75 protein-coding genes and 3 pseudogenes are annotated in these 82,768 nt (G+C 74.5%); 52 read left to right on the forward strand and 26 right to left on the reverse strand.

Annotated features, from left to right (window positions below; all coding sequences use genetic code 11):
* Nucleotides 1-34 precede the first annotated feature (34 nt).
* On the forward strand, nt 35-1,375 hold the full coding sequence (locus INN71_RS12465; RefSeq protein WP_301800646.1) for a M20/M25/M40 family metallo-hydrolase: 1,341 nt from the start codon (nt 35-37) through the stop codon (nt 1,373-1,375).
* On the opposite strand, the gene INN71_RS12470 is transcribed toward INN71_RS12465, so the two are convergent.
* Both INN71_RS12470 and INN71_RS12475 read right to left on the reverse strand, forming a co-directional pair.
* Nucleotides 1,372-1,608, reverse strand: coding sequence for a DUF5703 family protein (locus INN71_RS12470; RefSeq protein WP_301800648.1), 237 nt, complete (start codon nt 1,606-1,608; stop codon nt 1,372-1,374). The genes INN71_RS12465 and INN71_RS12470 overlap by 4 nt on opposite strands.
* 39 nt (nt 1,609-1,647) lie before the next feature.
* A complete protein-coding gene (locus INN71_RS12475) occupies nt 1,648-2,607 on the reverse strand; it encodes an aldo/keto reductase (protein WP_277499368.1) in 960 nt (319 codons plus the stop codon).
* 129 nt (nt 2,608-2,736) lie between these two features.
* Here INN71_RS12475 and INN71_RS12480 point away from each other — a divergent pair, with 129 nt between their 5' ends.
* Nucleotides 2,737-3,561 carry an undecaprenyl-diphosphate phosphatase gene (locus INN71_RS12480; protein ID WP_301800650.1) on the forward strand — a complete coding sequence of 275 codons (825 nt, stop codon included), beginning with the start codon at nt 2,737-2,739 and terminating at the stop codon, nt 3,559-3,561.
* Between the two features lie 44 nt (nt 3,562-3,605).
* On the opposite strand, the gene corA is transcribed toward INN71_RS12480, so the two are convergent.
* Complete coding sequence (gene corA, locus INN71_RS12485) at nt 3,606-4,583, reverse strand: magnesium/cobalt transporter CorA (protein WP_301800652.1); 978 nt, start codon at nt 4,581-4,583, stop codon at nt 3,606-3,608.
* Between the two features lie 35 nt (nt 4,584-4,618).
* Here corA and INN71_RS12490 point away from each other — a divergent pair, with 35 nt between their 5' ends.
* The 4 genes from INN71_RS12490 to mshC are packed head-to-tail and all read left to right on the forward strand — an operon-like array spanning nt 4,619 to nt 8,073.
* On the forward strand, nt 4,619-5,380 hold the full coding sequence (locus INN71_RS12490; protein WP_301800654.1) for an MSMEG_4193 family putative phosphomutase: 762 nt from the start codon (nt 4,619-4,621) through the stop codon (nt 5,378-5,380).
* Between the two features lie 10 nt (nt 5,381-5,390).
* Nucleotides 5,391-5,969: a DUF3090 family protein gene (locus tag INN71_RS12495; RefSeq protein WP_277500876.1), complete on the forward strand. Its 579-nt coding sequence runs from the start codon at nt 5,391-5,393 to the stop codon at nt 5,967-5,969.
* Nucleotides 5,966-6,805, forward strand: coding sequence for an SCO1664 family protein (locus tag INN71_RS12500; RefSeq protein ID WP_301800656.1), 840 nt, complete (start codon nt 5,966-5,968; stop codon nt 6,803-6,805). The genes INN71_RS12495 and INN71_RS12500 overlap by 4 nt, the downstream gene beginning before the upstream one ends.
* A gap of 29 nt (nt 6,806-6,834) precedes the next feature.
* Nucleotides 6,835-8,073, forward strand: a complete 1,239-nt coding sequence (gene mshC, locus INN71_RS12505) for a cysteine--1-D-myo-inosityl 2-amino-2-deoxy-alpha-D-glucopyranoside ligase (protein ID WP_301800657.1) — start codon at nt 6,835-6,837, stop codon at nt 8,071-8,073.
* Here mshC and INN71_RS12510 read toward each other — a convergent pair.
* Nucleotides 8,070-8,921, reverse strand: a complete 852-nt coding sequence (locus INN71_RS12510) for a PAC2 family protein (RefSeq protein ID WP_301800659.1) — start codon at nt 8,919-8,921, stop codon at nt 8,070-8,072. The genes mshC and INN71_RS12510 overlap by 4 nt on opposite strands.
* Nucleotides 8,922-9,055: 134 nt before the next feature.
* Between INN71_RS12510 and metH the strand changes: the two genes are divergently transcribed.
* A complete protein-coding gene (gene metH / locus INN71_RS12515; RefSeq protein ID WP_301800661.1) occupies nt 9,056-12,784 on the forward strand; it encodes a methionine synthase in 3,729 nt (1,242 codons plus the stop codon).
* 1 nt (nt 12,785) lies between these two features.
* Nucleotides 12,786-13,466, forward strand: coding sequence for an HAD family phosphatase (locus tag INN71_RS12520; protein ID WP_301800663.1), 681 nt, complete (start codon nt 12,786-12,788; stop codon nt 13,464-13,466).
* Here the strand turns inward: INN71_RS12520 and INN71_RS12525 are convergent.
* Nucleotides 13,463-14,338 (reverse strand): PD-(D/E)XK nuclease family protein, encoded by an 876-nt coding sequence (locus tag INN71_RS12525; RefSeq protein WP_277500870.1) that lies wholly within the window; start codon nt 14,336-14,338, stop codon nt 13,463-13,465. The genes INN71_RS12520 and INN71_RS12525 overlap by 4 nt on opposite strands.
* Before the next feature lie 61 nt (nt 14,339-14,399).
* Between INN71_RS12525 and INN71_RS12530 the strand changes: the two genes are divergently transcribed.
* The 16 genes from INN71_RS12530 (at nt 14,400) to INN71_RS12605 (ending at nt 32,181) form a co-directional block, all read left to right on the forward strand.
* A complete protein-coding gene (locus INN71_RS12530; RefSeq protein WP_277500869.1) occupies nt 14,400-15,563 on the forward strand; it encodes a site-2 protease family protein in 1,164 nt (387 codons plus the stop codon).
* Nucleotides 15,564-15,597: 34 nt separating this feature from the next.
* Complete coding sequence (locus tag INN71_RS12535; protein ID WP_277500868.1) at nt 15,598-16,605, forward strand: tRNA (adenine-N1)-methyltransferase; 1,008 nt, start codon at nt 15,598-15,600, stop codon at nt 16,603-16,605.
* Between the two features lie 124 nt (nt 16,606-16,729).
* Complete coding sequence (gene arc / locus INN71_RS12540) at nt 16,730-18,490, forward strand: proteasome ATPase (RefSeq protein ID WP_277500867.1); 1,761 nt, start codon at nt 16,730-16,732, stop codon at nt 18,488-18,490.
* Between the two features lie 66 nt (nt 18,491-18,556).
* The gene (gene dop / locus INN71_RS12545; protein ID WP_277500866.1) at nt 18,557-20,059 is read left to right on the forward strand and encodes a depupylase/deamidase Dop; all 1,503 of its coding nucleotides are present in this window, start codon (nt 18,557-18,559) and stop codon (nt 20,057-20,059) included.
* A gap of 64 nt (nt 20,060-20,123) precedes the next feature.
* Nucleotides 20,124-20,321, forward strand: coding sequence for a ubiquitin-like protein Pup (locus INN71_RS12550; protein ID WP_277500865.1), 198 nt, complete (start codon nt 20,124-20,126; stop codon nt 20,319-20,321).
* 3 nt (nt 20,322-20,324) lie between these two features.
* On the forward strand, nt 20,325-21,200 hold the full coding sequence (prcB, locus tag INN71_RS12555; protein ID WP_277500864.1) for a proteasome subunit beta: 876 nt from the start codon (nt 20,325-20,327) through the stop codon (nt 21,198-21,200).
* Nucleotides 21,200-21,919 carry a proteasome subunit alpha gene (gene prcA / locus INN71_RS12560; protein WP_277500863.1) on the forward strand — a complete coding sequence of 240 codons (720 nt, stop codon included), beginning with the start codon at nt 21,200-21,202 and terminating at the stop codon, nt 21,917-21,919. Before prcB ends, prcA begins: the two co-directional genes overlap by 1 nt.
* Nucleotides 21,920-22,031: 112 nt before the next feature.
* Nucleotides 22,032-23,393, forward strand: a complete 1,362-nt coding sequence (gene pafA, locus INN71_RS12565; protein WP_301800671.1) for a Pup--protein ligase — start codon at nt 22,032-22,034, stop codon at nt 23,391-23,393.
* A gap of 100 nt (nt 23,394-23,493) precedes the next feature.
* Nucleotides 23,494-24,660, forward strand: a complete 1,167-nt coding sequence (locus INN71_RS12570) for an FKBP-type peptidyl-prolyl cis-trans isomerase (RefSeq protein WP_301800674.1) — start codon at nt 23,494-23,496, stop codon at nt 24,658-24,660.
* 27 nt (nt 24,661-24,687) lie between these two features.
* The gene (locus INN71_RS12575) at nt 24,688-25,704 is read left to right on the forward strand and encodes a YafY family protein (protein ID WP_277500860.1); all 1,017 of its coding nucleotides are present in this window, start codon (nt 24,688-24,690) and stop codon (nt 25,702-25,704) included.
* Nucleotides 25,701-26,693 (forward strand): YafY family protein, encoded by a 993-nt coding sequence (locus INN71_RS12580; RefSeq protein WP_277500859.1) that lies wholly within the window; start codon nt 25,701-25,703, stop codon nt 26,691-26,693. The genes INN71_RS12575 and INN71_RS12580 overlap by 4 nt, the downstream gene beginning before the upstream one ends.
* A gap of 70 nt (nt 26,694-26,763) precedes the next feature.
* Nucleotides 26,764-27,045: a Sec-independent protein translocase subunit TatA gene (tatA, locus tag INN71_RS12585; protein ID WP_346813248.1), complete on the forward strand. Its 282-nt coding sequence runs from the start codon at nt 26,764-26,766 to the stop codon at nt 27,043-27,045.
* 18 nt (nt 27,046-27,063) lie between these two features.
* Complete coding sequence (tatC, locus tag INN71_RS12590; RefSeq protein ID WP_277500857.1) at nt 27,064-27,903, forward strand: twin-arginine translocase subunit TatC; 840 nt, start codon at nt 27,064-27,066, stop codon at nt 27,901-27,903.
* A gap of 5 nt (nt 27,904-27,908) precedes the next feature.
* The gene (locus INN71_RS12595; RefSeq protein WP_277500856.1) at nt 27,909-28,775 is read left to right on the forward strand and encodes a diacylglycerol kinase family protein; all 867 of its coding nucleotides are present in this window, start codon (nt 27,909-27,911) and stop codon (nt 28,773-28,775) included.
* Entirely contained in the window at nt 28,772-31,618 is a 2,847-nt protein-coding gene (locus tag INN71_RS12600) for an RNA helicase (protein ID WP_301800678.1), read from the forward strand. The genes INN71_RS12595 and INN71_RS12600 overlap by 4 nt, the downstream gene beginning before the upstream one ends.
* An 8-nt stretch (nt 31,619-31,626) precedes the next feature.
* Nucleotides 31,627-32,181, forward strand: a complete 555-nt coding sequence (locus INN71_RS12605) for a GNAT family N-acetyltransferase (RefSeq protein WP_301800680.1) — start codon at nt 31,627-31,629, stop codon at nt 32,179-32,181.
* Nucleotides 32,182-32,194: 13 nt separating this feature from the next.
* Here the strand turns inward: INN71_RS12605 and INN71_RS12610 are convergent, their stop codons facing one another.
* Nucleotides 32,195-32,851, reverse strand: coding sequence for an SDR family oxidoreductase (locus INN71_RS12610; protein ID WP_301800681.1), 657 nt, complete (start codon nt 32,849-32,851; stop codon nt 32,195-32,197).
* 67 nt (nt 32,852-32,918) lie between these two features.
* The gene (locus tag INN71_RS12615; RefSeq protein WP_301800683.1) at nt 32,919-33,854 is read right to left on the reverse strand and encodes a 5'-3' exonuclease; all 936 of its coding nucleotides are present in this window, start codon (nt 33,852-33,854) and stop codon (nt 32,919-32,921) included.
* Nucleotides 33,855-33,890: 36 nt separating this feature from the next.
* Here INN71_RS12615 and INN71_RS12620 point away from each other — a divergent pair, with 36 nt between their 5' ends.
* Complete coding sequence (locus INN71_RS12620; RefSeq protein WP_277501440.1) at nt 33,891-34,328, forward strand: Lrp/AsnC family transcriptional regulator; 438 nt, start codon at nt 33,891-33,893, stop codon at nt 34,326-34,328.
* A 66-nt stretch (nt 34,329-34,394) separates the two neighbouring features.
* Here the strand turns inward: INN71_RS12620 and INN71_RS12625 are convergent, their stop codons facing one another.
* Complete coding sequence (locus INN71_RS12625; protein ID WP_301800687.1) at nt 34,395-35,813, reverse strand: KamA family radical SAM protein; 1,419 nt, start codon at nt 35,811-35,813, stop codon at nt 34,395-34,397.
* Nucleotides 35,814-35,939: 126 nt separating this feature from the next.
* Between INN71_RS12625 and INN71_RS12630 the strand changes: the two genes are divergently transcribed.
* The 8 genes and pseudogenes from INN71_RS12630 (at nt 35,940) to INN71_RS12665 (ending at nt 43,339) form a co-directional block, all read left to right on the forward strand.
* On the forward strand, nt 35,940-37,025 hold the full coding sequence (locus tag INN71_RS12630; protein WP_277501442.1) for an L-erythro-3,5-diaminohexanoate dehydrogenase: 1,086 nt from the start codon (nt 35,940-35,942) through the stop codon (nt 37,023-37,025).
* Nucleotides 37,022-37,282: pseudogene (locus tag INN71_RS12635) on the forward strand (lysine 5,6-aminomutase subunit alpha); the annotation flags it as partial. The gene INN71_RS12630 and the pseudogene INN71_RS12635, both read left to right, overlap by 4 nt.
* Nucleotides 37,264-38,585: pseudogene (locus tag INN71_RS12640) on the forward strand (lysine 5,6-aminomutase subunit alpha). The pseudogenes INN71_RS12635 and INN71_RS12640, both read left to right, overlap by 19 nt.
* Nucleotides 38,582-39,403 (forward strand): OAM dimerization domain-containing protein, encoded by an 822-nt coding sequence (locus INN71_RS12645; protein WP_301800689.1) that lies wholly within the window; start codon nt 38,582-38,584, stop codon nt 39,401-39,403. The pseudogene INN71_RS12640 and the gene INN71_RS12645 overlap by 4 nt, the downstream one beginning before the upstream one ends.
* On the forward strand, nt 39,400-39,873 hold the full coding sequence (locus INN71_RS12650) for a hotdog domain-containing protein (protein ID WP_301800691.1): 474 nt from the start codon (nt 39,400-39,402) through the stop codon (nt 39,871-39,873). The genes INN71_RS12645 and INN71_RS12650 overlap by 4 nt, the downstream gene beginning before the upstream one ends.
* Nucleotides 39,874-40,314: 441 nt before the next feature.
* The gene (gene lnt, locus INN71_RS12655) at nt 40,315-41,994 is read left to right on the forward strand and encodes an apolipoprotein N-acyltransferase (RefSeq protein WP_301800693.1); all 1,680 of its coding nucleotides are present in this window, start codon (nt 40,315-40,317) and stop codon (nt 41,992-41,994) included.
* The gene (locus INN71_RS12660) at nt 41,991-42,752 is read left to right on the forward strand and encodes a polyprenol monophosphomannose synthase (RefSeq protein WP_277501447.1); all 762 of its coding nucleotides are present in this window, start codon (nt 41,991-41,993) and stop codon (nt 42,750-42,752) included. The genes lnt and INN71_RS12660 overlap by 4 nt, the downstream gene beginning before the upstream one ends.
* A complete protein-coding gene (locus INN71_RS12665; protein WP_301800697.1) occupies nt 42,749-43,339 on the forward strand; it encodes an FxsA family protein in 591 nt (196 codons plus the stop codon). Before INN71_RS12660 ends, INN71_RS12665 begins: the two co-directional genes overlap by 4 nt.
* A 12-nt stretch (nt 43,340-43,351) precedes the next feature.
* On the opposite strand, the gene INN71_RS12670 is transcribed toward INN71_RS12665, so the two are convergent.
* The 4 genes from INN71_RS12670 to INN71_RS12685 form a co-directional block, all read right to left on the reverse strand.
* Nucleotides 43,352-43,726: an RNA polymerase-binding protein RbpA gene (locus INN71_RS12670; RefSeq protein WP_277500468.1), complete on the reverse strand. Its 375-nt coding sequence runs from the start codon at nt 43,724-43,726 to the stop codon at nt 43,352-43,354.
* A gap of 96 nt (nt 43,727-43,822) precedes the next feature.
* The gene (locus INN71_RS12675; protein WP_301800725.1) at nt 43,823-45,148 is read right to left on the reverse strand and encodes an MFS transporter; all 1,326 of its coding nucleotides are present in this window, start codon (nt 45,146-45,148) and stop codon (nt 43,823-43,825) included.
* A 160-nt stretch (nt 45,149-45,308) separates the two neighbouring features.
* Complete coding sequence (locus INN71_RS12680) at nt 45,309-46,136, reverse strand: glycerophosphodiester phosphodiesterase (protein WP_301800700.1); 828 nt, start codon at nt 46,134-46,136, stop codon at nt 45,309-45,311.
* An 81-nt stretch (nt 46,137-46,217) separates the two neighbouring features.
* The gene (locus INN71_RS12685; RefSeq protein ID WP_277500466.1) at nt 46,218-47,756 is read right to left on the reverse strand and encodes a UDP-N-acetylglucosamine 1-carboxyvinyltransferase; all 1,539 of its coding nucleotides are present in this window, start codon (nt 47,754-47,756) and stop codon (nt 46,218-46,220) included.
* Nucleotides 47,757-47,881: 125 nt separating this feature from the next.
* Here INN71_RS12685 and INN71_RS12690 point away from each other — a divergent pair, with 125 nt between their 5' ends.
* On the forward strand, nt 47,882-48,898 hold the full coding sequence (locus INN71_RS12690; RefSeq protein ID WP_301800702.1) for a zinc-dependent alcohol dehydrogenase family protein: 1,017 nt from the start codon (nt 47,882-47,884) through the stop codon (nt 48,896-48,898).
* A gap of 21 nt (nt 48,899-48,919) precedes the next feature.
* Here the strand turns inward: INN71_RS12690 and INN71_RS12695 are convergent, their stop codons facing one another.
* From INN71_RS12695 to INN71_RS12705, 3 genes are all read right to left on the reverse strand, one after another.
* Complete coding sequence (locus INN71_RS12695) at nt 48,920-49,519, reverse strand: methionine ABC transporter permease (protein ID WP_301800727.1); 600 nt, start codon at nt 49,517-49,519, stop codon at nt 48,920-48,922.
* 113 nt (nt 49,520-49,632) lie between these two features.
* Nucleotides 49,633-50,661, reverse strand: a complete 1,029-nt coding sequence (locus tag INN71_RS12700; RefSeq protein ID WP_301800703.1) for a methionine ABC transporter ATP-binding protein — start codon at nt 50,659-50,661, stop codon at nt 49,633-49,635.
* A complete protein-coding gene (locus tag INN71_RS12705; RefSeq protein ID WP_301800705.1) occupies nt 50,661-51,602 on the reverse strand; it encodes a MetQ/NlpA family ABC transporter substrate-binding protein in 942 nt (313 codons plus the stop codon). Before INN71_RS12705 ends, INN71_RS12700 begins: the two co-directional genes overlap by 1 nt.
* A 162-nt stretch (nt 51,603-51,764) precedes the next feature.
* Between INN71_RS12705 and INN71_RS12710 the strand changes: the two genes are divergently transcribed.
* A complete protein-coding gene (locus tag INN71_RS12710; RefSeq protein ID WP_277500462.1) occupies nt 51,765-52,256 on the forward strand; it encodes a phosphoribosyltransferase in 492 nt (163 codons plus the stop codon).
* Between the two features lie 62 nt (nt 52,257-52,318).
* On the opposite strand, the gene INN71_RS12715 is transcribed toward INN71_RS12710, so the two are convergent.
* Both INN71_RS12715 and INN71_RS12720 read right to left on the reverse strand, forming a co-directional pair.
* Nucleotides 52,319-53,329 (reverse strand): hemolysin family protein, encoded by a 1,011-nt coding sequence (locus INN71_RS12715; RefSeq protein WP_277500461.1) that lies wholly within the window; start codon nt 53,327-53,329, stop codon nt 52,319-52,321.
* Nucleotides 53,326-54,771 (reverse strand): hemolysin family protein, encoded by a 1,446-nt coding sequence (locus INN71_RS12720; RefSeq protein WP_277500460.1) that lies wholly within the window; start codon nt 54,769-54,771, stop codon nt 53,326-53,328. Before INN71_RS12720 ends, INN71_RS12715 begins: the two co-directional genes overlap by 4 nt.
* A gap of 217 nt (nt 54,772-54,988) precedes the next feature.
* Between INN71_RS12720 and INN71_RS12725 the strand changes: the two genes are divergently transcribed.
* Nucleotides 54,989-55,438, forward strand: coding sequence for a VOC family protein (locus INN71_RS12725; RefSeq protein WP_277500459.1), 450 nt, complete (start codon nt 54,989-54,991; stop codon nt 55,436-55,438).
* Nucleotides 55,439-55,465: 27 nt separating this feature from the next.
* Here the strand turns inward: INN71_RS12725 and INN71_RS12730 are convergent, their stop codons facing one another.
* Complete coding sequence (locus INN71_RS12730; RefSeq protein ID WP_277500470.1) at nt 55,466-56,059, reverse strand: SDR family oxidoreductase; 594 nt, start codon at nt 56,057-56,059, stop codon at nt 55,466-55,468.
* 10 nt (nt 56,060-56,069) lie between these two features.
* Entirely contained in the window at nt 56,070-56,240 is a 171-nt protein-coding gene (locus INN71_RS12735; protein ID WP_277500474.1) for a hypothetical protein, read from the reverse strand.
* Nucleotides 56,241-56,290: 50 nt separating this feature from the next.
* On the opposite strand from INN71_RS12735, the gene INN71_RS12740 reads away from it, so the two are divergent.
* Nucleotides 56,291-56,809 (forward strand): 2'-5' RNA ligase family protein, encoded by a 519-nt coding sequence (locus INN71_RS12740; RefSeq protein WP_277500458.1) that lies wholly within the window; start codon nt 56,291-56,293, stop codon nt 56,807-56,809.
* A 43-nt stretch (nt 56,810-56,852) separates the two neighbouring features.
* On the opposite strand, the gene INN71_RS12745 is transcribed toward INN71_RS12740, so the two are convergent.
* Both INN71_RS12745 and INN71_RS12750 read right to left on the reverse strand, forming a co-directional pair.
* Nucleotides 56,853-57,473, reverse strand: a complete 621-nt coding sequence (locus tag INN71_RS12745; protein ID WP_277500456.1) for a hypothetical protein — start codon at nt 57,471-57,473, stop codon at nt 56,853-56,855.
* Nucleotides 57,473-58,759: a serine/threonine-protein kinase gene (locus INN71_RS12750; protein WP_277500454.1), complete on the reverse strand. Its 1,287-nt coding sequence runs from the start codon at nt 58,757-58,759 to the stop codon at nt 57,473-57,475. Before INN71_RS12750 ends, INN71_RS12745 begins: the two co-directional genes overlap by 1 nt.
* A 186-nt stretch (nt 58,760-58,945) precedes the next feature.
* On the opposite strand from INN71_RS12750, the gene INN71_RS12755 reads away from it, so the two are divergent.
* The 5 genes and pseudogenes from INN71_RS12755 to INN71_RS12775 form a co-directional block, all read left to right on the forward strand.
* Complete coding sequence (locus INN71_RS12755) at nt 58,946-59,602, forward strand: CDP-alcohol phosphatidyltransferase family protein (protein ID WP_277500453.1); 657 nt, start codon at nt 58,946-58,948, stop codon at nt 59,600-59,602.
* Nucleotides 59,599-60,054: a VTT domain-containing protein gene (locus tag INN71_RS12760; protein WP_277500452.1), complete on the forward strand. Its 456-nt coding sequence runs from the start codon at nt 59,599-59,601 to the stop codon at nt 60,052-60,054. Before INN71_RS12755 ends, INN71_RS12760 begins: the two co-directional genes overlap by 4 nt.
* Nucleotides 60,055-60,246: 192 nt before the next feature.
* Nucleotides 60,247-60,855, forward strand: a complete 609-nt coding sequence (locus tag INN71_RS12765) for a hypothetical protein (RefSeq protein ID WP_277500451.1) — start codon at nt 60,247-60,249, stop codon at nt 60,853-60,855.
* A gap of 97 nt (nt 60,856-60,952) precedes the next feature.
* Nucleotides 60,953-63,295: a signal peptidase I gene (locus tag INN71_RS12770; protein WP_277500450.1), complete on the forward strand. Its 2,343-nt coding sequence runs from the start codon at nt 60,953-60,955 to the stop codon at nt 63,293-63,295.
* 218 nt (nt 63,296-63,513) lie between these two features.
* Nucleotides 63,514-63,927: pseudogene (locus INN71_RS12775) on the forward strand (putative immunity protein); the annotation flags it as partial.
* A gap of 225 nt (nt 63,928-64,152) precedes the next feature.
* Here the strand turns inward: INN71_RS12775 and INN71_RS12780 are convergent.
* The gene (locus tag INN71_RS12780; protein ID WP_277500448.1) at nt 64,153-65,217 is read right to left on the reverse strand and encodes an NAD(P)-dependent alcohol dehydrogenase; all 1,065 of its coding nucleotides are present in this window, start codon (nt 65,215-65,217) and stop codon (nt 64,153-64,155) included.
* 201 nt (nt 65,218-65,418) lie between these two features.
* Here INN71_RS12780 and INN71_RS12785 point away from each other — a divergent pair, with 201 nt between their 5' ends.
* The 3 genes from INN71_RS12785 to INN71_RS12795 are packed head-to-tail and all read left to right on the forward strand — an operon-like array spanning nt 65,419 to nt 68,398.
* Nucleotides 65,419-66,684 (forward strand): 26S protease regulatory subunit, encoded by a 1,266-nt coding sequence (locus tag INN71_RS12785; protein ID WP_277500447.1) that lies wholly within the window; start codon nt 65,419-65,421, stop codon nt 66,682-66,684.
* On the forward strand, nt 66,681-67,967 hold the full coding sequence (locus tag INN71_RS12790; RefSeq protein WP_277500446.1) for a tetratricopeptide repeat protein: 1,287 nt from the start codon (nt 66,681-66,683) through the stop codon (nt 67,965-67,967). Before INN71_RS12785 ends, INN71_RS12790 begins: the two co-directional genes overlap by 4 nt.
* Complete coding sequence (locus tag INN71_RS12795) at nt 67,964-68,398, forward strand: hypothetical protein (RefSeq protein ID WP_277500445.1); 435 nt, start codon at nt 67,964-67,966, stop codon at nt 68,396-68,398. Before INN71_RS12790 ends, INN71_RS12795 begins: the two co-directional genes overlap by 4 nt.
* Nucleotides 68,399-68,933: 535 nt before the next feature.
* Here the strand turns inward: INN71_RS12795 and INN71_RS12800 are convergent.
* From INN71_RS12800 to INN71_RS12810, 3 genes are all read right to left on the reverse strand, one after another.
* A complete protein-coding gene (locus INN71_RS12800) occupies nt 68,934-70,205 on the reverse strand; it encodes an HNH endonuclease signature motif containing protein (RefSeq protein WP_277500444.1) in 1,272 nt (423 codons plus the stop codon).
* A gap of 216 nt (nt 70,206-70,421) precedes the next feature.
* Nucleotides 70,422-71,048, reverse strand: coding sequence for a bifunctional 2-polyprenyl-6-hydroxyphenol methylase/3-demethylubiquinol 3-O-methyltransferase UbiG (locus tag INN71_RS12805; protein ID WP_301800715.1), 627 nt, complete (start codon nt 71,046-71,048; stop codon nt 70,422-70,424).
* The gene (locus INN71_RS12810; protein WP_277500442.1) at nt 71,045-71,686 is read right to left on the reverse strand and encodes a hypothetical protein; all 642 of its coding nucleotides are present in this window, start codon (nt 71,684-71,686) and stop codon (nt 71,045-71,047) included. Before INN71_RS12810 ends, INN71_RS12805 begins: the two co-directional genes overlap by 4 nt.
* A gap of 182 nt (nt 71,687-71,868) precedes the next feature.
* On the opposite strand from INN71_RS12810, the gene INN71_RS12815 reads away from it, so the two are divergent.
* Nucleotides 71,869-72,618 carry a VWA domain-containing protein gene (locus tag INN71_RS12815; RefSeq protein ID WP_277500441.1) on the forward strand — a complete coding sequence of 250 codons (750 nt, stop codon included), beginning with the start codon at nt 71,869-71,871 and terminating at the stop codon, nt 72,616-72,618.
* Here INN71_RS12815 and INN71_RS12820 read toward each other — a convergent pair.
* Entirely contained in the window at nt 72,572-73,810 is a 1,239-nt protein-coding gene (locus INN71_RS12820; protein ID WP_277500440.1) for an MFS transporter, read from the reverse strand. The genes INN71_RS12815 and INN71_RS12820 overlap by 47 nt on opposite strands.
* Nucleotides 73,811-73,910: 100 nt before the next feature.
* Here INN71_RS12820 and INN71_RS12825 point away from each other — a divergent pair, with 100 nt between their 5' ends.
* The 6 genes from INN71_RS12825 to INN71_RS12850 form a co-directional block, all read left to right on the forward strand.
* Nucleotides 73,911-74,756: an aldo/keto reductase gene (locus tag INN71_RS12825; protein ID WP_277500439.1), complete on the forward strand. Its 846-nt coding sequence runs from the start codon at nt 73,911-73,913 to the stop codon at nt 74,754-74,756.
* A complete protein-coding gene (locus tag INN71_RS12830) occupies nt 74,753-75,820 on the forward strand; it encodes an alanine racemase (RefSeq protein ID WP_301800717.1) in 1,068 nt (355 codons plus the stop codon). Before INN71_RS12825 ends, INN71_RS12830 begins: the two co-directional genes overlap by 4 nt.
* Before the next feature lie 22 nt (nt 75,821-75,842).
* A complete protein-coding gene (locus tag INN71_RS12835; protein WP_277501619.1) occupies nt 75,843-76,541 on the forward strand; it encodes a peptidylprolyl isomerase in 699 nt (232 codons plus the stop codon).
* 85 nt (nt 76,542-76,626) lie between these two features.
* Nucleotides 76,627-79,074 (forward strand): aminopeptidase N, encoded by a 2,448-nt coding sequence (gene pepN, locus INN71_RS12840; protein WP_277501620.1) that lies wholly within the window; start codon nt 76,627-76,629, stop codon nt 79,072-79,074.
* A gap of 83 nt (nt 79,075-79,157) precedes the next feature.
* Entirely contained in the window at nt 79,158-80,318 is a 1,161-nt protein-coding gene (locus INN71_RS12845; protein ID WP_277501621.1) for an exonuclease SbcCD subunit D, read from the forward strand.
* A partial coding sequence (locus INN71_RS12850; protein WP_301800721.1) for an SMC family ATPase occupies nt 80,315-82,768 on the forward strand: 2,454 nt, incomplete at its 3' end. The genes INN71_RS12845 and INN71_RS12850, both read left to right, overlap by 4 nt.

Consider the following 82,768-nt stretch of genomic DNA (forward strand, 5'->3'; position numbering starts at 1 on the left):
CCGGGGTCTGGTCGCGCCTGCGAGGATGGCGCGCATGAGCGACGAGACGAGCAACCCGGGAGCCGACGCGTCGTACGCCCCCTCCTACGACCCCGCCGCGGAGGTCGTGGAGCTGTGCCGCGACCTCATCCGCATCGACACCTCGAACTACGGCGACGACTCGGGGCCGGGGGAGCGGAAGGCCGCCGAGCACGTGGCCACCCTCCTCGACGAGGTGGGCATCGAGGCGCGGCTCTACGAGTCGGAGCCCGGGCGCACGTCCGTGGTGGCGCGCTGGGGCGGGTCCGAGGGCGACCCGCTGCTGCTGCACGGCCACCTCGACGTCGTCCCGGCCGCCGCCGAGGACTGGCAGGTGCACCCCTTCTCCGGCGAGGTGCAGGACGGCTACGTGTGGGGCCGCGGCGCCGTCGACATGAAGGACTTCGACGCGATGCTGCTCTCCGTCGTCCGCGCCCGCGCCCGGGCCGGCCAGGTGCCCGACCGCCCGATGGTGCTCTGCTTCACCGCCGACGAGGAGGCCGGCGGCCACAAGGGCGCGCAGGTGCTCGTCGAGCAGCACGCCGACGAGCTCGCCGACTGCACCGAGGCCGTCGGCGAGGTCGGCGGCTTCAGCGCCACGGTGCGCGGTCGCCGGGTCTACCTCGTCGAGGCCGCCGAGAAGGGCATGGCCTGGATGAAGCTGACCGCGCGGGGCCGCGCGGGGCACGGCTCGATGGTCAACACCGAGAACGCGGTGACCGACCTCGCCGGGGCCGTCGCCCGCATCGGTGCCCACCAGTGGCCCGTGCGGCTCACCCCCACGATGGAGGTCCTCCTCGCGACCATCGGCGAGCTCGCCGGCGTGCCCGCCACGCCGGAGAACGCCCCCGCGCTGGTCGAGGAGTTCGGCGGTGCCGCGCGCATGCTCGGCAACGTGATCCGCAACTCCACCAACCCGACGATGCTGAGCGCCGGCTACAAGGTCAACGTCGTTCCGACGGAGGCGACCGCACACGTGGACGGCCGCTTCCTGCCCGGCTTCGAGGACGAGTTCTTCGCCACCCTCGCCGAGCTGACGGGGGAGGACGTCGAGATCGACTTCGTCTCCCACCAGCAGCCGTGGGAGACGCCGTACGACGGCGACCTCGTCGACGCGATGAGCCGCAGCCTGCTGGCGGAGGACCCCGACGCCCTCGTGGCGCCGTACCTCATGAGCGGGGGCACCGACGCGAAGCACTTCCGCCAGCTCGGGATGCGCTCCTACGGCTTCGCGCCGCTGCGCCTGCCCGCCGACCTCGACTTCACCGCGCTGTTCCACGGTGTCGACGAGCGGGTGCCGGTCGACGCGCTCGAGTTCGGCGCGCGGGTGCTCGACCGGTTCCTCGGCGACGCCTAGCTCGCCCAGAGGGTCGGGCGCTGGCGGATGATCTTGCGGCGCACGACGACACGCCGCACGCCGTCGGTGGCGATCCGCACGCGGTCGAGCTCCCACCCGCCGTGCTCGGCCATCTCGACGAGCGCCTGGCGCACCGCGTTGCGGGACAGGTGGCGCGAGAGCACCACGTCGCGGTACTCCCACTCCACTCCCGGGGAGAGCGTGCGGCGGGGACGCTGGGGCGGTCGGGTCACGCAGGTCACCTCCGGGGGCGGGTGGGGCTCGGGCGGGACTCAGTCGAGGGCGGACACGTCGTCCAGGGCGTCGGCGATCTCGGCCGGCAGCACCTTGTCCTCGACACCGAGGACCGAGCGTAGCTGGGCGGCGGTACGCGCCCCGACCACCGGTGCGGTGACGCCGGGGCGGTCGCGCACCCACGCCAGGGCGACCTCGGCGGGGGACCAGCCGAGCCCGTCGGCCGCCTTCACCACCGACTCGACGACGCCACGGGAGCGGTCGTCGAGGTAGGGCTCGACGAACGAGGCCAGGTGGGACGTCGCGGCGCGCGAGTCGGTCGGCGTGCCGGTGCGGTACTTGCCCGTCAGCACGCCGCGCCCCAGCGGCGACCACGGCAGCAGGCCCAGCCCCAGGTGCTCGGCGGCCGGCACGACCTCGACCTCGACGGCGCGGTTGAGCAGGGAGTACTCGACCTGCAGCGAGGCCAGCGGCGCCCGGCCCGGCACGGCCTGCTGCCACGTCGCGGCGCGGGCCACCTGCCAGCCGGTGTAGTTCGAGACCCCCGCGTAGAGCGCCCGACCGGTGGCCACCGCGTGGTCCAGCGCGGCGAGGGTCTCCTCGAGCGGCACGTCGTCGGACCACACGTGCACCTGCCACAGGTCGACCCGGTCGGTGCCGAGGCGGCGCAGGGAGGCGTCCAGGGTGGTGAGCAGGGCCCGGCGCGAGGTGTCACGGGCGCCACGGCCGGGGGTGCCGCGGCGCTGGCCCAGCCCCGCCTTGGTCGCCAGCACGACGTCGTCGCGGGCCACCACGTCGCCCAGCAGGGACCCGAGCAGCTCCTCGGCGGCGCCGTCGCCGTACGCCGCCGCGGTGTCCAGCAGCGTGCCGCCGCGCTCGGTGAAGGCGCCCAGCGCCTCGCGCGCCTCGTGCTCGTCGGTGTCGCGGCCCCAGGTCATGGTGCCCAGCCCCAGGCGTGAGACGCGCAGGCCCGTCGCGCCGACCGTTCGCTGATGCATGCGGGCCAACCTATCCACCCCGGTGCCGCGCGGCGCGCGAGGACGCGCCGCCACCGTGAGGTGACCCACACCGCACGCGCCGGCCGCCGCGGGCCGCGCCCCACCAGCGGCCCCGTAGGCTCACCGCCCGTGTGGGACTACCTCCAGGGCGTCGTGCTCGGCATCATCCAGGGACTGACCGAGTTCCTGCCGATCTCGAGCAGCGCGCACCTGCGCATCTTCCCGGAGCTCCTCGGCTGGGAGGACCCCGGCGCGGCGTTCACGGCCGTGTGCCAGATCGGCACTGAGCTCGCCGTGCTCCTCTACTTCCGCAAGGACATCTGGCGCATCGCCTCGTCGTGGCTGCGCTCCTTCGTGCGGCCCGAGCTGCGCGGCCACCTCGACACGCGCATGGGGTGGTTCATCATCGTCGGCTCGCTGCCGATCGTGCTGCTGGGCCTGCTCTTCGAGGACGCGATCGACAGCGCCCTGCGGAGCCTGTGGATCGTCGCCACGATGCTGGTCGTGCTCGGCATCGTGCTGGGCGTCGCCGACCGCTACGGCTCCACCGAGCGCACCCTCAAGGACCTGACGGCCGGGCACGCCGTCCTCATGGGCCTCGCGCAGGCGGCCGCGCTCGTGCCCGGCGTCTCCCGCTCCGGCGCCACCATCTCGATGGGCCGGGCCCTGGGGTACGAGCGGGAGGTCACCGCCCGCTACGCCTTCCTGCTCGCGATCCCCGCCGTCCTGGGCGCCGGGGTCTACAAGCTCAAGGACGTCCCGGGCTCCGACAACCCCTACGGCTGGGGTCCGACGATCACCGCGACCGTCGTGTCCTTCTTCGTCGGGTACGCCGTCATCGCGTGGCTGCTGCGCTACGTCTCCACGCGGTCGTTCCTGCCCTTCGTCACCTACCGCGTCGTCCTGGGTTTCGGCGTCATGGGCCTGCTCGCGGCGGGCGTGCTGAGCGCCTGAGCGCGTGAGCGCGCCGGGGGTCGGGCGTAGGGCGTCGGCGGCGCCTACATCCAGCCCGACCGCTTGAACTGCCACCACAGGAACCCGGAGATCAGCACCATGAGGGCCAGGGCCATCGGGTAGCCGAGCGTCCAGTGCAGCTCGGGCATGTGGTCGAAGTTCATCCCGTAGACCGCGGCCACGAGCGTCGGCCCCGCCACGAGGGCGACGCCGGACGAGATCCGGCGCATGTCCTCGTTCTGCTGCACCGAGATGCGGGCCACCTGGGCGTCGAAGGCCGCCGCGAGCAGGCCGTCGAGGTACTCCACCACCTCCGTCACCCGCGTGAGGTGGTCGGCGACGTCCCGGAAGTACGGTGCCGCCTCGTCCGCCACGCCGTCGACGTCGCCGGCCACGATGCGGCGCAGCGGCTCGCGCAGCGGCAGCACGGCCCGACGCACCTCGGCCAGCTCGCGCTTGAGCGTGTAGATGCGGGCCGTGTCGTCGGTGCGCACCGGTGAGAACACCGACGCCTCGACCTCGTCGACGTCCACCTCGAGGCTCGTCCCGACCTCCGCGTAGTCGTCGACGACGCGGTCGCACAGGACGTAGAGCACCGCGGACGGCCCGTGGCTCAGCACCGACGCGCGCCGCTCCAGGTCGAGCCGCACGCCGTGGAGCTCGCTGCCGGCGCCGTGGCGGACGTGGACGACGAAGTCGCGCCCCACGAAGACGGCGATCTCGCCGGTCTCGACGGCGTCCTCGGCGTCGACGTACCACAGCGTCTTGAGCACGACGAAGAGCTGGTCGTCGTAGCGCTCGAGCTTGGGCCGCTGGTGGGCGTTGACCGCGTCCTCGACCGCCAGCGGGTGCAGGCCGAAGTGCTGCGCGACCTCGCCCATCTCCGCGGCGTCGGGCTCGAACAGGCCGACCCACACGAAGTCGCCCGGCTCCCGTGCGGCGATCACGCCGGCGAGGTCGCTGGCGGCGCAGTCCACCTCGACCCGCCGCCCGGCGCGGTAGAGGGCGTTGTCCACGATCACGGGCACAACCTAGGCCCCCCGATACTGTCGGGCCCATGCCGACCGTCATCCTCCAGCGCCACGGCCGCACCACGGCGAACGCCGGCGGTGTGCTCGCGGGGCGCACGCCGGGCGTCCGCCTCGACGCCACCGGGGAGCGCCAGGCGGAGGACGCCGCCGCCCGGCTCGCCGTCGTGCCGCTCGCCGCCCTCGTCTCCAGCCCCCAGGAGCGGTGCCGGCAGACCGCGTCGTACGTCGCCGCCCACCGCCCCGCGGACGCCCCGGCCCGCCCGGAGGTCGAGGTGGACGAGGGGCTCGCCGAGTGCGACTACGGCGACTGGCAGGGCAGCCCGATCGCGGAGCTCGCGAAGGACCCGCTGTGGAAGGTCGTGCAGCAGCAGCCGTCCGCCGTGCGGTTCCCCGGCGGCGAGACCCTGCGGGCGATGCAGCAACGCGCGGTCGAGGCGGTCCGCCGCCGGGACGCAGAGGTGGCAGCCGCCCACGGCGACGGCGCCGTCTGGCTCGCCGTCACCCACGGCGACATCGTCAAGGCCGTGCTCGCCGACGCGCTCGGGCTGCACCTCGACCTGTTCCAGCGGCTGCACGCCGACCCGGCGTCGCTCACGGTGATCCGCTACACCGCCGCGCGCCCGATGGTGCTGCAGACCAACACGCACTCCGGCGACCTGTCCTGGCTGGCCGCGCCGCCCGCCACGGCCACCCCCGCGGCGTCCGGCGCGGGCGCCACCGGCGCCGACGCGGGGGACGCGGTCGTGGGGGGCGGCGCCGGGCCCGACGCCCCGCCACCCGCCCCCTAAGGTTGCTGGCATGCCTCCCGTGGTGCACCGCTTCGACCCCCCGGACCGCTTCGTCGTCGGCACGGTGGGGGAGCCGGGCTCGCGCACGTTCTTCCTGCAGGCCCGCGCGGACGTGCGCGTGGTGTCGGTCTCTCTGGAGAAGCAGCAGGTCCTCGCCCTCGCCGAGCGCGTCGACGAGCTCCTCGACGAGGTCATGGGCAGCGACCAGCACACCGGGATCGTGCCCGCGCTGGCGCCCGTCGACCTGGTCGACAACGACCCGCTCGACCAGCCCATCGAGGACGAGTTCCGCGCCGGCACCATGACGCTGTCGTGGGACCCGGCCGACGACCGCATCGTCATCGAGGTCTTCCCCTTCACCGAGGAGGCGCTCATCACCCCCGGCCAGCCGGAGGAGGAGATCGACGAGCCCGAGCCGGACGAGATCCTGCTGGTGCGGGTCTCCGCCGGCGCCGCCCGGGCCTTCGTCCAGCGCGCCGTCTCGGTGGTCGAGGCCGGCCGACCCACCTGCCCGTTCTGCGCCGAGCCGATCGACCCCGACGGCCACCTGTGCGTCCGGGCCAACGGCTTCCGCCGCCGCGACCCGTGAGCCCCGAGCCCCACGAGCCCGGCGAGGCCGGCGGGCCCCACGAGCCCGGCGACGTCCGCGAGCCGGACGAGCAGCGCACGGCCCGTCTCCTCGAGGGCGAGCTGCGCCTGCAGGGCCGCGTGATGCCGGCCTCGAACGCCACGTTCGTCGGCGAGGTCGCCGGCGCGCGGGTCGTCTACAAGCCGGTCCGCGGCGAGCGGCCGCTGTGGGACTTCCCCGACCACACGCTCGCGGGCCGGGAGGTCGCGACGTACGAGCTGTCCGTCGCGACGGGATGGGACGTCGTGCCGCCGACGGTGCTGCGCGACGGTCCGCACGGGCCGGGCATGGTGCAGGCGTGGCAGGAGTCCGACCCGGAGCAGTCGGCGGTCGACGTCGTGCGGGCCGGCGAGGTGCCGGCCGGGTGGCACCACGTCTTCGACGGTCTCGACGCGGCCGACGAGCCGGTCGCGCTCGTGCACGAGGACACCTCCGCGCTGCGCCGCATGGCCGTCCTCGACGTCGTGGCCAACAACGCCGACCGCAAGGGCGGGCACGTGCTGGAGATGGCCGACGGCCACCGGTACGGCGTCGACCACGGCCTGACCTTCCACGAGGAGCCGAAGCTGCGCACCGTGCTGTGGGGCTGGGCCGGTGAGGCCCTGCTCCCCGACGAGGTCGCCGTGCTGGAGCGGCTCGAGGCCGACCTCGGCGGCGAGCTGGGCGAGCGGCTGCGCCGCCTGGTCACCCCGCTCGAGGTGGTCGCCGCCCGCGCCCGTTGCCGGGCGCTGCTCGACGACGGGCACCTGCCCGGTCCGGGCGAGGACTGGCCGGTCATCCCGTGGCCGCCGTTCTGACGGGTCGGCGGCCCGGATAGGCTCCGGGCATGCGTGCGTGGTCTGCTCCCGACGTCCCGACCCTCCCGGTGACGGGCCCGCGGGTCTCGCTCCACGACACCGCCACCGGCCGCCTCGCGCCGACGGAGCCCCACGGGCCCGCGCGCCTCTACGTGTGCGGCATCACGCCCTACGACGCCACCCACATGGGTCACGCGGCGACGTACGTCGGGTTCGACCTGCTGGTGCGCGCGTGGCGCAACGCCGGCCACGAGGTCACCTACGTCCAGAACGTGACCGACGTCGACGACCCGCTGCTCGAGCGCGCCGTCAAGGTGGGCGTGAGCTGGGTGGACATCGCGGAGCGGGAGACGCAGCTGTTCCGCGAGGACATGGAGGCGCTGCACGTCCTGCCGCCCGCGCACTACGTCGGCGCCGTCGAGTCCATCCCGTGGGTGATCGAGCTCGTCGAGCGGCTCGCGGAGGCGGGCGCCGTCTACCGCGTCGACGACGACCTGTACTTCTCCGTCGCGGCGGACCCGGTCTTCGGCACGGTGTCGGGCGCCGACCGCGCCACCATGCGGGCCATCTTCGGCGAGCGCGGCGGCGACCCCGACCGCGCCGGCAAGCGCGACCCGCTGGACTGCCTGCTCTGGCGCGCCGAGCGCCCGGGGGAGCCGGCGTGGGAGAGCCCCTGGGGCCGGGGCCGGCCGGGCTGGCACATCGAGTGCACCGCCATCGCGCTGCGCCACCTCGGCTCGGCGTTCGACGTGCAGGGCGGGGGCAGCGACCTCGTCTTCCCGCACCACGAGATGTGCGCGTCCGAGGCCCAGGTCGCCGTGCCGGCCCACCCGTTCGCCCGGGCCTACGTGCACGCCGGGATGGTGGCCTACGACGGCGAAAAGATGTCGAAGTCGCGCGGCAACCTCGTCTTCGTCTCGCAGCTGCGCCGCAGCGACGTCGACCCCATGGCCATCCGTCTCGTGCTGCTGGCCCACCACTACCGCTCCGACTGGGAGTGGACCGACGACCTGCTGTGGACCGCCGGCCGCACCCTCGAGTCGTGGCGCAAGGCCGTCGCGCTCGGGGCGGGCGCCCCGGCCGGGCCGGTCGTCGAGCGCGTGCTCGCGGCCCTCGCCGACGACCTCGACGCCCCGACCGCCCTGGCGGTCGTGCAGGACTGGGTCGACGCGACCCTCGGCACGACGGGGCTCGCCGACACGTCGGACCCCGACGCCGCCCGCGTCGTCCGCCAGGTCGTCGACGCCGCGCTCGGCGTCGTCCTCTAGCCCTCGGCTCCGCCGCGGCGCTTGAGGTAGCGCTCGAACTCGCGGGCGATCGCCTCGCCGCTGGCCTCCGGGAGGTCGGCGGTGTCGCGGCTCTCCTCGAGGGCGCGGACGTACTCCGCGACCTCCTCGTCCTCCTCGGCGAGCTCGTCGACGCCGCGCTCCCACGCCCGGGCGTCCTCGGGCAGGTCGCCGAGCGGGATGGAGACGCCCAGCAGGTCCTCGAGGTGGTTGACGAGCGCGAGGGTCGCCTTGGGGCAGGGCGGCTGGGCGACGTAGTGCGGCACCGCGGCCCAGTAGGACACCGACGGCACGTCGAGACGCGTGCACGCGTCCTGGAGCACGCCGACGATGCCGGTCGGGCCCTCGTAGGTCGACTCGTCCACCTTCAGGCTGTCGACCAGCTCGGGCTCGGACGCCGTCCCGGAGACGGGGATGGGTCGGGTGTGCGGGGAGTCGGCGAGGAGCGCCCCGAGGGTGACGACCATCGTGCCGCCCAGCTCGTCGACGGCGGCGAGGAGCTCGGCGCAGAACTGCCGCCAGCGCATGTTGGGCTCGATGCCCCGCACGAGCACGACGTCGCGGTCGAGGCCCGGGGGCGAGGCGACCGCGATGCGCGTGGTCGGCCAGGTGACGCGCCGCATGCCCTGCTCGTCGGTGCCGACGGTGGGCCGGTTGACCTGGAAGTCGTAGAACTCCTCCGGGTCGACCGCCCCGACGACACGGGCGCCCCAGACGTCGATGAGGTGGTCGACCACGCCGCTCGCGGCGTCGGCGGCGTCGTTCCACCCCTCGAAGGCGGCGATCACCAGGGGGTCCACCAGGCCGGGGACGTCGTCGAACTCGATCACCCGGCCAGCCTAGTCCGGGCCCGCTCGTGCCCCCGGCGCGGCCGGGTGGGTCCGGGATTTCGGGCCTCCGCCGCCCGGGTGTCACGATCTGGTACGCCCGTCCACCTCTTGGACCCGTGACGGAAGGTTGACTCGTGCCGGCTCCCCACCACCGCCCCGACTGCACCGCCGAGCTCTCCGAGGCGCTGCGCTCGCGCATCCTCGTCATCGACGGCGCGATGGGCACGGCCATCCAGCGCGACCGCCCGGACGAGGCGGGGTACCGCGGCGAGCGGTTCGCGGACTGGGGGTCCGACCTGGTCGGCAACAACGACCTGCTGACCCTCACGCAGCCGCACATCATCCGCGGCATCCACGAGGAGTACCTGGCGGCGGGCGCCGACATCATCGAGACCAACACGTTCAACGCGAACGCGATCTCGCTCTCGGACTACGGCATGGCCGAGCTGGACTACGAGCTCAACCACGCCGCGGCCACCCTGGCCCGCGAGGCCGCCGACGCCCACAGCACCCCGGAGCGCCCCCGCTACGTCGCTGGCGCCCTGGGCCCGACGACGCGCACCGCCTCCATCAGCCCCGACGTCAACGACCCCGGCGCGCGCAACGTGACCTGGGACGAGCTCGTGGCGGCGTACACGACCGCGGCCCGCGGGCTCGTCGACGGCGGCGCGGACCTGCTCATCATCGAGACCATCTTCGACACGCTCAACGCCAAGGCGGCGATCTTCGCCGTCACCGGCCTGTTCGCCGAGCTGGGCCGCCGCTGGCCGATCGTCATCTCCGGCACCATCACCGACGCCTCGGGCCGCACGCTGTCGGGCCAGACCACCGAGGCGTTCTGGTACTCCGTGCGGCACGCCCAGCCGCTGCTCGTCGGTCTCAACTGCGCGCTGGGCGCGCGGGAGATGCGCCCCTTCCTCGCCGACCTGGCGCGGGTGGCCGACACGTTCGTCTCGGCGTACCCCAACGCGGGCCTGCCCAACGCCTTCGGCGAGTACGACGAGGCGGCCGCCGAGACCGCGGCCATCGTGGGCGAGTTCGCCGAGGCCGGGCTGGTGAACCTCGTCGGCGGCTGCTGCGGCACGACGCCCGACCACATCCGCGCGATCGCCGGAGCCGTCGAGGGCGGAACTCCCCGCGTCGTGCCCGAGGTGCGCCCCGCCCTGCGCCTCGCGGGTCTCGAGCCGCTGACGGTCGACGCCGACAGCCTGTTCGTCAACATCGGCGAGCGCACCAACGTCACCGGCTCCGCGCGGTTCAAGAAGCTCATCAAGGACGGCGACTACGACGCCGGCCTGTCGGTGGCCGTGCAGCAGGTGGAGAACGGCGCGCAGGTCATCGACGTCAACATGGACGAGGGCATGCTCGACGGCGTCGCCGCCATGGACCGCTTCCTCAAGCTGGTCGCCTCCGAGCCCGACATCAGCCGCGTGCCGCTCATGGTCGACTCCTCGAAGTGGGACGTGATCGAGGCCGGCCTCAAGTGCGTGCAGGGCAAGCCGATCGTCAACTCGATCTCCATGAAGGAGGGCGAGGACGCGTTCCGCGAGCAGGCCCGGCTGGTGCTGCGCTACGGCGCCGCCGCCGTCGTCATGGCCTTCGACGAGGACGGCCAGGCCGACTCGCTCCAGCGGCGCAAGGACATCTGCGCCCGCGCCTACCGGATCCTCGTCGACGAGGTCGGCTTCGAGCCGGACGACATCATCTTCGACCCCAACGTGTTCGCCGTGGCGACGGGCATCGAGGAGCACGCGGCCTACGGCACCGACTTCATCGAGGCGGTGCGCTGGATCCGGGAGAACCTCCCCGGCGCCCACGTGTCGGGCGGCATCTCCAACGTCTCGTTCTCGTTCCGCGGCAACAACCCGGTGCGCGAGGCCATCCACGCCGTCTTCCTCTTCCACGCCGTGCGGGCGGGCCTCGACATGGGCATCGTCAACGCCGGCGCCCTCGTGGTCTACGACCAGGTGGACCCCGTGCTGCGCGAGCGCATCGAGGACGTGGTGCTCAACCGGCGCCCCGACGCCACCGAGCGACTCCTCGAGATCGCCGAGGAGCACCGGGGCAGCGGCGAGGTGGCCGAGGTGGTCGCCGACGAGTGGCGCTCCCTGCCCGTCGGCGAGCGCATCACCCACGCGCTGGTGAAGGGCAACGACGGGTTCGTCGAGGCCGACACCGAGGAGCTGCGCCAGGAGATCGCGGCACGCGGCGGCCGGCCCATCGAGGTCATCGAGGGCCCGCTGATGGACGGCATGAACGTCGTCGGCGACCTCTTCGGCGCCGGCAAGATGTTCCTGCCGCAGGTCGTGAAGTCCGCCCGCGTCATGAAGAAGGCGGTGGCCTACCTCATCCCCTTCATCGAGGAGGAGAAGGCGAACGACCCCGCGCTCGCGACGGCGAAGGACACGAACGGCACGATCGTCATGGCCACGGTCAAGGGCGACGTGCACGACATCGGCAAGAACATCGTCGGCGTCGTGCTGGCCTGCAACAACTACGAGGTCATCGACCTCGGCGTGATGGTGCCGGCCCAGAAGATCCTGGACGCGGCGAAGGAGCACTCCGCCGACATCATCGGCCTGTCCGGGCTCATCACGCCGAGCCTCGACGAGATGGTCAACTTCGCGAACGAGATGCAGCGTGCGGGTCTCGACATCCCGCTGCTCATCGGCGGCGCGACCACGTCGCGCGCCCACACCGCGGTGAAGGTCGACCCCCGCTACGACGGCCCGGTCGTGTGGGTGAAGGACGCGTCGCGCTCCGTGCCCGTCGCGGCGGCCCTGCTCGACGGCGCGCAGCGGGAGAAGCTCCTGGCCGCCACCCGCACCGACTACGACGCGCTCCGCACCCGGCACTCCGGCAAGCAGGAGCGCAAGCTGGTGTCGCTGGAGGCGGCGCGGGAGCGGCGCACCCCGATCGACTGGTCGTCGTACGAGCCCGTGGCCCCGGCCCGGCCGGGCGTGCACGTGCTCGACGACTACGACCTCGGCGAGCTGCGCGACTACATCGACTGGCAGCCGTTCTTCAACGCGTGGGAGATGAAGGGGCGCTTCCCCGACATCCTCAACAACCCGTCGACCGGTGAGGCCGCCCGCCGGCTGTACGACGACGCGCAGGCCATGCTCGACCAGCTGATCGCCGAGCGGTGGATCACGGCCCGGGGCGTCTTCGGCTTCTTCCCCGCGGCCGGCCGCGGGGACGACACGGTCCTGTACGACGACGACTCCCGCACCTCCGAGCGCGCCGTGCTGCACCACCTGCGCCAGCAGGGCGAGCACCGCGAGGGCGTGCCCAACCGGTCGCTGGGCGACTTCGTGGCGCCCGAGGAGACGGGCCTGGCCGACCACGTCGGCGCGTTCGCGGTCACGACCGGCATCGGGCTCCCGGAGCGGGTGAAGGCCTTCCAGGCCGACCTCGACGACTACAACGCGATCCTGCTGGAGGCCCTGGCCGACCGCCTGGCCGAGGCGTTCGCCGAGCGGCTCCACGAGCGGGTGCGCACCGAGTTCTGGGGCCACGCGGCGGGGGAGCGGCTCAGCAGCGACGAGCTCATCGCGGAGCGCTACACCGGCATCCGTCCCGCGCCCGGCTACCCCGCGTGCCCCGAGCACACGGAGAAGCTGACGCTGTGGGACCTCCTCGACGTCGAGGAGACCACGGGCATCACGCTCACCGAGTCGATGGCCATGTGGCCCGGCGCGGCGGTCTCGGGCTGGTACTTCGCGCACCCGCAGTCGCAGTACTTCGTCGTCGGCCGGCTCGGTCGCGACCAGGTCGCGGACTACGCGGAGCGCAAGCGCTGGACGCTGGCCGAGGCCGAACGCTGGCTGTCGGCCAACCTCGGCTACGACCCCGAGGACTGACGTGGCCGACGCGACCCCCGGCAGCGGTACCGGCCTGCCCGCCGCCGCCCTGTGGGACATGGACGGCACGCTCGTCGACACCGAGCCGTACTGGATCGCCACGGAGTTCGAGCTCGCCGAGCGGTACGGCGGCACGTGGAGCACCGAGCACGCGCTCAACCTCGTCGGCAACGACCTGCTCGTGTCGGGCCGCTACATCCGCGAGCACATGGGCATCGAGCCGAGCGCCGAGGAGATCGTCGAGCTGCTGCTCGACGGCGTGGTGGAGAAGGTGCGCCGCGAGGTGCCCTGGCGCCCCGGCGCCCGGGAGCTGCTCGCCGACCTCGCCGCCGCGGGCGTGCCCTGCGCGCTCGTCACCATGTCCTACCGCCGGTTCGTCGAGCCGATCCTGGAGGGCCTGCCCGCCGGGACGTTCGCGGCCCTCGTCACCGGGGACGAGGTCGAGCACGGCAAGCCGCACCCCGCGCCGTACCTCACCGCGGCCGCCGCGCTGGGGGTCGACCCGGGCGACTGCGTCGCGATCGAGGACTCGGCGACCGGGGTCGCGTCCGCCGTCGCCGCCGGGTGCCGCGTGCTGGCGGTGCCGCACCACGTGCAGGTGCCGGCCGGGCCGGGGCACACGAGCCACGACACGCTCGCCGGGCTCGACGCCCGCGGGCTGTGGACGCTCGTCGGCGGCTAGGACAGCACGGGCAGGGCCGGACGCTCGGCGGACGCCGTCGGCGTCGGCAGCGGCGGGGGAGTGCCGCCGTACACCGGGCAGAGGGCCTGGTGCGAGCACCAGCCGCACAGCCGGCTCTTGCGCGCCTGCCACTCGCCGGTGCGCGTCGCGGCGTCGATGGCCGACCAGACGGCCTCGACCTTGCGCTCGCAGGCCAGCAGGTCCGCCTCGTCGGGGCGGTAGCGGATGACCTCGCCGCTGCCCAGGTAGATCAGCTGCAGCATCGCCGGCACCACACCGCGGGTGCGCCACAGCACCAGCGCGTAGAACTTCATCTGGAACAGCGCCCTGGCCTCGAAGCCCGCGCCGGGGGCCCGCCCCGTCTTGTAGTCGACCACCCGCACCCTGCCGTCGGGCGTCACGTCGAGCCGGTCGACGAACCCGCGCAGCAGCAGGCGCGACGGGGTCACGGTCTCCACGTAGAGCTCGCGCTCGGCGGGCTCGAGGCGCCGGGGGTCCTCCAGCGTGAAGTAGCGCGCGAGCACCTCCTGGCAGGCGGCCAGCCAGCCGTCCTCCGCCACGCCCTGGGTCGCGAACGCCTCGGCCAGGGCGGGGTCGTCCGCGCGCAGCTCCTCCCACACGGGGCCGAGCAGCTCCGCGGCCCGCTCCGGGGTGCGCTCGTCGGCCGCGACGTCGAAGAGCACCTCGAGCACCCGGTGCACCAGCGTGCCCCGCAGCGCGTCGAGCGACGTGGGCTCGGGCAGGCGGTCGACGTGGCGGAACCGGTAGAGCAGGGGGCAGGTGAGGAAGTCGCCGGCGCGGCTGGGGGAGAGCGTGCCGGCGACCTCGCCCGACGCCGACAGCGTCGAGAGGGCATCGGCCGGGGAGGACATGGGAGCAACCCTAGGCGAGCGGACCGACGGTCCGCGCAGGCTCGTCGGATAGCCTCGTGACGTGGACGACCCAGGCTCCGGCACCCGCCCCGGACCGCCCGCGGGCCGGGCCCGGCGTCCCGCCGGGACGCTGCGGATCGGCTCGATCGCCGGGAGCGACGTGCTCGTCTCGTCGTCGTGGTTCGTCGTCGCCGCGGTGATCGCCTTCGTGATGGCGCCCGTCGTCGAGCGCGTCGAGCCGGGCCTGGGCGCGGGCCGCTACGTCGCCGGGCTCGCCTTCGCCGTCCTGCTCTACCTGTCGGTGCTCGTCCACGAGGCGGCGCACGCCGTCGTGGCCCGCCACTACGGGCACCGCGTCACCTCGATCACGCTGCACTTCCTGGGCGGCATGACCGCGGTCGAGACCGAGGCCCGCCGGCCGCGCGAGGAGTTCTGGATCGCGGTCGTCGGTCCGCTCGCCTCGATCGCCGTCGGCGCCGCCGCCGTCGCGCTGTGGTTCGTCACCCCGGGGGGCCTCCTGCTGCTGGCCGTCGAGGGCCTGGCCGGGGCCAACCTGCTCGTCGGCGTGCTCAACCTCGTGCCCGGGCTGCCGCTCGACGGCGGCCGGGTGATGAAGGCCGGCGTGTGGAAGCTGACGGGCGACCGCCACCGGGGCTCGCTGGCCGCCGGCTGGACCGGCCGCGGCGTCGCGGTGCTCGCCCTCGGCTGGCCCGTCCTGCTCGGCGAGCTGCTCGGCACGACCCCCCAGCTGCTCGACTTCCTGCTCGCCGGCCTCGTCGCCGCCTTCCTGTGGGCGGGCGCCTCGGCGGTGATCGCCAACGCCCGGGTGCGCCGCCGCATCCCCGCCCTGCGGGCCCGCGAGCTGGCCCGGCGTCCGCTGCTGGTGCCCGGTGACGTCTCGGTCGCGGAGGCGGTACGACGCGCGCAGGCCGCCGAGGCGGGCGGCATCGTCACCACCACTGCCGACGGCACCCCCGCCGGGCTGGTCAGCGAGGCCGCCCTGCGCCGCGTGCCAGCCGAGCGCCGCCCCTGGGCGGCCGTCTCCGAGGTCGCACGTCGCCTCGACGACGGGCTGCGGCTGCCGGCGGACCTCACGGGCGAGGCCCTGGTCGACGCCCTGACGCTCACCCCGTCGTCGGAGTACCTCCTGGTCGAGGCCGACGGCAGCCCGTACGGCGTGCTGTCGCTCGCCGACCTCGACCGGTCGCTGCGCGCCCGCGACTGACGCCCCCGGCGGCCGCGCGACTACCCTGCCGCCCATGCCCGACGCCGTACCCGCCACGACGCCCGCGCCCTCCCCGAGCCCCACGGCTCCCCACGACGTGCCGCCCGAGGCGTGGTCCGGGGTGCACCGCGGGCCGTTGCGCGAGGGCGAGTGGGTCCGCCTCACCGACCAGAAGGGGCGCCGGCACAACTTCCCCCTCGAGGCGGGCAAGCGCTTCTTCAGCAACAAGGGCCACCTCGAGCACGACGAGATGATCGGGCGCGAGGAGGGCTTCACCGTCACGTCGTCGGCCGGTGGGCAGTACCTGGTGTTCCGCCCGCTGCTCTCGGAGTTCGTCGTCTCGATGCCGCGCGGTGCGGCCGTGGTCTACCCCAAGGACTCCGCCCAGATCGTGGCGCTGGCCGACATCTACCCGGGCGCCCGCGTCGTGGAGGCCGGCGTCGGCTCCGGCGCCCTGTCCTGCTCGCTGCTGCGGGCGGTGGGCCCCTACGGCCGCGTGACGTCGTACGAGCGGCGCGAGGAGTTCGCCGACGTCGCCCGGCGCAACGTCCACCAGTTCTTCGGCGCCCCCGAGGGCGGCACCCACCCGTCGTGGAGCCTGCGCCTCGGCGACCTGGCCGAGGAGCTGCCCCGGTACGGCGAGCCCGCCGACCGCGTCATCCTCGACATGCTCGCGCCGTGGGAGTGCGTCGACGCCGTCGCCGACGTGCTCGTGCCCGGCGGCATCGTGTGCGTGTACGTCGCGACGACCACGCAGCTGAGCCGCGTCGTCGAGACGCTGCGCGCCCACGGCGGCTTCACCGAGCCCGCCGCGTGGGAGTCCCTCGTCCGCGACTGGCACGTCGAGGGCCTGGCCGTGCGGCCCGGCCACAAGATGATCGGCCACACCGCCTTCCTCGTCACCGCCCGGCGCATGGCGCCCGGCGAGCGCGCCCCCCGCAAGACCCGCCGCCCGGCCCCCGGCGCCTACGGCGTGGACTACACCGGGCCCCGCCCGGCCGACGTCCCGCCCGCCGTCGCCGACGAGGTGCTGGAGGACTGACGCGGGCGCCGGCCCGCCAGCGGGCCGGCGCGACCGGATCGTGATCCCCCGGGCGTGGTCACGACCTTCCATCGGCGTGCTCCGGGAGTAGGGTCGAGTGCACCGGTAGGAGGTGGTGACGCTCATGGCGACGTCCGACAGTCCAGGTGCCCGTCCCGAGCAGGCCGCGCAGGCCGAGGTGCTCGCAGCCCAGGTCCGTGCGCTCGAGTCCGAGATCGTCGAGCTGCGGCGCAGGGTGGCCGACACGCCGGGGGGCAGCCGCGGCCTCGAGCTGCGGCTCGCCGACACGCAGCGCTCGCTGGCGGCGGTCACGAGCCAGAACGAGCGGCTCGCCGGCACGCTGCGCGACGCCCGCGACCAGATCACGAAGCTGAAGGAGGAGGTCGACCGCCTCGCCCAGCCGCCCGCCGGGTTCGGCGTCTTCCTCGCCCGCAACGACGACGACACGGTCGACATCTTCACCGGCGGCCGGAAGCTGCGGGTGGCCGTCAGCCCCGCCGTCGACGTCGACGAGCTGCGCCGGGGCCAGGAGCTGCTGCTCAACGAGGCGCTCAACGTGGTCGCGGCCTTCGACTTCGAGCAGGTCGGCGAGGTCGTCATGTTCAAGGAGCTGCTGGCCGACGGCGAGCGCGTCCTCGTCATCGCGAACGCCGACGAGGAGCGCGTCGTGCGCCTCGCCGAGCCGCTGCTGGCCGAGACGCTGCGGGCCGGCGACTCCCTGCTGCTCGACTCCCGCGCCGGCTACGTCTACGAGAAGGTGCCGAAGTCCGAGGTCGAGGAGCTGGTGCTCGAGGAGGTCCCCGACATCGCCTACGAGTCCATCGGCGGCCTGGGCAACCAGATCGAGCAGATCCAGGACGCGGTCGAGCTGCCCTACCTCCACCCCGACCTGTTCACCGAGCACGAGCTGAAGCCGCCGAAGGGCATCCTGCTCTACGGCCCGCCCGGGTGCGGCAAGACGCTCATCGCGAAGGCCGTGGCCAACTCCCTGGCCAAGAAGGTGGCGGCGCGCACCGGCGCGGAGGGGAAGTCCTACTTCCTCAACATCAAGGGCCCCGAGCTGCTCAACAAGTACGTCGGGGAGACCGAGCGCCACATCCGCCTGGTGTTCCAGCGGGCCCGGGAGAAGGCGAGCGCCGGCACGCCGGTCATCGTGTTCTTCGACGAGATGGACTCGCTGTTCCGCACCCGCGGCTCGGGCGTGTCCTCCGACGTCGAGAACACGATCGTGCCGCAGCTGCTGAGCGAGATCGACGGCGTCGAGCTGCTGGAGAACGTCCTCGTCATCGGCGCGTCCAACCGCGAGGACATGATCGACCCGGCGATCCTGCGGCCCGGGCGCCTCGACGTGAAGATCAAGATCGAGCGGCCCGACGCCGAGTCGGCGCGCGACATCTTCAGCAAGTACCTGACCCCCGGCCTGCCGCTGCACCCCGACGACCTCGCCGAGTTCGGCGGCGACCGCCAGGCGTGCGTCGACGGGATGATCCGCGCGGCCGTGGAGCGCATGTACACGGAGAGCGAGGAGAACCGCTTCCTCGAGGTCACCTACGCCAACGGTGACAAGGAGGTCATGTACTTCAAGGACTTCAACTCCGGCGCCATGATCCAGAACATCGTCGACCGGTCGAAGAAGATGGCGATCAAGGACTTCCTCGACCACGGCCAGAAGGGGCTGCGCGTGCAGCACCTGCTCCAGGCGTGCGTCGACGAGTTCAAGGAGAACGAGGACCTGCCGAACACGACCAACCCCGACGACTGGGCGCGGATCTCCGGCAAGAAGGGCGAGCGGATCGTGTTCATCCGCACGCTCGTCACCGGCAAGCAGGGCACCGAGCCGGGTCGCTCCATCGACACGGTCAGCAACACGGGGCAGTACCTGTGAGCCGGCCGGCCTGAGCAGGCACGTCGCGGCCCGGGGACACCTGGGCCGCGACGTACGCTCGGGCCCATGAGCGTGCGGCGGGTCATGGGATCCGAGGTCGAGTACGGCATCAGCGTGGTCGGGCAGCCCACGGCCAACCCCATGCTGGCCTCGTCGGTGGTGGTGAGCTCCTACGACTCCGCCGGCCGCTCGCGGCCCGCGCGCTGGGACTTCGAGGAGGAGTCCCCGCTGCGTGACGCCCGCGGCTTCGACATGAGCCGGGGCCAGGCCGACCCCACCCAGCTCACCGACGAGGACCTGGGGCTGGCCAACCGCATCCTCACCAACGGCGCCCGGCTCTACGTCGACCACGCCCACCCGGAGTTCTCCAGCCCCGAGGTCGTCACCCCGCTCGACCTCGTGCGCTGGGACAAGGCGGGGGAGCAGGTGATGCTCGCGGCCACCCGGCGGGCCGCCGAGGTGCAGGGCGAGCGGATCGTGCTCTACAAGAACAACACCGACGGCAAGGGCGCCTCCTACGGCGCCCACGAGAACTACCTGATGAGCCGCTCGACGCCGTTCGCCGACATCGTGCGGCACCTCACGCCGTTCTTCGTCTCCCGCCAGGTGGTCTGCGGCGCCGGGCGCGTCGGCATCGGTCAGGACGGGCGCGAGCACGGCTTCCAGGTCAGCCAGCGCGCCGACTTCTTCGAGACCGAGGTGGGGCTCGAGACCACGCTCAAGCGCCCGATCATCAACACCCGCGACGAGCCGCACGCGGACCCCGAGCGGCACCGCCGCCTCCACGTCATCATCGGCGACGCCAACCTGGCGGAGGTCTCGACGTACCTCAAGGTCGGGACGACCTCGTTGGTGCTGGCGATGATCGAGGACGGCTTCCTCACCGCCGACCTCACCCTGGAAGGCCCCGTCGCGGCGCTGCGGGCCGTCTCCCACGACCCGTCGCTGACCCACCTCGTGCGGCTGCGCGACGGGCGCTCGATGACCGCGGTGCAGCTGCAGCGCGTCTACCTCGAGCTCGCCCACGCGTACGTCGACGAGCGGCTCGGCGGGGACGCCGACGCCCCGACGAAGGACGTGCTGGTGCGCTGGGGCAGCGTCCTCGACCGCCTCGAGCGCGACCCGATGGAGTGCGCCGGCGAGCTCGACTGGGTGGCGAAGTATCAGCTCCTGCGCCGCTACCAGGAGCGCGACGGCCTGTCGTGGGACGACGCCAAGCTGCACCTCATCGACCTGCAGTACGCCGACATCCGCCCGGAGAAGGGCCTCTACCACCGCCTCGTCGCCGGCGGCCGCATCGAGCGGCTGCTCACCGACGAGCAGGTGGCCGAGGCCGTCCACGAGCCGCCGGAGGAGACGCGGGCGTACTTCCGCGGGCGCTGCCTGGCCAAGTTCGGCGCGTCGGTCGCGGCCGCCTCGTGGGACTCCGTGATCCTCGACCTCCCCGGGCGCGAGTCGCTGCAGCGCATCCCCACCGTCGACCCGCTGCGCGGCACCCGGGCGCACGTGGGCCGCCTCCTCGACGAGTGCGCGAGCGCCGAGGAGCTGTTCGCGGCCCTCACGGGGTGAGCCCGCTAGGGTCGGGAGTCCGTACGACACCCCGACGACACAGGACGACACAGGAGGTCCGGTCGTGGCACAGGAGCAGAAGAAGCCCCACACCCGAGGTGACGAGGTCGAGGAGGTCGCCCCGGAGGCGGAGACCGACGTGGCCGAGCGCAAGGAGGCGCTCGACGACGACGTCGACTCGATCCTCGACGAGATCGACGACGTGCTCGAGCAGAACGCCGAGGACTTCGTGAAGTCGTTCATCCAGAAGGGCGGTCAGTGACGCGTGGTCGGTGATCTCCCCGGCTCGGGCTCGCTCCCGGGCGCACGGCTGCCCGCGTCGTACCTGACGCCGGGCTCGTCCTCGTTCGTCGACCTCCTGTCCACCCACGCGCCCGACCTGGTGCCGGGGCGACGCCCCGTCCCGGACCGGGCGGGGGCCGACATCGCCCCGCACGGCACGACGATCGTCAGCCTCACGTTTCCCGGCGGGGTGCTGATGGCGGGCGACCGCCGCGCCACCATGGGCAACCTCATCTCCTCCCGCGACATCGAGAAGGTGTTCCCGGCCGACGAGTTCAGCTGCGTCGGCATCGCGGGCACCGCGGGCCTCGCGGTGGAGATGGTGCGGCTCTTCCAGCTCGAGCTGGAGCACTACGAGAAGATCGAGGGCACCACGCTGTCGATGCAGGGCAAGGCCAACCGCCTCGCTGCCCTCATCCGCGGCAACCTGGGCCTGGCCATGCAGGGCCTCGCGGTCGTGCCGCTCTACGCCGGCTACGACCTCGACGCCGCCGCGGGCCGCATCTTCAGCTACGACGTGGTCGGGGGCCGCAGCGAGGAGACCGGGTTCCACGCCGTCGGGTCCGGCTCGCTGTTCGCCCGCGGCTCGCTGAAGAAGCTCTACCGCCCCGACCTCGACGCCCGTACGGCGGCCCTCGTCGCCCTGCAGGCGCTCTACGACGCGGCCGACGACGACTCGGCGACCGGCGGGCCCGACGTGGCGCGCCGGATCTTCCCGATCGTCCACGTCGTCACGGCCGAGGGCGGCGCGCGGCTGCCCGAGTCGGAGGTGACGGCGCTGGCCGAGGAGGTCGTGGCCGGTCGGCTGGTCCGTCCCGACGGGCCGCCGGCCCGTCTCGAGCAGGAGGGTGGCGCCTGATGAGCACCCCGTTCTACGTCTCGCCCGAGCAGCAGATGAAGGACCGGGCGGACTTCGCGCGCAAGGGCATCGCGCGCGGACGCTCGGTGGTGGCGGTGCAGTACGCCGACGGCATCCTGTTCGCCTCGGAGAACCCGTCGCAGGCCCTGCACAAGGTCTCCGAGATCTACGACCGCATCGCGTTCGCCGCGGTCGGCCGCTACAACGAGTTCGAGTCGCTGCGCATCGCCGGTGTCCGCCTGGCCGACATGCGCGGGTTCTCCTACGACCGGCGCGACGTGACGGCCCGCAGCCTCGCGAACGCCTACGCGCAGACCCTCGGCGCGATCTTCTCCTCCGGCGGCGAGAAGCCGTACGAGGTGGAGATCTTCGTCGGCGAGATCGGCGGCGAGGCGGGCGCGGACCAGCTCTACCGGCTCACCTACGACGGCCAGGTCTTCGACGAGCACCGGTACGCCGTGATGGGCGGGGCCGCGGACGTCGTGGGGGCCTACCTCGAGGAGCACTACACCGAGGGGGCGGACCTCGCCACCGCCCTGGGCGTGGCCGTCGCCGCGCTCGGGCACTCGCGCAACGAGCGCGGGGAGACCACCGACCGCGAGATCGGGGTCGAGCAGCTCGAGGTGGCGGTGCTCGACCGCACCCGCATCCAGACCCGGAAGTTCCGCCGGCTGCGGGCCCAGCAGCTCGCGTCCGTCCTGGGGGCCACCTCCGCCTGACCACCCGGGGGTGGCCGAGGTCCCGGCCACCCCGCAGAGGCGCCCGGGCGGCTCCGCGTGTCGGCACGCGGAGCCGCCCGCGGCGTGAGGAGGGTGGTCGTAGTGTTCGTGCATGGACCGTCGGATCGTCGGGGTCGAGAACGAGGAAGGCGTCACGTGCACGTTCCGGGGGCAGCGCCGGCTGAGCCCCGACGAGGTGGCACGCTACCTCTTCCGCCGGGTGGTCTCCTGGGGCCGCAGCAGCAACGTCTTCCTCCGCAACGGCGCCCGGCTCTACCTCGACGTCGGCAGCCACCCGGAGTACGCGACGCCGGAGTGCGACGACGTCGCCGAGCTCGTGGCGCACGACAAGGCGGGGGAGCGGGTGCTCGAGGGCCTGCTCGTCGACGCGGAGCAGCGGCTGCACGACGAGGGCATCGCCGGCGACATCTACCTGTTCAAGAACAACACCGACTCGGCTGGCAACTCCTACGGCTGCCACGAGAACTACCTGGTGGGCCGCGCGGGCGAGTTCAGCCGCCTGGCCGACGTGCTCATCCCGTTCCTCGTCACGCGCCAGATCGTCGTCGGCGCGGGGAAGATCACGCAGACGCCGCGGGGCGCGACGTACTCGGTCAGCCAGCGGGCGGAGCACATCTGGGAGGGCGTCAGCAGCGCCACCACCCGTAGCCGCCCCATCATCAACACCCGCGACGAGCCGCACGCGGACGCCGAGAAGTACCGGCGCCTGCACGTGATCGTCGGCGACTCGAACATGAGCGAGACGACCACCCTGCTCAAGGTGGCGAGCTGCGACCTCGTGCTGCGGATGATCGAGGAGGGCGTGGTGATGCGCGACCTCACGATGGAGAACCCGATCCGGGCCATCCGGGAGATCGCGCACGACACCACCGGGCGCCGCAAGGTGCGCCTCGCGAACGGGCGGGAGGCGAGCGCGCTCGAGATCCAGTCGGAGTACCTGTCGAAGGCGCGCGACTTCGTCGACCGTCGCGGCATCTCGACGCCGGTCATCGAGCGCACCCTCGACCTGTGGGAGCGCGGCATCAAGGCGATCGAGTCCGACGACCTCGGCCTCGTCGACACGGAGATCGACTGGGTCATCAAGTGGAAGCTCATCGAGGCCTACCGCGCCAAGCACGGGCTCTCGCTCAACCACCCCCGGGTGGCGCAGCTCGACCTCGCCTACCACGACATCCGCCGGGACCGCGGCCTCTTCTACCTGCTCCAGCGCCGGGGCCAGGCGGCCCGGGTGACGACGGACCTCGCCACGTTCCGGGCCAAGTCGGTGCCGCCGCAGACGACCCGCGCCAAGCTGCGCGGCGAGTTCATCCGCAAGGCGCAGGAGCGCCGGCGCGACTTCACGGTCGACTGGGTGCACCTCAAGCTCAACGACCAGGCCCAGCGCACGGTCCTGTGCAAGGACCCGTTCCGCTCCGAGGACGAGCGGGTCCAGCGCCTCGTCGACGGCATGTGAGACCGGCGCGCAGGGGCGGGCGAGGCGGCGGCAGGGCGCCACGCCCCGGCCGGTAGGGTGACCGCGGCCGTCTCCCCGAACGTTCGAAGAAGGTGTCCTCGTGCGCGCTGCCCGGTCGGTCCGACGACCCTCGGCCCTCCTGCTCACCGCGGTGCTCCCGCTGACCGCCCTCGCCGCCTGCGGCGAGGAGGAGGCGGGCGACGGCCTCGACCTCGTGACGGTGTCGGGCGAGTTCGGCCAGGCGCCCGAGGTGGAGATCGAGGACGTCGTGGAGCCCGACGGGTTCGCCTCCGAGGTGCTCGTCGAGGGTGACGGCGAGGTCGTCGAGCAGGGCGACGTCGCCATGCTGCACGTGTGGGTCGGCAACGGCTACACGGGCCAGGAGGCGTTCTCCACGTTCGAGTACGAGCCCGGGCTCCTGCCCGTCAGCTCCGACGCCCCGTCGGCGGCCGTCAAGGCGGCGCTGCAGCAGTCCGCCGTGAGCGTCGTGCTCGACCCGCTCACGGGCGCGCTGCCCACCTCCATCGTCGAGAGCGTGGACGGCGTCAAGGCCGGCTCGCGGGTGCTCGTCACCTCCGACGCCGACGACGCGTTCGGCCAGACGGGCCAGCCCAACATCGGCATCGGCAACGCCGACGGGGTGGTCTACGTCGTCGACGTGCTGGCCCGCGCCGCGGACGGCCCCTCGGGCGAGGAGGTCGCCCCGCCCGCCGGCACGCCCGCGCTCGTGGAGGACGGCGCGCAGGTGACCGGCTTCGACTTCGCCGGCGCGACGCCGCCCACCGACGAGCTGCAGGTCATCCCGCTCGTGGAGGGCGACGGCCCCGTCGTCGAGGAGGGCGCCACCCTCATCGCGAACTACCTGGGCCAGGTCTACGAGGGCGAGGCGCCCTTCGACGAGTCCTACAGCGGCGGGCTGCCCCGGTCCTTCGTCGTCGGCGGGCCGAACGCCGCCGTCATCGAGGCCTGGAACGAGGGGCTCGTCGGCCTGGCCGCCGGCTCCCGCGTGATCCTCGTGGTCCCGCCGGCCCTCGGGTACGGCGAGGCGGGCAACGAGGCCGCGGGCATCGCCGGCACCGACACCCTCTACTTCGTCGTCGACGTGCTCGGCTCCGTCGTGCTGCCCGAGCCGGTCGTCGAGCCCACGGAGGACCCCGCCGCCACGGAGGACCCCGCCGCGACCGAGGACCCGGCTGCCACCGAGGACCCCACCACCACCGAGGACCCCGCCGCCACCGAGCCGACCGCCCCGGCGACCACCGGGTGACCCCTCCCGCGGGCCCGAGGTGACGCGATGAGCGCGAACCGCAGCGAGCGGCTGATGAAGCTGCTCATCATGCTGCTGGTCCAGCGCACCCACGTGCCGAAGGAGCGCATCCGGGCCGAGCTCTACCCCGACGCCGGCGACGACGCGTTCGAGAAGATGTTCGAGCGCGACAAGGAGGAGCTGCGCTCCCTGGGCGTCCCGCTCGAGGTGGGCCAGCGCGACGTGCTGTTCGAGGACGAGCCGGGCTACCTGGTGCGCCCCGGCGACTTCGCGCTGCCCGACGTCGTGCTGGACCCCGACGAGGCCGCCGTGCTGGGCGTGGCCACCCAGGTCTGGGAGAGCGCCCGCCTCGCGGACGCGACGCTGGCCGGCGTGCGCAAGCTGTCGGCCGCCGGCGTGCCGGTCCCCCTGGAGGGCCAGCGCCACGACGGCGCCGACCTGGGCATCTCGCCGCCGCGCCTCGGCGCGGCCGAGCCCGCCTTCGACGTGCTCGTCGAGGCCGTGCACGTGCGCTGCGAGGTCGTCTTCGACTACCGCGGCACCAAGGACGACGCGCCCGTCGAGCGCCACCTGCAGCCGTGGGGCCTCGTGCGCCACGGCGGCCGCTGGTACGTCGTGGGCCGCGACGTCGACCGCCAGGAGGAGCGGGTGTTCCGCCTCTCCCGGATCGTGGGGGAGGCCCGGATGACCGGTCGCCGGGACGCGTTCGTGCCGCCCGAGGGCGTCGACGTCGGCGAGGTGGCCCGACGCCTCGCGCCGCCGCCGCCCACCGGCGTACCGGCCGTGCTGCTCGTGCGGCCCGGCACCGGGTTCGCCCTGCGCCGGGACGCGGTCGAGGTGACCCCGGGCGTGCCCGGTCCCGACGGGGCCACCTGGGACCGGGTGCGCCTGGAGGGGTCCGGACCCAGCGTCGTGGAGGCGGTGCTCGAGCACGGCCCCGACGTGGTCGTCGAGGAGCCGGCGCGCCTGCGCGACGAGGTGGTACGCCGCCTCGAGGCCCTGCTGGACGGCCTCGGCGTGGCGCCACGCCGGGGGACGCCGTGAGCGGCGCCGGGTCCCGCGAGCAGGTGGGCCGGATGCTGGCCCTCGTGCCCTACCTCAACGCCCGGGGCGCGGTGCACGTCGACCAGGCCGCCCGCGACCTCGGCGTGACGCCGCAGCAGGTGGTCAAGGACCTGCGCGTGCTGTTCCTCTGCGGTCTGCCCGGCGGGTACCCCGACGACCTCATCGAGGTCGACATCGACGCGCTCGTCGAGCCCGACGGCGACCGGCTGATCCGCATGTCGAACGCCGACTACCTGGACCGGCCCCTGCGGCTCTCGCCGACGGAGGCGTCCGCCCTGGTCGTGGCCCTGCGGGTGCTGCGCACCCACGCGGCGCCGGCCACGCGCGACGTCGTCGACCGGGCGCTGCTGAAGATCGAGACCGCGCTGGGCGGCCAGACCGCCACCATCGACCCCGGTGAGGGGCCCGCGGTGCGCGGGCGGGACGCCGAGATCGTCGACACGCTGCGCGAGGCCGTCGCCGCGCGCCGCCAGCTCACCATCGACTACCACGTGCCGAGCCGCGACGAGGTCTCCACCCGGGTCGTCGACCCGGCGCGGCTCGTCGAGCACGGCGGGCTGCTCTACCTCGAGGCGTGGTGCCACACCGCGGACGCGCCGCGCACCTTCCGCGTGGACCGCGTGCACGCCGCCCGTGTGCTGCCCACCCCCGTGGCCACGGAGCACGACGAGGTGGCGCCGAGCGACCCGGAGGCCGGACCCGAGCAGCTCTTCGTGCCGCCGCCGGGCAGCACCCTCGTCACCCTGCGCCTCGACGCGGAGGTGCGGTGGGTGCCGGACTACTACCCGGTGGAGGCGGTGCGCCCGGCGGGCGACGGGGCGGTCGAGGTCGACCTGCGCGTGGCCGACGCGCGCTGGCTCCAGCGCCTCCTGCTGCGCCTCGCGCCGCACGCCCGGGTGCTCGCCCCGGCGGGCCCCGGCGACGAGCTCGCGGAGCGGGCGCGGCAGGCCCTCCGCCACTACCGGTGACGTCCCGTACGATGGAGGGGTCGTCCGTCGTCCCCCACGTGAGGAAGCCATGACTCAGCCCCTGATCGCAATGCCCGGCGGGTGGGAGCTCGTCCTGATCGTGCTCGTGGTCATCCTGCTGTTCGGGGCGAAGAAGCTCCCCGAGCTGGCGCGCGGCACCGGTCAGGCGCTGCGCATCTTCAAGTCCGAGACCAAGGGCCTGCGCGACGACGACGACACCCCGAAGGAGGGCGCCTCGTCCGCGACGCTGGACGACGAGCCCCGCGGGATCCCGGCGGCCCGCACCGAGACGCGTCCCGTGGAGGACGCCGACGTCGTGCGCCCGGAGCGCCGCGACACCACCAACGGCTGATCGGTCCCACCGAGCGCCGTGGCCATCAAGGGACTCCTGCGTTTCTTCTCGGTCCAGCCGCAGCACGAGGTCGGCACGGACGGCCGGATGGCCCTCTCGGACCACCTCCGTGAGCTGCGCGGTCGGGTGCTGCGGATGCTCGTCGCCTTCCTGGTGGCGTTCGTCGTGGCCCTGTTCTTCTTCGACCAGATCTTCGACCTCATCCTCCAGCCCTACGAGTCCGCGCGTGCGGCGCTGGACGACTCGACGAGCACGCAGGCGACCATCGCGGGCGTCGGTGGGCCCCTCATCCTCTACCTGAAGCTGTGCGGGCTGGCGGCCGTCGTGGCGACGAGCCCGTACTGGCTCTACCAGGTGTGGGCGTTCATCCTCCCGGGACTGCACGCGCACGAGCGCAAGTGGAGCCGGGTGTTCGCGGCCATCGCGGGACCGCTGTTCATGGCCGGCGTCGCGGTCGGCTACCTGACGCTGCCGAAGGGCCTCGAGATCCTCATCGGGTTCACCCAGGCCGACCTGACCAACCTGGTGGAGTTCGGCGACTACCTCAGCTTCCTGGTGCGCACGCTGCTGGTCTTCGGCATCTCCTTCGAGATCCCGGTCTTCCTCGTGCTGCTCAACCTCGTGGGCGTGCTCCCGGGCCGCACGATCGGGCAGTACCGGGCGTGGTTCGTCATCGGGATCTTCGTGTTCGCGGCGCTCGCCACGCCGTCCACCGACCCGTTCACGATGCTCTTCCTCGCCGGGCCGATGTGCGTGCTGGTCGCGATCTCCGAGGTCATCGCCCGCTTCCTCGACAAGCGGAAGGCCGCGCGGTCCCCGTTCGCCGGCCTCCCCGACGACCAGCCCTCACCGATCTGAGCACCGTGCGACGTATCGCGCTGCTCACCCACCCGGGGGCCGGCCGCGGTCGGGGCGCCGCTGCCCGGGAGGTGGCCCTGCCGCGTCTGCGCCGCGCCGGGTTCGAGGTGCTCGACCTGGTGGGCGGCAGCGCGGAGGAGGCGAGCGCGCTGGCGCGCGACGCCGTCGCGGGCGGGGTCGAGGCCCTCGTGGCCTGCGGCGGGGACGGCACCGTCCACCTGGCGCTGCAGCACGTGGCGGGCACGGGCACGGCGCTGGGCGTCGTACCCGCCGGCACCGGCAACGACCTGGCACGCGAGCTGGGCATCCCCGCCGACCCGGCCGGAGCCGCCGACCGCGTCGTGGGCGGCGCCCGCCGCACCCTCGACCTGGCCCGGGTGGGGGACCGGTGGGTGGCCACCGTCGTGGCGTGCGGCTTCGACGCGCTCGTCGCCGACCGCGCCGCCGCGATGACGTGGCCGCGGGGCCCGTCGCGGTACGTGCTGGCCACCGCGGTCGAGCTGCGCCACCTCCAGCCGCGCCGGTACACCCTCGAGCTCGACGGGCAGGTGCGTACGGTGGAGGCCGTGCTCGCTGCTGTCGGCAACACCTCGTCCTTCGGCGGGGGTCTGCGCATCACGGAGGGGGCCCGCACCGACGACGGGCTGCTCGACGTGGTGGTCGTGCGGTCCCTCGACCGGCGCGGGCTCGTCCGCGCCTTCCCCTCGCTCTACCGCGGCACCCACACGGGCCACCCGGCGTACGAGCACCACCGCGTGCGGTCGGTGACGGTGGCGGCGGCCGGCATCACGGCGTACGCCGACGGTGAGCCCGTGGGCCCGCTGCCCCTGACGGTCACGACCGTCCCCGCCGCGGTGGAGGTGCTCGCGTGAGCGGCGCCGGCGCACCCGACGACACCGACGACCTCAGCCCCGCGCAGCGCTACGCCGCGTTCCGGGCCGGGCGGGCGCACCCCGAGCTGCGGGCGTTCGCCGACCACTACAGCTTCGGGCTCGACGACTTCCAGCTGCGGGCCTGCCGCGAGCTCGAGGAGGGCCGCGGCGTCCTCGTGGCCGCGCCCACCGGCTCCGGCAAGACCATCGTCGGCGAGTTCGCCGTCCACCTCGCCCTCGCACAGGGCCGCAAGTGCTTCTACACCACCCCGATCAAGGCGCTGTCGAACCAGAAGTTCGCGGACCTCGTGGACCGGTACGGCGCGGAGCAGGTCGGTCTGCTGACCGGCGACAACGCCGTCAACGGCGACGCCCCCGTGGTCGTGATGACCACCGAGGTGCTGCGCAACATGATCTACGCCGGGTCGCGCACGCTCGCCGACCTGGGCTACGTCGTCATGGACGAGGTCCACTACCTCGCGGACCGCTCGCGCGGCGCGGTGTGGGAGGAGGTGATCATCCACCTGCCCGAGTCGGTGACGGTGGCCTCCCTCTCGGCGACGGTCTCCAACGCGGAGGAGTTCGGCGAGTGGCTGGCCACCGTCCGCGGCGAGACCACGACGATCGTCGAGGAGCGCCGCCCGGTCCCGCTGTTCCAGCACGTGATGGTCGGGCGGCACCTCCACGACCTCTTCGCGCGCGACGACGCGCAGGCCGCCGCGGGGTTCGCCGGTGCGGGCGCGAAGGTGAACCCGCAGCTGCTGCGCGTCGCCCGCGACGACTGGGCGAGCGTGCGGGTCCGGGACCGCCGCGCCCCGCGCGGGCAACGGGGCGGGCGCACCCAGGGCGGCGCGGGCGCCGGGCGGGGCCGCGACGTCGGCAACGGCCGGCGCGTGTGGGTGCCCAGCCGGGCCGACGTGGTGGAGCGGCTCGAGCGCGCCGGGCTGCTGCCGGCGATCACCTTCATCTTCAGCCGGGCCGGCTGCGACGCCGCGGTGCAGCAGTGCCTGGAGGCCGACATCCGGCTGACGACCGCCGAGGAGGAGGCCGAGATCCGCGCGTACGTCGCGGAGCGGGCCGCCCACCTCCCGCGGGCCGACCGCAAGGTGCTGCGCCACGACGAGTTCGCCGAGGGGCTGGCCCGCGGCGTCGCGGCCCACCACGCCGGCATGCTGCCCACGTTCAAGGAGTGCGTGGAGGAGCTGTTCGTGCGCGGCCTCGTGCGCGCCGTCTTCGCCACCGAGACCCTGGCGCTGGGCATCAACATGCCCGCCCGCACCGTCGTGCTGGAGAAGCTGAGCAAGTGGAACGGCGAGACCCACGCCGACATCACGCCGGGGGAGTACACGCAGCTCACCGGCCGCGCCGGGCGCCGCGGGCTCGACGTCGAGGGCCACGCCGTCGTGCTGTGGCAGCAGGGGATGAACCCGGCCGAGGTCGCCGGCCTCGCCTCGACGCGGACCTACCCGCTCCGCTCGTCGTTCCGCCCGTCGTACAACATGGCCGTCAACCTCGTGCACCGCTTCGGCACCGACCGCTCCCGCCAGCTGCTGGAGAGCTCCTTCGCCCAGTTCCAGGCCGACAAGGCCGTCGTCGGGCTCGCCCGCCAGCTGCGCAAGAGCGACGACGCTCTCACCGGCTACGCGGAGGCCGCGACGTGCGACAAGGGCGACTTCATGGAGTACGCCGCGCTCCGCCGCCGCGTGGGCGAGGCCGAGAAGGCGGGCGCCCGCGCCCGGCGCCTCGACCGCCGCGGCGAGGTCGTCGGCTCGCTCGTCCGCCTCAAGCGCGGCGACGTCATCCACGTGCCCGCCGGCAAGTTCGCCGGCTTCGCCGTGGTGGTCGACCCCGGCCTCGGCGAGGACGAGCCGCGGCCCTCCGTGGTCACGGTCGAGCGCCAGGCCCGGCGCCTGGGCCTCATGGACTTCCCCGAGCCCGTGCGGGCGCTCAGCCGCATCCGCGTGCCGAAGTCGTTCGACGGCCGCAACCCCGGGATGCGCCGCGACCTGGCGACGACCCTGCGCAACCACGTGCGCACCCTGCGGGTGCCGCCGCCGACTGCCCCGACGGGCCGCGACGGCGCGGACGGTGTCGACGAGGCGCAGCGCGCCGAGGTCGCCCGGCTGCGCGCCGAGGTCCGGGCCCACCCGTGCCACGACTGCCCCGACCGGGAGGACCACGCCCGCTGGGCCGAGCGCTGGGCGAAGCTCGACGCCGAGGCGCAGACGCTGCGCCGGCGCATCGAGTCCCGCACCAACACGATCGCGCGGCAGTTCGACCGGGTCAGCGAGGTGCTGACGACGCTCGGCTACCTCGAGGACGACGAGGTCACCGACCGCGGCCGCGCCCTCATGCGGCTCTACTCCGAGCTCGACCTCGTCGCGGCGGAGGCGTTGCGGGCGGGCACGTGGAGCGGCCTGAACGCCCCCGAGCTGGCCTCGGCGCTCTCCGTGCTGGTCTTCGAGTCCCGGCGCAGCGACGACCCCCGCGGCCCGCGCATCCCGGCCGGTCCGGTCGCGGACGCGGTCAGCACCACGCGCCGGCTGTGGGCCGACCTGTCGGCGCTCGAGCGCCGCCACAAGCTCGACCAGCTGCGCGAGCCCGACGCGGGGTTCACCTGGCCCGCCCTCGCCTGGGCGCGGGGGGACGACCTCGACGACATCCTGCGGGAGACCGGCATGCCGGCGGGCGACTTCGTCCGGGTGGTCAAGCAGCTGCTCGACGTCGTCGACCAGGTGGCGAACGCGACGCAGGACGGTGCGCTGCGCCGTACCGCCCGGGAGGCCGCCGGGCTGCTCGACCGCGGCATCGTCGCGTTCAGCACGCTCGGCACCGAGGTGTGAGCGGGCCGGTGCTCCGGCCGTGGCGCCTGGACGACGCGCCCGCGGTGCTGGCGATCTTCTCGGCCTCGGACGACCTGGACCGGCAGTACCCGTGGCCGGTGCGCAACCTCGCCGACGCCGCCGCGTGCGTGGAGCGCATGCTCGCGTGGCAGCCCGACCCGGCGGCGGGGGAGCGCTACGCCTTCGCCGTGCTCGACGACGGCGTGCCGGTCGCCAACGTCGCGCTGACCGACGTCGCGCGCACCCACGACACCGCCTGGGTCTCCTACTTCTCCTCGGGCGCGGTGCGGGGCCGCGGGCTGGTACGTCGCGCGCTCGCCGCCGTCGTCACCCACGCCTTCGACGAGCTGGGCCTGCACCGCCTGGAGCTGGGCCACCGCGTCGACAACCCGGCCTCGGCGGCCGTGGCCGAGGCCGTCGGGTTCGTGCCCGAGGGCGTCGAGCGGGAGGGGCTGCGGTACGGCGCGACCCGCCACGACGTGCGCCGCATGGCGCTGCTGGCCCACGACGCACGACCGGCCCCCCGCCAGGGCGAGGAGCCGGTGAGGATCGTGCTGGGCTGAGGCAGCCCGCGGGTCACTCCGCGGTGGCCACGGCCTCGGCGATCGGGGAGGGACCGTTGACGAGCTCCCACTGGCGGCCGACGGAGCGGGCGTCACCGAGGCAGACGGCGACGACGGCGGCGACGTCCGCGCGCGTGACGGTGCTCCGCTCGACCTCGCTCGCGAGGGTGACGGAACCGGTCGGCGGGTCGTCGGTGAGACCGCCCGGGCGGATGATCGTCCAGTCCAGGCCCGAGGCGCGCAGCGCCTTGTCGGCGTCGCGCTTCGCCGCGACGTACTCCTTCCACACCGGCTCGGTGTCGTCCGGGACGGGCTGGTCGACGCCGATGGCGGAGATCTGCACGACGCGGCGCACGCCGGCCTCCCGTGCCCCGGCGATCGTGCCGAGCGCGCCGCCGAGGTCGACGGTGCGCTTGCGCTCGATCTTGCCGTCGGGTCCGCCCCCCGCCGCGAAGACGACCGCCTCGACGCCCGTCATCGCGTCCGTGTAGTGGCGCGTCGTGCTGTTCTCGATGTCGAGCTCGCGCACCTCGGCGCCGAGCGCCTCGAGGTCGGGCGCGTAGGCCAGTGTCCGCACCAGCGCGACCGGCGTGTGCCCGGCCGCCACCAGCAGGGGGTGCAGGTGGCGGGCGATCTGACCATTTCCTCCGACGACTGCGATGCGTGCCATGACCTCCACCGTACGGCGGCCCCGGTCGGGCGCCCCGTCGGGCGCCCGTCGGGCGCCGGTCGGGCGCTCAGTCCAGCGCGAGGAGCGCGGCCGTGAGCCGCTCGGCGCTGGTGCCGAGGTCCCAGCGCTCGGTGAGCGCAGCCGCTGCGTCGGCGTCGAACGTGGAGCCGGGGATGCGCAGGTCGACGTCGCGCACGGGCAGGTCGCGCACCACGGCGACGACCTGCGGGGCGACGTCGAGGTAGTCCGACGCCGCGGCGACCTTGGCCCGCACGCCGGGCGCCATGTCGGCCGCCGGGTCGGTGGCCGCCGCGCGGATGCCGGCGATGTCGCCGAAGCGGCCCAGGAGCGTCGCGGCGGTCTTGTCGCCGACACCCTTGACGCCCGGCAGCCCGTCGGAGGCGTCGCCGCGCAGGGTGGCGAAGTCGGCGTACTGGGAGGCGCGCACGCCGTACTTCTCCCGCACCACGTCCTCGGTGACGCGCTCGTGGCGGCCCACGCCCCGGGCGGTGTAGAGCACGCGCACCCGGGCGGCGTCGTCGACGAGCTGGAAGAGGTCGCGGTCGCCGGTGACGACGTCGACCGGCATGCCCGCGCCGGTGGCCAGGGTTCCGATGACGTCGTCGGCCTCGTGCTCGGGCGCGCCCACGACGGGCAGCCCCCAGGCCGCCAGCACCTCGCGGATGATCGGCACCTGCAGCTCGAGGGGGTCCGGCACCTCCTCCACGTCGGGGTCGGCCTCCCGCACCTCCACGACGCGGTGCGCCTTGTAGGTCGGCAGCAGGTCGACGCGCCACTGCGGGCGCCAGTCGTCGTCCCAGCAGCAGGCCAGGTGGGTGGGCTGGTACTCCCCGACGAGCCGCGTGACGAAGTCCATGAGGCCGCGCACGGCGTTGACCGGGGTGCCGTCCGGCGCCCGCATCGAGTCGGGGACGCCGAAGAAGGCGCGGAAGTAGAGCGACGCGGTGTCGAGCAGCAGGAGGCGCGGGGCACGGTGGGGCACGCGCCGATCCTGCCACGAGTGGTTAGCCTGTCCGGCGTGGAAGAGACGGACCGCAAGATCCTCGCCCTGCTCGCCCAGGACGGCCGGATGTCCTTCACCGAGCTGGGGCGGGGCACGGGACTCTCGACGTCGGCCGTGCACCAGCGGGTGAAGCGGCTCGAGCAGCGGGGCCTCATCCGCGGGTACGGCGCGACGATCGACTACGACCAGCTGGGGCTGCCGCTCACGGCGTTCATCTCGATCCGCCCCATCGACCCCTCGCAGCCGGACGACTGCCCCGAGCGGCTGCGCGACATCGTCGAGATCGAGTCGTGCTGGTCGGTCGCGGGGGAGGAGTCCTACATCCTCAAGGCCCGGGTCGAGACCCCGGCGCTCCTCGAGGGCCTGCTGGCCCGCATCCGGGCGGCGGCGAACGTGTCGACGCGCACGACGATGGTGCTGACCACGTTCTACGAGAACCGCCCCGTCACCTGAGGCCCGGTGTCACCCCGGCCTTCCCCCCGGCCTTCCCCCGGCCTTCCCCCCGGCTCACGCCCCGGCTCACACCCCGGCCGGCACCGCGCCCGCGGCGGTGAGGGCCTGCTGCTCGCGCCACCACGCCCGGCCCTCCTCGCCGAGGGTGTGGATCGGGTCGTAGTAGTGGTACTCGCGGCTGAGCGCCGCGGGGTCGTCGGCCTCGATGGACGTGCGGTAGTTCTTCGTCCACCCCGTGATGCCGCGCACCGCGTCGTACGACGACACCTGGTGCACCCAGCGCTTGCCGACGAACGGCACGTCGCACACGATGCGCGGCGTGGCGAAACCGGGCAGGTAGCCCATGATCGCGGTCTGCAGCCGCTGCGCCTCGGCGACGGAGACCCGCCAGTGCTCGGCGGCCGGGATCATGTCGCACAGGTAGAGGTAGTACGGCGTGATGCCCGCCCCGTCGAGCAGCGCGAAGCTGAGGTCGAGCAGGTCGTGGGCGTCGGCGTTGACCCCGGCCAGCAGCACGCCCTGGTTGCGCACGTCGCGCAGGCCGGCCTCCAGCAGCGCGCGGGAGGCACGGGCCACCAGCGGCGTCACCGAGGCCGCGTGGTTGGCGTGGGTGTGCAGCGCCAGCGACACCCCGCGCGAGCGCGCCGTGCGCGCCACGCGCTCCACCCCGGCCAGCACGTCGTCGGCCAGCCAGTGCTGGGGCAGGCCCACGAGGGCCTTCGTGGCGAGCCGCACGTCGCGGATGGTGTCGATCTGCAGCAGCGCGTCGAGGAACGCCTCGAGCCGGGGCCACGGCATGTTCGCGACGTCGCCGCCCGAGACGACGACGTCCCGCACCGCGGGGGTACGGCGCAGGTAGGCCAGCATGTCCTCGAGCCGGTCGCCGGGACGCCCGACGAACTTCAGCTTCGGCACCGCGGGGGTGGAGGTGCCGACGAGGTCCATCCGTGTGCAGTGCCCGCAGTACTGGGGGCAGGTGGCGACGAGCTCGGCCAGCACCTTGGTGGGGTAGCGGTGGGTGAGGCCCTCGGTGGCCCACATGTCGTGCTCGTGGAGCGAGTCGCGCGCGGCGTGGGGGTGCGAGGGCCAGTCGGTGCGCCGGTCGGAGTGCACGGGCAGCATGTAGTGCCGCACGGGGTCGGCGTACCAGGCCGCGGTCAGCGAGCCGGGCCCTGCCGGGCTCACGTGCGCCGCGATGGTGTTGACCATCTGGGGCGGCAGCAGCATCGACATGGTGGCGGTCTCGGCCTGGTCGCGCTCGAGGTCGGCGTGGAAGGCGTCGTCGACGAGGTCCCCGAGCAGGTCCCGCAGCTGGCGGACGTTCTTCACGCAGTGCGCCCGCTGCCACTGCGCCGAGGCCCACTCCTGCGCGGTGACGTCGCGCCAGCCCGGGAACCGGCGCCAGTCGGGCTCCACCAGCTCGGTGCGCGCGTAGACGTAGGGCTGCGGCGTGCCCACCGGACCGGTCGCGCTGTCGAGGCTCATGGGTCCCTCCGGACGTGTCGGCGTGGTCGTTGCCGCGGGAGGCGGCCTCTGCCACAGTAGGCGGAGATCGTCCTGCGTGTCGATCATCACGCCGGACGATCTGTCGTCCAGACCGGGAGTCGCCCCATGTCGTTGACCCAGCAGGCCCTGCCCGCCGCCGATCCTGTCGGCCTGCACCGCGTGCTCGACCGTCCCCGCGTGCTGCCCCAGGCCGCCACGCGCCTGGACGCCCGCCCGGAGGTGGCGGACGACGAGGTGCGCGTGCGGGTCGAGCGGCTCAACCTCGACGCGGCGTCCCACCGCCAGCTCGTCGAGCAGCACCGGGGGCCTGACGGGGCTCTCGACGTGCCGGCGCTGCGCGCGCACGTGGGGGCGATCGTGGCCGAGCGCGGCAAGATGCAGAACCCCGTCACGGGCTCCGGCGGCATGCTGCTCGGCACCGTCGAGGAGGTCGGGCCGCGCTCCCCGCTCGGCCTGCGGGTGGGGGACCGCGTCGCCACGCTCGTCTCCCTGTCCCTGACCCCGCTGGTGCTCGCCGACGGCCTGGAGCGGTGGGACGGGCGCGGCGAGCAGGTGCCCACCGACGGGCACGCCATCCTGTTCGGCCGCTCGGTCGCGGCCGTGCTCCCCGGCGACCTCCCCGACCACCTCGCCCTGGCGGTGATGGACGTCTGCGGCGCGCCCGCGCTCACCCGCCGCGTCGTGGCGGACCACCGCGCACGCGACGGGCGCGCCCCGGTGGTGGCGGTCGTGGGCGCCGCGGGCAAGTCCGGCTCGCTGTCGCTGGCCGCCGCCCGGGAGGCCGGAGCGGCGCGCGTGGTCGGCGTCGTCCCCGTCGAGGCGGAGCGGGCGGCGCTCGAGGCCACCGGGCTCGCGGACGCGGTCGTGCTCGCCGACGCGCGGGACCCGGTCGCGCTGCGCGACGCGGTCGCCGCCGGCGGGGGTCCGGCCGACGTCACCGTCGTCTGCGTCGACGTGCCGGGCTGCGAGGGCGGCGCGGTGCTCGCCACCGCCGACCGCGGCACGGTCGTCTTCTTCTCCATGGCCACGTCCTTCACCGCCGCGGCGCTCGGCGCGGAGGGCCTCGCGGCCGACGTGACGATGCTCGTGGGCAACGGCTACGTGCCGGGCCACGCGGCGTACGCCCTCGACCTCGTGCGCACGGTGCCCGCCGTGCGCGCCCTGCTCGAGCAGCGGGAGGCCCGCCGGTGAAGCTGCACCTGCCGCCCGCGACCGTACGGCGGGCCCGCGAGCTCGCGGCCCGCGTCGGGCAGCCCGTGGTCGACCTCGCCCGCGCGCACACCACCGTCGCCGTCGAGCGGGCCACGCTGCGCCTCGCGGGCCTGCCCGGCGCGGACGCGGAGGGCACGCCCTGGGTCAACCGGCTCGTCGACGTGCTGGGCGAGGACCTCGGCGAGGAGGCGCTCGCGCACGGGGTCGTCGTGCCGGTGTGGGACGCCCTGCTGCGCGGGGAGGCCGACGACCTGCCGTCCCTGGCGCAGAAGGCGGCCGCCGGCTCGGTGCGCTTCCGCTGCCGACGGGCGCCGACGCGCGCGCGGCCCGTGCGGCCGCGGACGGCCCCGTCGCCGCGGGCCTGGCCCGGGTCGATGCCCGGCGTGCCGAGCGCGACCGACAGCTGCGCGAGGTGGGGGACGCGCCGCGGACCCCGTGGATCTACCTCATCGTCGCCACGGGCGACATCCACGAGGACGTGCCCCAGGCGCAGGCCGCCGCCCGCGCCGGGGCCGACGTCATCGCGGTGATCCGCAGCACGGGCAGAGCCTGCTCGACTTCGTGCCGGAGGGCGCGACGCGGGAGGGCTTCGCCGGCACGTACGCGACGCAGGAGAACTTCCGGCTCATGCGCGCCGCGCTGGACGAGACGAGCCGCGAGCTGGGCCGCTACGTGCGGCTCACCAACTACGCCAGCGGGCTGTGCATGCCCGAGATCGCCGTGCTCGCCGGCCTCGAGCGGCTCGACATGATGCTCAACGACTCGATGTACGGGATCCTCTTCCGCGACATCAACCCGGTGCGCACCTTCGTCGACCAGCGGTTCAGCCGGCAGGTGCACGCCCGCGCAGGCATCGTCATCAACACGGGCGAGGACAACTACCTCACGACCGCCGACGCGGTCGAGGCGGCGCACACGGTGACGACGAGCCAGCTGCTCAACGAGTTCTTCGCCCGCGAGGCGGGCCTGGAGACCTGGCAGCTCGGCCTCGGCCACGCCTTCGAGATCGACCCGGCGGTGCCCGACTCGTTCCGCCTGGAGCTCGCGCACGCCCTGCTCGCCCGGGAGCTCTTCCCCGACGCCCCGCTCAAGTGGATGCCGCCCACGCGGCACATGACGGGCGACGTCTTCCGCGGCTACCTGCTCGACGGGTTCTTCAACCTCGCGGGCGCCCTGACCGGTCAGGGCATCCTGCTCGTCGGGATGATGACGGAGGCCGTCGTCACGCCCTGGCTCTCCGACCGCGACCTGGCCCTGCAGAACGTCCGCTACGTCCTCGACGCCGCCGGCCGCCTCCACGAGGACTTCCACCCGGCCCCCGACGGCGTCATCGTCCAGCGGGCCCACCAGGTGCTCGCCGAGTCCGTCGACCTGCTCGAGCGGATCCTCACGCACGAGCGGGGCCTGCTCGACGCCATCGCCGACGGCACCTTCGGCCTCATGCGCCGCCCGCCCGACGGCGGCCGCGGCCTCGACGGCGTCCGCGTCAAGGCGGACGACTACCACAACCCGGCCACCGACCTGCTGGAGGCGACGTGACCAGCGCACCGACCGACGCCCGCACCGACGTACCGGCACCCCCGACCCCCGCGCCGCCGCCGGACGCGGGCGCGTCACCGGGGCGCCGCGTGCTCCCGTACGGCGACACCACCGGCGACGGGATGGTGCAGCTCTCCTTCACCCTGCCGCTGCCGCACGACAAGGTCGCGGAGGGCGCCGCGGAGCAGCTCGCCGCGAAGATGGGCATGGACCCGGCGATGGTCGTGCACGCCCGGCCCGTCGGCGACGGGTTCACTTTCTTCGTCGTCTACGGCCGCGTGCGCCACGTCGTCGACACCGCCCGGGTCGAGGTCGTCGAGCGCGACTACCCGCTGCTCGGCCCCAAGGAGGCCAACCTCGCGATCCGCGAGACCTTGCAGCGGCGCCTCGTCGTGGTGGGCGCCTGCATCGGCACCGACGCCCACACGGTCGGCATCGACGCCATCCTCAACGTGAAGGGGTTCGCGGGGGAGAAGGGGCTGGAGTACTACCGGGAGATCAAGGTCGTGAACCTCGGCGCCCAGGTCGCCGTGCCCGCCCTCGTCGCCGCGGCCGTGGCCGAGCAGGCGGACGCCGTGCTCGTCTCGCAGGTGGTCACGCAGCGCGACGCGCACCTGCTCAACACCCGCGAGATGGCGGCGGCCTTCCGCGAGGCCTACCCGCCCGCCCGGCGGCCGCTGCTCGTGGTGGGCGGGCCCCGCTTCGACGAGCGGATGGCCGACGAGCTCGGCGTCGACCGGGTGTTCGCCCGCGGCACCACCCCGGGCGAGGTCGCGAGCTTCCTCGTCGACCGCGTGCGTCGGCGGGTGGCGGCGTGACCGCCCCGGGGACGGGCCCCTCGGTCAGCCCCGTCGTCGGCCCCGTCGTCGGCCCCGTCGTCGGCCCCGTCGTCGGCCCCGTCGTCGGCACCGTCGTCACCCACCGCCGCTACGTCGCGCACTCCCACGCGCACTACGCCGGGGGCCTGGTCGACGGTGCCTTCGGCCTCGGGCTGTTCGGCGACGTGGCCACGGAGATGTGCATCCGCACGGACGGCGACGAGGGCTTGTTCGCCTCCTACGACGACGTCCAGTTCCTCGCCCCCGTGCGGGCCGGGGACGTCGTCGAGGTGCGCGCCGAGCTGGTCGCCGTGGGGCGTCGCTCCCGTCGCCTGGCGCTCGAGCTGCGGGTCGTCGCCCGGGGTGCGGGGACCCATGGGCGCCCCGGCGCGGCCGTGCTGCTGGACGAGCCGCTGCTCGCGACCCGGGCGTCCGGGACCGTCGTGGTCCCGGGCCCCGAGGCGGCCTAGCCCGCACGACGGCGTGTCCGGCGGCGACACGCCGCGCGGGCACGGGAAACGCGGAGAAATTCGGGCGGGGCCCTCCCCGCGCTGACCTGCGCTGATAGTGCATCGGCCCAGGTCAGCGCAACATTGACACACTCCGGGGTCACCGGAAGTCTGTGCCGGGTTCACCTAGGGCAGTTCGCGCGTGGGAGCCGAGATGCCGAGCGGTGGGTCGACGGGTCGCGCACCACTTCCCGACCGGCCGGCCGACTCGCTCGGGTCCCTCGCTGCGGTGGTGGACGCGGAGGGGGTTGCGTGGTCCGTAGACAACTTCTCGGTCCCGGCAGCCGGCCGGGCCCGCGTCGGTCCGAAGGCCACGCCGACCCCCTCCGCCCTGCGGAGGGTCGCCGCGAGTTCACGCCGACGATCCCGGGGCGTCACGTCGGGTGGGCTACCTTTCCCCGCATGCCCGCGTCGTCCCGCCTCCGCGTGCTGCTGGCGGTGCTGGCGGGCCTCGTCGGATCCGCCGCGTTCGACCCCGTGGGGCTCGTCCTGTGCGGCCCGCTGGCCGTCGCGGGCCTCGCGCTCGCCGTCCGCGGCACGCGGGTGCGCACGGCCCTGGCCCTCGGCACGCTGTTCGGCGCCGCCTTCCAGTTCGCGCTCCTGTGGTGGATGCGCGCCGTCGGGCCCGAGGCCTGGGTCGCGCTCTCCCTCATCGAGACGCTCTACTACGCGCTGCTGGGCCCGGTCGTCATGGCGTTGCAGCGCGTGCGGGGCTGGCCGCTGTGGGTCGCCGCCGCGTGGGTCGCCTGCGAGGAGCTCCGCGGCACCTGGCCGTTCGGCGGCTTCCCCTGGGGCCGCTTGGCGTTCGGCACCGCCGACACCCCGTTCTCCGCGCTGCTGCCCTGGGTGGGCACCGCGGGCACCAGCCTCGTGCTGGCCCTGCTCGGCACCCTCCTGGCCGCGGCCGTCGTGGCCCTGCGCGCCGAGGGTCGCGCGCTCGGTCGGGACCGGCGCCGGGTGGCGCGGCTCGTCGTACCCCTCGGGGTGCTGGGAGCCGTCGTCGCGCTCGCCGCGCTCCGGCCCTACGAGGTGCCCACGACGGGGCCGGTGGTGCCCGTCGCCGCGGTCCAGGGCGACGTGCCCGGGGCCGGTGACGACGTCGTGCCCGTGCACCGCGAGGTCACCGAGAACCACGTCCGCACCACCGTCGAGCTGGCCGACCGCATCGCCGCCGGCACCTCCCCGACGCCCGCCTTCGTGCTGTGGCCCGAGAACTCGACCGCCGTCGACCCCTTCACCGACCGCTCGACCACCGCGGGCATCGAGGAGGCCGTCGCCGCCGTCGGCGTGCCCGTCGTCGTCGGGGGCATGGTCGACGCGCCGGCCGAGGGCCAGGTGCTCAACCAGGGCATCGTGTGGGACGACGTCACCGGCCCCGGCGACCGCTACGCGAAGCGCCACCCGGTGCCGTTCGGCGAGTTCATCCCGTTCCGCAACGCCGGCCTCGCCTCGATCGTCGACGACTTCGACCTGATCCCGCGCGACATGGTCGCGGGCACGCGCGACACCCCGCTGGAGGTCGCCGGCATCCGGGTGGGCAACGCGATCTGCTTCGACGTGGCGTACGACGACGGGTTCCGCGACCAGGTGCGTGCGGGGGCCCAGGTGCTCACCGTGCAGACCTCCAACGCCATGTTCATCCGCACCCACCAGGTCGACCAGCAGTTCGAGATCACGCGCCTGCGGGCGATCGAGTCCGGCAAGTACCTCGTCGTGGCCGCCATCAACGGCCAGAGCGCCGTGGTCGCCCCGGACGGCGAGGTCGTCAGCTCCATCGACCGCCGCACGCGGGGCGTCGTCGAGGCCTCGGTCGTGCTCAACGACGTGGTGACCCCCGGGCTCCGGCTCGGGCCGTGGATCGCCGCGGGCGTCACCGCCGCCACCGTGCTGCCCCTGCTCGGCCTCGTGCTCGCCGGTCTCGGCGGGGCGCGGCTGCGGCGGCGTACCGTGGACGGCGGGCACGACGGCGCCCCAGCACAGGCACAGGCAGGGGGCACGACCGGCCCGGCAGGGCAGACCGACCAGACCGGGTCCGCAGGGGCCCGGGGGACCGCAGGCACGACGAGGGAGACCGTGGGATGAGCCACAGCGACCTGGGGCGCGGCGTGGTCGTCGTGCCGACCTACAACGAGGCGCTCAACCTGGAGGCGGTCGTCGCCCGGGTGCGGGCCGCGCAGCCCGCGCTCGACGTGCTCGTGGTCGACGACGGGTCGCCGGACGGCACCGGCGCCATCGCCGATCGCCTCGCGGCCGCGGACCCCGCTGTGAGCGTCCTGCACCGCACCGAGAAGGCCGGACTGGGGGCGGCGTACCTCCACGGCTTCGCCGTGGCGCTCGAGCGCGGCTACGACGTCGTCGGCGAGATGGACGCCGACGGCTCGCACCAGCCCGAGCAGCTGGGCCGGCTCCTCGACGCCCTCGCGTCGGCCGACCTCGTCATCGGCTCCCGGTGGGTGCGCGGCGGCTCGGTGGTGAACTGGCCGTGGAGCCGCATGGCGCTCTCGCGCGGCGGCAACCTCTACGTGCGCCTCCTGCTCGGCATCCGGGTGCGGGACGCGACCGCCGGCTTCCGCCTCTTCCGCCGCACGACGCTCGAGAAGATCGACCTGGCGTCCGTGCAGTCGACCGGCTACGTCTTCCAGACCGACCTCACCTGGCGCACGCTGCAGGCCGGTCTCGTCGTCACCGAGGTGCCGATCGAGTTCGTCGAGCGCGAGCGCGGCGAGTCGAAGATGACGGGCGCGGTGGCGGGGGAGTCGCTGCGGCGCATCACCCGCTGGGGCCTGCGGGAGCGCCGACGTCAGCTGCGCCGGTTCGTGCGCGAGCGCCGCCGCCCGTGAGCTCCGCGTCGCACGTCCCGCTGACGCCCGGGGGAGGGCCGGGGCGGCCCGGCGGCCCCGCCGGTCGCCGGCCGGCCGGCAGCGTCCGCGCGGCGCGCCTGCGCCGGCTGCGCCTCGTGCTGCCGCTCCTGGCGGGCGTGGTCCTCGAGGTCGCCGCGGTGGTGCTGGTGGCCGGGTGGATCGGCGTCCTGCCGACCGCGCTGCTGCTCGTGGCCTCCACCGTGGGCGGGGTCGCGCTGCTGGGTCGTGAGGGGCGCCGCTCGTGGCGCGCGGCGCTGGACGCGGCCCGCTCCGGGCGTCCGCCGGCCGACGACCTCCTCGACGGCGTGCTCGTCGTCGTGGGCGCGGGCCTGATGATCGTGCCCGGGCTCGTCAACGGTCTCGTGGGGCTGCTGCTCCTGGTGGCGCGTCCCGTCGTACGACGCCCGCTGCGGGCCCTGCTGATGCGGCGAGCCCGCCGGTACGGCGTACCGGCGGGCTCGTGGCCCACCCCGGGGGGCAGGTCGTCCGCGGCGCCCGGGGCTGCCGGGCGCGACGACGTGGTGCGGGGCGAGGTCGTGGACCCCGACGAGGGGCCCCGGGCCTGACCCGCGGGGACGTCAGCCCTTGCTGCGACCCGAGCGGTGCAGGTGCGCCGGCCCGATCTCGCCGCCGCGCAGCATCTCGAGGCGCTCCGTGAGGATCTCCTCGAGCTCGCCCTCGGAGCGACGCTCCAGCAGCATGTCCCAGTGCGTGCGCGCCGGCTTCTCGACCTTCTCCTCCGGCAGGATGCCGGCGGTGCTCAGCGCCTCGGACCCGCAGCGGGGGCACTCCCAGGTCGCCGGGATGTCGGCCTCGACGGACATCGTGATCTCGAACTCGTGGTCCTGCGCGCAGCGGTAGCCCACCTGCTGACGCGCGGCGAACTCGATGCCGCGCTCGTCCTCGAAGGACTGCCCTCCGAGTCGCGCTCCTCGCAACGTGCGCTCTGCCATGCGGGCACCTCCACCTCTCCGATCGGTCCCTACGCCTAAGTGCTCAACGGTACTGGTCGGCCGGGGATTCCCGAAAAGACGCCCTGTGCCCGGGGCTCAGACGCGGGGCGGCGCGGCGAGCGTCGTACCCGGTCGCAGGCCGGCGCGCACGGGCAGGAGGAGCAGCAGGCCCACGAGCAGCACGACGAGGATGCCGAGGATCCCGAAGTACTGCGCGTCGTCGGAGGAGGTGCCGGTGACCGCCGCGCCGAACGTGAGCGCGAGCGCCCAGCCCATCGGGGCCAGGAAGCTGGCGGCGCGCCCGGTCGTGGCGTAGAGCCCGAAGACCTGGCCCTCGCGTCCCGGCGGCACGAGACGGGCCAGAAGTGAGCGCGACGCCGACTGCGCCGGGCCGACGAAGATGCAGAGCACCAGGCCGAAGACCCAGAACACCGTCGTGCCGCCGTCGTGCAGGAGGAACACGGCGGCGCCGGCGAGGCACATGCACACGAGCGAGACCACGATGACCCGCTTGGGCCCGACGCGGTCGTCGAGCGCGCCCGCCGCGATCGTGGCGACGCCCGCGACCACGTTGGCCGCGACGCCGAAGATGATGACGCCGCCGTCGCTGAAGCCGAACGTGCCGGCCGCGATCACGGCGCCGAAGGTGAAGACGCCGGCGAGCCCGTCGCGGTAGACCGCGGACGCGCCGAGGAAGTAGACGGTGTCGCGGTCGGTGCGCCACAACTCGCCCACCGTCGCGAACAGCCGGCGGTACGACGCGACGATCCCCAGCCGTGGCTCCCGGGCCGCCCGGGCCTCGCGGGGGCGGTCGCGGATGGTGAGGATGACGGGCAGGGAGAAGGCGAGCGTCCAGGCCGCGCAGACGAGCATCGTCACGCGCACGTCGAGCCCGTCGTCCCCGGTGACCCCGAAGAGGCCGACCTCGGGGTTGATGAACCCGAAGTACACGAACAGCAGCAGCACGATGCCGCCGAGGTACCCCAGGCCCCAGCCCAGGCCGGAGATCCGTCCCACGGTGGCCGGGGTGGCGATCTCGTTGAGCATCGCGTTGTAGTTGACCGACGCCAGCTCGAAGAAGACGTTGCCCGCCGCGAGGAGCAGCAGCCCGAGCCACAGCATGCTGGCGTCGGGGGTCACGAAGAACATGAGGCCCGACACGACCACGACGAGCGCCGTGTTGATCGTCAGCCAGAAGGTGCGGCGCCCGGAGCGGTCGGCGCGCTGGCCGATGAGCGGGGCCAGCACCGCGATCGTCAGGCCGGCCGCCGCGAGGGCCCAGCCCAGCTTGGTGTCGACGCCCGCGCCGAAGAGCGGCTCGCCCGCGTCGTCCTCCGCCGTCAGGTAGACCGTGAACACGAACGTGGTGATGACGGCGTTGAAGGCCGCCGACCCCCAGTCCCACAGGCCCCAGGCCACCACGGGCCAGCGGGCCCGCCGCGGCTCCCCGGCCCCGTCGGCGCCGTCGGCCCCGCCCGTGGCGCCGGTCGCGCCCGTTCCGTGCGTCTCGACCGTCACGTCCCCTCCTCGTGGTGGTGCCAGATCGTCCCGCGGGTGGTCCCCGGACGTGTCGCGGTCGCCGTCACGGCGTGCGCGGGTCGCGCCCGCCCCACGCACCGCGGGCGAGGAGCACCTCGCGCAGCACGTCGGTGCGGTCGGTCATGAGGCCGTCGACGCCCAGGTCGAGCAGCGCCTCCATCTCGGCGCGGTCGTCGATGGTCCACACGTGCACGTGCTTGCCCGTGGCGTGCGCGCGTCGTACCAGCCGCGCGCTGACGATCGGCAGCACCCGCTCGACCGGCACCTGCAGGGCCGCCACGCGCCCGCCGGTCAGGCGGTCGGCGACACGGCCGGGGAGCAGCACGAAGGCGACGATCTCGCCGCGGTGCGCGGCGGTCGGCACGCGGCCGCCGACCAGGCGGCGGAAGCGCCGGATGCGCCCGGCCGAGAAGGAGCCGACCAGCACCCGGTCCCACAGGTCGTGCTCGGCGACGAAGGCCGCCAGGGCCTCGGGTGAGCGGTCGCACTTGAGGTCGATGTTGAAGCGCGCCCCGGGGAGGCGCTCGACGAGCTCCGCAAGGGTGGGCACGGTGCCGCGCTCGCCGACGCGCAGCCGGCGGACCTCGGCGAGGGTCAGGTCCCCGACCGCGCCCACGGTGCCGGTGACCCGCTCGAGGAGCGCGTCGTGGAACGCGACCAGCACGCCGTCGGCCGTGACCTGGACGTCGGTCTCGAGGTGCACGTAGCCGAGGCCGGCCGCGTGCTCGAACGCCTCGAGGGTGTTCTCGTGGCCCACGACCGCCGGGTGGGCGGCTCCGCCGCGGTGGGCGAAGGCGAGGGGGACGCCCGGGTGGGCCTCGTCCCCGTCGAGGTAGGCGAACCCCGTCACCGGGGTCGTCGTCGCGGTCACGGGCGTCACCCTAGCCCCCCGGCGACCGCCTCGGAGGGCGGTCGCCGGCGGGACCCCCGGGGCCCCGGGGGAGGGGGTCGCTCAGATGTCGCGGAACGGCACGATGTTGGCGCCGAGCTGGTTGAGCCGCTCCGCCAGGTCCTCGTAACCGCGGTGGATCACGTACGTCGAGCGCAGCACCGAGGTGCCCTTCGAGGCCAGCATCGCCAGCAGGATGACGACCGCCGGGCGCAGCGCCGGCGGGCAGACGATCTCGGCGCCCGAGAAGTGCGTCGGGCCCTCCACCAGCACGCGGTGGGGGTCCATCAGCTTGACGTTGCCGCCGAGCTTGGTGAGCTCGGTCAGGTAGATCGCCCGGTTCTCGTAGACCCAGTCGTGCAGCATCGTCTGGCCGTTGGCGACCGCCGCGATGACGGCGAAGAACGGCAGGTTGTCGATGTTGAGGCCCGGGAACGGCATCGGGTGGATCTTGTCGAGCGGCGCGTGCAGCTCGGAGCGGTACGTCGTGATGTCGACGAGGCGGGTCTCGCCGTTGAGCGCGACGTACTCCGCGGAGCGCTCGTAGCGCAGGCCCATGCCCTCGAGCGTCGCGAGCTCGACCTCCATGAACTCGATCGGCACCCGGCGGATGGTGATCTCCGAGCCGGTCACGATCGCCGCCGCGAGCAGCGACATGGCCTCGATCGGGTCCTCGCTCGGCGCGTAGTCGACGTCGACGTCGATGCGGGAGCGACCGGTGACGGTGAGCGTCGTCGTACCGATGCCCTGGACGTCGACGCCGAGCTTGCGCAGGTAGAAGCACAGGTCCTGGACCATGTAGTTCGACGAGGCGTTGCGGATGATCGTCGTGCCCTCGTTGAGGGCGGCCGCCATGAGTGCGTTCTCGGTGACGGTGTCGCCGCGCTCGGTGAGCACGATGGGCTTCACCGGCTCGGTGCCGTGGGCGACCTGTGCGTGGTAGTGGCCCTCCGTCGCCTTGACCTCGAGACCGAAGTGGCGCAGCGCCGACATGTGGGGCTCGACGGTGCGCTCGCCGAGGTTGCAGCCGCCCGCGTAGGGCAGGTCGAACGTCTCCAGCCGGTGCAGCAGCGGGCCGAGGAACATGATGATCGAGCGGGTACGACGGGCGGCCGCCGCGTCGATGTTCGACAGGTCGAGGTGCTCGGGCGGGATGATCTCGAGGTCGTTGTCGGCGTTGAGCCAGCGGGTGCGGACACCGAGGCTCTGCAGCACCTCGAGGAGGCGGTTGACCTCCTCGATGCGCGCGACCTTGCGCAGCACGGTGCGCCCGCGGTTGAGCAGCGAGGCGCACAGCAGGGCCACGCCGGCGTTCTTCGAGGTCTTCACGTCGATGCTGCCCGACAGGGTCGTCGGCCCGGTCACGCGCAGGTGCGTGGGCCCGGAGCCGATGGCCACGATCTCGGAGTCGAGCGCCGTGCCGATGCGGGCCAGCGTCTCCAGGGAGAGGTTCTGGTGCCCCTTCTCGATGCGGTTCACCGCGCTCTGCGAGGTGCCGAGCACCTCGGCGAGCTGGGTCTGCGTGAGACCCCGGTGGTTGCGGGCGTCGCGGATCAGTCGGCCGATACGTGCCTTGTAGTCGGCCTGGTCGTCACCAGTCATGCGACCACGGTATCTCAGATATGAGATAGGACAACGCAGCGTCCGGGCGGCGTGCCGGACGCACCGGGACGCCCGCCCGAGTGCACCTCGACCCGTGGCAGGGGCCCCTGCGGCAGGATGGCCCCATGCGCGCCACCACCCTCCACGGCCCCCGCGACATCCGCGTCGAGGACGTCCCGGACCCGACCATCGAGCTGCCCACCGACGCGATCGTGAAGGTGCGGGCGGGCTGCGTGTGCGGCTCCGACCTGTGGCCCTACCGCGACGAGACCACCGAGGGCTGGCGCACCATCGGCCACGAGGCCGTGGGCGAGGTCGTGGCTGTGGGCGACGACGTGCGCCAGGTGCGGGTCGGCGACTTCGTCGTGGTGCCCTTCTGCCACTGTGACGGCACCTGTGCGCACTGCCGCGCGGGGGTGCACTCGGCGTGCACCAACCTCGGCATGACGGTCTCCGGCCAGGCCGAGTACGCGCGGGTGACCCAGGCCGACGGCTCGCTCGTCGCCGTGCCCGGCGGAGCGCCGGACCCGGCCCTGCTGCCGTCGCTGCTGAGCCTCACCGACGTCATGGCCACCGGCTGGCACGCGGCCGTCAGCGCCGGCGTACGTCCCGGGTCGACGGTCGCCGTCGTCGGCGACGGCGCCGTCGGGCTGTGCGGCGTGCTCGCGGCCAGCGCGATGGGCGCCGAGCGGATCGTCGCGCTCTCGCGCCACGAGCCGCGCCAGCGCCTCGCGCGCGAGTTCGGCGCCACGCACGTGGTCGCCGAGCGCGGCAAGGAGGCGACGGCCGCGCTGCGCGAGATCACCGGGGGAGTGGGGGCCGACGCCGTGCTCGAGTGCGTCGGCACCGGTGACGCGGTGCGCACCGCGTTCGCCATCGCCCGCCCCGGCTCGACCGTCGGGTTCGTGGGCGTGCCGCACGGGGTCGAGCTGCCGGTGAACCGGATGTTCGCCATGAACGTGGGCCTGGCCGGCGGCATGGCGCCGGTGCGGCGCTACCTGCCCGACCTGCTCGAGCGGGTGCTGGCCGGCACGATGGAGCCCGGCCGCGTCTTCGACCTCGTCCTCCCGCTGGAGGAGGCGCCCGAGGCCTACCGGGCCATGGACGAGCGGCGCGCCGTCAAGGTGATGCTCGAGCCCTGACGGGCGCCGCCCGGTGCTGCCTCAGGTGCGCAGCACCTTGCGGGCCAGCAGGTTGCCGGCGAGCTGGGCCAGCTGCACGATCGCGACGAGGAGCAGCACGGCGGTCCACGTGACCACCCAGTCGAACTGGCGGTAGCCGTACTGCTGGGCGAACGTGCCCAGGCCGCCGCCGGCGATGACCCCGGCGATGGCGGAGGCGTCGACGATCGCCACGAACGCGAAGGTGAAGCCGAGCACGAGCGGGCCGAGCGCCTCCGGCACTAGCACGGTGAAGGTGACGCGCAACCGGCTGGCACCCATGGCACGCGCCGCCTCGATGACGCCGGGGCTCACGCTCACCAGGTTCTGCTCGACGATGCGCGCGATCATGAACATCGCCGCCAGCGTCAGCGCGAACACGACGGCCCGCGTGCCGATGCCGATGCCGACCACCAGCCGCGCGGCCGGCTGCACCGCCGCGATGAAGATGACGAACGGGATCGGCCGGAAGAAGTTCACCAGCGTGTTGAGCAGCACGTAGGCGGGGGCGTTGGCGTAGAGCCCGCCGCGCTTCGTCAGCTGCAGGGCCAGGCCCAGGAGCATGCCCAGGGCGCCGCCGAGGACGAGCGTGATCGAGACCATCGTGAGGGTCTGCCCGAGGGCCTCCCACACCTGCGGCCACAGCTCCGGCAGCCGGGTGTCGACTGCCTGGGTGACGGCCTGGGGGGTGACGGCCGGGGTCGTGACGGCGCCCATCACGCGACCTCCTCGAGACGCACGAGGCCCGCGACCTCGTCGACGGCGGCCTGGACGGCGTCCGGTTCGCCCTCGAGGGCCAGGGTCAGGTTGGCGAAGGTGCGCTCGCCGACGGCCTCGATGCCGCCGTACACGAGCTCGAAGCCGACGCCGTGGCGGGCGAGCACGTCGTACACCTGGGGCTGGCGCACGTCGGCGTCGCGGAAGGCGAGCCGCACGAAGCGGCCGGGGTGGCGCTCGCGCAGCACCGCGAGGAGCGCGTCGTCGGGCCGGTCGTCGACGACGGTGCCCACGAAGCGGCGGGTGACGGGGTGGGTGGGGTCGGCGAAGACGTCGGCGACGACGCCGCGCTCGACCACCCGCCCCTCCTCCATCACCGAGACGGTGTGCGCCAGCTGCCGCACGACCTCCATCTCGTGGGTGATGAGCAGGATCGTGACCCCGAGGTCGCGGTTGACGCGGCGCAGCAGGTCGAGCACGTCCCGGGTGGTCTCGGGGTCGAGCGCGCTCGTGGCCTCGTCGGCGAGCAGCACCTTCGGCTCGGTCGCCAGGGCGCGGGCGATGCCCACGCGCTGCTTCTGCCCGCCCGAGAGCTGGTCGGGGTAGGCGTGCGCCTTGTCGGCGAGCCCCACGAAGTGGAGCAGCTCGGAGATGCGCCGCTGGTGCTCCTCCTTCGGCACCCCGGCCACCGTCAGCGGGTAGGCCAGGTTGCCCCAGACCGTGCGGGACCCGAAGAGGTTGAACTGCTGGAAGATCATCCCGATGTCGCGGCGCACCTGGCGCAGCTGCTTCTCGGGGAGTCCCACGAGCTCGGTGCCGTTGACGACGACGCTGCCGGAGGTCGCCTCCTCGAGCGCGTTGACGAGCCGCACGAGGGTGGACTTGCCGGCTCCGGAGTAGCCCACGATCGCGTGGATCTCCCCGGCCTCGACGGTCAGGGAGACCCCGTCCACGGCGCGCAGCGCGGGGGCGCGGCGGCCGCGGCCGGGGAACTCCTTGACGACGTCGGTCAGCTGGACGACGGACATCAGCCTGCGTTCGCCTCGCGGGTCTGCTCCTCGAGGTCGGCGAGCGTCGCCTGGAGCTCCTCGGCGGGGATCTCGACCAGCTCGGCGGTGCCGCCGGAGGCGTCGAGCACACCCTCCTGGACGGCCTCGCTGCTCTGGTAGACCTCGACGAGCGTGCGGTACGTCTCGTCGTCGGCGTCCTCGGCGCGCACAACGAAGATGTTGACGTAGGGCTGGGCCGAGGCGTCGGCCGGGTCGTCGGTCGCGATGGCGTCGTCGAAGGTCAGGCCGGTGTTCTCGACGAAGTCGTTGTTGATGACCGCGGCGGCCACGTCGGGCAGCGACGCGCCGGTGAGGTCGGCCTGGACGGCGCGGACCTCGACGCGCGAGGAGTCCTCGACGTCGTCGACCGTGGAGTACGCCGAACCGCCGTCGGCCAGCTCGACGAGACCGGCCTCCTGGAGCATGAGCAGGGCGCGGGCCTGGTTGGTGTCGTCGTCGGGGACCACGACGGTCTCGCCGTCCGGGATGTCCTCGGGCGAGTCGTAGTCGTTCGAGTAGAGGCCCAGCGGGTAGATCGCGGTCGAGCCGATGGGGGTGAGGTCGTCGTCGTTCGCGACGTTGTAGCCCGCCAGGTAGAGCAGGTGCTGGAACTGGTTGACCTCGATGGCGCCCTCGGAGAGCGACGGGTTGGGCTGCAGGTAGTCCGTGAAGTTCTGGATGTCCAGCTCGATGCCCTCGTCCTCGAGCTCGGTGGCGAAGGTCTCCCAGTACTCCTCGCTGGCGTCGGCGACACCGATGGTCACCTCGGTCAGGGGCTGGCCGTCGGCGCCGACCTCGTCGTCACCGCGGGTGAGGACGAAGACCAGCACGGCGGCCGCGACCAGGAGGACCGCCACGACGGCGGCGACGAGCGGGAGCCGGGACTTCGGCTTCTCGACCAGGGGAATGTTGTGGGACATCGGGTGTTCCTGTTCTGCGGCTCGTGACCGCCTCGACCGTGAGCGGCGGGTGGCCGCGACCAGGAGACGGTAGGACGCTGTAACACCAGTGACATACGGGTCTTACATCGTGGCCACGTGAGCCTCGTCTCCCGGCCGCCCGCGGCGCCGTACGATCCCCGGGTGAGCGAGCGGGAGACCCTGACCTGGGAGACGTACGGCGAGGCGGTGCGCGAGCTCGCGCAGCAGGTGGCGGACGCGGGGTTCGTCCCCGACGTGGTGCTCGGCATCGCGCGGGGCGGCCTCATCCCGGCCGGCTCCATCGCCTACGCCCTGGACTGCAAGAACCTCTTCACGATGAACGTCGAGTTCTACACGGGCGTCGGGACGACCCTCGAGGTGCCGACGATGCTCCCTCCGTACCTCGACGCCTCCGAGCTGGACGACGCACGCGTGCTGATCGTCGACGACGTGGCGGACTCGGGCCGGACGCTCGAGATGGTCTACGACTTCTGCCGCGACCACGTCGCGGAGGCCCGGACGGCCGTGATCTACGAGAAGCCGCGCTCCGCGGTCAAGGGCGACTTCGTCTGGAAGCACACCGACCTGTGGATCAACTTCCCCTGGTCGACCCAGCCGCCGATCACCGACCGCTCCGGCGTCCGCGACGCCTGAGGGCGAGCGGCGGGCGAGCGGCAGGGGGAGCCGCCCGGGGTGGTGACCCCGGGCGGCCCCGCTCAGCTCGCGACCTGCTCGGGGAACAGCCCGCGCAGCATGTCGGCGAACGACACGACGCCGACGAGGCCGTCGCGGTCCCGCACCACGGCGAGCTGCGCGCTCTCCGCGCGCATCTCGGCCAGGGCCGCCAGCACCGTGGTGTCGGGCGCCAGCTCGTGCAGCGGCCGCACCAGCGGCCCGACCGGGTGGTCGCGGTCGGCGGTCAGGGTGTCGCGCACGTGCACGAGACCGGTCGGGACCTCCGGGCTGCCCACGAGGATGCGCAGGTGCCCGGTGCGGCGGCTGGCGTCCTGCACCGCGCCCACGGTGGCGTCCGTCGCCACCGCGACCGGGCGCCGCGGGCGCACGAGGTCACGCACCTGCAGCCGGCCCAGGTCGAGCGCCCCCTCGAGCTGCGCGGAGTAGCTGGCGTCGAGCGCGCCGACGTTCGCGGAGTGCTGCACCAGCTGGCGCAGCGCCTCCGGGTCCTGGCCCGAGGCCAGCTCGTCGACCGCGTCCACGCCCACCCGGTGCAGGCACCAGTTGGCCGCGTTGTTGAGCAGCCGCAGGACCGGCCGGGTCAGCCACATGAAGCCGCGCATCGGCAGCGCCAGCAGGGTGGCGGAGCGCTCCGGGTGCGCGATCGCCCACGACTTCGGGGCCATCTCGCCCACCACGAGGTGCACGAAGGTGACCGCGACGAGGGCGAGGACGAACCCGGCCACGTCGGCCAGCCACAGCGCCACGCCCCACGACTCGAAGAGCGGGGTGAGCCAGTGGTGCACCGCCGGCTTGGTGATCGCGCCGAGCGCGAGCACGCAGAGGGTGATGCCCAGCTGCGAGCCGGCGAGCAGCACCGAGAGCTCCGACGCGCTGCGCAGCGCCGCGCGCCCCGCCCGGCTCGTGGCGGCGGCGTCCTCGAGGCGGTGCTTCTTCGCGCCGATGAGCGCGAACTCGATCGCGACGAAGAACGCGCTCAGCGCGATGATCACGACGGTCGCCACCAGGACGACCACGGGGTTCTCCATCATGCCTCCACCTCGCCGGTGCGCTCGGTGCGCTCGGCGCGCGCGTCGTCGTCGGACCGGTCCGCGGTCCCGTCCTCGTCCGGCGGCGGGAGCAGGCGCAGGCCCACGAGCGCCGGCACGTACTGCTCCACCTCCCGCACCTCGACCTCGAGGTGCCAGACCCCGGGCTCGTCGGTGACGGCCAGGTCGCCGGGGTCGTCGGGCAGGCGTACGACGACGGTCGTGCCGGCCGCGGGGAGCGCGCCGTGCTCGGCGATGACGAGACCGGCGATGGTCTCGAAGTCCCCGGAGGGCAGGTCGCGACCCACGATGCGCTCGACCTCGTCGACGGGCACGTCGCCCCGCAGCTCCCAACCGCCGCGCTCGGTGTCGACGCGGAACTCGGGCTCGGCCGGCTCGTCGTGCTCGTCGCGGATCTCGCCCACGATCTCCTCGACCAGGTCCTCGATCGTGACGATGCCGGCGAGGCCGCCGTACTCGTCGACGACGCAGGCCAGCTGCTCGCTCGCCTCCGCAATGGCGCGCAGCGCGTCGGGCATGGGCATGAGCTCGGGCAGCACGACGGCCGGGCGCAGCGCGGTGGTGACCGACCGGGTCCAGGTGTCCGCGTCGCCGGCGCCGAGGTCGAGCAGGTCGACGAGGTGCACGACACCGAGGATCTCGTCGTCGTCGCCGAGAACGGGGTAGCGGGAGTGACCCGTGTGCATCAGCGTCCGGACCTCGCCCAGCGTCGCGTCGGCGTCCACGGAGTCGACCCGGCTGCGGGGCACCATCGCGTGCTCGACGTCGTGGTGGGGGAAGTCGAGCACCCGGTCCAGCAGCACCGACATCTCATCGGTGAGCTCGCCGGAGGCCCGCGACTCGGCCACGATGTGCTCGAGGTCGCGCGCCGTGGCGGAGCTCTCGACGTCGTGCACCGGCTCGATCTTCAGCGCCCGCAGCAGCAGGTTGGACGACTGGTCGAAGAACCAGATGAGCCAGCCCGTCGCCGCCAGGTAGGCCAGGGTCGAGCGCGAGAGCCAGCGCGCGACGGGCTCGGGGCGGGCGATCGCCAGGTTCTTCGGGAACAGCTCGCCGAACAGCATCTGCACGAACGTCGCGAAGACCAGCGCGAGCAGCGTGCCGATGGTGACGCCCACCGCGGTGGGCACGCCGCCGAGGCCCAGCAGGTCACCGAACGCGGCGCCGATGAGCGGCTCCGCCACGTAGCCGACGAGGAGGCCGGTGACGGTGATGCCGAGCTGGGCGCCCGACAGCATGAAGGAGGTGCGGCTCGTGACCTTCAACGTGCGCGCGGCGGCGGCGTCGCCGGCTTCGGCGCGGGCACGGAGGCGGGAGCGGTCGACCGCCATGTAGGCGAACTCCTGCGCGACGAAGTAGCCGGTCGCCGCGGTGATCGCGAGCACGACGAGCACGCCGAGGAGCAGGGAGAGGATGATCGTCACCGGCGGCTCACCTCCCCGGTCGCGGGGGGGCGGGCGTCTCGTTGCCGGGACGAGCCGGGTCTGCAGGGTTCAGCGGGGTCGGATGTCGGCCCGTTCATTCCTGTCCTCTGTCGGGGGTGGGACCCGGCGGTCGCCGGTCCTGGTGGGTGCAACGACGGCGGGGCGCGGAAGGTTCCCGCTCTTGCCGGTCAGGTCCCCGCGGACGAGCATGACCGCCATGCCCGCCACCACCGTCGGCCAGGACGTCCACTTCATCACCTTCGCCACGCGCGACCTCGACGCCGCGCGCCGGTTCTACACCGGCGGCCTCGGCTGGGAGCCGCTGCTCGACGTGGCGGACGAGATCGTGTTCTTCCAGGTGGCCCCGGGGACCGTGCTGGGCTTCTTCGAGGCGTCCCGGTTCGCGCAGGACCTGGGGAGCGACGACCGCCCGCCGGTGTCCGGCGTGACCCTGGCCCACAACGTGGGGGACCGGGACGCGGTGTCCGACGTGGTCGCCGCCATGGTCGCGGGCGGCGGGACCGTGCGCGTCGCGCCACAGGAGGGGGCCTTCGGCGGTGTCTTCCACGCGATCGTCGAGGACCCGAACGGCGTCGTGTGGGAGGTCGCGCACAACCCGGGGTGGTACGTCGACCCGCAGGGCCGCGTCTCGCTCGACGGCCCCTGACCGGCCGGGCCGGCGGGGCCCCGGGGATCAGCCCCGTCGGCGCAGCCGCCGCGGCCGGGACTGCGGGCCCATCACCCGGGACCCGATCGCGTCGGGGAGGTGGGTGAGCAGCTCTGCCAGCACCGCCGTGCGGGGGCGACCGGCGCGCACGTGGCGCTTCCCGGCGAGGATCGCCTCCACCGCGTCGCGGGCGACGTCGGCGGGGTCGTCCTTGCGGCCGCGCGCGATCGGGGCGTCGGCGAGGCCGGCGCGGACGAAGAAGCGGGTGTCGGTGGGCCCGGGCATGAGCGAGGTGACCGTGACGCCCGAGTCCGCCAGCTCCTCGGCGATCCCCTCCGCGAACGAGTGCACGAACGCCTTCGAGGCCGCGTACGTGGCCTGGTAGGGGGTCGGCGCCACCGCGGCGACGGACGCGGTGACGAGGATCCGCCCGCGGCGCCGGGCCACCATGTCACCGACGGCCAGTCCGGCGAGGTGGACGGTGGAGCGCACGTTGAGGTCGACCAGCGCGAGGTGGCGGTCCAGGTCGGTCCCGGCGAAGGTGCCCCCGACGCCGACCCCGGCGTTGAGGGCGACCACGGCGAGGTCCTCGCCCCGTGCCGCGACCTCGTCCCACAGCAGCTCGACGCCGTCAGGGCGCCAGGTCGGCCTGCACCGGGTGGACCACGGCCCCGGGCCGGCGGGCGCGGAGCTCCTCGGCGCTCGTGCGAACGGCGTCGCTGCGCCCGGTGACGAGCGCGAGGCCGGGACGCGCGTCCCCGGCCGGGTCGCTGCCGTCGCTGACGTGGTCGCTGGGTGCCATGCCCACCGGTACCCAGGGCCCGTGGGGCGAGCGTCGGTAGCGTGACGGTCGTGCGCGCCTCGCTGGACCTGCTCCTGGACGATGCGGGGGAGAGCGCCGTACGAGCGGAGTGGGGGGTGCTGACGGCCGCCGGCCTCCCGAGCGCGGGGGACCGCCGCGACGCGACGCACGCGCCGCACGTGACCGTGGCCGAGCGCGACGCGGTCCGCCCTGCGGCCGACGAGGCGCTCGAGGCCCTCGTGGCGCGGCTGCCCGTCGCGGTGCACCTCGGGGCGCCGGTGGTGCTGGGCGCGCGGCGGGGTCTCGTGGTGGCGCGGTCCGTCGTACCCACCGCCGACCTCCTCGCGCTGCACGCCGCCGCGCACGCGACGCTGGGGCCCGGCGGCCCGCCGTGGTCGGAGCCCGGGCGGTGGCTACCGCACGTCACCGTGTCCGGGCGTCTCGACGCGTCGCAGGTGGGGGCGGTCGTGGCGGCGCTGGGGCCGGGGTACGACGTGGTGGGCGCCCGCCTGCGCCGGTGGTCGCCCGCGACCCGCACCGTGCGGGACCTGGGCCCACACCGCAGCTGACGGCGGGCAGGTCGCAGCGGGGCGGACACGCCGCCCGACGGGCTCAGCCGTTGCGGCCGTTCCCGTTGCCGCCTCCGCCGCCGCCGCCGTTGCCTCCGCCGTTGCCTCCGCCGTTGCCCGCGCCCCCGTTCCCGTTCCCGCCTCCACCGGCGCCGTTGCCGCGCCCGCTGCTCGTGGGCTCGGGGGCGGGGGCCGGGGTGACGACGGGCGTCGGCGTGGGGGTCGGGGTGGGCGTGCTCCGAACCGCAGGGGCGGAGGTCGCGGGCGCCGCGGTCGTCGGGTCGGCTGCGGGACCGGCCGTGGCGGGGTCGGCCGTGGCGGGGTCGGTCGCCCCGGTCGGGGCCGGGAGCGCCGAGCGCAGGGCCTGGGCGGCCGTCAGCACCTCGGCGGCCTGGGCGTCGGTGAGCTCACCGTCGCCGTGGGCCTGCGTGACCTGGTCGAGGAGGGCGGCGAGCAGGTCGTCGGCGCGCTCGACCTCACCGGCCGCGACGGCGGCGTCGATGGCCGTCAGTGCCGTGCGGAGCTCGGGGACGGCGTCGGCGGCCGAACCGTCGGAGCTGCAGGCCTGCAGCGGACCGGCGGCGACGACGGCCACGAGCACCGCGCCGGCGGCCCGCCGGGCGGCGCGGAGCAGGCGCGGGTCGAGGCCGTCTCGCACGCCCATCACCCGGTTCCCTCGATCGCGTCGTGCAGGTCCTCCAGCGGGCCGCGCAGCTCGGCGGGCACCTCGGCGGGGAGCTCGGCGTCGGCGGTCACCGCTTCCTCCGTCGGCAGGAAGGTGACGAGGCCGACGGCGACCAGGGCCGCGGCGGCGACGACGGCGCCCCACCGCCGCGCCGTCCGGCGGCGGGGGACCGGGGTCGCCTCCCGGGTCCCCCGGGCGGTGTCGGGATGGCTCCCGCTGCCGGGCAGCTCGAAGGGCTCCGCCGAACCCGTCGCGTCGTGGGTCACCCGGGGCGCCGGCCCTGCGGGCGTGGGCGCCACGGCGGCGGGCGTCGCCGGGGCCAGCACGGCCGCGGTCAGGTCGGCGGGGGGCGTCGCCGTACCGAAGGCGGGCTGCCACGCCTGCGTGCTGGTCGAGCCGTCGGCCGGGGCGAGGACGGGTGACGCGCTCGTCCCGCCGGCTGCTCCCCGCGGTGCCGGAGCGTCGGCGAGCTCGCTGAGGAAGACCGCGACCCGGGCGGCGTCGGGACGCCGGTCGGGGTCCGTGGCGGTCAGCTCGCTCAGCAGGCGCGCCCACGCCCCGCCCAGGTGGGTGGGGACGGCGGGGGAGCGGGCCAGGCGGGCCAGCGCGGCCTCGGTGGGCGGTCCGGCGTACACCTGGCGTCCGGTCAGGGCCTCCAGCAGCACGAGCCCCAGCGAGTACAGGTCGGTGGCCGCCGTGACCCCCGGCTCGCCGCGGACCTGCTCGGGGGAGAGGTACGCCGGGGACCCGATCACGGCGCCCGCCCGGGTCAGCTGGGCCGCGTCGCCCATGAGGCGGGCGATGCCAAAGTCCGCCAGCCAGGCCCGGTCGTCCGCGCCGACGAGCACGTTGCCCGGCTTCACGTCGCGGTGCACGACACCCGCGGCGTGCACGTAGGCGAGCGCGTCGGCGATCTGGGCGCCGACGTGCGCCACACGCGCCGGGCTCATGGCCCCGCCGCTGCAGTGCTCGCGCAGCGTGCTGCCCCGCACGAGCTGCATCACGAGGAAGGGACGTCCGCCGTCGGTGCCGGCGTCGAGGACGGTCACGAGGCCGGGGTGGCTGAGTGCCGCCAGGGTGCGGGCCTCACCCGCGAAGCGGTCCCGGTCGGTCCCGGGGGTGCCGGGGTCGCGGAGGACCTTCACGGCGACGTCGCGCTCCAGGACGCGGTCGCGCGCCCGGTGGACGTCCGCCATGCCACCGCTGCCGATGAGCTCGAGCAGGGCGTAGCGGTCCGCGAGGACGTCCGGGTCCGTGGTCACCATCTCGGGTTCCCTCCGATCGAGCGTGGTACCACCACGCGACATCCACCCCCGAGATGCAACGACCGCCACGGCGCGACGTGACGGTGGGCGACACTGCCCGGTCCCCGGTACCCGTCGAGCGACGGTCGAGCCGCGCGGCGCGAGTCGGGTCGTGGCCGGGCCCCCGGCGCGCGATAGGTTGCGCGCATGGCGGGCAGCCCGGACCGGATCTACGCCGACCCATCCACCGAGAGGTTGATGACGGGCGCGACGGTCATCACCTTCGTGCGCACGGTCGCGACCCTCGTGCTGAGTCTCTGGGGCGCCCACGAGCAGAGCCTCACCCTGCTGGTCGTCGGCCTCGTCGTCTACTGGGTGGGGGACTCCCTCGACGGCGAGTGGGCGCGCTGGTTCGACTGCGAGACGCGGATCGGCGCCGTGGTCGACATGCTCTGCGACCGCCTGAGCTGCGCGGCGTTCTACCTGGGCCTCGTGTGGCTGCAGCCCGAGATGGCGTTCCCGGTCGCCGTCTACCTCTTCGAGTTCATGGTCATCGACATGTTCCTGTCGATGGCGTTCCTCGCGTGGCCGCTGCGCAGCCCCAACTACTTCCACGTCGTCGACCGGCGGATCTACCTGTGGAACTGGTCGCGCCTGGGCAAGGCGGCGAACTCGGGGCTGTTCGCCATCATCCTGCTCGTCACCGGCTGGTGGTGGCTGGGGCTGGTCATCGCCGTCGGCCTGCTGGTGATGAAGTGCGTCTCGCTCAAGTGGGTGCTCGACCTGGGCCTGCCGGTCCCCGCCGCGCCCGGCGCCGCGTCCGCCGTACCCAGCGGGGCGCCGACCGGGGGACCGACCGGGTGATCCTGCTCCTGACCACCTTCGGGGTCGGCGTCGCGTCCGCCCTCCTCCCGGTGGTCAACGCGGAGGCCTACCTCGCCGGCGTCGGAGCGCTGGGCACCGGGGGGCTCGTGCTGCTGTCCGTCGCGGCCGGCGCGGGCCAGACGCTGGGCAAGGTGGTCTGGTACGAGGTCGCGCGCCGCGGCGTGGAGACCGAGTGGGCGCGCAAGAAGCTGTCCGGCCCGAAGGTGCAGCGCGTCCACCAGCGCTGGAGCGACCGCATGGAGGGCCGGCCCTGGTACGCCGCGGCGATCATGCTCGTCTCCTCGCTCGGCGGGGTCCCGCCGCTGCTCGTCATGGCCGCGGTGGCCGGTGTCCTGCGGATGCGCCGCGAGGTCTTCGTCGTGTCGGTGCTCGTGGGCCGTTCGCTGCGGTTCTGGCTGGTGCTGGCCGGGGTGCACCTCCTCTTCCACTGAGCGTCCCGGCCCCCGGTCGGGCAGTCCCGGTCTAGTCCTTTCGGACTACTCCACCTGGGCCCTCTGGCCCGGGACCTGGACCGGTCGGCCATTTCCCGGTCCCAGGACGAGGTTCGTCTCCCGTTGTCCTCCGGACGCCCGTCGAGCGGCCGAGGGGAGGGGGGACCGCTCAACTCCTGGAAAGGCACCCTCATGCGCACCCCGTCCCGCAAGTCGACGAAGATCGCCACCGCTGCCGCCACGCCCGTCGCCGTGCTCCTCGCCGGCGCGCTGGTCTGGCAGTCCTCGCACGCCGCCTTCAGCGGCACCACCCGCAACTCGGGCAACTCGTGGTCCACCGGTGCAGTCAGCCTCACCGACGACGACGCCGGTAGCGCCCGCTTCCAGGCCGAGAACATGACGCCCGGCGACACCGAGACCAAGTGCATCAAGGTCACGGCGACCACCAACGTCTCCGGTCTCGTGAAGGGCTACGCCCTCAACGCCGTCACCTCCGCCCAGGGCCTCGAGAACTACATCAAGATCGGCATGACCTCGGGCGACGGCGGCGGCTTCGGCAGCTGCACCGGCTACGTCCAGAACCAGACCGTCGTGCCGTCCGGCACCAGCCTGGCGGACCTGGCGCAGATCGACGAGTACGCCGAGGGCGTGGGCGGCTGGTCCGTGGCCGCCGGCACCAGCTCGCGCACCTACGCGATCACCTGGACCTTCGACACCACGGGCCTCAACCAGACCCAGGTCGACCAGCTCCAGGGCGCCAAGACCGGCATCGACATCCAGTGGGAGCTGCAGACCGACTGAGCCCCCGCGGGTGCTCGTCGCACCCGCTCGCCGTACCCGGCGTCACCGCCGTGACGCCCGCCCCCGACCCGCCGACGCCCCGAGAGGAGTCCCGCACGTGACCGACGTCGTCGCCCCCGTCCCGCCCGGCCAGCCCGGCGCGCCGGACGGGTCGCACGACCCCGTCGCGGGACCCTCCAGGGGCGACGTCGTCGGGGGCGTCCTCGTGACCGGGCCCGCCGCTCCCGCCGCCGCGCGGGAGTGGGCGGGCCTCGCCGTCGTGGTGGCGGCCCGGGCCTACCGCGCGGCCCTGCTGACCCTCGTCGCCGTCGCGACGCTGCCCCTGCTGTGGAGCTGGTCGAGCCACGTCGTGCGCACCGGGTCGATGGAGCCGACGATCGCCCCCGGCGACGTCGTCGTCGCGCAGCCCTTCGGCGAGGCCGAGGACGTGCCGCTCGGCAAGATCATGATCTTCCGCAACCCCGCGCTCACCGACCGCGAGCAGCTGCTGGTCCACCGCGTCGTCGACGACCGGGGCGACGGCAGCTGGACCACCCGCGGTGACGCCAACCCCGGCAACGACGCCACGCCGGTCACCCGCGACGACCTGCGCAGCCGCGCCGTGCTGCTCGTCCCGTTCGTCGGCAAGCCCTACGTGTGGGCCGCCGGCGGCCAGCCGCTCCAGCTCCTGCTCCTCGCCGGCTGGCTCGCCCTGACGGTCGCGGCGTTCGTCGTGGCGTCGCGGCGCCCCGACGCCGACGGCGCTGCCGGCGAGGGCGACGGCGAGGGCGCTGCCGGCGAGGGCGACGGCGAGGGCGACGGCAGGGGTGAGGGCGGTGACAAGGCCGAGCGGGCCGACGCCACCGTCGCCGGCCGGCCCGCCGCCGGCCCCTCCGCCACCGGCAGCCGCACCGACCCGTCGCACCGCGCCCAGCGGTCGCGACCCGACCTGCGGCGGGTCGCCTCGGCGGTCGTCGCCGTCGTCGCGCTCGTCGTGGGGGCGGCGGCCTGGGGCACGGCGGGCGCCGCCTTCACGGCCACCACCGTCACCGCCGGGTCGACGTGGACCGTCTCGGCGAGCCTGGCCACCAAGGTCACGCTGAACCGCCCCGCCGACGCCGTGCGCGGCACGGTCCCCCTGACGGCGACCCTCCAGGACTCCAGCAAGCTCGTGACCGGGGTGCGCATCGACTACGCGCCGGCCGGCACGACCACCTGGCGCACCATCTGCACCGACACGACCTCGCCGTACTCCTGCGACTGGGCGACGGCGTCGCTCACCAACCAGGACTACGACCTGCGGGCCGTCGCGCTGGCCGGGGCGACCACCCACGTCTCCGAGCTCGTCGAGGACATCTCCGTCGACAACGTGGCGCCGACCGTCGTCCTGTCCGACCCGGGCACCCCGCTGCGCGGCACCGTCACGCTGAACGCCAGCGCCGGCGACGCCCACTCGGGCGTGGACCGCGTCGTCGTCCAGTACGCCGCGACCGGCACCACCACCTGGCGGGACGCCTGCAGCACCAGTGAGGAGCCCGCCACCTGCCGCCTCGACACGACCACGATGGCCGACGGCAGCTACTCCTTCCGGGCCGTCGCCACCGACGCGGCCGGCAACAGCACGACGTCGGCGACCATCGCCAACCGCACCGTCGACAACCGCGTCGCCTCCGTCGCGGTCACCGACCCCGGCGCCTTCCTCAGCGGGACGGTGCAGGTGGGCGCGACGGCGTACTCCCCGAACGGCATCGCCTCCGTGCGGATCCAGCGGGCCACGAGCGGCTCGACGACCTGGACCGACCTGTGCACCGACACGACCTCGCCGTACTCCTGCACCTGGGACACGACCCTGGTCGCGAACGGCCTGTACGACCTGCGGGCGATCCTCACCGACACCGCCGGTCGCACGACGACCTCGGCGGTCGTCGCGAGCCGCCGGGTGGACAACAGCCCCGTGCGGGCCGCCGACGTGCAGACCACCCAGGGTGGTGCCAGCGCCGGGCGTCTCGACCAGGGCGACCGGATCACGTTCACCTACAGCGGCCAGGTCCGGCCGGCCAGCATCAGCTCCGGGTGGACCGGGTCGGCGCTCGCCGTCAACGTGCGGCTGCGCGACGGCGGACTCATCGGGACCGGCAGCACCGGCGACACGATCGACGTGCTGCGCAGCGGCTCGGCCGTGGCGCTCGGGTCGGTCAACCTGCGCCAGAGCTACATCCGGTCGCTGCGCACCGCCCAGTTCGGCGCCACGATGACCGCCTCGACGGTCACCGTCGGCGGGGTCAGCGTCACCCAGGTCGTCCTGGTGCTCGGCGCCCAGACCAGCGGTTCCGGGCTCTCGACGGTCAGCACCGCCTCGGCGATGGTGTGGACGCCGTCGACCACGGCCACCGACCTCGCCGGCCGAGCCGTCTCGGCGACGCCCGTCACCGAGACCGGGGCGTCCGACCGCGAGTTCTGAGTCCGGACAGCCCCCGGTCTGGTGGACTGGGTGCCGACGTGGGGGAGCGGGGGCCGAGCCCGCCGGGAGGCTGCGACGGGCGCGACCGGGCCTGGGAGGGAGGGGCGAAGATGATCCTGCCGGAGGTGCGGGACCCCCGCCTCGTGACCGTCCGCCGTGGCGGCACCCTGACCGACGCCGACCACCGGTCGATCGCCCTGTGAACGGCGACCTGCGCGGAGCACGTGCTGCCCCTGTTCGAGGCCGTGCGTCCGGACGACCCACGGCCGCGGGACGCCGTCGCGGCCGTACGGGCCTGGACTCGCGGCGAGCTGGCGATGATGCGGTCGCGGGCCGCCGGCGGCCACGCCATGGGCGCGGCCCGCGACCTCCGGGGCGCGGCCCGGCACGCGGCGTACGCCGCCGGTCAGGCCGGCGCCGTGGCCCACGTCGCCGAGCACGACCTGGGCGCCGCCGCCTACGCCATCAAGGCCGTGCGCGCCGCGGCCGAGGCCGCCGGCGACGACGCGCTCGCGGCGGGTCGCCGCGAGTGCCGGTGGCAGCGCGACCAGCTGCCGGCGGAGATCCGCGACCTCGTGCTCGAGGACCAGCAGCGCCGCAACGCCCTGTGCTGGTCCGTGTTCGAGGCGTGAGCAGCGAGTACGGCGGGCGTTGGCGGTCGGGAGCACTCGTCGGCGGCCCCGGCAAGCGTCTCTCGCGGGCGCCGATAACGTGCATTATGTCAACTCACGTCGGCGCGGAGGCGGGTCGTGTCGTCCCCCGCCGACGAGCTCTACTACCGCAGGGCGTCGTGCACGTCGTCGGCAGACGACAGGCCCGCGTCGTGGCCGCGCCGTTCGACCACGACGCACGTGCCGTCAGCTGCTCGCCGTACCCCGACCGTGGGGCGCGACGACGGCGCGGCCCGACAGCTCGCCGGCCTCCAGCGCGCGGTAGGCCTCGAGGGCGTCGTCGAGCGCGTAGATCTCGACCTCGGGCGTGATCTGGCCGGCGCGGTACATGTCGACCACCTCGTGCAGCTCCTCGACGGTGCCCCAGTAGGTGCTGGTCAGCTCGACCTCGTAGGGCACCTTGTAGAAGTTCCACTCGGCGGTGCCGTTGGCGATGCCGACGACGGTGACGCGGCCGCGCTGGGCGACGGTCGCCAGCGCCAGCTCGATGGTCGGGCCGGCGCCGACGAGGTCGAACACGGCGTCGACTCCCCTGCCACCCGTGATCTCGCGGATCCGCTCGGCCTGGCCGTCGCCGCCGGGGACGGTCACCGCGCCGTTCGCCTCCGCGCGGCGCATCGCCTCGGGCTTCGTGTCGGTGGCGATCACGGTGGCACCGGTCAGCGCCGTGAGGATCTGCACGGCGATCTGCCCCAGTCCCCCGAGCCCGATCACCAGTGCCGTCTTGCCGCCGCCGGCCAGCGTCGGCAGGGACTTCTTGATGGCGTGGTACGGCGTCAGGCCGGCGTCCGACAGCGGCGCGGCCGCCACGGGGTCGGCGTCGCCGAGCGGCACGAGGTTGCGCACCGGGACCGTCAGGTACTCCGCCATGCCGCCGTCCCGACCCAGCCCGGTCGCGAGGTGCGGCATCGAGGCCGCGTTCTCGCAGTACGTGTCCTGCCTGCGCGAGCAGGCACGGCAGCGACCGCAGCCCATCGGACCGTAGACCAGGAAGGCCTCGCCGACCTCGATGCCCGCGACGCCCTCGCCGAGCTCCTCGGCCCAGCCGGAGTTCTCGTGACCGAGGGTGAAGGACGGCTTCAGCTGCGCCGGGCCGAACGACTCGTCGAAGTCGCGGAAGACGGCGACGTCGGAGTGGCAGGCGCCTGCACCCGCGACCTTGAGGAGCACCTCCCCCGGACCCGGCTTCGGTCGGTCGACCTCCTTCAGGCTCGGCGTCGTCTTGTACTGGTCGAACACCACGGCCTTCATGCCAGGTCCCTCCGTCGTCCTGCGGGCGGCGCTGCTCGCCGTCCTCGGTCCTCCACGCTACGCCGGGCCCGACGAGCGATCCCGCCGCGACGGCCCCTCCGGTGGGTGGGCTCCGTCTCAGGGTCCCGGTGGCCGTTCAGGCGGGCGCCCTCGTGGTCGTCGTGCTCCCCCGGCCCACCGTCCGCGCCGCCGTCCGACACAATGCCGACGACACAGGCGACGCGCACGGACCGGGGGCTGGAGATGGCGGAGGACGACTTCCTCGAGGTGATCGAGACCGAGGTGGCGCGGGACCCGCGCAACCTGGCGCTGCGGGAGGACTTCGTCACCCTGCTGCTGCAGACCGACCCCGACCGCGCCGCGTCCGAGCTGGCCACCCTCGAGGCGCACGGCGCCGATCCCGCCCGCGTGCGCGTGCTGCGGGCCCGCGTCATGGCGGCGCGGTTGCGGGGCGGTGCCACGGCGGCGCCCGTCGAGCCCGGCCCCGTCGCGGCGGCCCCCGTCGCGCCCGCACCCCCTTCGCGGCCCGTCCCCTCCCCCGCCGACGGCGACGCTGCCGACGGCCGTGGTGCGGCACCCGGCCTGTGGGACGCGGAGCGGCCGGCCGTGACGCTGGCCGACGTCGCCGGTCTCGCCGAGGTGAAGCAGCACCTCGACGCGACGTTCCTCGCGCCGCTGCGCAACCCCGACCTGGCGGCGGCGTTCGGACAGACGCCCGGCGGTTCCCTCCTCATGTACGGCCCGCCCGGCTGCGGCAAGACGTTCATCGCCCGGGCCATCGCCGGCGACCTCGGGGCGTCGTTCCTCCACGTCACGTTGGCGGACCTGCTCAGCAGGTGGATCGGGGACAGCGAGAAGGCGATCCGCAGCGTCGTCGCCGACGCGCGGGCCGCCGCGCCCTGCGTCATCTTCCTCGACGAGTTCGACGCCCTCGGCGGCCGGCGTACCTCGGGCGGCGGCGGGTCGCAGTCGATGCGGATGATCGTGACGCAGCTCCTCGAGGAGCTCGACGGCGTGTCGAGCGTCAACGACGGGGTCTACTTCCTCGCCGCCACGAACCGGCCGTGGGACATCGACCCGGCCCTGCGTCGCCCCGGCCGCATCGACAAGACCGTCCTCGTGCTGCCCCCCGACGCCGCGGCGCGGGCCGCGATCCTGCACGGTGACCTCGCCGGCAAGCCCGCTCCCGACGTGGACGTCGACCGGGTGGCCCGTGCCACCGACGGCTTCTCGGGCGCGGACATCGCCCACGTGGTGAAGGTGGCGCTCCAGCAGGCGCTCACGGCCTCGATGCAGGCGGGCAGCGTCGTGCCCGTGACGACCGACGCGCTGCTGGCGGTCGCGGAGGGGGTCCGGCCCTCGACGGCCTCGTGGTTCGACCAGGTCGCACCCGTCCTCGAGTACGGCGTCGACGACGGCACCTTCGACCAGCTGCGGGCCTACCGCGTCCAGCGGGGCATGCGGTGAGCGCCCCGGACGACCTCGACCCGCTCGAGCGCGACGTCGACCTCGCGTGGGAGCTGTACGACGTGCAGCCCACGCACCCGGAGATCGGGCGGCTCGCGGGTCGCGTGCTGGCGCAGCAGCCGGACCGCACCGGCATCCGGATGCTGCTGGCGCTGCACCTCGAGGCGCGCGACGACATCGCCGAGGCCCGCCGGATCCTGCTGGACGTCGTCGGTCGTCGGGACCGGTTCTTCGTGGACGCGGCGCGCCGTCTGCGTGCGCTCGAGCAGCACGAGTGCGACCACGCCGAGGCCCGGCGGTGGGCGGAGGTCGTGCTGCAGGAGGAGCCGGACGGCTGGCACGACCGGATGGAGCTGGGTGCGTCGACCGCCATGGCCGGCGACCCCGTGCGCGGCTGGCGGCTGCTCGACGAGGCGGTCGCGCACTGCGCACGGACCGACGCCGACGACCTGCGGCACGCGCTGGCCAGCCGCGCGCTGTCGCTGTTCCAGAGCTTCGCTCCCCCGGAGCGGTTCGTCCCGGCGGCCGAGGAGGCCATGCGGGCCGACCCCTCCAGCGAGATCGTGGGCGGCCCGCTCATCTGGGCGTACGTCCACCAGGGCCGGTTCGACGAGGCCGAGGAGCTGGCGTCGCGCCTGCTCCGCCTGGACCCGACCGACGGCCTGGCCGGCGGAGCGCTCCAGATGATCCGCGACACGCGCGCCGCCGCGGAGAAGCACGAGATGACCCTCGCCGACGTGCACGCCGCCGGGCTGGTCGCGGCGGCCTGGTCGCACATGCGGGCCCAGGTGCTGGGGACCGACCTGGCCTCCGCGCTGGCCGCCCTCGAGACGGTGCTGCCCCCCGACCTGCGGGCCGCGCTGCGCCCGCCGCTGGACGAGGAGGCGGCCCGTTCGCTGTCGGGTGAGCGGGAGATCGCCACCTGGCACGACGGGCAGGAGCCGGGCACGGGAGCGCTGTGGGGCCCGGCGGGGGGCGGCTTCCGCCTCCTGTCGGGTGCCGAGGTGACGGCGATGGACGAGGCGATCGAGGCCGAACCGGACGCGTGGCCCGAGTGGCCGCAGGACTCCCTGGAGGACTACTACTCCCAGGTGATGACCGACGACGCGGGCGGCTACCTGGTCGCGACGCTCGGCGACGTCGTCGTGCGCCGCACCGGCGCGGACGACGTCCACGTGGCACCGAGCCTCGCCGACTGGTTCTGGGACCGGGTGTCCGACCTCGGGGGACGCGACCCGCGCCCGCGGGTGCAGGACGACGACGACGCAGGGGGAACGACATGAGTGCCGAGACCGGGGAACCCACCGAGCTGGACCGCCTCGACGCCGCGGTGCGGGCGGCGCCCGCCGGGGACACGTCCGCGCAGATCGCGCTGTGGCAGCACGTCAGCCGGCTGCCGCAGTGGTTCTTCATCGCGCGCGGGTCGGCCGAGCAGCCCCGGCCGTACGGCGTGGCGTTCGACCAGGGGCCCGTGGTCTGCCTCTACAGCAGCGCCGACCGGGCGAGGGACGCGGCGCGCGCACTCGGACTGGCCGACGGGGCGGGCGACGTGGCGCTGTACGCCGTACCGCTGCCAGCCGCCATCGACTACGTCGCCGCCTTCCAGCAGGTGGGCGTCTTCGGCGTGGCCCTCGACCACCCCCAGCTGGGTCACTGGATCCCGCTGGCCAACCTCGGGATGCTCAAGAGCTGGCTCGGCGGGTCCCCCGGATGAGTGCGGGCTGATCCCGGGCTCGAGGTGGGCGCGCCGCCGTTCCGGTGCTCGAGGTGGGCGCGCCGTTCCGGTGGTTGAGGTGGGCGCGCCGTTCCGGTGGTTGAGGTGGGCGCGCCGCCGTTCCGGTGGTTGAGGTGGGCGCGCCGCCGTTCCGGTGGTTGAGGTGGGCGCTCTAGCGCCCCTCGAAACCACGAGGGGCACCCCGGGCGTGGTTTCGAGGGGTTGCCAGAGCAACCCACCTCAACCACCGATGGATCCGACGGTCGAGGTGGGCGCGCCGTCGTTCCGGTGGTCGAGGTGGGCGCGCCGCCGTTCCGGTGGTCGAGGTGGGCGCGCCGTCGTTCCGGTGGTTGAGGTGGGCGCTCTAGCGCCCCTCGAAACCACGAGGGGCACCCCGGGCCTGGTTTCGAGGGGTTGCCAGAGCAACCCACCTCAACCACCGACGGGTCCGACGGTCGAGGTGGGCGCGCCGCCGTTCCGGTGGTCGAGGTGGCCGCGCTGGCGCCCCTCGAGACCACCCTGGGGCGGGTGCTGCTCAGTTCCGCCGGGTGAACCTGAGCTTGCCGGTGCCGAGGGTCTCGGTGAGGTAGATCGGGTCGTGGGCGACGCGGTGGTGGCGCCCGCACAACAACCGTCCGCGGTCGACGGACGTCGCGCCGCCGCGTGACCACGGGTCGTCGTGGTGGGCCTCGCACCAGTGCGGTGGGGCGTCACAGTCCTCGGCGGTGCAGCCGCCGTCTCGCAGGATCATCGCGATCCGTTGGGGTTTGGTGTGGAACCGTGCGGCCCGTCCGACGTCGAGCACCTCACTCTTCGTGCCGAGCACGGCCGGGATGAGGTCGGCGCTGCAGGCGAGGCGTCGGGCTTCGCCGGGTGAGATGCGGTGGCCGGTGTCGAGTGACGCCGCTGCGAGTCCGCCGGTGAGCGTGTCGACCTGCATGGTGACCACGACCGTCGCCCCGGCACCAGCAGCGTCCGGGAGGTTGGCGTCGCGCATCCGCTCGATGAGCTCGACGAACGCCTGGCCGCGCCGCTCCCGCGCGGGCCGAGCGTCGACCGTGTCGACGGTGCCGTCGTCGGCGCCGTCGAGGGCCCCAGTGCGGAGGTGGCTTCGCCGGGGTGAGGCGATTGCATCGAGCATCTTCGCGAACATCGCCCCGTGCATCTCCGGCACCGTGAACCGGCCGTGGACACAGCCCTGACCGTCCTCGCGCATCGTCAACCGCACCTTCGCGGCGGCTTCCCGTTCCTCCTGGGCGAGCAGTTCCGCCTCACGGGCCTCCCCGACAGCGGGGGCGACGACGTCGAGGATCCGGCGGCCCAGCACCCGCAGGGCCTTGGCGTCGTGCTCACGGGCGAACCCGACCAGCGTCCGCTCGGCCTCCGTTCGAACATCCACGTCGAGGTCGTCGCCGAGGTCGTCCAGCGCCCGCACGATCACTTCAGTCTGGCCGGGCGAGACCGCACCGAGCGCGCCCGCGGCGGCGAGGGCGTCGTACCGCTCGTCCACCGCAATTGCGGTGCGGACGCGGCGGTGGGCCTCCGCCCGGGTCACTTGGGTGGCGTTCGCAAACCAGACTGCGGTCGACGGAGCGCCCGTGGCGTCCTCGACGCGCACCTCGGTGGCGTGGGTCAACAACCGCGACTGCAGCGCGGCAAGACGGTGCGCAGCCCGCTCGAGCTCGACCACTGCGGCACCCGTCTCGATGGGGCCGAGCGTCAGCAGACCCAGGTCGAAGCCGTCGTCGAGGTCGGCGTGCAGACGCGCAGCGACCCCGGCGAGCGGGTGCAGCGCGGTCTCGGTCATGGACCCATCACAACAGCGACCACCGACATTCCCGACCGGATCGGGAGTTGTCCACAGGAGGAGTTTCCGCAGGTCAGCCTCTGCTTGTGCCAGCTCCGGCACGCCTCGGACGTGGTTTCGAGGGCCGCTAGCGCGGCCACCTCAACCACCAGCGGGCGCGGCCACCTCAACCACCAGCGGGCGCGGCCACCTCGACCACCGGCCCCGCCCCCGCCGCTACGACCGCCAGGTCGCCACGACGTACCCGGGGTCGGCCTCCGGCAGCGGCTCGCGCGCCCACCCACCCCACCGCTCCCCTGCCCGCAGGCCGGCGGCGGCCATGGCCGCGTCGACGGACGCCAGCGGCGTCGCGGGGCAGCCGGCCGGGAGGTGGGCGGCGTCGAGCCCGAACCCGGCCACGAGCACCCCGTCGGGGGCCACGTGCTGCGCCAGCGCAGCGCAGGCGCCGTCCAGCGTGCCCGGCTCGAGCAGGGGCAGCACGTTGCCGGCGAGCACCACGGCGTCGAACACGACGCCGAGGTCGAGGGTGGCCAGGTCGGCCACCCGCCAGTCGTGCTCCGGCGCCTCGGCGCGCGCCACCTCGACCATCGCGGCGTCGACGTCGCAGCCGACGACGTCGTACCCGTCGGCGGCGAGCCGCACCGTCAGGCGACCGGTGCCGCACCCCGCGTCGAGCACGCGCGCGGGCCCCGGCACGAGCGCGCGCACCAGGGCGGCCTCGCCGTGCACGTCGCCGCCGTCGCGCTCGATCGCCCGGAACCGCTCGGCGTAGGCCCGGGCGTAGTCGTCACCGGCCTGCGCGCGGGCCACGCGCTGCCACAGGGTCGGGTCGGCGCCGCTCACTTGCTGGCGGACGTCCAGTTCATGCCCCACCCGTAGGCCTTGTCGAGCTCGGGCTGCCACCCCGCGACGTACTGCACCTCGCGGCGCACGCCGAGCGAGCCGCCCTCGTTCGTCAGCAGCGCGATGGCGCAGAACCGCTTGTCCGCGGCCGGCTCGTCGAGACGCACCTCGATGGGGGCGGCGCCGCCCGCCGGGTACAGCGTCACGACGCCGTCGGCCGCCGCCCAGTTCGGGGCACCCTCGTAGATGTAGGCGAACACCAGGACGCGGCGGATCTGGTCGAGCCGGTCGAGGTTGACCACCAGGTTCTCGCCCCCGGTGCTCGTGCCGCTCCGGTCGTCGCCGTCGAGCAGCACGTACGGCGGCTGGTGCAGGTTGCCGAACGCGTTGCCGAGCGCCTGCACGACGCCCTTGCTGCCGTCCGTGGTCTCCCACAGGCAGCCGAGGTCGAGGTCGACGGCCGACGCGCCGCCGAGGGCGCGCTTGAGGAACCCCTTCGCGGGCGCGGGCTGCGACCAGTTCAGGTTGATCCGCATCTGGCCGCCGGCACCGGCACCCTTGCTCAGCGAGATGCTCGGCGCCGACTTCGTCAGCGTGATCTTCGACAGGCTGACCCCGCCCGGCTGCTGCTCCACCACTCCTGGCTCCCCTCGTCGGCCGCGGCACGCGTGGCCACGCTCCCCCGGCGACACTACCGGCCGCCTCCCCCGTTTCCGCCGGGCCGGGACGGGGCAGGACGGGCCCGGCCCGCCGCACCCGACGGGACCTCCGCGGCCCGGTCCACCCGACCGGCGCCGGACGCACCCGAGAGAGGCAGCACATGGTCGACCTGACGAAGCGGACGGACACGGCGCAGGGGGCGATCATCTCCCTGCTCAAGCGCGAGGCGGACAAGGGCATCGACCTGGGCGAGGTCAGCGCCCGCGTGGTCGTGGCCATCGACTACTCGGCGTCGATGACCGCCCGCTACGAGAACGGCGAGGTGCAGGACCTCGTGGAGCGCGTGCTCGCGCTCAGCCTCGCGGGCCTCGACGACGACGGCGACATCCAGGTGCACTTCTTCCACAACGCCGCGTTCGACGTCGAGGTCGTCGACTCGTCGTCGTACGTCGGGTTCGTCGACCGCTGGCGCTCCGGTCGCCCCATGGGCGGCACCAACTACGGCGACGTCATCAAGAACGTGCTCGCGGAGGCCGGCCACGGCAAGGCGGGGCTCGGCAAGCGGCTGTTCGGCGGCCGGAAGGCGGCGCCCTCGTCGTCGGGTCCGGCCACCCTCCCCACGCTCGTCCTCTTCGTCACCGACGGCGAGCCGTTCGACAAGGCGGCCGCCAGGAAGCTGCTCGCGGAGGCGTCCGACAAGCCGGTCTTCTGGCAGTTCCTCGGCCTCGGCTACTCCCCCACGTTCCTCTCCGACCTCGACACCATGGGCGGGCGCGTGGTGGACAACGTGGGCCTGACCTCGATGTCGAGCTCGAAGGGCACCCCCGACGAGCAGTGGTTCCACTCGGTGCTCGAGGAGTACGTCACGAGCTGGGTGCCCGCGGCCCGTCGGGCCCAGATCCTGGCGTGACGTCCCGTGGCGGTCGCTGCCCGGCCACCACGGCGGCGACCGCCACGACGACGAGCCCCGCGACGACGAGCAGGGTCGCGGGCCAGCCGCGGTCGTCGTACACGTGGCCGGCGGCCCAGCCCACGAGGGCGGTCCCCGCCAGCCACGACAGCTGGTAGAGCGCCGTCGACTGCGCCCGGCCGACGCTCGCCAGCTGCCCCGACAGGGCGCTGGTGACCGGGTGGGCGAGGAAGATGCCGACCGTGAAGACCGCCAGGCCGAGCACCACCACGACGAGGTGGTCGGCGGCCAGCAGCGGTAGCGCGACGAGCACCGCCGCTCCCCCGCACGCGACCACGCGGGGCGCCCCGTGGCGACGGGCCAGGACACCGCTGGTGCGGCTGGCGACGGTGCCGAACACGTAGACCGCGAAGAGCAGGCTCACCCAGGTCACCGGCACGCCGAAGGGCGGTCCGCTCACCCGGAACCCGACGTAGTTGTAGACCGTCGCGAACGCGCCCATGAGGCAGAACCCCGCCAGGTACGTCGTGGCGAGGGCGGGGGTGCGCAGGTGCCGCGCCGCGCGCCGCACCGCGGAGACCCGGTCGGTCGGCGGCCGGAATCCCCGCGGCACCGGCACGACCCGCCAGAAGACGACCGTGGAGCCGGCGCAGACGACCGCGACGGCCAGCAGCCCCGCCCGCCACCCGACCGCCTCGGACACGGGGCCGGCGACCAGGCGGCCGACGATGCCGCCGATGGTGTTCCCGGCGATGTAGGTGCCGGCCGCGACCGGCACCCACGCCCGGCTCACCTCCTCGTTGAGGTAGGCCATGGCCACGGCGGGCACCGCGCCGAGCGCCACGCCCGTCAGCGCGCGCAGGGCGATGACCGCGCCCAGCCCCGGCACGAGGGGTGCGACGAGCGAGAGCACCGTCGCCGCGGTCAGCGACCACGCCATCGCCCGCGTGCGACCCACCCGGTCCGACACGGCCGCCCACACCAGCACCGAGGCCGCGAGCCCCGTGGTGGTCGCCGAGACCGACAGCGCCGCCGTGGCCGGGGCGACGTCGAGGTCACGGGCCAGCGCGGGCAGCACGGCCTGGGCGTCGAAGATCTGCGCGAACGTCGCGAACCCCGCCGCGAACAGCGCCAGCACCACCCGGCGGTAGTCCTCGTCCCCGCGGTCGTGGCCCTCGAACGTCGCCGTCACCCCCGCATCATCGGTCCCCCGGGCGCCCGCCCGACGCCGGCCCCGACCGTGGACTGCGCCTGCGGACCGCCCCGTGGGCCACCGCCGTAGGTTGAGGCGCATGACGACGACCGACGTCCCGACCCACACGCTCAACGACGGCACCACCCTGCCGGCGGTGGGCTTCGGCACCTACCCGCTGCGCGGCGACGAGGCCGTCCGCGGCGTGCGCTCGGCCCTCGAGGTGGGCTACCGGCTCATCGACACGGCCGTGAACTACGAGAACGAGGAGGCGGTCGGCGAGGCGCTGCGCACCAGCGGCCTCGACCGCGAGGCCTACCAGGTCACGAGCAAGATCCCCGGGCGCCACCACGCCTACGACGACGCCGTCGCCAGCGTGGAGGGCAGCCTGCGCCGCCTCGGGCTCGACCACCTCGACCTGCAGCTCATCCACTGGCCCAACCCGGGCCGCGACCAGTACGTCGAGGCGTGGCGGGCGCTCGTCGACCTGCGCGAGCGCGGCCTCGTGCGCTCCATCGGGGTCTCCAACTTCACCGAGCAGCACGTCGAGCGGATCGTCGACGCCACCGGCGTCGCCCCGAGCGTGAACCAGGTGGAGCTGCACCCCTACTTCCCGCAGGAGGCGCTGCGCCGGGCCCACGAACGGTGGGGCGTCCTCACCGAGGCCTGGAGCCCGCTCGCCCGCGTCGGTGACCTCGCCGACGAGCCGGCCGTGATCGGGCCCGCCGAGCGCCTCGGCGTCGACCCCGCGGCGGTCGTGCTCCGCTGGCACGTGCAGATCGGGTCGCTGCCCATCCCGAAGTCGGCCTCGCCGGAGCGCCAGCGCAGCAACCTCGACGTCCTCGCCTTCACGCTCAGCGACGAGGAGGTGGCCGCGCTCACCGCGCTCGGTCGCCCCGACGGCCGCATCTTCGACGCCGACCCCGAGACGCACGAGGAGCTGTGAGCGGCGCCCCCGCGACGCCGTACCTCGCCGTCGACGGCGAGCGGCTCGCCCGCAACCTGGCCCGCATGCACGGGGCCGCCGCCGACCTCGGCGTGCGGCTGCGTCCCCACACCAAGACCCACAAGTCGCCCGTGCTGGCGCGGCTGCAGCTCGAGGCCGGTGCGCAGGGCATCACGGTGGCCACCGTCGGCGAGGCCGAGGTGTTCGTGGCGGCCGGGTTCGACGACGTGCTCGTGGCCTACCCGCTGTTCGTCGACGCCGAGCGCGGCCGGCGGCTGCGCGTCCTCGCCGAGCGGGCGCGGATCACCGTGGGCGTCGACTCCGTGGAGGGGGTACGCCGGGTGGCCGCCCACGCGCCCGACGTCGCCGTGCACGTCGAGCTCGACTCCGGGCACCACCGGACGGGGGTGCTCCCCCACGAGGCGGTGGCGGTCGTGGGCGCCGCCGTCGAGGCCGGCCTGGAGGTCGCGGGCGTCTTCACCTTCCCCGGGCACAGCTACGCCCCCGGGGCCGGCCCCTCCGCCGCGGTGGCCGAGGCCGAGACGCTGGCCGCCGCGGCCGACGCGCTGGCGGCCGCGGGCCTGCCGTGCCCGGTGCGCAGCGGCGGGTCCACGCCCAGCCTCGGCGCGAGCCTCGCGCGGGGGCCCGAGGCCGCGGGCACCGCGCTGCCCGACGAGCTACGTCCGGGGGTCTACCTGTTCGGCGACGCCCAGCAGTGGGAGCTCGGCCACCACGAGCCGGAGGACGTGGCCCTGACGTGCGTGGCGACGGTGGTCAGCCACGCGGGCGGCCGGGTGGTGCTCGACGCCGGCAGCAAGGTGCTCGGGGCGGACCGTGCCCCGCACGCGACCGGGTGGGGGCGCCTGCCCGCCGACCCCGACGCCCGCGTCGTGCTGCTCTCGGAGCACCACGCCGTGGTGGAGACCGGCGGCGGCCCCCTGCCGGCGGTCGGCTCCCGCGTCGAGGTGGCGCCCAACCACGTGTGCGCGGCCGTCAACCTCGTCGACACCCTCTGGGTGGACGGCGCGCCCCTCGCCGTGGAGGCCCGCGGTCGCAACAGCTGAGGGTCCCCCTAGGCTCGGACGCATGAGCCGAGCCAGCACCCGCGCCCTGTCGATCGCCGCCGTCCTCGCCCTCCCGCTCCTCGCCGCCTGCGGCTCGGACGCCGAGGAGGGCTCGAGCGGGTCGGGCTCGCAGGAGTCGACGGACGCCACCGGTGTCACCGACGGCACGTGCTCCTACGAGGAGTCCGGCGAGGCCGCCCGCCCCGTGGACCTGCCGCCGGCCGAGCCGACCATCACCACCCCGACGCCCGCCGTCATCTCCACCTCGAACGGCGACCTCGACGTCACGCTGAACGGCGACACGACGCCGTGCACCGTCAACTCCTTCGTCTCGCTGGCCGAGCAGGGCTTCTACGACGACACGCCGTGCCCGCGCATCACCACGACGCCCGGCTTCGAGGTCCTGCAGTGCGGCGACCCGTCGGGCACGACGGCCGGGGGCCCCGGCTACTCCTACGCCGACGAGCTGAGCGGCGACGAGACCTACGCCGCGGGCACGCTGGCCATGGCGAACTCGGGCCCCGACACCCAGGGCTCGCAGTTCTTCATCGTGTACGGCGACACGCAGCTCTCCCCCGACTACACGGTCTTCGGCACGGTCGACCCCGCCGACCTGGGTGTCATCGAGGAGATCGCCGAGGCCGGGGACGACGGCTCCAACCCGGCCGGCGGCGGGGCGCCCAACACGCCTGTCGACATCGTCTCGGTCACGGTCGGCTGACGACCGGCGCCGGCCGCTGCCGCGTCGTACGCCGCCCGACCCGCCCCACCCCGCCACGGCGCTCACCCCTCGTAGGGTGAGCGCCGTGAGCGTTCCCGGAGCCAGCACGTCCCTGCGTCGCGACGAGGCCGAGCGGAGGGCGGAGCTGCTCGACGTCACCGGCTACGAGGTCGAGCTCGACCTGGCCGCCGACGAGGCCACCTTCCCCTCGCGCACCACCATCACCTTCACCAGCGCGGGCGGCCAGACGTTCGTCGACGTCAAGCCCGTCGCGCTGCGCCGGGCCACCCTCAACGGCACCGACCTCGACCCCGCCACCCTCCACGCCGGGCGGCTGCCGCTGCCCACCGAGGCGGGCGAGAACGTGCTCGTCGTCGACGCGGTGATGGCCTTCCGCACCGACGGCGAGGGCCTGCACCACCACACCGACCCCGCCGACGGCCGGCGCTACGTCTACGGCATGAGCTTCATGGACGCGGCCCCCAGTGTCTTCGCGTGCTTCGACCAGCCGGACCTCAAGGCGCCGTACACCCTCACCGTCCGGGCGCCGGTCGACTGGACGGTCACGGCCAACGCGCCGGGCACGCAGGCCGAGCCCGGCCTGTGGCGCTTCGAGCGCAGCGCCCCGCTCGCGACGTACTTCGTCACCGTCGTCGCGGGCCCGTACCACCACGTGCGGGTCTCCCACGACGGCATCCGGCTGGGCCTGTCGTGCCGGCAGAGCATCGCGCCCCACCTCGACGCCGACGCCGAGGAGCTGCTGACCGTCACGCGGCAGTGCTTCGACGAGTTCCACCGGTTGTTCGGGATCCGCTACCCGTTCGGCGACTACCACCAGGCGTTCGTGCCGGAGTTCAACGCGGGCGCGATGGAGAACCCGGGCTGCGTGACGTTCCGCGACCCGCTGGTCTTCACCAGCCGCGTCACCCGCGGGGCGCGCATCCAGCGCGCCGTCACCGTCGCCCACGAGATGGCCCACCAGTGGTTCGGCAACCTCGTCACGCCCCGGTGGTGGGACGACCTGTGGCTCAACGAGTCCTTCGCGGAGTACATGGGCAACCGCGTCACCGCCGACGTCACCGAGTACGGCGACACGTGGGTCCACAACGCCCACCGCCGCCGGCAGTGGGGCCTCGTCGCCGACCAGCGCCCGAGCACGCACCCGGTCGCCGGCAACGGCGCCGTGGACGCCGCCGGCGCGCTGCAGGACTTCGACGGCATCTCCTACTCCAAGGGCTCGAGCGTGCTCAAGCAGCTCGCCGCCCTCGTCGGGGACGACGTGTTCCTCGCCGGCGCCGTCGACCACTTCACCCGGCACCGTTTCGGCAACGCCACCATGCACGACCTGCTCGGGTCGTGGGAGCGGGCCGGGGCGGGCGACCTGACGGGCTTCGTCGACGGCTGGCTCCGCGCGCCCGGCGTCGACGAGCTGCGCCTCGACCGGGCCGCCGGCACCCTGCGGCGGGTGCCCCCGGCCGCCCACCCGGCGGAGCGCACCCACGCCCTGCGGGTGGCGAGCGCCGCCCCCGGCGACGCGACGTGGCGGGTCGACGAGGTCGTGCTGGGCGGGGAGGGCGCGTCGTACGACGTGGGGCCCGACGCCGCGGTGGTCGTCGACGCCTACGAGGACACCTGGTCGTGGTCGGCGCCCGACGCCGCGACGCTGGCGGCCCTGCCCGACCTGCTGCCGCGCACGACCGACCCGATGCTGCGGGCCGGGATCTGGAACGCGCTGCGCAGCGGCGTGCACGCCGGCGCCGTCGACCCCGCCGACGCGCTCACCGTCGTCGCGGCCGGCCTGCCGTCGGAGCGCGACGACGACGGGGTGAGCATCGTGACCGGGTGGGCGCTGGGCCGGCTCCGCGCCGTCGTCGCGGACCCCGACGACCTCGAGGCGCGGGTCCGGGCCGCCGCCGACGCCGTCGTGCGCGACGCCGAGCCCGGCAGCACCGTGCAGCTGGCGGCCTTCGGTGCGGTCGTGGCCGCGACCGCGGACGAGGCGCTGCTGCGCTCCTGGCTCGCCGGCGCCGACCTGCCGCCCGGGGTCGAGCTCGACGAGGCGCTGCGCTGGCGGGTGCTGGTGCGGCTCGCGGTGCGCGGCGCCACCGACGCCGACGCGCTCGACGCCGCGCTGGCCGACGCCCCCTCCGCGGTGGCCCGCACCGAGCACGCCCGGGCCCGGGCCTCGCTGCCCACCACGGCGGCGAAGGAGTGGGCCTGGGCACGGTTCACCGGTGAGGCCCGGGTCGCCAACTACGAGGTGGAGGCCGCCGGCCTCGGCCTGTGGCAGCGCGGCCAGGAGCACCTCACGGAGCCGTACGTCGAGCGCTACCTCACCGGCCTGCCCGCCGCGGCGGAGGTGTTCTCGGGCTGGCTGCTCGGCGACGTGGCGGAGGCCTTCTTCCCGCTGACAGCCCGCCGCACCGACGTGCTCGAGCGGGTACGCCGGCTCGCGGCCCAGGAGGAGCTGCCCGGCGCCGTGCGCCGCCGGGTCGGCGACATGGCCGACGAGCTGGCGCGCCGGATCGGCTGACGGGGCCACGGCGGCGGGGTGGCCCCGCCCACCTCGCGGCGTGGGTCCGCGGGACTGTCGGCGGGCCCACCTAGGTTCGTCCCGTGCGCATCCTCCACACCTCCGACTGGCACCTGGGCCGCTCGTTCCACCGGGCCGACCTGCTGGGTGACCAGGCGACGTTCGTCGACCACCTGGTCGCCGTCGTCGAGGAGGAGGCGGTCGACCTGGTGGTCGTGGCCGGCGACGTCTACGACCGGGCCCTGCCGCCGGTCGACGCGGTGCGCCTGGCCGACGAGGCGATCGCGCGGCTCGCGGCGTCGCGGGCCCGGGTCGTCGTCACGAGCGGCAACCACGACTCCGCCCGGCGTCTCGGCTTCGGCGCCCGGGTGATGGACGCGGCCGGCGTCCACGTCCGCACCGACCCGGCGCAGGTGGGCGTGCCGGTGCTGGTGCCCGACGCCGACGGCGCCGTGGCCGTCTACGGCCTCCCCTACCTCGACCCCGACGCGGTGCGCGAGCCGTGGGCCCTGCCCGCGCGTTCCCACGAGGCGGCGCTCGGCGAGGCGATGCGCCGCGTGCGGGCCGACCTGGCGGGTCGTCCGGGCACGCGCTCGGTCGTTCTGGCCCACGCCTTCGTGGCCGGCGCGCAGCCGAGCGAGTCGGAGCGGGACATCTCGGTCGGCGGCGTGCAGCGCGTGCCCGTGCCCGTCCTCGACGGCGTGGACTACGTGGCGATGGGCCACCTGCACGCCAGCCACGTGCTGACCGACCGGGTGCGCTACTCGGGCTCCCCGCTGGCCTACTCGTTCTCCGAGGCGGGCCGCGAGAAGGGCTCGTGGCTCGTCGACCTCGCCGCCGACGGCGCCGTGGCCGCCACCTTCCTGCCCACCCCGGTCCCCCGGCCGCTGGCCCGCCTGCGGGGCACCTTGGCCGAGCTCCTGGCCGACCCGTCGCTGGCCGAGCACGAGGCCGCCTGGGTCGAGGCCACCCTCACCGACCCCGAGCGGCAGCGGGGGGCGATGGAGCGGCTGCGTCGCCGCTTCCCGCACGCCCTGGTGCTGACCCACGAGCCCGTTGGTGGCGCCGCCCCGGCCGCGCCGCACCGGCCGGTGGCCGGGCGCAGCCCCCACGACGTCACCCTCGACTTCGTGCGCCACGTCCGCGGGTCCGACGCCTCCGCCGACGAGGCCGCGCTCCTGGCCTCCGCGTGCGAGGCCTGCACCGGCGACGCCGACGCCACCCGGGAGGCCGCGGCCGGATGAGGCTCCACGACCTCACGGTGACGGCCTTCGGCCCGTTCGCCACCACCGTCACCGTCGACCTCGACGACCTCGCCTCCGACGGGCTGTTCCTGCTCTGCGGGCCGACCGGGGCCGGCAAGTCGAGCGTCCTCGACGCCATCTGCTTCGCCCTCTACGGGCAGGTCCCGGGCGAGCGCAGCACGGCGCGGCACCTGCGCAGCGACGGCGCGGCGCCCGACATCGCCCCGCGCGTCGTGCTCGAGGCGACGCTGTCGGGTCGCCGGTTCCGGTTCACCCGCAGCCCCGCCTGGGAGCGCCCGAAGAAGCGCGGCGCGGGCACGACGACGCAGCAGGCCAGCGCGCTCGTCGAGGAGCGCGTCGACGGCACGTGGTCCCACCTGACGGGGCGCATCGACGAGGCCGGCCAGCTGGTGACCCGGCTGCTCGGGCTCACCATGGCGCAGTTCTGCCAGGTCGTGCTGCTGCCCCAGGGCGAGTTCCAGCGCTTCCTGCGGGCCGGCGCCGACGACCGCCAGCGCCTCCTGCAGAGCATCTTCCGCACGAGCCGGTACGCCGAGGTCGAGCGCTGGCTCACCGACCGCCGGCGCGCCCTGCGCCAGGAGTCGCTCGACGCCCTGGTCGCGGTGCGGAGCACCGTGCACCGCCTCAGCGAGGCCGGCCACGTGGCGTTCCCCGACCACCTCGTCCTCGACGACCCGTCGGGCAGCCCCGCCGCCGTCCCGTCGGACGGTGCCGAGGAGAGCGCGGGGGGCGACCCGGGGGACGGCACGGGCACCGACGCCCTGTCCGCGTGGGCGGGCACCCTCGTCACGGACTCCGCCACCGCCGCGGCCGCCGCCGACCGCCACCGCGCCCACGCCGAGGACGCCCTCGCGTCGGCGGCGTCCACCCTCGCCGCCGCGGAGGCCGTGACGGCCCTGCGGGAGCGCCACGCCCGCGCCGCGGCCGCGGCTGCGGCCCTGGCCGACGAGCAGGCCGGGGTCGACGCAGCCCGGGCGGAGCGGGACGCCGCGGTCCGGGCCGCCCCGGCGCGGGCCCTGGTGGGTGCCCACGACCGGGCCGCCCGTGCGCTCACCCGGGCGGAGGCGTCGGCGGACGCCGCCCTGCGGGCGGTGGGCACGGCCGCGCACCTCGTCACCGGCACCCTCGAGCTCGACTTCGGCGACGGCTCGCCGGCCGGGACGCCGGAGGTCGACGCAGCCACGGCCCGCCGGGCTCTCGACGACGTCGTGGGTCGCCGCCACCGGTGCGAGGCCGTCGCGGGCCACGACACGACGCTGGGGCGCCTGCGGGCCGCGGCGACCACCCGCGACGCCGAGCTGCGCGCGGTGGACGAGGAGGTGGCGGCCCTCGAGGCCGAGGCGCGCGACCTGCCGGCCCGCCTCGTCACGCTCCGCGACGAGGTCGCGGCGGGCGTGGGCGCCGTCGAGGCGATCACGACCACCCGCGGCCGCCAGGGCGAGGTCCGGGCCGGGCTCGAGGCCGCGCGACGGGCGGGCGAGCTCACCGCGACCCTCGCCGTGGCCGAGCAGGACCTGCTCGACGCCACCGCCCGCACGCAGCGCGGCCGCGAGCGGCTCCTCGACCTCCGCGAGGCCCGCCTGGAGGGCATGGCCGCCGAGATCGCGCAGGGCCTCGCCGTCGGCGGCGCCTGCCCGGTGTGCGGCTCCTGCCAGCACCCGGAGCCCGCCCGCCGGGCGCACGACGCCCCCGACGCCGCCGCCGAGAAGCAGGCGCGCAGCGCCCTCGACGACGCCGAGGTCGAGCAGCAGGCGTACGCCGACCGCGTCCGCACGTTGCGCGAGCAGCTGGCCCGCGCCCGGGAGGCGGCCCAGGACCGCCCCGTGGACCGGTGGCGCACCGAGGGCGAGGACCTCGCCCGTACCCTGACCGCCCTGACCGCCGAGGTCGCCGCGCTCCCGGCCGCCCGCGCCGCGCTCGCCCGCGCGGAGGAGCGGCAGGCCTCGCTCGGCGACGAGCTGCGCCGGCTCGAGGGGCGCCGCTCGGCGCTCGCCGCCGCCGCGACGGCCGACGCCGCCCGCGCCGACGAGCTGCACCGCGCCCTGCGGGGGCTGCTCGTGGCCGAGGACGCGCCCGACGTCGCGACGGCACTGGCCGCGCTGCGGCGCGACGAGGAGCGCTGGACCCGCGCGCTCGAGGCGGTCGAGCACCGCGAGCGGGCCCGTGCCGCGGTCGCCGAGAGCGACGAGGCGGCGCGCGCCGAGGCCGCCGCGTGCGGGTTCTCCACCCTGGCGGAGGTGGAGGCCGCCGCCCGCACGCCGGAGCAGGTCGCCGCGCTCGAGGCCCGCGTGCGCGCCCACGACGACGCGGTGGCGGCGACGGGGGCCGCGGTGGCGGACCCCGAGCTGCGGGCCGCCGCCGCGGCTCCCGCTCCGGACGTCGACGCCGCCCGCACGACCCACGGCGCCGCGGACGCCGCGGCGGCCGCC

The organism is Nocardioides sp. ChNu-153 (assembly GCF_030466625.1).
Classification (GTDB): Bacteria; Actinomycetota; Actinomycetes; order Propionibacteriales; family Nocardioidaceae; genus Nocardioides.

Excerpts from the sequence above, each read along its gene's own strand:
- INN71_RS12695 (WP_301800727.1), bottom strand. The coding sequence starts at position 49,519 with ATGGTCTCGATCACGCTCGTCCTCGGCGGCGCCCTGGGCATGCTCCTG.
- INN71_RS12495 (WP_277500876.1), top strand. The coding sequence starts at position 5,391 with ATGCCTCCCGTGGTGCACCGCTTCGACCCCCCGGACCGCTTCGTCGTC.
- INN71_RS12815 (WP_277500441.1), top strand. The coding sequence starts at position 71,869 with ATGGTCGACCTGACGAAGCGGACGGACACGGCGCAGGGGGCGATCATC.
- lnt (WP_301800693.1), top strand. The coding sequence starts at position 40,315 with ATGCCCGCGTCGTCCCGCCTCCGCGTGCTGCTGGCGGTGCTGGCGGGC.
- mshC (WP_301800657.1), top strand. The coding sequence starts at position 6,835 with ATGCGTGCGTGGTCTGCTCCCGACGTCCCGACCCTCCCGGTGACGGGC.
- dop (WP_277500866.1), top strand. The coding sequence starts at position 18,557 with ATGAGCGTGCGGCGGGTCATGGGATCCGAGGTCGAGTACGGCATCAGC.
- INN71_RS12785 (WP_277500447.1), top strand. The coding sequence starts at position 65,419 with ATGCCGACGACACAGGCGACGCGCACGGACCGGGGGCTGGAGATGGCG.
- INN71_RS12700 (WP_301800703.1), bottom strand. The coding sequence starts at position 50,661 with ATGTCCGTCGTCCAGCTGACCGACGTCGTCAAGGAGTTCCCCGGCCGC.
- INN71_RS12630 (WP_277501442.1), top strand. The coding sequence starts at position 35,940 with ATGTCGTTGACCCAGCAGGCCCTGCCCGCCGCCGATCCTGTCGGCCTG.
- INN71_RS12610 (WP_301800681.1), bottom strand. The coding sequence starts at position 32,851 with ATGGCACGCATCGCAGTCGTCGGAGGAAATGGTCAGATCGCCCGCCAC.
- tatA (WP_346813248.1), top strand. The coding sequence starts at position 26,764 with ATGCCCGGCGGGTGGGAGCTCGTCCTGATCGTGCTCGTGGTCATCCTG.
- INN71_RS12825 (WP_277500439.1), top strand. The coding sequence starts at position 73,911 with ATGACGACGACCGACGTCCCGACCCACACGCTCAACGACGGCACCACC.
- INN71_RS12750 (WP_277500454.1), bottom strand. The coding sequence starts at position 58,759 with ATGGTGACCACGGACCCGGACGTCCTCGCGGACCGCTACGCCCTGCTC.
- INN71_RS12475 (WP_277499368.1), bottom strand. The coding sequence starts at position 2,607 with ATGCATCAGCGAACGGTCGGCGCGACGGGCCTGCGCGTCTCACGCCTG.
- INN71_RS12465 (WP_301800646.1), top strand. The coding sequence starts at position 35 with ATGAGCGACGAGACGAGCAACCCGGGAGCCGACGCGTCGTACGCCCCC.
- INN71_RS12755 (WP_277500453.1), top strand. The coding sequence starts at position 58,946 with ATGGCGGGCAGCCCGGACCGGATCTACGCCGACCCATCCACCGAGAGG.
- INN71_RS12535 (WP_277500868.1), top strand. The coding sequence starts at position 15,598 with ATGCCCGACGCCGTACCCGCCACGACGCCCGCGCCCTCCCCGAGCCCC.
- INN71_RS12490 (WP_301800654.1), top strand. The coding sequence starts at position 4,619 with ATGCCGACCGTCATCCTCCAGCGCCACGGCCGCACCACGGCGAACGCC.
- INN71_RS12625 (WP_301800687.1), bottom strand. The coding sequence starts at position 35,813 with ATGAGCCTCGACAGCGCGACCGGTCCGGTGGGCACGCCGCAGCCCTAC.
- INN71_RS12795 (WP_277500445.1), top strand. The coding sequence starts at position 67,964 with ATGAGTGCCGAGACCGGGGAACCCACCGAGCTGGACCGCCTCGACGCC.
- INN71_RS12575 (WP_277500860.1), top strand. The coding sequence starts at position 24,688 with ATGAGCGCGAACCGCAGCGAGCGGCTGATGAAGCTGCTCATCATGCTG.
- INN71_RS12670 (WP_277500468.1), bottom strand. The coding sequence starts at position 43,726 with ATGGCAGAGCGCACGTTGCGAGGAGCGCGACTCGGAGGGCAGTCCTTC.
- INN71_RS12765 (WP_277500451.1), top strand. The coding sequence starts at position 60,247 with ATGCGCACCCCGTCCCGCAAGTCGACGAAGATCGCCACCGCTGCCGCC.
- INN71_RS12690 (WP_301800702.1), top strand. The coding sequence starts at position 47,882 with ATGCGCGCCACCACCCTCCACGGCCCCCGCGACATCCGCGTCGAGGAC.
- INN71_RS12835 (WP_277501619.1), top strand. The coding sequence starts at position 75,843 with ATGAGCCGAGCCAGCACCCGCGCCCTGTCGATCGCCGCCGTCCTCGCC.
- INN71_RS12800 (WP_277500444.1), bottom strand. The coding sequence starts at position 70,205 with ATGACCGAGACCGCGCTGCACCCGCTCGCCGGGGTCGCTGCGCGTCTG.
- INN71_RS12715 (WP_277500461.1), bottom strand. The coding sequence starts at position 53,329 with ATGATGGAGAACCCCGTGGTCGTCCTGGTGGCGACCGTCGTGATCATC.
- arc (WP_277500867.1), top strand. The coding sequence starts at position 16,730 with ATGGCGACGTCCGACAGTCCAGGTGCCCGTCCCGAGCAGGCCGCGCAG.
- INN71_RS12735 (WP_277500474.1), bottom strand. The coding sequence starts at position 56,240 with ATGGCACCCAGCGACCACGTCAGCGACGGCAGCGACCCGGCCGGGGAC.
- INN71_RS12525 (WP_277500870.1), bottom strand. The coding sequence starts at position 14,338 with ATGTCCTCCCCGGCCGATGCCCTCTCGACGCTGTCGGCGTCGGGCGAG.
- INN71_RS12660 (WP_277501447.1), top strand. The coding sequence starts at position 41,991 with ATGAGCCACAGCGACCTGGGGCGCGGCGTGGTCGTCGTGCCGACCTAC.
- INN71_RS12745 (WP_277500456.1), bottom strand. The coding sequence starts at position 57,473 with ATGGGCGTGCGAGACGGCCTCGACCCGCGCCTGCTCCGCGCCGCCCGG.
- prcA (WP_277500863.1), top strand. The coding sequence starts at position 21,200 with ATGAGCACCCCGTTCTACGTCTCGCCCGAGCAGCAGATGAAGGACCGG.
- INN71_RS12685 (WP_277500466.1), bottom strand. The coding sequence starts at position 47,756 with ATGACTGGTGACGACCAGGCCGACTACAAGGCACGTATCGGCCGACTG.
- INN71_RS12725 (WP_277500459.1), top strand. The coding sequence starts at position 54,989 with ATGCCCGCCACCACCGTCGGCCAGGACGTCCACTTCATCACCTTCGCC.
- INN71_RS12705 (WP_301800705.1), bottom strand. The coding sequence starts at position 51,602 with ATGTCCCACAACATTCCCCTGGTCGAGAAGCCGAAGTCCCGGCTCCCG.
- pafA (WP_301800671.1), top strand. The coding sequence starts at position 22,032 with ATGGACCGTCGGATCGTCGGGGTCGAGAACGAGGAAGGCGTCACGTGC.
- INN71_RS12780 (WP_277500448.1), bottom strand. The coding sequence starts at position 65,217 with ATGAAGGCCGTGGTGTTCGACCAGTACAAGACGACGCCGAGCCTGAAG.